This window comes from Sulfitobacter sediminis (assembly GCF_040811725.1).
In the GTDB taxonomy this organism is placed as follows: Bacteria; Pseudomonadota; Alphaproteobacteria; order Rhodobacterales; family Rhodobacteraceae; genus Sulfitobacter; species Sulfitobacter sediminis.
Map to the genome: position 1 here is coordinate 56,620 of NZ_JBFNXX010000007.1, position 115,343 is coordinate 171,962.

A 115,343-nucleotide genomic window follows, 5' to 3' on the forward strand; every position below is an offset into this window, starting at 1 on the left:
CCCCACGATATAGGCCCCGATAAAGGGCAGCACGGCGACGGAAATCCGCTCTATGGAAATACCCGAAATCCGCGCGGCCACGGTCAGATTCGCCCCAAGCGGCGGCGTCAGAAAGCCGATCTCGCAGGTGATCACCGTGAAGATACCGAACATCACCGGATCGACCCCCAGCGACAGGGCCAGCGGCAGGAATACGGCGGTGAAAAGCACGATCTGCGCGAGGCTCTCCATGAAGGTGCCGATGAAAATGTAGAAGATGCCGATCAGCAGCAGCACGAGATATTTGTTCGTGGTGATCGCCGTGATCCCTTCCTGCACGGCGCTCGGCACATCGTAAAAGGCAGTGAGCTGGCCGAAGGCCAGCGTCGGCGTGAGCAGGATCAGGATACCGGTCAGCAGCGCCGTGAACCGCAGCGCATCGACGACCTTTTTCACCGTCAGTTCGCGGTAGATGAAGAGCCCTACGAAAAGCGAGTAGAAGACCGCAACCCCCGCAGCTTCCGTCGGCGTGAAGGCCCCGCCATAGATGCCGCCCAGAATGATCACCGGCGCCCCGATGGACCATTTGCCATCCCACGCCGCCTTGACGAACGGACCCCATGAGAAGGGATCGCCGTCACCCCCGTACCCGCGCCGCCGTGCGATGACGTAGGTGGTGATCATCAGCAGAATCGTTACCATCAGCCCCGGCAGAAGCCCCGCAAGGAACAGGCGCGGGATCGAGGTTTCCGAGACCAGACCATAGATGATCAGCAGGTTCGACGGCGGAATGAGGCTGCCCAGCGCCCCGGCGCTTGCGGTGATCGCGGCGGCGAAGGGCACGTCATATCCCTCGCGCTTCATCGCGGGCACGGTGACCGAGCCGATGGCCGCAGTCGTTGCGGGGCCGGAACCCGAAAGCGCCGCAAAGAGCATGCAGGCAAAGACCGTCACCAAACCCATGGAGCCGCGATAGGCGCCCACCAGATTGGTCGCGATACCGATCATGCGGGTGGCCATCCCGCCCACTTCCATCAGCCGCCCGGCTAGCACGAAAAGCGGGATGGTGAGCAAGGGGAAGGGCGTCAGCGAGCCGTAGCCCGTCTGCGCGAGCAGCGTATAGGGAATGTCGATGATGTAGATCGCGAGTGCCGTGGTCAGCCCGACAGCGACAAACAACGGGATGCCCATGATGGTGAGCACCACGAAGCATATGGCGAGTATCGCAAGCGGGCTCATATATGCGCCTCGTCTTCCGGCACGCCCTCATCGCCGTTCTCGTGCAGCATCCCCGGCAGGCCTTCGGCCCCGTCGCGCCACCAGACCACGTAGGTCTGAATGAGCCGGATCAGCATCAGCCCGTAGCCTATGATCAGGATCGTCTGAGGATAGAACTGGTTGATCCCGAGGCTCGGCGAGGTCTCGGGGAAGCGCCAGAAGATGTAGAGATAGTCGTAGCTGACCTTCAGCATGAAGACGCAGAAGAAGGCCCAGAGGATGTCCGCCAGCATGATGACGAACTTGCCGAACCGTTCGGGCAGCGCCTGCACGGCGACCATGATGCGTATGTGAAACCGCTCGCGCACGCAGAGTGAAGCACCCGTGTAGACCGCCCAGACCATGGCCATGGCGGCGGTTTCCTCGGTCCAGTGCAGTGCAACTTCGAAGACGTACCGCGCAACGACCTGAGCAAAGACCGCGACGGCGATAATGACAAGACAGGTACAGCAGATCAGCTCTTCGAAATGCCGCTCCAGCCATCTGAGGGCTTTCATGGGGTGGTCTCCTTCGGCCTCAAGCGGGCATAGCTAAAGGGGGCCGCGCGGCCCCCTTCGAAATGCCCGCCTTACTCAGCCGCGGCCTGAATCTTGGCCACCAGGTCGACGAAGTCCGCGCCGCGCTTTTCGGCAAACTCCTGCTGGACGCCCTTTGCCGCTTCGACAAAGGCCGTCTTGTCCGGATCGGTGCGCGCCATACCGCCCTCGGTCGCCAGCCACTTGCGCACTTCCTCGGTCTCGGACGCCACCTGTGCCGCGAACTCCTTGCCCGCGTCATTCGCCGCGCGCATGATCTGCTCGCGCTGTTCATCGCTCAGCTTGTTCATGAAGCTGTCGGAGGCGAAGAGCGGGGCGAAGGCCACGAAATGTTCGAGGATCACCAGATGCGGCTCGAACTCGTAGAACTTCATGTCACGGATAAAGGATGTGCCGTTGTCGCCCCCGTCCACGGTGCCGGTCTGCAGCGCCGTTGGGGTTTCCGACCACGCCAGCGGCACGGGGTTCGCACCGAAGGCCTCGAAGGTGGCGATCATCACCTCGTTCTTGGGCACGCGAATCTTCAGCCCTTCCATGTCCGCCATGGTGTTGATGGGACGGACTGAATTGTAGAAGTCGCGGTAAAGCGCGGGCCCGAAGGCCAGCAGATGCACGGATGTATCAGCCTGCAGCTTGTCCTTCATGAACTGCCCGACATCGCCATCCAGCACCCGGTCGAGGTGTTCCTTGTTCTGGAAGATGTAGGGCAGCACCGTCACGTCCATCAGCGGCCAGTGCGGCGATACGTTGTTGGCAGTGATGAAAAAGCCGTCGACGGTGCCCAGCTGCATCGCCTTGAAGGCCTCGTCTTCCGAGCTGATCTGGTTGCAGCAGCGCAGTTTCACGTCGATGGAGCCGTTGGTGTATTCCTCGGCCTTGGCCTCGAAAATCTTGCCGAAACGGCCGTAGAGAGATTCCTCCGGCGCCCCGAAGCCCACGTTCATGGTGAGGTCGGCGGCGAGCGTTGCCGTCGCGGATAGCGCAAGTGCAACGGCACCTGCGGTCATGGATTTGAGGGAAAGATGTTTCATGGTGTCTCCTTGTTGGCTTGGGTTTTTGAACGCAGCCTTGCACAGGATGCCCTTTGAACAAAGGGTTATGTGCGCCCCACCACCCCCGCGTGCATTCGACGTGACCTATTGCCTCTTTCGGCCAGCACGCTTCGCGCTATCTTTGCTCCGATGCTGATCGTCACCCAAGATACCCTGCGCAATCCGCAAATCCTCAAGGTGCGCCAGCTGCCGCGCAAGTTCTTCGGGCGCGTGGCGGTCTGGCCGAAGGGGCGGATCGGCATCGGTGGAACGATCCGCCTGCTGGCCGAATTCCAGGCAATCCGCTACCTGCTGATCCTTTCGCCGCTCTTGGTGATCGGGCTTTTGTGGAACGTCGCGGCCCTGCCCATAGCACAGGCGCCGATCCTCATGGTGGTGATGATCTGGTTCGCAGAAATGCACCTTCTGCGCGTCCCCGCACGCAAGCGCGCGCGCCTCATTGACGCGGCCGAGGCGGCGCGGGGGCTCGATCTGCTCAAGGTCCAGTCGCGCGACGTGCTGACCCGGATCGCCGCCCTCAGGGGCATGCGCGCGGGGCAGTTACATCTGGTCGTCGAGCAATCGGAGCTGTGGCGATTTTCCCCGCTGACCTATGTCTCGGTCCAATCGGAAGACGGGCCCGAAGTGCTGCGCCTGTCGGCGGAGGAACGGCAGATCATCGAGGAACGGCTGTTCCGCGCCCCGCTGACCGAGCGGCTCTTGCAGCGGATCAACCAGTCGGAGAACCTGTTCTTGCGCGATATTCCCTTTGACACCAAAGGCGTCTCTGCCCACGCGCGCCTCGCGGCGGCACTAGCCTAGGCGGTCATGTCGACAAGCCGCCCGAAGGGGGGCTGCAGCGCGCCCGGCTCCGGCACCACCCAGATGACGGGAAAACCCTTTGGCGGCAGACCCGCCTCCCCTTCCAGATCGGTCAGCATCACCAGCGCCGAAGCCCCCAGTTTGACCGCCTCAGCGATCACCGGGACAAAGGCCGTCCCGCCCCCGCGCGGCAAATTGGGCAGGTCGAACCGCGTCTGGGCCGGGTCGAGGCGCGCCCGGTGCCGGACCTCATCATCGAAGACCAGAAGTTCCAGCGCGGCCCGCATTCGGCGTGCAATGCCCGTCACCTCAGCCCAGAACAGCCGCAATCGCGCATCGTCTATGCTGCTCGAGGCATCGAGACCGATCACGATGCGCGGCACCTCGGTCAGGGGGCGCTGTCCCGGCTGAAATCCCGGCGTGCGATCCCCGCGCCGCGCGGCCTCCGCGCTCGCCGCGATCCAGCGGCGGGAGGGGCGCTGCGGCGACGGCTGCGGCGCCTGCATCACCGCCTGTGACAGCAGACGACGCAGCAGCACTTCCCAGGGCACGCGCGGCTGCGGCACATCGGCCAGCCGGTGCCCGATCCGCCCGATCCCGCGCCCTGCCTGCCGCCCGGCATCCATCGCGCGCGCCATATGCTGCCGCCAGCGCGCAGCCTGCTCGACCTCGCCTGCCGCATCGGCCTCCCCCGGGCTTGGGTCCAGATCACTTTCGAAGGCCTGCGCCTGCGCATACTCCGACGCCGCCTCTCGCGCGCGTCCCTCTCCGCTTTCGGCCTTGCTCAGCGCGAAATAGAGCCGCTCCACGTCCCATTCCGCCAGCGCCTCCTGAGCTGCCACCTCCTTGCCAAGGGTCTGTGCCAGTAATTCGCTGAGCCGCACCGCCGGACGCGGCAGCGCGTGATCGGCCTGCAAAAGCGCTTCGTTCACCACAGCGTCCGCCGCGAGATTGTATAGCTCGGGATCGAACCCCTTACCCAACCTTTGCGCCAACCCCGCCAGCCGCGCCGGATGCCGCAGCGCCACATGGAGAATGTGATGCGCCGCGAGCCCCATCTGCTCATGCGGCATCAGGGCTGCGAAATCCGCACCATAGGAGATCGTCTCGCCATCCGTCCGCGTCTCCGCCCCGTCCCTGTGCCGGCACCAGAGCGAAAGCGCGGCGATCGCCGGGTCCGCCTCGGCCAGGGCGCGCAGCGCCGGGGCCGCGCGGCCTGAATGACGCGCGGCGGCATCGGTCATGCAAGCCCCGCGGCTTCTCGCTCCGCGGCATAGGCGGCATAGGCGTCAGACGTGCGGAAGGCCTCCTGCCAGCCATTCGCCAATGCCCTGTCGATCAAAAGCTCGAACCCGTAAGTCGTCAGCTCTCCCAGCGGCAGGCTTGCAAATGCCGCCTCATCCCGCTTGCCTGCCAGTTCCCTGATCCCGGCCATCACCTCGATCACAGCGCCCAAGGTCCGCTCATCCGCCAGCGTCACCAGCGCATAGACCAGTGCTGTCAGCCCGTGCAGGCTGGCCGGATACAACGCCAGCCGTTCCAGCCCCTCAACCTCCAGCATCGCGGTGGCCTGCACGGTCGCCGCGATATCTTCGGCGATCAGGATAAATTCTGCCGCCGCCGCCTCACCCAGCGTGCCCGCGATCAGCACGTCGCGCAGCGCCTTGTCCGGCACCGCCCGCATCAGCGTGCCAACCCGCGCCCATGAACGAGGCGTACAGGCGATCATCTCGCCCCGGCGCAAAGCGTCCTCGGTCGTATCCAACAGATCGGGCCGCGTGCGGATGAAGGCCGTCACCGCCGGATGCACCTGCTGCGGCACGGCGAAATTCTCGATCCAGTCCCCCGCCTCGGCCCGCAGCGACAGATGCACCAGACGGTCTGACAGCGCCGTGCCCATCTCGTAGGCCACCGCACCGTCCTCGACCGTGTTCCCCGCCGCCACGATAAAGGTGCTGGCGGGCAAGGGATGCTGGCCCACGCGGCGTTCCTGCAAGAGCCCATAGACCGTGGGCTGCAGCGCAGGTGCCGCCGCCGTCAGCTCGTCTAGGAACAGGATCGCGGGCTGCGCGGAATCGTCCGGCAAATCCTCCGGCGGATACCAGACCGTGCACTGTGCGTCGTGGTCGTAGAAGGGCAGGCCCCGCAAATCCTGCGGCTCGATCGTTGTGAGCCGCAGATCGAACAGCCGCGCACCCGTCTCCGCCGCCAGTTGCTGGACAATCTCGGTCTTGCCGATGCCCGGACGTCCGTGCAGCATCCAGGACACCGTCATCTCGCCCGCCGCCTGCGCGGCAAAGCCTGTCCTCAGCGCTTCCAATGCGCGGCCCGCCGATATCGGAGTGGTATTGATCGCCATGCGCGCCCTCTCAGTTCAGCCCAGAGGGTAGCCTGACCCTGCGGGTCGGCAAGCGTTGCTAAGCTGTCACGACATGAAGATCGCGCGGCAGTTCCGACAGGATCTGCGGCCCGTCCGCGCGCAGGATCACGATGTCCTCCAGCCGGATCCCGAAACGGCCGGGCAGATAGATGCCGGGTTCGATGGAGAACACCATTCCCTCGTCCAGCACCTCCTGCGACGACGCGGTGATATAGGGCGGCTCATGTATCTCGACCCCCAGACCGTGCCCGGTACGGTGCACGAAATAATCGCCGTACCCCGCATCCGCGATCACCCCGCGCGCGGCATCGTCGACCTCATGCGCCTTCGCGCCCGGCCTGGCGGCTTCCAGAGCCGCCTGAACCGCCGCCTCGACGATGGCGTGAATGTCCATGTAGCCCTCCGGCGGCTCGCCCATCACCGCCATGCGGGTGATGTCGCTGGGATAGCCGCCAAGCCCGCCACCGATGTCCATCACCACCGCATCGCCGTGTTTCAACGTCGTCTCGCCTGTCTGGTGGTGCGGAAAGGCCCCGTTGCCCCCGGCACCGACGATGGTGAACATTGGCACCGTGCCCTCGGCCTTGAAGCTCTCGCGCACGATGGCGGCGACCTCGCGCTCGGTCATGCCCACCCGCATCTCGCCCCTAGCCTTGCGCATCGCCCGGTCGGCGACCAGTGCGACCTTTTTCAGCGCCGCGAATTCCGAGGCGTCCTTGCGCATCCTCAGCGCCCCCACGGTCGAGGCGCCGAACTGCCGTTTGGCCCCCGGCAGCGCGTCCTGCACAAGTGCCGCGAAATCCGCGCGCATCGTCTCGTCGAGAGCGATGCTCTGCGTGTCTTGCGCATCGAGCGCCTCCAACACCTGTGCAAAGGCACCCTCCGGCCCCGCGTCATCGGACCACGTATGAAAGGGCAGATCGGTATGCTGTCGCGCGCTTCCGGCCTCGAGCGCGGGCATGAGGAATGCAGCCCCGGCCTGAGACACGCAGAGCAGCAAGGGCCGTTCGTCCCCGTGCGGATGCATCCCCAGAAGCCATTCCAGATGCGCCCCCGGCCCCAGCGCCACAAGGTCGATCCCCTGTTCCTTCATCCGTTCCTGCAGCTTGCTCAACCGTGACATCGCCTTCCCCTTTGATCCGTTTGCCGCACCCTAGACCGGTGCCCGCGCGAATGACAACGCACCCCTTGTTCCCGCCGCCCAGTTACAGCACATTCGCGCCGCCCAAGACCGCAAGGAGACGACCATGGCCAACCCGCTCTACGATGCCCTCTTCGGCCAGCACGCCAACCAGCACACGCCGTTTCTCTACCTTCCCGACGGGACCGCGATCACCCACGCGGCCTTCCTGCACCGAAGCGCGCAATTCGCCCACGCCCTGACCGCCTGCGGGCTGAAACCGGGCGACCGCGTGGCCCTGCAAATCCACAAGTCTCCGTATGCGCTTGCGGTCTATGCCGCCTGCGTACAGGCCGGCGTGATCTTCCTGCCGCTCAATCCGGCCTATACCCCTGCGGAGGTCGATTACTTCGTCTCCAACTCCGGCGCACGGCTGCTGATCTGCGATCCCCAGAAGGCCGACAGCCTCGGGGCCATCGCTGCCGGTGCCGACGCGCGCCTCGAGACCCTGGACGCGGAGGGCGGTGGCACGTTCGCTCAGATGGCGTCGGAGCAACCGCAAAGCTTCGACACCGTGCCGCGCGACGGCGACGACCTTGCTGCCTTCCTCTACACCTCGGGCACCACGGGCCGCTCCAAGGGCGCGATGATGACGCAGACCAACCTGCTCAGCAACGCACGGACGCTCAAGGACCTCTGGCAATTCACCAGCGACGACGTATTGCTCCACGCGCTGCCGATCTTTCACACCCACGGGCTGTTCGTCGCGACCAACGTGATGCTGCTGGCGGGCGGCGCAATGATCTTTCTGCCCAAGCTCGACGTGGACCAGCTCATCCATTTCATGCCCCGCGCCACTTCGATGATGGGCGTGCCCACCTTCTATACCCGCCTGCTCGACCATCCCGATTTCACCGCCGATCTGACAAAGAACATGCGCCTTTTCATCTCCGGCTCCGCACCCCTGCTGGCCGAAACACACAAGGCCTTCGAGGAACGTACAGGCCATCGCATCCTCGAACGCTACGGCATGACCGAGACCAACATGAACACCTCCAACCCCTACGACGGCGACCGCCGCGCGGGCACCGTGGGCTTCCCCCTGCCGGACGTAGAACTGAAGGTGACCGACCCCGAGACAGGCGCGGAGCTGCCGCAAGGCGAGATCGGCATGATCGAAGTGCGCGGCCCCAACGTTTTCAAGGGCTACTGGCAGATGCCCGAGAAAACCGCCGCCGAACTGCGCCCCGACGGCTGGTTCATCACCGGCGACCTTGGCATGATCGACGCGCGCGGCTATGTCCAGATCGTCGGACGCGGCAAGGATCTGGTGATCTCCGGCGGCTACAACATCTACCCCAAGGAGATCGAGACCGTGCTCGACGACCAGCCCGGCGTGCTGGAAAGCGCGGTGATCGGCGTGCCCCACCCCGACCTTGGCGAGGCCCCCATGGCGATCCTCGTTCCCGCCAAGGATGCAGCGCCCGACACCGGCGCTATCCTCGAGACGCTCAACACCCAGCTCGCCCGCTTCAAGGTGCCGCGGAAGGTGGTGGTGGTGGACGAACTCCCCCGCAACACCATGGGCAAGGTGCAAAAGAACGTCCTGCGCGACACCTACGCCGACACCTTCATCGGCTGACAATCCGCGCCACCTTTCCCGGCACCCTGTTCGCTGCCGGACAAGACAGGACGCATCGCAACGTGCCACCCTGAGCCATCCCGCAATCCGGAGGCCCAGATGACGCTTGATGCTGCCCCCCGCACCCGCTCCGGCGGCCGCGCCGCCCGCCGCGCCCTGCGCACGGCGACGGATTTCACCATGCTGCCAGGGGTGCGAAACAAGCTGCCCACCTGCGAATTCCTCAGCGGCGCCGAGATCGAACGCATCGACGCCGCCTCCATGGATATCCTCGAAAACGTGGGCGTCGTCTTCCGCGACGACATCGCGCTCGCCGACTGGCGCGCGGCAGGAGCCAAAGTGCAGGGCGAGCGCGTCTACTTCGACCGCGGCCTTATCCGCGATCTCATGGCGACGATCCCCGCCACCCTGACGCTCCACGCCCGCGACCCTGAGAAAAGCGTCAAACTCGGCGGCCGCGACGCCATCTTCGTGCCGATGACGGGTGCCCCCTACCTGCGCGACCTCGATGATGTGCGCCGCAACCCGACGCTCGATGACCTCGCCATGTTCCACAAGCTGAGCCACATGCTCCCTGCACTCCACTCCAGCGCCCATCACATCGTGGAGCCCTACGACCATCCCATCAGCCAGCGGCACCTGCGGATCACCTATTCGTCGATGAAACACTCCGACAAGACCTTCATGGGCATGACCACCTCGCCCCGGAACGCCGAGGACGTGATCGAGATGTGCCGCATCCTCTTCGGGAGCGACTTCATCGACACACACCCCGTCGTCACCGGCAACTGCAACGGCAACTCGCCGCTGGTGTGGGACGAAACCATGCTCGGCGCCATGCGCGCCTTCGCCCGCGCCAATCAGCCCGTCCTCTGCTCTCCCTTCGTGCTGGGCGGTGCCAATACCCCCGCCTCCGTCGCCGCCTCGGTGGCGCAACTCAACGCCGAAGCTCTCTCTGCACTCGCCTACACCCAGGTGATCCGCCGCGGCGCGCCCGCGATCTACGGTCACTACCTCTCCACCGTCTCGATGAAGTCCGGCGCGCCGATGGCGGGGACCCCGGAGATCAGCCTGATGAACTTCATGATCGGCCAGATGGCCCGCTTCTACGGTGTGCCCTGGCGTACCTCGAATACGCTGGGCGGGGCGAAAACCTTCGACGCGCAGGCAGGTTACGAAAGCGCCACGACCCTCTCCGCCACCCTGCACGCGGGCGCGCACTACATCTGGCATTCCGCAGGCTGGAACGAGGCCGGAATGCATTGTTCGGTCGCGAAATTCATCGTGGATGCCGAACAATGCGCCATGGCCCACCGCATGGCGCAAGGCGTAAGCTTCGACGACTTCGACGCGGCCCTTGCCGCCGTGCGCGACGTCGGTCCTGGCGGCCACTACCTCGGCCACCCGCATACGCAGGAAAACTTCCAGACCGCCTTCTTCATGCCCCAGATGTTCGACAACAATTCCATCGAGCAATGGCAGGCCGAAGGCAGCACCGAGATCACGGCACGCGCGCTTGTCTATGCCCGCAAACTTCTGTCGGACTACGAGGAACCGAAACTCGACCCCGCCAAAGACGAGGAACTGCGCGCCTTCATCGCGAAACGCGAAACGGACATTCCGGCGAGCGATGAGCTGAACCAGACGTTCTAGGCGGCACGGTCAGTCAACCGCTCCGAGGGGCAGCAGGCCTGCGACCTGATACCATCTCCGGGCTGGAGCCGCCTTCGCTTGAGCACGTCAGGGCGGATGGACAGCCGGTTGCCAAGCTGAATCGCGGAGGGACCCGGCTTTGCCGGGATACCGCTATTCTGCTTGGGAAGCGGATGGCCTTCTGCCATGAACGGGGTCAATCGAAGGCGGCTCCAGCTTCTCCGGGATGGTGAGCCTGAAGCCCCGCAACGCCCGGGTCCAGAACCGTCAACCGCAAGGCATCCCCGCCGCGCCCCATGTCTCCACATCCCGGGCCATCTCCGCAGGTGTCCCCGGCGGCGCAGACCGCCCGCCCCCCGGCGCAAATCCCCAGGCGACGAAAGGCGAGGATGTCAGATGGTCCACAAGCCCCGCGATGTCATGCCCGTCGTTGCGCTCCGGATCGCGCAGTTGCGCACAGACTGCGGCGCTGTCCTCGCCCAGCCAGTCCAGTTCCACCGGCGGCAGCCGCCAGGCATCGTCAATCTGTGCGGGCGCGTGAGGTGCCGTCTCGCGCCCCACAGCCGTCACATGGCAGGTGCGGCAAGGCATGCTCTCCGCACCGATCCGGCTCTCCCCCGACTTCACGCCCATGCGGTGCACGGCACCGGCCCCGTAACTCAACCCTTCCCACATCGGTTCTTCTTGGGCACCGACATGGCAATTGGTGCAACGTGGGTGCGACGCCACCGCGTAAATCCGCTCCCATGCCGCCAGCCCCTCTTCTCGCGTGACCTCTTGCGCCATCGCTGGCACCCCCGCGATGATCAGCGCGAAGAGCGCGCCCCTCATACGAAATCCACCTCGTTCCAGAAGGGCAGCGCACGGATGCGCTTGCCGGTCGCGGCAAAGATCGCGTTGCCCAGTGCCGGGGCCGCGGGAGGCACGCCCGGCTCACCGATGCCGCGTATCCGGTCGCCATTCTCAAGCCCCCGCACCTCGATCTGCGGCGCTTGATGCATGCGCATGCCCTCGAAGGCATGGAAATTGTCCTGCTGCGCCGCGCCTCCTTCGTAGGTGATCTCGCAATTCATCGCGTGGCCCAGCCCCCAGATCACCCCACCCGAAAGCTGCGCTTCGAAGTTCACCGGATCGAGCACCCGACCCACCTCGGCGGCGACGAAAACGCGGTCGATGCGGATGCCGTCCCCGGTATCGCTCACCTCGACCACCTGTGCGCAGGGAACGCCGAAGGACAGCGTGAAGGCCAGACCGCGCCCGCGCCCCTCGCCCAGATCGCTGCCCCAGCCCGACATCTCGCCCACGGCCTCCAGCACCTTGCGCGACGGCGTGTGGGTGCAAAGCCGCAACCGCTCCTCCAGCGGATCGACACCGGCCGCGTGGCACAGCTCGTCAAAGAAGCTCTCGTGAAAGAACCCGTTCCCCGAGGCCCCGACCGAGCGCCAGGAACTGACCGGCACCATCGGCGGCACGCGGTAGCCCGTCACGCGGTAATCGGGAATGGCAAAAGGCTGGTCCCAGGCCCCCGCGACGATGGCCACGTCCGAGCCAAGCGCCGGTTGTCCGATCCGGCCCAGCTGCGACGCCGTGACCGACGGGGCGGCCATCGCCAGGTCAAAAGCCGCAACCGCCCCACCCGAAACCGCTCCGCGTCCGCGTGCGATGGCCAGCGGGCGGGGGAAGTCATGGGTCATGTCCTCTTCCCGGCTCCAGGTCATCTTGATGGGCACGTCGGGCATCTGCACCGCGATCTCCACCGCCTGGCGGACATAGTCATCCTCCAGCCGCCGCCCGAAGCTGCCCCCCGAGACAAGCACATGCAGATGCACCTGATCCGCATCGAGCCCCGCGATCTTGGCAGCCGAGGCCTGCATGAACCGGGGGATCTGCGTGCCTGTCCAGATGTCCAGCCTGCCGTCCGACAGTTTCACCACCGCGTTCATCGGCTCCAGCGGCGCATGGGCGAGATAGGGAATGCGGTACTCCGCCTCGACCACCTCCGCCGCCGCCTCAAGCTTCGCTTGCACATTGCCCCGATCCTTGAAGCGGCTGTCCTGCCGGTCGTCAACGAAAGACGCCGCCACTTCGGCAAACTGCTTTTCCGTCTCCCCGATATAGGGCGCGGGTCCCCAGGTGCAGTCCACCGCCCGCGCCGCTTGGAAAGCGCGCCAGGTGTTGTCCGCCACCACCGCGATCCCCCCGGTGATCGGCAACACGGCCTTCACGCCCCGCATCGCCTCGGCCTCGCCCGCCTCGAAACGCTCCAGCGCGCCGCCCAGCCCCGGATTGGTCCGCGTCGTCGCATGCAGCATGCCCTCGAAGGACAGGTCGATCCCGTAGGTCTGGGTGCCGGTGGACTTCGCGACGATATCGGTCCGCTGGTGTTCCTTTCCCAGATGCCGCCATTGCGCCGGGTCGCGCAGCACCACATCCGCCACCGGTTCGATCTCCGCCGCGACGGCCGCAAGGTCGGTATAATCGAGCCGCGTCCCGTCGGGCAGCACCACGGCGCCGCTCTCGGTCCTGAGTTGCGCGGCCTCAAGCCCCGTCTGTTGTGCCGCCGCCAGGATCAGCGTCTCGCGCGCCACCGCACCTGCCACGCGCAGCCGCTCGTACATATCCGGCACGGTCGAAGAGCCGCCGGTCAGCTGCAGCCCCATGAGCTTGCCCACCACGTTCGCCGCCCCGCGCCCCGTGCGCGCGCCGAGGCTGTCCGAGGTGGCGGCAATCGGCATGCCCTCTGCGGCGACGACGCCATTGTAATAGGCAGGTGCCGGCGGCCCCGGTTCGATCACGACCGTATCGAGGTCGACGTCGAGTTCTTCCGCGATCAGATGCGCCTGCACCGAATAGGCCCCCTGCCCCAAATCCGCGCGCGGGGTGATGAGCGTGACCTTCTCCGCGTCGATCTTGACGAAGGGGTTGAAGGTCGCCTCCCCCGGCCCGAGGTCCGCTGCCAGCGGGTTCTCGGGATCACGCTTGTAGAGATAGGTGCCAAAGGCCACCCCGCCGAGGATCGCGGCGGAGCCGATCAGAAAGGACCGGCGGGCGATGGTTCTCACACGTCCCATGGCTTACACCCCCTGCAGGCGGCGCGCCGCCGTCTTCACGGCCGCGCGAATACGCGGATAGGTCCCGCAGCGGCAGAGGTTGCCGCTCATCGCCGCGTCGATCTGGTCATCGCTGGGTTCCGGGTTGAGGTCGAGAAAGGACGCCGCCTGCATGATCTGCCCGGACTGGCAGTAGCCGCATTGCGCGACCTGATGCTCGATCCATGCCGCCTGCACCGCGTGCAGCGCCTCGGGCCTGCCCAGCCCCTCGATGGTTGTCACCGCGCCATCCACATCGCCTGCCGCCAGCTGGCAGGAGCGCACCGCGATCCCGTCCACATGCACCGTGCAGGCCCCGCATTGCGCGATGCCGCAGCCGTATTTCGGCCCGGTGATCCCCAACTCGTCCCTCAGGACCCAAAGCAGCGGCATGTCATCCTCGACATCCACCTCGTGTTCCGTGCCGTTCACCGTCAGCTTCATGTTCAACCTCACCGGGAAATCAACAAGTGTTGACTGGCAGACTTATCGCGACGCGCGCACAAGTCAACATCCGTTGACAAGAAATCTGCCATCGGTCATCTTTCGCCGATGAACAAAGCTCTTGCCACCCGCGACCGGCTGCTGACCGAAGCGCGCCGCTTGCTGTGGTCGCGCGGCTATTCCAACGTGCCCCTGCGCGAGATCGCCCAGGGCGCGGGCGTCGATGTCGCTCTGATCGCGCGCTATTTTGGCAGCAAGCTGGGCCTCTTCGAAGCGACCCTTGAAAATGCCTTCGCGGTGCCTGACTTGCCGGACGAGGACACGCTGATCGAGACCGTCCTTCGCATGTTCGTCGAGGCCCCGCGCGACGGCAACACACCCTCGGTCCTGCAGCTCATTCAAACCAACGCGAACGATCCCGACGTCGGCGATATCGTTCGCCGCGCGCAGGCGGAGGCGATGCAGGACAAGCTCGAAGCGCTTCTCGGCAGCCCTGCCCGCGCCGCGCTGTTCATGAGCGTGCTGCTGGGTTTCGGCGTGGGCGAGAAGACCCTGAAGCTCAAGGGCATCGCCTCCCCCGGCAGCCCTGCTTTCGAAGCCCAACTCCGCCACCTCATGACGTCAGCGCTCAGCTACAAGGGACCCTGACCGCCCCGCCTCTCTTTCTGGCCATAAAAAGTCCCGGGGAGCCGATCTTTGATCGACGGGGCAGAGCCCCCCAAAAAAATGGAATGCGGCGCAGCCGCTCCTTTTGGAAACGGCTCAGAACTCGACCACCGCCCGGATCGACTTGCCCTCGTGCATCAGATCGAAGCCGTGGTTGATCTCTTCCAGCTTCAGTTTATGCGTGATCATCGGATCGATCTCGATCTTCCCGTTCATGTACCAATCCACGATCTTGGGCACATCCGTCCGGCCCTTCGCCCCGCCAAAGGCCGTGCCGCGCCAGACGCGGCCGGTGACCAGCTGGAAGGGGCGCGTGGAAATCTCGGCGCCCGCCGGGGCCACCCCGATGATGATGCTCTCGCCCCAGCCCTTGTGCGCGCATTCCAGCGCATCGCGCATGACCTTGGTGTTGCCCGTGGCGTCAAAGGAGTAATCCGCCCCGCCGCCCGTCAATTCGACAAGGTGGGCGACGATATCGCCGTCCACGTTCTTGGGGTTCACGAAATCGGTCATGCCGAAATGACGGCCCATCTCGGCCTTGTCGTCGTTGAGATCCACGCCGACGATCTGGTCCGCGCCTGCCAGCCGCAGGCCCTGGATGACGTTGAGCCCGATACCGCCGAGGCCGAAGACAACGCAGCGCGCGCCGATTTCCACCTTGGCGGTGTTGATCACGGCACCGATACCCGTGGTCACGCCGCAGCCGATGTAGCAAATCTTGTCGAAGGGCGCGTCCTTGCGTACCTTCGCGAGCGCGATTTCAGGGATCACCGTATGATTGGCGAAGGTGGAGCAACCCATGTAGTGATGGATGGGCGTACCATCGAGCATCGAGAACCGGGTGGTGCCGTCGGGCAACAGCCCCTGACCTTGCGTCGCGCGGATCGCCTGGCAAAGGTTCGTCTTGCCGCTCAGGCAATATTCACACTCGCGGCACTCGGGTGTGTAAAGCGGGATCACGTGATCGCCGGGCTCCACCGTCGTGACGCCCTCGCCCACTTCCAGCACCACGCCCGCGCCTTCGTGACCTAGGATCGCGGGAAAGATGCCTTCGGGGTCGTCGCCCGAGCGGGTGAATTCATCCGTATGGCACAAGCCCGTCGCCTTGATCTCGACCAGAACCTCGCCCTTCTTCGGGCCTTCGAGGTTGACCTCCATGATCTCCAGCGGTTTTCCGGCTTCCAGGGCTACGGCGGCGCGGGTCTTCATCATGGGTCATCCTCCTTTTTTCCTGGGCCTCAGGTGGCCCCAGTGCTCCCCGCTTGTCAACTCGCGAGCGGGTCCGGAGCCGCGATTTCATTGCTGTCCCCACGGGGACAGCGGAGCAATCTATTTATGAGTCAGTCGGTTGGACGGAATTTAACACTCAAGTAAGGATTGAGCGCTGCCGTAGGATGGGTGCTTGCACTCATCTTTGGCAAGGCGCGATGGGTGCAAGCCCTTATCCTATGGGGCGTCGCATTCCCCTGCATCGAAAGACCAGCGCCCGCCGTCGGCCAGACACCGTTCCCTGGCCAATCGCTCTCGGTTCTGTACCCAGAAAACAGCGCCGATGAACACCAGTCCGATCACGAAGAACACCCGCAGCTTTGCCTGCGTCATCCCCGCATCGCCTTGCCTTCCGGATCGTAGGGGGAGGGCGCGATGACCTTGGCCGCACGCTCGACACCCACCACATGCACCGCCAGTTCCGCGCCTTCTTCCGCGCAATCGGGATCGACCAGCGCCATTGCCAGCGATTTGCCCAGCGTGTGGCCATAGCCCCCTGACGTCACAAAGCCGACCTTGCGCGCGCCCTGCCAAACCGGTTCGAAACCGCTGGCGTCGGCGTCTGCCGCGTCCACTTCCAGCGTGACCAGCCGTTTCGCCGGGCCGTTGCCGTCACGCTCTTTCTGGGCGGCTACCTTGCCGACAAACTGCTTGTCCCAGTCGATCCAGCGGTCCATGCCCGTCATCCCCGGCGTATAGCCTTGGGTGAATTCCGCCGACCAGATGCCGAATGACTTCTCCAGCCGCAGCGACAGGAGCGCGTTGAAGCCGTATTCGATCATCCCGTGATCCGCGCCTGCCTTCAGCAGCGTATCGCGCAGCGCCTTCAGATCGCCCGTGCGGCAGTGCAGCTCAAAGCCCAGTTCTCCGGCGACCGAAAGCCGCCCGACGTGACAGCGCACCAGCCCCACGTCCATCTGCGTGCAGCCCATGAATTTCAGCGCATCCGCGTCGCCATCCGTCAGCGCCGCGCGCAGCACCTCGCGCGATTTTGGGCCCGAAAGCGACATGCCGGCCATCTCTTCGCCGAGGTCGCGGACGGTCACGCCATCGGCCATGTGGTCGTTGAACCAGCGCATGTGCCAGGCGCGCAGGTAGTAGCTGCCGGTGATCCACCAGCGCCCGTCGCCCCAGTTGAAGATCGTGAGGTCCCCCTTCATGCGCCCGTCCTCGCCCAGCATCGGGGCGAGTTTCACCCGGCCCGGCGCGGGCAGCTTGGAGGCCATGAGCATGTCGAGCCAGGTCTCGGCGTTCTCCCCCGTCACCTCGAAGCGGGAAAAGGCGGTGATGTCCAGAAGCCCCACCCCCTCGCGCACCGCGCGGCATTCGGCACCCACGATGTCATGGGCGTTGGAGCGTTTGAGCGAGGGTGTTTCCCTGAACCCCGGCTCCGCGAAATAGAGCGGCACTTCCAGGTCCCAGCTTTGGCCCCAGACAGCGCCCCGTGCGTCGAGGTCGCTGTAGATGCCGTTCATCCTGAGCGGACGGCCTGCGGGCAGTTGTTCGTTCGGGTAGGTCATCACGAAACGGCGGGAATAGAACTGGCCGGTGGTTTCCTTGATGTACTGCTTGTTCTCGGCCCAGATGCCGTAGCGCGCAACGTCCATCCCGTAGACATCCGCCTCGGGCTCCCCGTGGATCATCCATTCGGCGAGGCTCTTGCCCACACCCCCGCCCTGCAGGAAGCCCGCCATGACCGCACAGGCCGACCAGTAATTGCGCTTGCCCGGCACAGGACCGACGAGCGGGTTGCCGTCGGGGGAGAAGGTGAAGGCGCCGTTGACCCATGTCTTGACGCCGACCTCCTGTAGGACGGGATAACGCTCGAAGCCCATGATCAGCTCTTTCTCGATGCGGTCGGGGTCTTCCTGCTGCAGCTCGAAACCGTATTCCCAGGGTGCCCCGTCCATCATCCAGTGCTGGTGGTCGACTTCGTAGATGCCGAGCAACACGCCTTTCTGGTCCTGCCGCAGGTAGGTGAAGCCTTCGAGGTCGACGGTCATCGGCACTTCGAAGTCAATTTCTTCCAGCTTGGGGATACTGTCGGAGACAAGGTAATGGTGGTTGAGCGGCGAGACCGGGAGTTCGATGCCCGCCATGCGGCCCACCTGCTTGGCCCAGAGACCCGCGGCGTTGACCACGTGTTCGCAGGATATCGTTCCCTTCTCGGTGATCAACTCCCAGCCTTCAAGCGTTTGATGCAGTTCCAGTACGCGGTTGTGCTCGATCACCGTCGCGCCGCGTTTCTTGGCCGCGCCCGCGTAGGCGTGCACGGTGCCCGTGGTGTCAATGTAGCCTTCGCGGTCGGCCCACATGCCGCCCAGAAGCCCCTCGCCCGACATGATCGGGTTCAGCGCGCAGGCTTCCTCGACCGTGACGAGGCGGCAGTCCTCGATCCCGATGGACTGGAACGTGCGGTAGGCCGATTGCAGCCATTCCCAGCGGTCGGGCGTGCCCGCCATCGTGAGACCCCCGGTCATGTGCAGACCGATGTTCTGGCCGCTTTCCTTTTCGATCTCGCTCAGCAGGTCGATGGTATAGGCCTGAAGCGCCGCGATATTCGGGTCCGCATTCAGCGCGTGAATGCCCCCCGCCGCGTGCCAACTCGATCCCGCTGTCAGCACGGAACGCTCGATCAGGGCAACGTCGGTCCAGCCGAATTTCGCGAGGTGATAGAGCACCGAGGCCCCGACCACGCCGCCGCCGATGACGACAACCCTGTAATGCGATTTCATGGCGGTTCTCCCTTGCGATCTTTGGGTCAGCAGACAGGGAGCGGCAGCAAACGGTCAAGACCGTTTGCGACAGGCTTTGCCGCAAACAGAAAGACCAAGCCATCAGCCCAGGTAGACACGCCCGTCGGGATAGCGCACCCGCGGCATCGAGCGCTTGGCGAGGAAGAAACCCAACGTCAGGGGGCCGAGGCGACCCACGAACATGATGACGATGATGAAGATGCGTCCGAATTCGTCCAGCTCCCCGGTCGCACCGCGCGACAGGCCGACGGTCCCGAAGGCCGACGTGACCTCGAACAGCAGGTCGAGAAAGTCACCGCGATAGGTGAGCGAGACGAGAAAGAGGCCGATGAGAACCAGAAACAGGCTGAGCGAGGTCAGCGCGAGCACCTTCATGATTTCGTCCACGCCAAGGCTGCGCCCGAAGATGTTGAGCCGTTCCTGCCTGCGAAAGAAAGCCAGCGTGGCGAGGATGAGAACGATCAGCGTGGTGACCTTGATACCTCCCGCCGTCGAGGACGGGCCGCCGCCCACCAGCATCAGCGTGATGGTCATCACCGTCGTCGGCGTTTCCATTGCGGCATAGTCGAGCGTGTTGAACCCCGCGGTGCGCGGCGTGACGGCCTGGAACCAGCTGGCCAGCAGTTTCGTCCCCGTGCCGTCAAGGCCGCCCAAGGTGCCCGGATTGTTCTACTCCAGCGCGGTAACCATGATCCAGGCCCAGAGGATAAGCACCAGCGTGCCGGTAAGCATCAGCTTGCTGTGCAGCGTCAGCTTGGCCCAGCCGCGTTTTTGGTAGAGATCGGCCAACACAACGAATCAGAGCCCGCCGATAATGAACATGAAAGTGATGGTGAGGTTGATGGTCGGGTTGCCGACATAGCCCATCAGGCTGTTGGGAAAAAGCGAGAAGCCCGCGTTGTTGAAGGCCGAAACGGCGTGGAAGATCGCCTGCCATGTCCCCTGCGCCCAGCCGAATTGCGGAACGAATACGGTCATCATGATCAGCGTGCCGATGGCCTCGCAAATGAGCGCCACGAGGATCACAACGCGGACAAGCCGCCCCAGGTCGCTCAGGTTGCTCTCGCCCAGTTCGTCGCGCAGGATCATGCGCTGCGGCATCCCGATGCTGAGACCGAGCATCGACAAAAGCAGCGCCGCGAAGGTCATCAGGCCCAACCCGCCAAGCTGGATCAGCAGCGTGATCACGATCTGCCCGAACAGCGTGAAGGCACTGCCGGTGTCGACCACGATCAGGCCCGTCACGGTGACGGCGGAAGCGGCGGTGAAGAGCGCGTCGCTGAACGTGATCCCTCCATGGTGAGAGACCGGCAAGCGCAGGACGATGGCGCCCAGCAGGATGAAGACGGCATAGATCGACGCAAGAAGGGCCGGCGGGCTGAACCGCTTGTTGTTGAGCGAAACCCGAAGGTTCGACAGGCGCGGCGCCATCAAAGGCTACCGGCGAAGGCGCGCAGGTTCTTGCGTTCGCCCAGCAGGAGAAGCAGATCGCCCGCCTGCAGGGTCACGTCGCTGCCGTCCTGGCCAAGAAACTCCGTCCCCCGGGTCAGGCCGACGCAACGCAGGTCGAAATCGTCCCGGTGGCGCAGGTCGCCAAGCGCCTTGCCCTCGAGCTTCTCGGGCAGAACGAAGGTAACGACGTATTGCCCGTTGCCGAGGCTGACGTAGTCGCGGATCAGGGGATTGTTGAGGATTTGCGCGATCTGCTGCCCAACCTCCTTTTCGGGGTGGATGACCCGCTCGACCTTGAGCTTGGACAGGATACGGTGGTGGTTCTTCGATGTGGCCTTGGCCCAGATTTTCTTGAGGCCGATGGTCCGCAGGTTCATCGTTGTCAGGATGCTGGCCTCGATATCGCTGCCGATGGCGACGAGGCCGGTATCGCAGCTGTCAAGCCCGGCCTCACGCAGGGCGGCATCGTCGCGGGCATCTATGATCAACGTCTGGTTCAGCACATCGGCGAGCGCCATAACCCGGCCTTTGTCCATGTCGACCCCTATGACGTGGTTTCCATAGCGCACGAGGTCCTGCGCGACGGTGCTGCCGAAGGTTCCAAGCCCCACGACCACGAATGTCTGCTCACTGGAAGCCATTGCAAATCCTCAGGATTATGAAGGCAGACCGGAAAACCGCCCGCCGCTTGCCCGCTGGAGTTAGCGTGTGGAAAGGAAATGTCACTTGGATTGCCTTCAAATTCTCTTCCAGGTCCGGACCCGTACTTGAGAATCGTTCGCAATCCTGTTGACTTTCTGCGAATGATTTGCATTTACATCGCAGTGATGTTTTATCTCATGCAGGAGAACAGCATGTCTCGCACGATTGCCTCGACCCTTTTCGCCTGTCTTATGCTGGCCGCTTTGCCTGTGGCCTCTGCCGCCGCGGAGAAGATGAAGGTCGTGACCACCTTCACGGTGCTTGCCGATATGGCCGCGAACGTGGCCGGGGATGCCGCCGAGGTGGTCTCGGTCACCAAACCGGGTGCGGAGATCCATGGCTATGAGCCGACGCCGCGCGACATCCTGCGGGCCTATGACGCCGATCTGATCCTGTGGAACGGCATGAACCTCGAACTGTGGTTCGAGCAGTTTCTGTCGAACCTCGGTGACGTGCCCAGCGCGACCCTGAGCGACGGCATCGACCCCATTGCCATCGGCTCAGGCTCTTACGAGGGCAAGCCCAATCCGCACGCCTGGATGGGGCTTGATAACGCGCTGATCTACATCGACAATATCAAGAAAGCCTTCGCCAAGAACGATCCTGAAAATGCCAAGGTTTATGCCGCGAACGCCGCCGCCTACAAGGACAGGCTGCGTGCCACGCTTGAACCGCTGCGCGCGGCGGTTTCAGCCATTCCCGAAGACCAGCGCTGGCTGGTGACCTGCGAGGGGGCGTTCAGCTATCTTGCCCGGGACTTCGGGCTGAAGGAACTTTATCTTTGGCCCATGAACGCCGATCAGGTAGGCACGCCGCAGCAGGTGCGCGCGGTGATCGACGGGGTGCGGGACAATGACATCCCCGTGGTCTTTTGCGAGAGTACCGTCAGCACCGCCCCTGCCGAACAGGTCGCGCGGGAGACGGGTGCCAAGTACGGTGGCGTGCTCTATGTCGATAGTCTGAGCGAGGCGGACGGGCCGGTGCCCACCTACCTTGACCTGCTGCGGGTGACGGCGACCACCGTCACCGAGGGCCTGACAGGGGCCATGAACTAGGAGCTATATGCTGCAACAGAACAAGAGCGCGCCACAGACCAACGACGCCCAGGGCGACGGGCTGGCGGCGCGCGATGTGACCGTGACCTACCGCAACGGGCACACGGCCCTGTGGAACGCGAGCTTCGAGATCCCGCGTGGCACGGTGACCGCGTTGGTGGGGGTGAACGGCGCGGGCAAATCCACGCTTTTCAAGGCGATCATGGGCTTCGTGCCCACGGCCAAGGGCGACATCCGCATTCTTGGCATGAGCGTCAAGGAGGCCTTGGCAAAGAACCTCGTCGCCTACGTGCCGCAGTCCGAAGAGGTCGACTGGGACTTTCCTGTGCTGGTCGAGGACGTGGTGATGATGGGCCGCTACGGGCACATGGGGTTCCTGCGGAGGCCCAAAGCTGCGGATCGCGCGGCGGTCGATCAGGCGCTGCGACGGGTGAACATGCAGGATTTCCGGCACCGCCAGATCGGCGAGCTGTCGGGCGGACAGCGCAAGCGGGTGTTCCTTGCCCGCGCGCTGGCGCAGGACGGGCAGGTCATCCTGCTGGATGAGCCGTTCACCGGCGTTGACGTGAAGACCGAGGCCCAGATCGTGGAACTGCTGGGGGAACTGCGGGCGGAAGGGCGGGTGATGCTGGTCTCGACCCATAACCTCGGGTCGGTGCCGGAATTCTGCGACCGGGTGGTGCTGGTCAAGGGGACGGTGCTGGCCTACGGCAAGACCGAGAAAACCTTTACCCGCGAGAACCTCGAACGCGCCTTCGGCGGTGTGCTGCGCCACTTCACGCTGGGCGGGGAGGCGCTCCACGATGACGAGGACGCGCGGTCGGTGACAATCTTTACCGATGACGAACGGCCCTTCGTGCAATACGGGGACAAGACGCAGCGGACGGATCAGGGGCAGTGATGGATCTTCTGCTGGAGCCCTTTTCCTACGGCTACATGACCAACGCGATGTGGGTCTCGGCGCTGGTGGGCGGGGTCTGCGCGTTTCTGTCGGCCTACCTGATGCTCAAGGGCTGGTCGCTGATCGGTGACGCGCTTTCGCACTCTGTCGTGCCCGGTGTCGCGGGGGCCTATATCCTTGGCCTGCCCTTTGCGCTGGGGGCCTTCGTCGCCGGGGGGCTGGCGGCAAGCGCGATGCTGTTTCTGTCAGAGCGGTCGGGGCTGAAGGTCGATGTGATCATCGGGCTGATCTTTACTTCTTTCTTCGGGCTGGGCCTGTTCATCGTTTCGGTCAACCCGATGTCGGTATCGGTCCAGACGATCACCATGGGCAACATCCTTGCCATCTCGCCCTCGGACACGCTGCAACTGGCGCTCATCGGTTTGGTGTCCCTCGCCGTGCTGCTGGCCAAGTGGAAGGACCTGATGGTCACCTTCTTCGACGAGAACCATGCGCGGACCATCGGGCTGCGGTCGGATGTGCTGAAGGCGGTTTTCTTCGTGCTGCTCTCGGCCTCGGTCGTCGCGGCGATGCAGACGGTGGGCGCGTTCCTGGTGATCGCCATGGTGGTGACACCGGGGGCGACGGCCTATCTGCTTTGCGACCGGTTTCCGCGGCTGATCCTGACCTCTGTCGCCATCGGGACGGTGACAAGCTTCGTCGGCGCCTACGTGAGTTATTTTCTCGACGGGGCGACGGGCGGGATCATCGTGGTGCTGCAGACGCTGATCTTCCTCGCGGCCTTCGTCTTTGCGCCCACCCATGGCCTGCTGGCGGCAAAGCGCAGGGCGCGGGCGGCGCTGGAACACGGGCCGGGGGCCGCGTGATGGATATCGAGACGCTGACCCTGCCCTTCCGCTTCGGCTTTATGCAGAACGCCTTCCTGATCTCGATGATCGTTTCCGTGCCGACTGCGCTCCTGTCCTGTTTTCTGGTGTTGAAGGGCTGGGCACTGATGGGCGACGCGGTAAGCCACGCGGTGCTGCCGGGGATCGTGCTGGCCTATATCCTCGGCCTGCCGCTGATCGTCGGGGCCTTTGCCGCCGGGATGACCTGCGCGGTGGGCACCGGGTATCTTTCCACCAACAGCCGGGTAAAGGAGGACACGGTCATGGGTGTCGTGTTCTCTGGCATGTTCGGGCTGGGGATCGTGCTTTACGTGTCGGTCGAGACGAACGCGCATCTCGATCACATTCTGTTCGGCAACATGCTGGGCGTGGACGCGGGCGAACTTTGGACGGCGGGCATCATCGCGCTGATCGTTGGCGGCGCGCTGGCGTTGAAATGGCGCGACTGGCTCTTGCACAGTTTCGACCCGGCGCAGGCCAAGGCCTCGGGGCTGCACGTGGGCTGGCTGCACTACGGGATGCTGGCGGGGCTGTCGCTGACCATCGTGGCGACGCTGAGCGCGGTCGGTCTGATCCTCGCCATCGGTCTGCTGATCGCGCCGGGGGCCATTGCGTTTCTTCTGGTGCGGGAGTTCCGGACGATGCTTTGGGTGGCGGTGCTGGTCTGCATGGGGGCGATGCTGCTGGGAACATACGCGAGTTTCTATCTCGACAGCGCCCCTGCCCCTACGATCGTGCTGATCCTGACGGTGATCTTCGTCGTGGCCTTCGTGCGGCGACAGGTGGTGACACGCCGGATGTCGGCACGACGGGTGGAGGAGGGTTGAGGCAGTGCAAAGGCCGGACTTGCGGGACGAAGCAGCCGATTGCAGGTGCAGCATCTGAGTAGGTTGACCAATGCTTGCAAGATGTCTCCTCGTGTCAGAAAGTATTTGGCAACATCGCCGGGGATTGAGCAAACATGGGTTTCGTTGAAGCCACCAAGACCTGCCTCGCAAAGTACTTTGTTTTTTCGGGGCGCGCGGTGCGTTCCGAGTACTGGTGGTTTGTGTTGTTCGTGGTTGTCGTGAGCATTGTCTTGGCAGTTATGGACGCCGCCCTGTTCGGTATGGACGCGGAAACTGGAGAGAGCATCCAAGTCCTCACCCCGATTTTCCAACTTGCCGTTGTCGTACCCATGCTTGCCGCTGGATGGCGTCGACTGCACGACACTGGAAGACCAGGCTGGTACTTGCTTTTGCCTGCAGCTCTGAGCATCGCGACCGTGTTCATGCTGTTCAGTGGCATCGCTGTGTTCTCAGTCCTCGAGCAAGGGGTTGAGGACCCTGAAGTGTTGAGAGGCCCAGCGGCTCTACTTGGCATCACCGGCTTGATGGTTGTGGGATTTCTTCAACTGATACTCTCAGTGCTGATGATCTGGTGGCTAAGCCGACCGTCACAGGAAGGTACGAATGAATATGGTCCACCCGCAGCTTGATCTTATGACGTGGATCATCAGTGCTCTCGCGACGGAATTACTAACCACTGCTTAGTTGCCCAGGAGGTTACTTATGAAGAGACATCTAGTCGTCGGCACGGTCCTCACAATCATGATGTCATCCCCTGCCATGGCTGACTGGAGTTTCAGCGGACCGCCCAATGCCAACGCCTTCATCCAGACAGGCAACATGACGCTGGAGTTGCAATGCGATCGGGTCCGCTTCGCGCCAGCAGGTTATGAGGACTCACAGGATATAGTTTCCAAGCAAGGCCTGTCCTTTCGGTTCATGAAGGATGGTTCGACCGAGGTAAGTGCGTTTCAGGCAGGATCAGTGAATGCGGATATCTCGCTCGTCGACAACTATCCTGTTGAGATCCGTTTCTTCGATCAGGGCGACTATGATTTCGTTTTGGATCAGATTGCGCAGAACGCCGTTCTGAACCTTTCAATGGCTGAGCAGGATGTCTCTTATGGCATCTTTACGCTCAAAGGATCGTCTGCGGCAGTCAGATCCCTGCGCGCGGCATGCAACTCCGGCGTTTCGGCATCTCAGAGCATGGAAGCGCCCGAAGGCATCGCCTACTGCGGTGGCGGTGCCGTGCAGAGGGTCATCGAATACGCCATCGTGGGTCAACCTGGTGACCAGTGGGATGCCATCGTGACCGTCAATGGCGAGACCGTTCGGGCGATGACCTCATATAGCTTCTTCGGAAACTCCGAACCACCGGCAGGCTTCCAGGTCGCGCTCCTGGGCGAAGATCGGTCAGAGTTCCTCGTCTTCAGCGATGGGGGCCGGAACTGGATCGAATTCGGTGATTACACTTACGAGCAATGCAATTGAGCCACATGGGAAAGAGGAAGTTCTGGAGTTGAAAAAGCACTTCATGCGCATGTTGAGAGGCTACCTGCCGTTCCTGATGGCGACTTTCATTGCAGCCTGCACAACCTTAACTCCTTTCGAGGGCACCGAGGAAACGACGCCACCTGCTGTCACGCGCGGCATCTGGTCTGAAATCGAGACCATCAGGAGCGGAGACTGGCAGGTCCCGTTGAACGAAGGAAGGGGCGCGCTTGGTTGGCGCTTGCGCGCGATCGATTCAGCGACCAGTTCGATTGACTTGCAAAGCTTCATCTGGAGCTTCGACGATGTTGGCAGCGTAATACAGGAGCGCTTGCTGGCGGCCGCCGATCGGGGGGTCAATGTTCGCATTCTGATCGACGACAGTTTCCTTGTCGGGGAAGATCAGCATCTTCTCCAACTGCATCGCCATGAGAACGTACAGTACCGTGTCTACAACCCCTATGAGCGTCGCGCGGATAGTGCGATGACACGGTTCGTTCTCAATCTCGGGGATTTCGACAGGCTGGATCATCGTATGCACAACAAGTCGATGGTGGTCGACAATCAGGTTGCCATCGTTGGAGGGCGCAACCTTGCAGATGAGTATTTCGGTTTTGATGACGCGGCGAATTTCCGGGACATGGAGCTTCTCGTTGGTGGTCCTATCGTCGAGAAGATCAGCGGCTCATTCGACACCTATTGGAACGATCGCTGGTCGTTCCCTGTGGACAAGATTGGCCGCGTCCAGGCTGCCCATGTGCCCAGAGAAAAGGTTCAGGGCGAAGCGGCTGAGCTTGACCGCATGTATCCCAGAGAGCGTCAGGAGAGCCGCAATGCGGCTTGGCGTGACATCGTCAGGCAGTCACATCGCGGAAGGTCCAAGCTTATTGCTGATCGGCCCCCGGAAGATCGTCCCGAAGCTCTCAAAGACAGGCCTGTTCAGGTTGCTGATGCACTTTCGCGGCTGATTACATCGGCGCGTGACGAGGTCACCATCGTTTCGGCCTATCTGATACCTACACCTGGCCTTGTCGAAGCCCTCAAGAGTGCCGTCAGCCGAGGCGTCCGCGTTCGGCTTCTGACCAACTCAATCAATTCGAACAATCATATTTCGGCCTACGCGGCCTACAGGGGACATATCGCAGAACTGCTGTCGTTTGGAGCCGAAGTGCACGAGATGCGCACACTTGCCGACATTCGTCCGCGCTACATTTTGCCCCCCGTGCTGAAGAAACATCTGGGGCTGCATGCCAAATACATGATCGTTGACAAGCGACATGTTGTTGTCGGAAGTGCCAATCTCGACCCAAGGTCTTTGAGGATCAACACGGAGCTGGTTCTGATTGTCGACAGCAGATCCTTGGCGAATGAACTTCTCAAACTGACCGAACCGGACTTTGACGAAAACAATGCTTGGCGTCTCGCTCTCGAGGACGATGGAAAGATTGTCTGGATGGGAAATGGCATGGTCTTAGATGCAGAACCGGCACTGCGAGGGTTTCAAAGAATTGAGGAATGGTTCTTTGCCCATCTCCCGATCGAAGACGAATTGTGAATTCTGGACAAATTTCTTTGTTGGACATGCAAAACCCGCGCCGAGCAACAGTGGCTGAAGCTTCTTGGGCAATCGCAGACCACCCGATGGATGAACGCTAAGGCCTCTCGTCTCTTCTAACACTTCGGGCTCAGTGCGGTCGTTGGTGCGGCTGTTGGCCAACGGCAACTATGGGCTCGTTGCGGACCTCGGAGGCTCCGCAGCATTCGCCCCATCTCGTGCGCTTGCTCGACAAGGCTGGCCCTAACCGGACTTTCGAAGAATTCTTGAAATGCGTCGGCTGCTTCCGCAATACAGCCATTCATCCCCCTCACGTCAACTTACGAAACAGCCACGTCCGGTCGAACCTCTCCTTCGGCTCTTCCATGCGCGCCTTGGTCAGAACCAAGTCGCGGTTCTGCACCGAGGCGATCATGGCATCCACCAGCATCGTCGTCGCCGTACCCCAGTCCTAAGGGACTGCGATCCGGCTGGAGAGACTGTTGGTGGCGGTACTGGTCTGCGCAGGATCGGTGTTGCTGGGAACTCACGCGCGTTTCCATTTCGACAGCGCGACGGCGCAGACTGTCCTGCTGACACTGACGGCGGTTCTCGCCGTGGCCTGCGTGCGGCGGCAGGTGTTGATGCGGTGGGTGGGGGAGAGCTGAGGGTTCTATCGTTGATTTGCGTGCACCTCAATGCATCAGGCGGAACCTCTCAGTAGATACCTCTGCCAGCGGCCATTGCCTGTTTGAGCCTTTCCGCCTCGCCTTTTTCGATGATCCGCAGGTTGGCTTCGGCTGTCGCCATGGCCACGAGAAAGCCCTTCGTCGCCTTTTCCATCCGCCCCTTCTGCGCCTTTGCATCCTTCATGAATCTGTTGAGTTCAATTGCGGAAAGCCCTTTCTTGGATGCCTTTTCCAGCTTGGTCTTCATATCCAGCGATTCCTTCTCAAGCTGCGACATTTGCGCGAGCACCTTGCCCATGTCGGCGCTCGCTTTTTCTACCTTCTTCAGTCGCTTATCGGTCTTCTTCAGCTCGGTTGGGTCCAGTACTTCGAGGGTCTTGGGGTCAATCCTGTCCTTCTTGACGGTCTTCTTGCGTTTCTCGAGCTTGAGACGGGCATCAAGCATCGTTGCGCTGAGACCGACGTGATAAGCAATGGCGTCTTTCAGACCGTTGATGACCGGATATTTCGGTTTCTGCTTGTCGATACTTTCGGCAAGTCGCGCGTGTTGTTCTTCGACCGTAAGCCGGAATCTCTTGGGTGGTGCCATGGCAAATTCCTCCAGCCAGGGGCGTCGTAATCATGATGGGTACCGTCGCGGAAAACCGCCCGCGCTTTCCCTCAGGCAGGCATGGCATCCGCTGCCTTTGTCAGCTTTCTTGCCCGGGCCTCGGCATCCTTCGCCATCCCGGCGAGCTGTGAGGCCGACTTCTGCAACTGATTGATGGACTTGAAAAGTTCGCCGTTCCGCTTGCCGTACTCGATCTTGACCTCGTTCGCCTGCTTCTTGAGTTCCTTGACCGGGTCCCAGGCGAGGGTCTCTCCAACTGATTTGCCATTCCAGAGCCCGATGATGCCCTTGGCCCAGAACGAGGGGCTGCTGACCGACATCGCGCATTCAGCGGCAAAAGCGATGCGCTTGCCGACCTCGGAGACATCCTTGTCGGTCTTCAGGTGTTCGATGCCCTTTTTCGCCGCGCTCTCCTTGATCGGCTTCTTGGCCATCTCCTTGGCTATGCCCGCTGCCTCCTTGTTGATCGCGGCCAGTTCCTTGCCCGTCGCCGAGGCGGCCATCGACGATCTCTTGGCGATCGCGCCGAGACTGACGAACATGGTCGCGATACTGGCGACCGTGTCGACGGTGACGAACAGACCGTCGATATCCTTCGCCGCCTTCTCGATCTCCTTCACCATCATGTCGCAGTATTTCTGGTTGTTCTTGTACTCAGCCATTGCGGAAGTAGCAGACCTCGACAGCTTCTCGGATTTGAAAGAAAGCGCCTTGGACAGGTCGAGTTCGGCCTCTGCCTGCGCGAGCCAGAGGTTCAGGGTAAGCAGCTCGCCCTTCGTCAACGGGATGGTGAGCACGTCGCCCGGTGCGAGCGTCGTCGGGGTTTTGTGCTTCTTGCGCAGCTTATTGTTGTAGTCGTGATACCAGATGTCATCGCCCGAAGCGTGCCCGTACGATTTCGCGATTGCCGCGATTGTCTCGCCCTTCTTGACCTTGTGCAGTCGCGGTTTTCCCATTGCGTCTTTCCAATCGAGCTTCACTTCGACCCAGATGCGAAGTTGGCGAAACAAGCGAGTCTGAGAGAGTTCTTCGCGATGGGCCGGGAAGCCGAATGGCCCGGTCCGTTCTGCTCCCAAGCAGAGGCTAGACCTTGAAGGAATCACTTGGATTGTAAAAACTGGCCAAATATCGCCGCGCGCGGGCAGCCGCGTTTTCGGACCGGCGATTTTCGCGCCGATGGGAAGTTGGCCACTGCCGTGGTGCGGACATACCATTGCTCTGCCTGCAGAACGGAGCGGCCGGTTGCCCGCCTCCGGTCGCAGAGGCAAACGGCATGAAAGGGGAAAGCGAATGACATCGGCCCCCGACATCTACGAAGTCTGTTCACCGCCGCCTGAGGTGGCGCCCTATGTAGAGAGATTTCTCTACGCCGACATTCGGTACAGCGTCGATTACCAAATCCGACCTTTTCCGACCGGTCGCTGTTTTATCGGGTTCGTCTTCCGGGATCCCATTTCATCGCAGCGAGGTGCAGAAAAAACCATGGCGAGCGCCTTCCATTTCTGCGGGCACGTCGGGGACGACGATATCGAGGTGCACTATCGCGGCGAGATCGGGCATATCATGGCCGAGCTGAAACCGTCTGCCCTGATGCGGCTCTTTGGGCTTCCCGGAAACGAGCTTCACGGGCTTTCCGTGGACGTGCGCGACCTTTTGCCCCGGCGCGCGGTAGACCGCATGCTTGACCGCGTCGGTCGGGCGCGCAACCGGGATGAACGGATCGCCGCGTTCTCGATGATGCTGCTCGAGCAGGCGTCGATGCACCCCGTCCGCGGCAGGATGATCGACTTCGTGGCCGCGGAAATCGACCGCCAGCGCGGCCAGATCAGGATGAGCGATCTGAGTGAGCAATTCGACATGTCACGCCGCACGCTGACCCGACGCTTTACGGAAATTGTCGGACTCTCGCCCAAGCGTTTTGCAAACGTGGCGCGGCTGAACAATACGATCCGTCAGCTAAGCGCTGCGCGCTTTTCGACGCTTGCCGACTTGGCGGTCGAGACGGGATACTACGACGAAGCGCATATGTCGCATGATTTCACGCGGTATTTCGGCATGAGCCCGGCGCGCTTTCTGGAAGCGCGGAACGCGATGATCCTGTCCTATGCCGGGGGGAAATAGGCTGTGACGGAGCTGGCGTGACGTTAACGGCCCAAGGCTGCGCCATAGAGAGATTCCGAAACGGCGCACGTCCCGCCTGTCGCGATCTTATCGAAGGCGCAAGCTAGGTGAATTTCCGAAAGAGCCGCGTGCGGTCGAACATCTCCTCCAGCTCTTCCATCCGCGCTTTGGTCTGATCCCAGTCGAGGTTCTGCACCGAGGCGATCATCGTCTCCACCAGCAGCATTGTCGTCGCTGCCGAGTCCCAGGCGGAGGGGACCACGATACGGCTGGAAAAGCTGTGGGTGGCGAGGCTGTGCACCGGGGAGCGCCATTGATCGGTGAAGAGGATGATCTCGGCCCCGCGGGCGTGGGCCATTTCTGCCAGTTTCAGGGTGTTGTTCTCGTAGCGGCGGACGTCGAAGATGATGAAGACATCGCCCTTGCGTGCGTTAAGCAGGTAGTGCGGCCATGAGTTCGAGGTGGATTGCACATGTGTCAGGTTCGGGCGGATCGTCTGCATGTGCAGGAAGAGATATTCAGCAAGCGTATGGGTGATCCGGCCGCCGACGATGTAGAGATGGCGGTCGGGATCTCCGGCCAGCGCGCTGGCGGCGTCGAAGGAATGCGCGTCGATCCGGGCCAGCGTGTTGCGGATGTTGCCGATTACCGCATCCGTGAACCGGTTGAGCATATGCTCCGAGGGCGCGGCTTCGGCCCAGGTGTCGTGCTTGGAGATGGGGCCTTGTGCCTTGGCGCGCAGTTCCTCGCGCAGTTCGGCCTGGAATTCGGGATAGCCCTTGTAACCGAGTTTCTGCACCATCCGGGCGACCGTGGGGACCGAAACATCCGCATCCTTGGCGAGTGCTGTCAGCGGCCCGAGGCCGGAGGCGGGGTAGTTTTCGAGGATCGACAGCGCCAGTTGCCGCTCGGCGCGGGTCAGATCATCCAGTTTGTGCTGGATGCGGTCCGATATCGTGAGCATGTCGCCGGACAAGCCGCCCTCCGCGTTTGCGCAAGAATTTATCAAAGCCCTCTGGCGTGAGATAAATTTTTCATAATTGTGTTGACAGAATCCCCCGCTGGCAAGAGTTTTGTCATTCAGGGGGCTTGATGCACGCAGATCACAACAACATGGACCCGGAGCCTTTCGAGGTCTTCAATGCGCAGGCGACATCGCCTGTGCTGCTGATTTGCGAGCACGCCTCATGCCACATGCCTGCGGAATACGATCACCTTGGCCTTCCGGTCGAACACAGGGAGAGCCATATCGCCTGGGATCCCGGCGCGCTGGGGGCCGCACGGCAGATGGCCGAGGATATGGGCGCGGTGCTGATCGCGGGCACGCTGTCGCGGCTTCTCTATGACCTGAACCGCCCGCCCACCGCCGCCGGGGCGATGCCCGCGCGCAGCGAGGTGATCGACGTGCCGGGCAATGTCGATCTGCCCGAGCGGGAGCGCAAGCGGCGTATCGCGCATATCTACAAGCCTTTCCACGGACGCGTGGCCGAGGCGCTCGCGCGGCGGGTGGCACCGGTGATCGTGACGGTGCATAGTTTCACGCCGGTTTATCTTGGGAAGACGCGCGAGGTTGAGATCGGCCTGTTGCATGACGCGGATAGCCGACTGACGGATGCCATGCTGGAGATTGCAAAAGACCACAGCACGCACCGGGTCGAGCGCAATGCGCCTTACGGTCCGCAGGACGGCGTGATGCACACGCTCAATATCCACGGCGACGCCAACGGTCATCCCGGCGTGATGATCGAAGTGCGAAATGATCTCATCAAGACCGGGGAACAGCAGGCCGAGATCGGACGGATGCTGGCCGGTTGGGTCGGTGATGCGCTGGCATGGATGGATGCGAACATGGCGGGTGTGCTGTGACCGGTGTGATGCGCGGCTTCATCCGGGGCGTGGACGCCATCAACCACCGGCTGGGCCGGATCGTGATGTACGGCATTTTCGTGCTGATGGGCATCCTGCTGTGGTCCTCTGTGTCCAAGACCTTTTTCCTGCCGTCGCTCTGGACGCTGGAAATGGCGCAGTTCGTGATGGTGGGCTACTACATCCTCGGCGGGCCCTACACGGTGCAGATGTCGTCGCACGTGCGGATGGATCTGCTTTATGGCGGCTGGTCGGACCGGCGCAAGGCGTGGTTCGACCTGATCACCGTCTGCTTTCTGATCTTCTATCTCGCCGTGCTGCTTTACGGCGCGCTGATCTCGACCGCTTATTCGCTGGGCTACTGGAAGAACGCGCCGATTTCCTACCTGTTCAATGTCGTGATCGGCGCGGAAGAGGTCGGGCGACTTGAGCAATCCTCCTCGGCCTGGCGCCCCTACATGTGGCCGATCAAGGCGGTGATGATAGCGGGCTTCTTCCTGATGCTGCTGCAGTGTCTGTCGGAGTTCTTCAAGGACGTGCTGCGGCTCAGGGGTGAGCCCGTCTGATGTCCTACGAAGTGATCGCCACGCTCATGTTCTCGACCATGATGCTGATGCTGTTGACGGGTCAGCGGGTCTTTGGCGCGATTGGGTTTGTGGCCGTCGTGGCGGCGCTGCTGTTCTACGGGGATCGGGGTGGCTATGACCTTGGCTTCGCGGCGGCGATGAAGCTGATGAAATGGTATCCGCTGTTGACGCTGCCGATGTTCATTTTCATGGGGTACGTACTGAGCGAGTCCAAGATCGCTGACGATTTGTACCGAATGTTCCACGTCTGGATGGGTGGCCTGCGCGGCGGGCTGGCGATTGGGACAATCGGGTTGATGGTGCTGATTTCGGCCATGAACGGGCTGTCCGTCGCGGGCATGGCGATTGGCGCGACGATTGCTTTGCCCGAGCTTTTGAAGCGCGGCTATGACAAGCGGATGGTGACGGGGGTCATTCAGGCGGGATCGTCGCTGGGCATCCTCGTGCCGCCCTCGGTGGTGCTGGTGCTCTATGCTATGATCGCGCGGCAGCCGGTGGGGCAGTTGTGGCTGGCGGGCGTGATCCCGGGCCTGATGATGGCGGCGTTGTTCGTACTCTACATCGCGGTGCGCTGCCGCCTCAATCCCGAACTCGGTCCGGTGCTGAGTGCCGAGGACCGCGACATGCCGCGCGGCGAAAAGCTGCGGCTGCTGCGCGCGGGGCTTTTGCCGATCATCATTTTCGCGGTGATGATGGTGCCCTTCGTCAATGGCTGGACGTCGTTGGTGGAAAGCTCGGCCATCGGGGCGCTGGCGGCCTTTGTCGCCGCCGTGCTCAAGGGGCGGATGACGAAGAAGGTGTTCGAGAACTCCGTGCGCAACACGCTGGGCATCACCTGCATGTTCATGTGGATCATCCTCGCCGCCCTGGCCTTTGGCGCGGTCTTTGACGGGCTGGGCGCGGTGAAGGCCATTGAGAACCTCTTTACCGAGCAACTGCACCTCAGCCCCTGGATGATCCTGATCCTGATGCAGCTCAGCTTCATCGTGATGGGCACGTTCCTCGATGACACCGCGATGCTGGTGATCGTCGCCCCGCTTTACGTGCCGCTGGTGGGGGCGCTGGGGTTCGACCTGATCTGGTATGGTATCCTTTACACGATCACGACACAGATTGCGTACATGACCCCGCCTTTCGGGTATAATCTGTTTCTGATGCGCGCCATGGCCCCGCCGGAAATCAGGCTGCGGGACATCTATGCCTCCATCACACCTTTTGTGATGGTGATGGTGGGGGCGCTGACGCTGGTGATGCTCTTCCCGCAGATCGCGCTGTGGTTGCCGGAATACGTTTACGGAAAATGAACCCTATAAGCCGGGCCAACCGGCATGATTTGACAACAAGGAGAGAAGTGATGACCACAAGACGCAATTTCATCAAGGGTGCCGCCGTCGCGGGCCCCGCCGCATTGGCCACCCCGGCGCTGGCGCAGAACACGATCACCTGGCGGATGCAGACCTATGCCGGTGCCGCGCTGGCGGCCGAGGTGATCGACCCGGCGATCAAGATGTTCAACCAGATCGCGGGCGACCGGATGCAGATCGAGCTGTTCTACGCCGATCAGCTGGTGCCGACGGGTGAGCTGTTCCAGGCGATGCAGCGGGGGACCATCGACGCGGTGCAGTCGGATGACGATTCCATGGCCTCGCCGACCGAAGTCACCGTGTTCGGCGGTTATTTCCCCTTCGGCTCGCGCTACTCCCTCGACGTGCCGGTGCTCTTCAATCAGTACGGGCTGAACGAGATCTGGGCGTCGGAGTACGAGAAGGTCGGCGTCAAGCACATCAGCGCCGGTGCCTGGGACCCCTGCCACTTTGCCACCAAGGACCCGATCAACTCGCTCGCGGACATGGAAGGCAAGCGCATCTTCACCTTCCCTACCGCCGGGCGCTTCCTGAGCCAGTTCGGCGTGGTGCCGGTGAACCTGCCCTGGGAAGACATCGAGGTCGCGGTGCAAACGGGCGAATTGGACGGTATCGCCTGGTCGGGCATCACCGAGGATTACACCGTGGGCTGGGCCGATGTGACCAACTACTTCCTCACCAACAACATCTCGGGCGCCTGGATCGGGCATTTCTTTGCTAACATGGACCGCTGGAACGAACTGCCCGAAGACCTGCAGATGCTGTTCCAGGTCTGCTGCGAGCAGTCGCATTACTACCGCCAGCACTGGTACTGGGGCGGCGAGGCACGGTTGCGCGTGCATGGTGACAAGCTGAAGCTGACGACGATCCCGGACGCGGAGTGGGCGACGGTCGAAGCGGCGGCGCGCGAGTTCTGGGAAGAAATCGCGGCGGAAAGCGACGTGAAGCGGCAGGTTGTCGATATCTTCAAGCAGTACAATGCGGATATGGAGAAGGCTGGACGGCCTTACCGTTACACCTGACCGCAGCGTCCCGGGCTTGACCCGGGACCCCCGCGCGGCTTGTGCTGCGTTTTGAAATTCCGAGGCCCCGGGACATCCCCGGGGCGTCGCTCTGACCAAAGGACACCCAAATGCCCGGCAACCTGAGCTTTGACGATCTGAAATCCCGCGTCTCGACCGGGGAAATCGACACCGTGCTGACCTGCTTCACGGACATGCAGGGCCGGTTGATGGGCAAGCGATTTCACGCTGTGAATTTCGTGGAGTCCTCGTTCAAGGAGACCCACTGCTGCAACTACCTGCTGGCCACGGACCTCGAGATGGCCACGCCCGATGGTTATGCCGCGACCTCGTGGCGAAAGGGCTATGGCGATTACATCATGGCACCGGATCTTTCGACGATCCGACTGATACCCTGGCTTGAGGGTACGGTGATGGTGCTTTGCGATATCCTCGATCATCACACCCATGCGCCCGTCCCTCACGATCCGCGCGCCATGCTCAAGCGGCAGGTGGTGCGACTTGGCGAGTTGGGCTTTGACGCGATGATGGCAACGGAGCTGGAGTTCTTCCTGTTCGAAAAGTCCTTCGACGACATCCGCAAGGGCGGTTATCGGGACCTCACGCCGCTCAGCGGGATGAACGAGGACTACAATATCTTCCAGACCACCAAGGAAGAGCACGTGATGCGGCCCATCCGCAATCACCTCTTTGCCGCCGGGCTGCCCATCGAGAATTCCAAGGGCGAGGCGGAGACAGGTCAGGAAGAACTGAACATCCGCTACGCCTCCGCGCTCGACTGCGCGGACCATCATTCGATTGCGAAACAAGGTGTAAAGGAGATTGCCTGGCAGAACGGGCACGCGGCGTCCTTCCTGCCCAAGTGGCATCACGACAAGGTGGGCAGTTCGTCCCATGTGCACCAGTCGCTCTGGAAGGACGGCGACCCCGCCTTCTACGACGAAAGCGATGCGCTCGGGATGTCGCAACTGATGAAGCACTACATGGCGGGGCTCATTCACTACGCGCCCGATTACACCTTTTTCCTTGCCCCCTACGTCAACAGCTACAAGCGCTTCGCCAAGGGGACTTTCGCGCCGACCAAGACCGTCTGGTCCGTCGACAACCGCACCGCGGGCTTCCGCCTTTGTGGCGAAGGCACCAAGGGCGTGCGCGTGGAATGCCGCATCGGCGGGTCGGACCTGAACCCCTACCTCGCGCAGGCGGCGATGCTGGCGGCGGGGATCAGGGGGATCGAGGATCAGATGGAACTGGCGCCGCCCACGCGGGGCGACATTTACGACGCGAAGAACGCCCAGGACATTCCGCAGACGCTGCGCGCCGCAACCGAGACCCTGCGCAACTCTGCCTTTCTGCGCGAGGCGATGGGGGATGACGTGGTCGACCATTACACGCGGAATGCCGAATGGGAGCAGGAGGAATTCGACCGCGTGGTGACGGACTGGGAAATCGCACGTGGGTTTGAGCGGGCATGAACGAGAGTGCCGAGACCGCGATCCGGGACCTCTGGACCCGCTATTTCGCCGCCTACGAAGGGCTTGACGCCAAGGGGTGCGCGGGCGTTTTCGCCGAAAACGCCTGGGTCGTCTCACCCTGGGGACCGCCGGCGCAAGGGCGCGACGCCATCGAAGACGCGCATTTGACCTGGTTCGAGGAGGGCGAGCGCAACAAGACGGCCCAAGTGGTGGATTTGCAAGTGGCGGGGCCATCCGCAGTGTGCCTGCTGCGCTTTGAGGCTGATATCCCTGACGGAACGCGCGTGGCGGGAATCAACCTGAACGTCCTGCGCGAGACTGCGTCAGGAGGCTGGGAGATCACTCATAGCAGCCTCAACGACATCGACATTAATGAACCTTTCTGAAGGCACCCCCATGATCCGCTGTATCTCTCCCATCGACGGCTCGGTCTACGCCGAACGTGACACTCTGTCCCCCGAGGCTGCGCGCGCCGCCGTGGATGCGGCGAAGGCCGCGCAAGCGGATTGGGCGGCATTGCCGCTGGATGACCGTATCCGGCTGGTTCTGGCCGGGGTCGCCAAGGTCGGCGAGATGAACGACCTCATCGTGCCCGAGCTTGCGCACCAGATGGGACGGCCGGTCCGCTATGGCGGGGAGTTCGGCGGCTTCAATGAACGCGCGACCTATATGGCCGGGATCGCGCGGGATGCGCTTTCGCCGATCCAGATCGAGGACAGCGACCGCTTCCACCGGATGATCAAGCGGGTGCCGCATGGCGTGGTGCTGGTGGTCGCACCGTGGAACTACCCCTACATGACCGCGATCAACACCGTGACACCTGCCCTGATCGCGGGCAATACGGTGATGCTGAAACATGCGTCGCAAACACCGCTGGTGGGCGAACGGATGGCCGAGGCCTTTCACGCGGCGGGTGTACCGGAGGAGGTGTTTCAGAATGTGTTCCTCGACCACGAGACCACGTCCGAACTGATTGCCGCGCGCTCCTTCGGCTTCGTGAATTTCACCGGCTCCGTGGCGGGCGGCAAGGCCATCGAGCGTGCGGCGGCGAGCACCTTTGCAGGGCTTGGGCTCGAATTGGGGGGCAAGGATCCCGGCTATGTTTGCGACGACGCGGATGTCGAGGCGGCTGCGGAGACGCTGATCGACGGGGCGATGTTCAACTCGGGCCAATGTTGCTGCGGGATCGAACGGATTTACCTGGCCGAGCAGCATTTCGAGCGCTTCGTAGATAAAGCGGTTTCCATCGTGGAGGGCTACAAACTGGGCAATCCGCTTGACAATGAGACCACACTGGGACCGATGGCGCAGGTCCGTTTTGCCGATGAGGTGCGCAAGCAGACCGAAGAGGCCGTGGCGGCGGGGGCGAAGGCCCTGATCGACCCGGTGCTTTTCCCCGAGGCAGGCGGCGCTTACCTGATGCCACAAATCCTGACTGATGTGACCCACGACATGCGCGTGATGCGCGAAGAAAGCTTTGGTCCCGTGGTCGGCATCATGCCCGTCAAGGACGACGCCGAGGCGATTGCGCTGATGAACGACAGCGAGTACGGCCTGACGGCTTCTGTCTGGACCGCCGACACGGGCCGCGCCGAGGCCATTGGCGATGCCATCGAAACCGGCACCGTGTTCCAGAACCGCGCAGATTACCTCGACCCCGGCCTCTGCTGGACCGGCTGCAAGGATACCGGCAAGGGCGGCGGGCTGTCGGTGATCGGCTATCACAACCTCACGCGACCCAAATCCTACCACCTCAAGAAAGCCTGACCCATGAGCCTGACTGCCAATTGGTCCTACCCTACGTCCATCCGCTTTGGCGCGGGCCGCATCTCGGAAATCGCCCAGGCCTGTGCCGCTGCGGGCATCCAGAAGCCGCTGCTGGTCACCGACCGGGGTCTTGCCGGGATGGCGATCGCCACCCGGACGCTCGACCTGCTGGAGGACGCCGGTCTGGGCCGCGCGATGTTCTCGGACGTGGACCCGAACCCCAATGAGAAGAACGCCGAGGCCGGGGTGAAAGCCTACCGCGAAGGCGGACATGACGGGGTCATCGCCTTCGGCGGCGGCTCGGGGCTGGACCTGGGCAAGGTTGTCGCTTTCATGGCGGGGCAGTCGCGCCCGATCTGGGATTTCGAGGATATCGGCGACTGGTGGACGCGGGCCGATCCGGAGGCCATCGCGCCGATCGTCGCGGTGCCCACCACGGCCGGGACGGGGTCAGAGGTGGGCCGCGCCTCGGTCATCACCAACTCGGAGACGGCGGAGAAAAAGATCATCTTCCATCCCCGGATTCTCCCCCGCGTGGTGATCTGTGACCCCGAGCTGACGGTGGGCATGCCGCCCTTCATCACGGCGGGCACCGGGCTTGATGCCTTTGCCCATTGCGTCGAGGCTTTTTGCTCGCCCCATTACCACCCGATGAGCCAGGGCATCGCGCTTGAAGGCATGCGGCTGGTCAAGGTTTACCTGCCGCGCGCCTATGCCGATGGTTCGGACATCGAAGCGCGGGCGCAGATGATGTCGGCGGCGGCCATGGGGGCAACGGCGTTCCAGAAGGGGCTGGGGGCGATCCATGCGCTGTCGCATCCCATCGGGGCGATCTATCACACCCATCACGGGACAACGAACGCGGTCTGCATGCCCGCCGTGCTCCAGTTCAACAAGCCCGCGATTACTGGCGTGATCGAGCGCGCGGCGTGGTATCTGGGGATCGAAGGCGGCTTTGACGGGTTCTGCGGCTTTGTGGATGATCTCAATGCCGCGATGGGCATTCCGGCGACACTGGGCGATCTGGGGGTGAAGGACCCCGACATCGACCGCATCGTCAGGGGCGCTTTGGCCGATCCGAGCACCGGGGGCAATCCGGTCGAGATGACCGAGGAGAACACGCGCAAGCTGCTGATGGCCTGCCTTTGAGGGCTTGTTCACTCAGTAGAAGCCGATCTCCGCAACGTCGATCCCGGCGGCGTGATCCCTGCCGTAGGCCACAACCGCGACCGATTTGACACTGCTTGCCTTCGGGGTATTGCGCAGCAAGCGACCCGAGGCGCTGAATGCTGAGAAGGGCAGCCGGACCTCGGTCCATGCCCCGGTCACATCGAAACCGGCCTGGTAGTACTGCCACGGCAGCATCGTTCCGGCAGTGCGCAGATGGACGAAATAGCGCTGATCGTTGCCGCGCACCCGCAGGACGACACCGGTTGCGCCATCAGGCGGGGGCGCGTCGAGGTCGAGGCGCATCTGGATGAAACCACCCCGGTTCTCGGTACTGACCGTCCCGGTCATGCGCGCGAAATTGAGGCCGCCTTCGGACAGGAAGGTCACCTTGCCCGTGGATACACCGCCCATCACCTGATCGGAGAAGAAGCGCCATCGCGTTTCTGGCTGGTCTTCGAAGGTCTCGATCATCCGGGACTGGGCGACAAGGGGCGTCATGGGGCAAATGGCAAGCAAGCCAGAAAGAAGGACTGTCAGCAGGCTGCGCATGGTGGGATCGTAGCACCCCGGGAGGCCCGGCGCCAATCAGTTTCGAGGGCACTAGGGGTCGCTCCACTCGCGCTCATTTCTTCTTGGTCCCTCCCGCCCTGGGCTTGGCGGGCGCGGGCTTGTCCGGTTTGCGCGGCGTGCCGCCGGTGCCGCCCTGGCGCTGCTTGAGATCGGGCTGGTGCGACTTGATCTTGGCAAGCGCCTCTTTCTCGACCTTGATCGCGGCGTCGTAGCGCGCCACCGCCGCGGCCTTCTGTTTCTCCAGCGATTTGATCCGCGCTTCGATCCGTTTCTCCTGCGTATCGGTCACGGCCTTGATGCGCGCCTGGTAGTTCTGCGGCGTCACTTTTTCCGCGAATTTCTTGTCGATCTCGCTGAAAAGCTTGGTCTGGTCCTTGATCAGCTTGGTAATGCTCATCTGGGCCTCCTTTCTGTCCTAGAGCTGCCGGTTGAAGTCGGCCTCGTTGGCGGGGAAGTTCGGGTCGTCTGCGAAGCCTGCTGTGGTAATGTTGCCGACGACCGTACCGGGCATGTTGCCCATGTTGACCGAGGGCATCATGCCGTTCATGGTCTTGATCTGGTTGCCCATCACCACAGCTGCCGAGCCTTCGAGGACGACGGTGGCATTGTCCCCCGACTCGATCCCTGGGCCGAGGTGCCAGCAATAATTGTGGTTGAAGAACACCCGTTCGAACCTCGCGTTGAAGGTCTCCGTGATCGGCAGTTCGAGGATTTCGACGAGCGCCGAAAGCCCCTTGCCCGTGAACTTGTTGTTGGTGATCTGGCAAGGGAAGCCAAGCGTCAGCGCACCCGGGCCACCCACGGCACTGAACTCCAGAAGCCCGTGGATCAGCAGCGCGCGGTCCTCGCGCCCGTCGGGCAGCAAGGCGCCGTTGGAATAGGTCACAAGATTGCTCTCGATCCGCGCCTCCATCACGAAGGCCCCCAGGATGCCGCGCGTGGGGCTGTTGTTGGCGGCACCGTCGATGGGCACGCCGGTGTCGATCACCTCGTTGGCCTCCACCTGCCATTCGCCCAGCACGAAAAGCGTTCCCAGCGCAAAGGGCAAGGGGCCGAACCAGCCGACGTTGGACAGGTGGTTCTCGGTAAAGCTTGTCCGGGCGACAGTCAGAAGCCCAAGCACCCCGAAGAGCGCGGCATTCGTCACCGAGTTGTTGGCGACGGTCGGGGCGAGTTCGAGCCCAAGTGCCACGCCGAAGCCGGTGTCGGCGATGGTGTTTCCGCTCAGCCGCAGGTAGCGGCCCGAGGTCGAGATCACGCCGCTGCCCGAACCGCGGATGGCATTGTCGCTGACGCGGGTCGCGATGGCCTCGTTCAGGAAGATGCCGGGCGTGAAGTCGAATGTCGGGAAGGGGTCGATCTCGTTCCCGCTGACAAGGACGTCGCGGGTGTCGCCCACGAAAATGCCCGTGGTCACGCCGCGCAGGGTGTTCTCGGCAACGACCGCATGTTCGGTAAGGTGGTCCTGATCGGGGCCATTGCCGAGGAAGATGCCGACGTTGCGCGCATCGTCGTCGGCCACGAAATTCACTTCGACCACGTTCTGCGTGATCTTGGTGCCGATGCCGCTGGCACGGATGCCGGCGGTGGCGCTGCCGATGAAGCTGACGCGATTGCCGGTGATCAGACAGTCTCCCGCGCCCGTGTCGATGCCGAAGAAGACAATCGTGTCGCCGGGGGACGCGCCGGTCTGCATCAGGTCGATCTCGTTCCCGCTGACCTCGGAGCCCTGCCCCAGCGATCCGCGGCTTGCCCCGGTTGCATCGTCGTTGATGCTGATCCCGGTGATTGCGCCGGAAATGCGGTTGCCGCTGGCCCTCACCGGGCCGGTCACGTTGACCGCGCTGATGCCAAGCTGGCCCACGAAGCTTTGCGCGCCGAGGGTCATGGAATTATCGATGACCTCGATGTGATCGCAGCGCTCATAGGCCAGGATGCCAAAGACCAGCGCCTCGAAGCGGCTGGCCTCGATACGGATGTTCGAGGCATCGGCCAGCACCACCCCTGCCGAGGACGTGCCCCGCGCGGCGAAAAAGGCGCAGTCGGTCACTGCGACATCGGCGGAGGAGATCACCTCGAGGATCCCGAGATCGTTGGCCGCGGCCGACTGGTGCTCGAACCGGATCAAGGAGACGCGGACGCTGGTCGTCCCCGAAATCTCCAGCACGGTGCCATCACCCGTGTGCGCCAGCGTGACACCGGGGGATTCGCCGTGCAGCACCACGTTGGGCGTGGTGATCCGAACGGCCGAGGACACGTTGTGCAGCCCTGCCTTGAGACAGACGCAGCCGCCCACGTCGTCTGGCAGGCTGTCGATAGCGGCCTGGATATCCTCGCCCGGCTGCACGACCACGGTGCAACAGCAATCGCCGGCAAAGTCGATCGGATCGCGGCAATCGGACACCGCGGGCGCGATCCAGTTGCCACCGGATGCCTCGACCAGTGCGAGGCGGCAGTAGTGGTGCTGGAAGTCCTCCGGTGGGGCCGCGTTCAGTTCTTCCACAGAATTGTCGGCGTAGCGCGCGATGAAGGTCCAGCGGTCCCCGATCCGGATCGAGCCGGTACCGGCGGCCAGCGTCATGGAAATCTCCACCCCGTCCTTGAGGGCGATCCAGGTGCCGTCGGTCGGCATCGGGATCAGACCGGAAGAGCCCACCAGGTCGAGGTCGGTAATGGGGTTGCCGTCATTGTCGACGATCTGGCCGGACTGGTCCCAGCGGCGGATGACCGGGTGATACTGCTGATCGAGGTCGGGCCCCGCGCCGTCAAGGCGGACGGCATTAGCGGGCAGCGCGTTCTCAAGCGTGATCGTGTTGGTGGGATCATCCACCGTCAGCACCTTGGCCATGGTGCCGGATTCACCGGCCAGCAGGCGCGGTTCGTCGGTGATCTCGACCCAGTCGCCGGGGTTGAAGCGCAGGAAGTCGTCCTTGGCGACCTCGGCGACCTCAAGCACATCGCCCTGGGGCTGCGACAGGATCGTCGTCGCCACGGTGCCATGGGTCTTGGAGTATTTGATAAGCGGCGTGCCATTCTGGTCGAACCCGTGGACCACGGCGAGATAGGTGCGGTTGTCGATGCCGCGATAGGCGGCGTCTGGCGGCAGCAGGCAAGGATCGGTTTCGGCCTGCGCGGGATCAGCGCGCGAACTCAGCCGCGCAACGGAGGGGGCGATTTCCTCGGGCCAGTTGGGAATGTCTGCGTCCGGCGTCGAACAGATCGTATCGTTCGGGACCGGCCCGAACGCCTTGACCTGCCAGACGGTCTGCCGCCGCGCGAAGGTGTCGACGGTAATTCCGGGATCGAGAATGCTCTCGTCCTCGAGGAAGGTCACGTCACGCTGCCAGACGTCAAGGTAGATCAGGTGCAACCCGTCGGCGGGCACAAAGGGATCGGCACCGGGGAGATAGGGCTGATCGTCGAAGTCCACCGGATCGGGGCTGCGCATTTCGGACAGGATTTCGTTGAAGACCTCCGTCCCGGTCCCGAAATTCTCGGCCAGGTGGCCGTCGACGTAGTAGCGGCCCGGCCCGATCTCGAGATCGCCGCCGGAGACGGTAATCTCGAAAGAGGTGGGCAGGGCAGACGGGTATCCGCAGCGCCCGATCAGGTCGACGGTTTCGGCGCGCAGGCGACGGTCGCGGATGCGGCGGTCTTCGTTGATGGGCGCATCGGTGGCCACACGGCCCTGCATGGTGGTGGTCCAGGTCGTGTTCCTGCGGTGATCGAATGTCTTGCGGCTGATATCGGTGGTCATATCGCGTGTCTCCTGCAGGATGCGGGTGCGGCTCAGGTCTCGTAGAAGAACCCGGCCTCCAGCCCGCTTGGTAAGAATTCGTCCAGCCTTGTCAGCAGGTTGCTTTCCCGCTGTGGCTGGTACACTTGGTGCCAGACGCCCATCTCGCTCTCATCGTCCGCGCCCGTGCGGATGCGCAGCGGCGTCGAATTGCGCAGTTGCAGATAGGCGGCGCGGCCATAGCGGCGTTCGTTGAAGCCGGGGCGCATGCGGCCTTGTACGCGCCGCGTGATCGCGGTTTCCTGCGCCGGTGAGAGCGTCGACGTGACCTCCTTGGCCGCCGCCATGGCCTCGGCCAGCGCGAGGCTGGGCTGGCAACGGTAGCGGCGCGGCACCTTGGAGCCCGGCGGGATATAGGAGAACCGTGCGCAGCCGGTTTGCGTGTCCTGCGCCTGAATGGCGATGGTCCATGTATCGCCAGTTGCCAGCTCCGCCATCAGGATCGCGTTCGAGATCAGGGTGAAGACGCGGGCGTTGATCTTGCCGATGACGGTGCTTTCGCGGATCGTCACGCGCCCGGCGGGGCTTTCACCGTCGAGCGCGGCGAGGGCGACGTTAGCCTTTTCGGTCGCGTCGAGCGCGCTGTCGCCAACCTCGATCACCGTGCTGGGGTGGCAACGGATACCGCCGAGCACGCAGCTGTCGATCTCGACGATCACGTTGGGGGCTTCGATGGTCAGCGAAGGCGCGGTCGGCTGCTGCGGAGTGCCGTCCGGGAGGGCCGTGATCCCCGGCAGAAGGGTGACATGGCGCAAAGTCAGACGGCGCAATTCGTTGTTGCCGGTGTCCGGGACGACAATGGCACCGCCGCCGATCAGCAGACCGTCGAGCGTCACCTCGCTCTGTGCCGCGCCGGTGATCTCCATGTCCGCAGTCAGTTCGAGCGTCGGGCGCTGGCCGTTGGCGGCACGGAATTCCAGCCGCTGGTCGGGATCGACATCGATGGTGAAGCTGCCCGGATAGGTCTCGCTATCCGTGATCTCCACGGCACCGCCCGTCTGCACACCGGTCAGGGCTGTTTGCAGGTTGTCGCCGGTGGCAACGGTCGTCACCGGCGTCAGTGCGGTCGCGAAGCCCGCGGCCCGTTCGTAGGCGCCACCGCCGATCTCGGCCGGGAATGCGGTATAGGCTTCCATCTCGACGCTGTCGGGCGGATCGTCGGCGGCGGGCGTGGCGATGCGGCCGAGCACCGGGTCGAAGGCGACTGTATTCTGAGGCGCATGGGCCCAGCCCGCGCCGGAATCCGAAAGGTTGCATATTTGCATGCCGCCGGGCAGGATTTCCAGCCCATTTATCCAGATACGGAAGGCGCGCGGGTAGTAGTCCGCGAGGTTGGCATCGAGGAATCGCCGCCCTAGCGGGATGGGCAGGTTCACGGGACCGGCCAGCGCATCGGCGCTGCTTTCGGTCTCTGGCGTGTTGAAGACCTGCGTGTCGAGGCCAAGCGTATGCAGCGCAAAGCGGCGCGGGCCCACCTGGAAAGCCTGATGGCGCGGCCATTGATCGGGGCCCAGCCGCCAGAGGAACAGACCGATGTTCTGGATGTTGTGCCGTCCCTCCCGGAGCGCGATCCGGCCCACGTCCACCGTGTGATGGGCGCTGTCGAAAGCGCTGCCCAGATGCTCCAGCCGCGCCACGTTCCGCATGTCGAGGCCGCCGTGAACGGCATCGCGCAGGTGGTTGAGGAATTGCGGATGCGCGAGGTTCTGGAAGTATTCCACCACCTTCGCAGGCCAGCCCGTGGCCCCGCGCGCCACCTCCTCGACCGTCGCCGCCGTCCCTTTGGAACGGACAAGCTCGATCCACCGCCCGACCAGCGCGCGCTGGCTGATGCGGCCCACGTCATGCACCGGGCGGTAGCCGATCAGCGCGCCGATGTAGGGGACCAGCCATTCCTCGCAGGTCTCGATGAACTGGTTGTCATAAAGCCTTTCGGCCTCGTCCAGCAGCACATCGCCCGTCTCTCCCAGCACCATCAGGAAGTCGCGCAGGGGATAGCCTTCGCTCGCGTCGCGGCTGCGGTAGACCTCGGGCAGGCTCTCGTAGAGCCACTTTCCGACGGGAAACTGCTCGGTCATGTCATCTTCTCCAGATAATCGAGCGGTTCGGGATGCAGCATCAGAAGCTCAGCCCCCTGCGTGGGTGAGGCGCGGTCGGCGGAGAGCGCCTCGTTCCGTTCGGCGGTGCTGCCCCGGTAGAGGTAGTCGAGCGTCACTGCTTCGACCCCCTCGACGTTCTGCATGGTGGTGATGACTTCGGAGGCAAAGACGTGTGCTGCGAAATTGCGGGCCTCGAAGGCGTAGGCCTTGCGCAAGGCCGCCTCGACATCTTCGATGACGTCTTCCTCGATGTAGTCCTCCAGCGCCTTGATCTTGGCGGCCATGCGGAAATAGCGAGGGCGGAAGCTGCGCAGGCGGAAATGGGTAAAGGGAATGCCATCGTCGGTCAGCGCGGCCAGCAGATCCTTGTAGAGCTTCGACGTATCGGGCACCTCCTGCCCCTTTTCATCGGCGATGGTGACAACGACGCCCGGCTTGACCGCGCCGGGGAACTCCACCCATTCGGCGCGGGACTTGGCAATCCCGGCAAAGGCGCGGGCGTAGTCGGCGAAGTCGCTGAGCGACACGACGCGGTCGATGGTGCGACAGGAGAGCGGGACGTTGTCGCGCAGGTTGTCCAGTGTTTCGGGGTCTGCACCGCCCTCGCTCGGCAGTGGGTTCGTGACTTCTTCCAGCCCCAGGGGCCGGGTCATCAGGATACTGAGCTGCCCCGCCTTGACACGGCCTGCAAGGCCCAGGCCGGTACGGTAGGTCGCGGTGATGTTGTCGGTGCCCGAGGGTGGCATCGCCCCCATCGCCCCATTGCCAAAGCCGAAGGTCGCGACGCCGTCGGGATCGACGGTCAGGGTATAGACGCGGTCGCCCGGTTTGGCGTCGAGCAGGTCGCGTACCGGCTTCCAGAGGACGCCACTGACGCGCACCTCGGCCTCGGCCAGCGCGCCGCCGGGGACCGTCGCGGTGACATGGGTAAGGGGTTTCTGCTTGGCTAACGCTTGCAGGAAGGGCTGCGTGGGATCGCCGCTGCCAAGGATTTCCTCGGTCGTCTCGCCATGGTTCGCGGCGGCGACGTTACCGTTGATCCTGAGCGCGCCCCGGTCGAGGTCTTCGAGAAGACCTGCCTTCAGCGTGATCCGGGTGCTGCCTCCGGCGAACAACTGGTGCTCGACCTCGGCGATTTCCACAAGCCGTGTCACCGGTGCATCGAGGTCATCGGCGTAGGTGCCGGTCAGGAACAGGCTCTGTTCGCTCTGCAGTCCCGGCGCCCAGGTATCGAGGGCGATCTGCATCTGGCCGGAAGTCAGCGGATCGTTCTGCGGGGCGCGCGGCAGGTCGATCCATTCGGAATTGGCGTAGACCGTCGTGCCGCGCGTTGTGAAGCTGTCGAAGCCGGTGTCGGTATCCATCTCAAGTCGGGTCGCCTTGCCCGTGATCGCGAATTCGGAGAGCGACAGTTCCGACACGGCGTCGATCTCGTAGACGGCCCAGATGGAACCGTCCTGCAAGAGCGCGTAGCTGTCCGCCGCGATGTCCTTGACGACCCGGTCGAGGTGGACGGCGTTGGCGCTGTTTTCAAGCACGGTGAGGTCCCCGTCGGCCCATTGGTCGGCCGTTACTCCTTTGTAGGGGGCGGGGGTTGTCCCGGTGATGATTATATTGCCGTTGTCCGTGCCGTACGTCGGAACGTCGCCGGTCATTGTCGGCGGCAGGGCCGAGATTTTGGGTGCCGTATTGCCGAACACTCCCGCGCTGTCGCGGAAGACGATGATGCGTTTGGGGGTCTCCGGCGCGCCGATGAGCGGATCGAAGAGGTCCTCCTCCTCAAGTTCCGCGTCTTCGAGCAGTTCCGTCAGTTCTCCCGCTGTGACAGTCGTGCCGAGGTACGGCACGATGTCCGGCGGAAAGGTCGGGGCTGTTGGCGCTGCCGGGGCTGTCGCCGACTGGTTTTCGGGCGTGCCGCCCTGCACGTCGATGGTGAGCCGCGTCAGATCGCGGCTGTCGGGGTCCTCGGCCAGGTTCGCCGGTCGCAATTCGACCCGGCGGATGATCGCGAAGACCGGGGTGGTGTCATCGGCGAAGTAGAAGATCGCGTCACCCGGCGTGAGCCCCGTGGCGGTGCCATCGAGAAAGAGGCGTTTTGTCGTGGTGGAAAGCGTCTGCACCGAGGTCAGCCGGGGCCGCATCGCGTTCCAGGCGGGGCGGGCCTCCACCGACTCCGAGGTCTCGAAGATTACGGGCTTTTCGTCCGGCCCCGGCGTGCTTTGCACCTTGATGCCCGAGGGCAATGTCGCCTTGCGCGGCGCGCCTTCGGTTGTGGACATGCTGAACGCGAGCATCGTCTCGGCCGAGACACCCGGGTGCGGTCGGTAGCTGACGAGCCCGGCCAGCTGGTGCAGCGACCAGAGTTCTCCCGCCGTGGGCAGCAAAGTCTCTGAGAGCAGCCTGTCGTAGTAGAAACCGAGTATTTCGCCCGTGACCGCCCAGGCGTCGATCAGCGCGATGGAGAAATCAACCTCCGGATCGCGGGTGCGCAGGTCCGAAAGGTTGCCGTATTCGACGGAGGTCAGGCGCGCAGTCATCGTGTCCTTGAAGGCCCAGTAGTCGCCCGCCCGCGCGGTGATCACCGGCAGGCCCGGGCGCTGGTATCCCGCCTGCGGGGTCTTGACCGAGATGCCGCTGCAGCAGCCGCAGAGATCGGAGAATTGGATGCCCATCACCTGCCCCCCTTCATGGTCAGCCGCAGCACGCCGTTGCCGGGATGGCTGGAATCATTGTCGAGCCGCGCGATCTCGCGGCGTCCGAACTCCAGTTTGCGGTCGGTGAGCCCGCTGCTGCGGGCGTCGGCGTAGCGCTGGAAGAGCGTGACCTCGACGGCCTTCACCCCCTCGACCGACTGGGCAAGCGCGATGAGCGGAGACAGGTAGAGCGTTTGTCCGAAACTCATCCGGTCGGGGTGGAAAGCCCCAAGCGTGCCGTCGGGCAGCACGTTGCTGGAGAACCGTTCAAGCACCGATGCCTTGACCTGCCCGCGCAGGTAGTCGCTGCAGACCCAGACCTCCATGTCGATCTCGATGGGCACCGGGATCGGCCCCTCGACTTCCAGATCGCGCCCGGCCATGCGGTAGCGTTCCAGATGCGCGCGCAGATCGGTCTCGAAGGCGGGCGTGACGGGCAGCCCGCCGCGCCGGTCGGCGGTGACGAAGACCGTGTGCCACGAGCCTGTGTGCATGATGTCGGTGACGGTGCCCTGCAGCGGGCCCTCGGGCGGGATGAAGCGCTTGGCCATCTCGTCGTGATCCTCGCGCGTCACGGCGCGGTCCTGGCGGCGGAAGGCGAAGGGCGCGCGGCGGCGCATTTCCTTGATGGTCTCGGGCCTGCGGCCGCCGGTGCCGGGGGTCATGTTGCGCACCCCGGTGATGTCGGCCAGATCGCTGCGGATGTGTACCAGCCGGTCCTCGCCGATGTTGCCCGAAGGTCCAAGGCCCACGCGGTAGGTCGCGGTGAAGGCCGTGCCCGCATTGGGGCGCAGACCGTTGATGTCGTTGCCGAAGCGCAGGATCGCCCTGCCCTCGTTGTTGATCTCGGGCACGACGTCTCGGGCATCGGCGTCGCTGCCCAGCAGGTCGCGTCGGGCTGTGTAAGGATCGGGCACGGCATTGAGCGTGCCCACCAGCGACAGCGCGGGTTCCGGCGTGCCGGTGGCGGCGAGATGCGCGCGCGCCCCCGCGTCTCCAACGAAGGGGGCGGCAAAGGTAAGCGGCGCCTGCGCGAGCATCGGCGCGTAGCGGGGCGTAATACGCTCGGGCCGTTCACGGTCGCAGAGCTGGGTGGCGCAGGCCTCCCGTTGCGTCGAGGCCATGGCTTCGGGGCCATAACCCGGTGCCCAGCTTCGGGTGGACGCGGGCACCTGCCCCAAATCCTCGTCGGTGATGGTGCGGCCGTGATCGGCAAGGCAGATGTTGCCACGCGCGACGGAGACCTCGTCGAGGAATAACCGCCCGAAGGCCTCGTCGGTTTCTGCCGATAGGCACAGGGGCCGCTCGAGCGCGTCCATCACGTCCCATGCGATCTCGGTGATCTCATCGGTTGTCACCGGGTCGGTGAGAGGCACGCCGGGGCTCTCGAAGGCCTGGACGGATGTCAGCCGGACCACCGGACGGTTGGAGCGGTCCCGGTCCGCGCTGTTGCCGCTGCGGGGGCCCACCAATTCCTCGAAGGCGAGAAACATGCCCGGCGCGAGGTTGGGCCGGTGGCCTCTGAGGGTGGCCGCCGTGGCCCCGCGCGGCAGGCAGCACCGCTGGTCCGACCAGGTGTAGAACGACAGCGTGTTGTGATCGACATAGAGCGCCTCGATGACCGTGATCGCCTCGAAGACAATCGACGCCCGGGCAAGCACGTCGGGGTCGTTGGGCAGGCGCAGGGACTGGCCCGACAGCCGCGTGGTAAAGGCCGTGCCCGCCGGGATCACCGGCTCGAACCCGGGCCCTGTGGGGAGCACGTCGGCCCCTGCCTCGACGTGAACGAAGGCGCGGGCGTTCTGGCCTTCATCCATCGTGTAATCGACAAGCCGCCCCAGCCGCCGCGCCGAAATGCGGTGCTGGAGTTTGGACAGATAGGCCTCGGTATGGGCCGCGTCCTGCTGGTAGGCGACCTGATCGGCCAGCACGGCCAGCGCATCGACGATGGCCATCTTCTGGTCGACCACATGCGGTGCCGGGGCTTCGGGCTGGAGCGTGGCAAGCCGATCCAGCATAACCTGCCGGAAGCTGTCGATATCGCGCGCGAGATAGGAAATCTCGGGCATCTCGCGCGGCTCATCCGGGCAGTCGCAGGGGCTGATGCAATCGAAGTCGGAGGGGCATTCGACCTTGAAGCTGAATTCGATCCGGGCAAGCTGCGGGTCAAGCTCGGTCGGCGGGCGGTCATCGAGCAGGCCGCGGCGGAAGCGCAGGACATGCGGTTCGAAATCGCCGGGTCCGGTCAGTTCCACCACGACGATGTTGTTCTGCGTGCCAAGTCCGGTGGTGACGTCCTCGATCACAAGCGGCCCGTCCGGACCTTCCACGACCACGTTGTCGGGCCCGTAGACAACCGGCGCGGGGTCCTTGAGGAGATGGACGTGCAGAAAGCGCTGCCGGTCTTCCTCAAGCACGGCGGCCATGTCGATGACCTCGATGAAATCGATGCCGTTGAGCGGGGAGGTCCGCGTCTCTTCCCGCCGCAGGGTATCGCAGCAGTAGTACATCATGGCCCCGTCTCCGTCTCGGCGGTAAGGGACATGCGCCCCTCCTCGCCGGTCCGCACGAGCCGGTAGCCGATGTCGATCAGCAGCGTGCTGTCCTGCGTGCGCACGTCGAGCGCCAGCAGTTCGACCTGTGCTGCGAGGAATTCCTGAAAGGCGACCTCGATCGTGGCCCGTGCCGCCGCCGCGACTTCGTTTGAAAGCGGACCGAACAGGAGATCGGACAATCCGCATCCCAGGGCGGGGTGCAGCAGCCGCTCGCCTTGCCGGGTAAAGAGCAATTGCTCGATCAGGTCGCGGATGTGATCCTCGTAGCCGGTCCGGGCAGTCATCCCGTCGCTGGCGAAACGGTAGGGAAAGTCGGTCGTGTATGTGTGTGCTCGGGTCATGTGGCGATCACCCGTGTCTGGGCCACCGCGGGGATCAGCGGCGTGCCGGTGGGCATGGCGATGGACTGGCTGTCCATCAGGAGAAGCGGCTGGGCGTTCGAGGTGACCCGTACCGATCCCGTGACGAATTGCGCGGTGACACAGGGTCCGTTCCCGGCAGGCGGGGGCGGCATCGCGCAGCCGGCGACGACATAGGGGCCGGTCTGCGCCACGGTCGGCTGGCCCGAGACGAGAACGCGCGGGTTCGGCACCGTGGGCTGCGCCTGCCCGCCATGGGCGCAGAGCACGGTCGCGCCGACGTGAAGCATGGGTCCCGGCATGTGTTCTCCTCCCTTTTCCCGCGCTCAGATCACGGTGAGCGCTCCCAGATTGATGTCGACCGTGTTCCCCAGCATGGAGATCACGGCACCCCTTCCGTTCATGATCGTGATGCCCGTGTCGTTGACCGCGATGGTCGCGCCAGAGGCGCTTTGCAGGGTGATCCCACCCACGCCCATGGGTCCGAGCCCGTCGGAGATCACGATCCCGTTCTTGAGCGGCGTCTGCAGCGTGATCGCGGGCGTCGGCGGCGGCGCGGTATTGGCCAGGAGCGGCACATCCGCAACCGAGCCGGTGAAGGTGCCCATCCAGACAGGATAATCCGGATCGCCCTGTTCAAAGGACACATAGACCCCCGCCCCGATCATCGGGACGCTGAAAAATCCCATCTGCGGCCCGCCGGTCGGAAAACAGGGGTTGGCCCAGGTCGACAGGGCCGCAGGCCCGATATCGGGCACCAGCACCTGCAGCCGCCCGGTCTGCATCGGATCGACGTTGTTGACCACCGTGCCGCGGTGAAGGCCGTAGTATCTGTTGGTCATGCGGGAACCTTTTCGACTGTGGACAGAAGTCCGTTTCGGGTGATCTCGAACCCCTGGGTCAAGGAGCCAGCGGCGAATTCCGTGGTCACGGATTCGACGTAGTGCAGCCCGTCGAAAGCCGCGCCGAAGCCGCGCAGCCCGACAAGTTTGTGTGGCTCCAGCAGCCTGCCGTAGCGCATCACATCGAGCCGCCCGGTAAGCTTGACCGGCGCCTTGTTGGCCTGCGCGGCTTTCGCCATGCCGATAAGCGCCGCCTGCACCGGGTTGAGTTTGGCGGTGCCGGTGATGGGCTCGATCTGCAACGGGATGGGCGGGATCGCCCCCACCGGGGGATCGAGCACGGGGTTGACCACGATGGGGATCGGGATTGGCGCGCGGGTCTGCGGGTTCTGGATGGTAACGATGGGCAGCTTGGCGTTCTGTCCGTTGAAACTGCCCGAGAGGCTTTGCACGTTGCGGTGCGCGTCCATGTCGAAGTTCAGCGCCTTTTGCGCGGCACCCAGCCGTATCTCCGGGCCCCAGTAGGCATAGGACGTGCCCACAACGTCGCCCGGCTGCATCATGAAGACATAGCCGACCTTCTCGGCCAGCATCTTGATGTAGGCGAGGTCCTTGCCCTGCTGGCGCGGGATACGTTCGGTGGGCAACGGTACGTCCAGAAGGACGGAAGGGATCACCTTGGGAATGATGCCGAGGAAGGCGTATTTCAGCAGGATAAGGCCGACCCGGACAAAATCGGGTGAGGCCGGGTAGAGGATTTCGTTGAAGGCGATGTAATCGAGCGCGCGGCTCAGGTCCTCGCCGGTGACAGTCAGGCGGGCAGTTCCTTCACCGGGGCCGGGGCTGATCTCGTGGTTGGTCATCATGCCGTCGATCAGCACGCTTTCTACTCCGTTGACGCGCGCCGCGATCACAACCCGCACCAGCGGTATCTGCGCACCGCCCGAGAGCAGGAAGACCGTGTGCAAGGGCGAGCGATGGTCGATGTCGAAGACAAGCTGGAAGACACCGGGCGTCGTCGGAGTCGCCGAACTGACCGAGGCCGACACAAGCGCCTTGAGCGCGTCCTGCGACAGCGGTAGCGGCACGGCGGGGCCGACATAGACGCGCAATTCCGCACCGCTGCTCATATGTCCGCCCTCCTATTCAAAGCTCTGACCCGCGATGGTCAGCGCCTGCCCGATGGCCAGCCGCGACCCTGTCTCCGACAGGGCACGGCGCGGGTTGAGCACCTGGTTGGCGTCAAGGATCTTCCAGCCCTGTGTCGGATCGCCGAAATAGCGCGCCGCCATGAGGTCAAGCCGGTCGCCGCCCTGCACGGTATGCACGCCGCTTACCTCGATCCGTTCGGCGCTCGGAATGAAGCGACGTCCGACATAGCGGACCTCGCGCCCGTCTGGCAGCGTCGCCACTTTCAACGGCGCGCCATTGTAGCGGCTGTCGGGGGGGAAATCCGCGGTGCCCTGCGTGATCGGGGCCAGAAGCTTGGCAATCTCGTTCATAGCGCCCCCTCGATGCCCATGGCACTCGCGCGGCCGTCGGGGACACGTTCCGCACTCGCCTCGATCCCGCGCAGGTAGCTGAGGTACAGCGCCCCGCCTCGGCTGGAGACGCCCAGATCGTCGACCGACAGCACCCGCAGGGACATGTTGACCGTCGCGACCAGCGGATAAAGCCGGGAGTTGTGCAGGTTCTCAACGTAGCTGAGCGATGTGACCCGCACCGGCGCGATGTTCTGCGCACCCCAGACGAAAAGTGCGAGCGGCTGGTTCATCGGCACGATCTCGAGCGCGCCGCTCTGCTGAAGCGCGTCGTTGTCGAGGATCGTCCGAGACGTGGGCGTGATCAGCATCTGCAGAGTGGCAAGCTGCGGGCGCACGCCCTCTTCGACCGCCGTCCGTTCGCCGCGTGCCAGCGCGTCCGACACCTCGAGCCGCGCCTCGATGGTGATGGTCTCGACGGCGGGCCCGGTCAGCCGCAGGGGCGCGGAGCGGTTGGTCTGTTCACCGGTTGATTTGACCTCGAAACTGCGGGACAGGCGTTCGGGATTGATCAGGAGCGGCAGGGTGCGCACGACCGTACCGTTCTCCGCATCGATCAGGACGATGCCGCCCTTGAGGAAATCTGGCTGGGTCGACAGCATTACCTTTGCTCCTCCCTGACACGGGCCCGGCGCGCCTGCTCGGTCGCGGTGAGCTGCTCGGACGCGGTGCGGGGGTCCATATGCGCCCAGGCGTTGCGGACGATACGGAAGCTGAGCTGGCTGCGGCGCACGACGGGCACCAGCATGTTGCGCCGGACCTCAATGCTTTCGGTATCGGTCCGGCGGTCTGTCTCCCCTTCGGATTCCGTCCGGCTCCGTTCGCGCGTGGTGCTGCGGCGGCGTTCCTGTTCCGCGGAATCGGTCGCGCCCTCGCGGCGCTCCCGGCTGCGTTCGCGGCCTGTCGTGGTGCCAGCGGTCACACCGCGGCGTTCCGAGCCCGACCGGGAAGAACGCCCGCCCTCCGACGCCTCATCGGTCCGGCTGGCCCTGTCGGTCGTGCGTCGGCTGAGGTTGAAGCTGCGGGTGCGCGCCTCGCTCCAGAGCCGGGCGGCGCGGCCGGTGAGACTGCCGCCGATGCGCAGCGTCTGTTCGCCGCCGACTTGTCCCGAAATACCGACCGTCAGGCCCGCGCTGGCGCTGCCGATCATCGACAGGATCGCACCGAGGGTCCGTGCCTGCGGGGTCGGCAGCCTGCGCAACACCGTGCCGAGCATGCCAGTGCCGATGTCCTGCAGCCCGACTGTGCCCTCGCCGGAAAGGCCAAGCTGTCCGCGCAGCGTGGTGGCCACATCGCCGCTGATGGTTGAGCTGATATCGATTTCGGTCTGTCTCGTGCTGGTGGTGGAGCGGCCCCAGCTGCGCGCGATCTCCTCCAGTCTCTCGCGGGTCTGCGACACGCTGCGCTGCCAGTTCTGTTCTTCCTCGAAGCCCCGGATGCTCTCCGCCGAGGCCCCGAGCGACAGCTCGAGCCGTTCGGTATCGCGCTCGGATACGTCCCGGCGCCGTTCCTGACGACGCCGGTCGGTGCGCTCGTCGGTGTCCGAGCGGCGCTCGGTCGTGCTGCGGTCCCGGCGTTCCTCGTGGCTTTCGCTTGCGGTACGGCCCCGGACAACTTCGCCAATGGTGGCGGCCCCCAGATCGACCTCTAGTGTCGCCTCGACCGCCTGCTCCTCGGCGGCGGGGATGGTCGGATAATTCTGGTCCGCCATCGGGGTCCGGGTCGAGTAGGCATAGGCGCCGCGGGCGGTCGCATCCTGCGGTTCGACCCAGAACGTCATGCCCGCGCTTCCCTCCTCGTTGCGAGGATGGGACGCCCCCTCGGTAAGGACGTGGTTGCGCACATTGTCTCCCGGGATCCGGGCGTTGCTCGCAATGGTCCGGTGCGATGTGTGGCTAGTCGGCCGGATCATGAACTTCTCGACCACCAGGCCGCGCACCGCCGAGCTGAGGCCCGGCGCGTTGCGGACAGTGGTGTTCATCAGCCAGCGCACCGGCATATTGCGCCGCGCCGCGCGGCGCTGGGGGCTTTCCTCGACCCCGATGCCCAACATGTTCGCCAGTTCCGTCGCGTAGGTGCCGCCGAGATGGTCCATGAGATCGTCCTGACCGTAGGTCTGCACGATCTGCTGCCGTTCGATGTCCGTGGCGCGCCGCAGGATCAGCATGGCGGCATCGCGGTCGGCCTGCGCGCGGTGACCGCTAAGCAGATGCTGGATCATATTGCGCCGAACCCGCAGGTCGCGGGCACTTGGCGGCACATAGGCGGCCTCACCGCTGCCCGTCTCCTGCCCGTACATCCGGTTCACGATGACCCGGGCCATGTTGTCGGTGTCGTCGTAGTCATGCTCGGACGCCTGGTAGCCGGGGCGCGCCATGGCGCGGACGAAGCGGTCGAGCTCCACGTTGGAGAAGGTGCCGCCGCCGCCGAGGCGGTTCCACCATTCGGCCGAGAAGATCGGTGTCACGCCCCCTGGGGCATATTCCCCGATGCGGCGCAGGGTGTGCGGGCTGTCCCGGCCCGCGCGCATCTCGCTCACGTGGGCAAGCTCGTGGGCGAGAACCCCGCGCCCGAGGCTGGTTTCCGGCCGGAACGCGCCCCCCGCGAAAGCGATGTCGGTGCCCGATGTGAAGGCCGTGGCGTCGATGGCCCGGGCACCGCGGTCCGCGGGTGCACCGGTGTGCAGGCGGACGTCGGCGAAGTTTTCGCCAAAGGCGCCTTCGTATCGCTGCCGAAGCGCGGAAGGCAGCGGCGCCCCCCCCGCCATCGAAGGCGTTGAGGGCTTCTGTCGGCAAATCGGCCGCCGCGTCCTCTTGCGTCCTGGGCATCGCCGCCAGCGTGCCCTCGTGCAAGTCCTGCAAGGAAGGATCATTGTGAAGCCGAGTTTCCACCCGTTTCTCGGCAGCGTCCCCGCGCCGTCCGACGCTCCATGCATTTGCGTCCTGCGGTATCTGCTGGCGCTCAGTCATCCCCACGCCTCCACACCCTGTCGAGGATCGCGCCCGCCGTACGCTCTGCACCCTGCACGCAGCGGGCGTCCGCAGCCGCGGACGACCCGTGTGGCAGATCGAGTCGGGACCGCAGAGCCCCGTCGAGCGCCTCGGTGAACGCCCCTTCACGCCCGGCGTAGCTTGCCGGCAGAACCAGGCGGTCGATTGAGATATGCATGGGACGTTTCACAGCGATGCCCTTCTGCGCAGGGGGCCGAGATCAATGGGCTGCGCCAGCTTGGCGTTCTCGATCTCGAGCGCCGCGCAGACATGCGTCATGCCGATGGCACTCTCCGTCTCGGCGGCGAGGAAGGCGGCGTTGAGCGCGGCATTGCGGATCGTGCCGCCGGTCGCGGGCAGCAGCGCGAGCGTCACGGGATCGACCCTGTCCAGCGGCGCTTCCCCCGGGAAGGCCGCGGCCCAGAGGCGCGCACGTTCGGCAGCGGCGGGAAAGGCGAAGTGCACGGCAAAGCGGATGCGCCGCAGGAAAGCGTCGTCGACCGAGGCGCGCATATTCGTGGCGAGGATGCAGGTGGCGTTGCAGCACTCCAACCGCTGCAAGAGGTAGGCAACGGTCATCGCCGCAAACCGCTCCTGCGCACTCTCCCCGTCGCCGCGTTTGTGAAAGAGCGCCTCGGCCTCGTCGAAGAAAAGGATCGCACCCGCGCGTTCGGCCATGGCAAAGACATGGTCGAGATGTTTCTCGGTCTCGCCGATGTACTTGTCCACGACCTGCGAGAGGTTCACGCGCAGCAGCGGCAGGTCCAGTTCCGCCGCGATCACCTCGGCGGCGAGCGTCTTGCCGGTGCCGCTGGGCCCGGAGAAAAGCGCGGTCACACCCAACCCGCGCGAAAGCCGGTCGGCGAAATGCCAGTCGCGGTAGACCCGCGCGCGATGGCGGATCTGGGAAGCGATGAGGCGCAGGGTCGCCTCGGTCGCGGGCGGCAGGATCAGGTCCGCCCAGCCGACCGTTGGCCTGATCTCCTGCACCAGGGGTTCGGGGGGCGGGGCGAGGTGCTGTCGCGCCGTGGCCCATGCCGCATCTGCGCGGGCATCGGGTGGGAGGGGTTCGAGGTCCGCCGCGATGCGCGCGATATCGTCGGCGCCGATCACGAAGCTTTCGGCGAGATCGGACAGGGCCGCGTGCGCGGGCAGCTCCAGATGGCGGTGCCACAGCTCGGAACGCTCGGCAGCGTCGGGCGGCTCCAGCGTGAAGAGTTCCGCGCCGCGCGGCAGCAACGTGCGATGTGCGATACTGTCGGCGAGGATCAGGGCAGGCATCTCGAGCGAACGGCAGAAGGCTGCCTCGCGCGGGCCCAGCGTCTCGACGGTGATCAGCGGCAGCGCCCGCGCCAGCACCGTCTCACGCGCCAGAAGCCGTTGCAGCGCGCGGCTGTCGGCGGCGGGCGTGTCGAAGAGGCTCGCGTCGATGCCAAGGGGTTCCATCGAAAGGCTTGCCGCGACCCGGCTGGCCAAGGCATCGCGCGTGCCCTGCCCTTCCCCGACGATCACAAGAGACCCTGTGCCTGCCCGCGTGATGCGCTCTGCAAGGGTGTCTGCGGCGGTATCGGCCCGGCGGCATTGGCGGTCGGACAGGATGTCCCGGGCTGCTAGGGGCCGCAGATGCGGTCCAAGCCGCGCGTCGGGAGTGTTGTCGCCCTGGCACCAGTCGAGGATGCGGGAATCGATCGCCACCGTACTGTTCCGGAGCTGCTGCGCGCTGCCCAGCCGGATCAGGAACCAGCCCCGCAGCACGGCGGACTGGGACAGGCTTTCCCAGCGCAGACCGGGGATCGCTGTCATCAGGTCAGCGACCGTCGGGGCGTGGCCGGAGGCGGAAAGAGCGGCAGCGCTGCGCTGGTCGATCGCGGCAGCGGCAAGCATGGCGATGGCCGATGTTTCCGGCGCATCGAGGCCGAAACGGCTGGCGAGGTCTTCGAAAACCGTGCCAGTCAGCAGCGTCGCTCCGGGCTGGCCCTCCGTCTCGAACGCAGCTGACAGGTCCGCCAGCATCTCGGTCAGGCGCCGTGGCGGCTCGGGCCGGATATCGGGGCCGTGCAGGGTCATGCGGGCACCGTGAGGGTTTGGGTCGGGTCGTACTCCGGACGCCGTGGCTCGAAGCCCGGCCCGACAGGGGGCAACTCGCGCAGGACAAGCCAGCTTTCGACACCATCGACGCGCAGGCGCAGGGGATAGCCGCCAGCCGGAATGTCGGGGAAGGTGAAGGTGGCGCTGCCCGTGGCGGCGGTCCGTGGTTCAGCGGTGGCAAGATGACCGCCGAGGATAAGCTCGACCCGCTGACCCGGCCAGACATGCGGGCGAAAATCGAGAGCGACCTCTACAAGGTCATCTGGCACGACGCGGGCGACGCTGGTTGGGGGCAGGCTGGCAATCGGGGCCAGCTGGAAGGCAGCGGCATTGGAACGGTAGAGCGGTTCGCCCGGTGCACTGCGGGCACTGAGGCTGACCTGATAGAGGCCCGGCGCCCAACTGGCTGGCACATCGGGCAGCGTGACTGTCTGGGCCGTCGAGGTCCCGCCGGGATCGGGCGGCAGGCTGATCGGCGTGGCAAGGGCGGGGTTGTCGAACTGGACGCTCACGTCCGTCCCGCTCAACCGCTGACCCCGGAGGACGATCACATCGCCGGGCCGCGCACTGGGCTGGCCGTCGGGCAGGCTCAGCGACACGATCCGTGGCATGGCGATGTCGAGACCGGGCGTCACCTGCGCGCCGCGATTGTCCGACCCGATGGTGAGGACCGGCAGCGCACTGCGCGCGGGCACATCGCGTTCGATGATAACAGAAGACACCCGGTAGGCCATCGAACTGCGGTAGGTTGCCTGGAACGAGGTCCAGAGTTTCGACATCTCTTCGGGCGAGAGATAGACGGGGCTGATCACCAGTTGCTCGATCTGATCGGCCAGCCCCGTCTGCGCAAGCGCCTGCAACGCGGGCGGCAGGGAGCCCGCGACCGCAGGTGAAGGATTGAGACCGGCCTGTATCTCCGCCCGGTCGAAACCGGGATGTTCGTGCAGGATCTGCATGGCGTAACCCAGCAGGATATCGTGGTGCAGGTCCTCGGAGGTGATGGCGCTGACCAGATAGTAGAGGTCGAGCGTCAGCGGCGTGTTGCGGTCCCGAAAGCCCTGCGGCGTGCGGGTCGGCAGGATCTGGTTGGCCCAGTTCCCCTGGTTGTCGACGTTGTAGAGAAAGACATTGAGCAGCGAGCCGTCATCGGCAAGCTCCAGCACACGGTCAGGGTCACGGGCATGGACGGAAACGTTCGTGCCGATGGCGGCGCCTACGTCATTGTCGACCAGCCCGTCGTTCAGCAGGTCCCGCAGAAGCTGGGTCACACCCGCGATGGCCAATGCGGTGCTCATGCGCCCTCCTTCCTGCGGCGGTCGCGGTAGTCATCAAGGGTCAGCGCGGGTTTCCACTCGGTCTGCTGGCTGGTGGCGGGCCGCTGTGCGGGCATGTCGTACGGGTCGGGGGCGATGACGATCTCGCCGATGTGCACATGCAGCGGCTGGGGGTCCTGCGTTTGCGGATGGCGGGGACGCTGCACCGGTGCCGGCGTCTCTCGCGGCGCTGGAGGCTCGTTCGCACGGTTCGGTTCCGAGGACGGCATGAGCTTTGCTTCCGGTTCCGGATCGGGCGCAGGACGCAGGCGGGCGACAGCGGCGGCGAGTGCCGTGCGCAAATCCGGGACGGGCACTGACTGCCGGGGGCCTCTTTCGGGCGGCGCAGCGGTGAGGGTCGGCGGCGGGGTTTGCCGAGGGGGAACCGGGACGTCCGCGAGTGCTGTTTTGGTATCGGGTGCAGGCGGCGTTTCCGTTTGTGGTAACGCTGCCGCAGCGTCGGTGACCGATGGCTCAGCGGCCTGATCCGATGACACCGCCTGTGCCGTGGCCGGAGGCTCCTGCCGGGGCATGAGGCGATGTTCTTCGGGCTCCCCTCGGGGCGGAGATTGCGGAAACCGGGGGGCAGAAATCTCTTCCGGGCCATTCGGTTCGGAGGCCACCGGGCTCCGGTCCTTCGGGCTCATCGGCTCCGGTGTCTGCGCTTGGCGCTCGACCGTTTCCTCCTCGATGAGCGGCTTCGCGGATACCTCCGGCGTTCCGAAATAGGGCGCGATCCGCGGGCGGAGGGGGCCGGTGATCCCTGCCGCCCTCTCCAGCAGCCGCGAAGCGAAGCCTTTGATCTCGGACACTGTCATGCGCTTACCATCGCCACGTGTTCGGCCCGGCGGAGCGGTGAAAGCGCGAGGATTTCGCCACTCGTCCACCCGTAGGCCCTCGCGAGCAGGTGGATGTCCCACATCAGCCGCCGTGCCTCGGCGCTGATCCGGCGCCAGATGTAGTCCAGGATGTCAAAGGGCGCCTCCTGCCCCGCGCCGCATTCAACGCAATCGAACGTGAGGCTCAGTGTCTCTAGCCCGGCAGCCTCGGTCAGCGCGACGTCGAGCGCTTTTAGCAAATCCTCCGGCGCCTCCGCCCGTCCGAGCAACGAAAGCAACAAGGCACGGTGTGGGTCGGGTGCCTGCAGCGCCTGTGCGATGTCGCGGCTGTCGGGCATCCGGTAGCCATGGTCACGCCCACCGTGGCTCAGAACGCGGCGTGCATCGGCGGGCGTGTCCAGGGCCATGATATCAGCCACGGCAAAGGTCAGTTCGGTCTCGGCGCTGCAGCTCCGGCAGGTGGCCATCAGCGCCAGTTCCGGCCCGAAAATCGCCTCGGCCACCGCGAAGAGCCGCCTGTCACGCTCGGCGATGGGCAGCGCGGCAAGCGCGCTGCGCGACCTGCCCTCGCCAAGCTGGGCAAGCAGGCCCAGCGCCCGGTCGAGAGGGTGTTCGCAGGCCCCCTGCTCCCACAGGTCGAGGAGCGTGCTGTCGGATATCCGTGCCATGGGATCAGGCGGCAGGTTCGGTCAGGCTGGGTTCATCGGGGACGGTGATGTCGTAATCCCGCTCCCAGCCCTCGTTCTCTAGCTTGATGGTCTGGATGGCAAAGGCGGAGCTGCCCGCGTCCAGGTCGGGGAAGGCGCGGAACTCGGACACCCAGCACTGGTAGATCCGGTAGCCGAGCACAAGCTGCCCGGCCTCGTTGTAGATTTCCAGATAGAGCTGCTTGCGGAAATCTGCGAGCGAGACCTCGGCGCCCAGCCCCTCGCCGTAGTTCCAGACCTTGTTGGCCCATTGTTCGAACTGCGGGTTGTTGGTGACCCCGCGCTCCATGGTGATGGGCTCGTACTTGGCCTGGCCGGGAGATTTGCGCATGAGCGACGGATCCCCCCCCTCGCGATATTCCATCACCTCGACCGTGCGGCTGAGCGCGCTGATCTTGTTGACGGCGAAGAAGTAGTCCCCGCCGATTTCCTTGATGCGGAACTTGTGGCCCGCGTAGGGAACGACACGCTGTCCTGACAGATTGAGTTGGGTCATCGGGTCTCTCCTTTAGGCGTCCTGGCTGATCTGAAGTTGAATGCTGACGATCACGAACTCGGCCGGACGCAATGGCGCGAAACCCACGAAGAGGTTCACGATGCCCGCATTGATGTCGGCCTGTGTGGTCGTCTCGCTGTCGCATTTGACGATGTAGGCATCGCGCGGCGACGCCCCCTGGAAAGCGCCCTGCCGGAACAGGCCCTGCATGAAGGCGGTCACGGCACCGCGCATCTCGTTCCAGAGCGGTTCGTCATTGGGCTGGAAGACCGCCCATTGCAGGCCGTCGTAGAGCGAGCTTTCGATGAAGAGCGCCATCCGGCGGACGGGAATGTATTTCCAGTCCGACGCCAGCAGGTCCGCGCCCACCAGCGTGCGCGCGCCCCAGGAAACGTTGCCTGGGATGTCGAAGTTGCGAAGGGCGTTCATGCCCAGCGGGTTGATGACGCCGTTCTCCTGATCGGTCATCACGTGGTCGAGTGCGATGACGTTGGTGAGCCGCGCGGCAATTCCGGCCGGTGCCTTCCACACCCCGGTCTGACGGTCCGTGCGCGCCCAGACACCCGCCATCGTACCTGATGGCGCGAAGGGGCGCGGCCGGTTCTCGCTGCCCGGATCGGGCAGATGAACCAGCGGGTAGTAGGTCACCGTGTTGGGTGTGCGCAGCCCGGCGTCGGCGATCTGGCCCAGCCAGTCCTCGGCTTCCTCGATGGTGTCGGTGTCCTCGGGCGGGTCGATGAAAAGCATCGCGCGCTTTTCGGTGCAGTAGGTGGCCGCTGCCGACATGACAGACGCCAGGTTGGCGACGCTTCCCAGTTCCGAGGCTTCGGGGATGGAGAGCATGTTGAAACCCCGCACGTCATCGAGGGCGTAGAACCCCGTGCGCGTGGCCCGGTCCCCGCGCAGATCGGCGGCTGCGTTGGCCGCGCCGTCGCTGCCAGCCGTGGCGGTGCTTTGGAAGGCGGCGGCGGTATTGCTGGGTGCGTATTGCTCGACGTTGGCACGCGCGGCGGCATCGATGGCGAGCCGCGAGGCAAGGTCAGAGACGTTGTCGGCGATGCTGATGACCGTGCCCGGGTCGTAGTCGGGTGAGGCACGTCCCGGAACGATGCGCAAACGGTCGCCGACAACGCTGACCGTGAGCTGCGCCCATAGCCTGTCCGCCGGGAAGGCCGCGCGCAGCCCGGCCTGCAAGCCAGACGCCGCTTCAGCCAGAGTGGTAGGGGGCGATGCAAAGGGAACCGAAACGGTCTCGGAACCGGCACCGAGATCCACGTCGATGTCATTCGCCGCCGTGATCCCCGCGAGATCTCCCAAGGTGATCGCGCCGGAATAGAAACCCGTGGGTGTGGGCAACCCGTTTGCCGCCCAACCGGCATCCCGGCTGAGTTGCACGATGGTCGACGCGCCGTTCACGACGTCAAGCGCATTGCGCGGCCCCGCCGTCAGCGTGAGGTTGCGATAGACCTCCGTGCGCTGCGCGACCTCGATCCCGTCCTCGTCCAGCACTTCGGAAACGGTCAGATTGAACTGCGTCGTTGGGTCCGGCGTGATGGTATCGACGTCGATGCGGATCGCGTCGCCCCATTCCCCCGGGTCGTCGAGCGAGACGCCGCCGACCTGCCGACCGGCGGTGGCGCGCAGCGTGGGCTGGTTCGAGGTGTCGTTCATCACCAAGAGCGCCGCTGTCGCATCCGGGCTGACGCGCACACCGTAGGCCTGCCCGCCGCCATTGAGGAAGAACTGCGAGACGGCAAAGCTGGTCGGATAGTCGGAATTCAGCCCGCCGAAGGCGTTGCCGAAATCAGCCTGCCCGAACATGCGCAGCGGTGTATCGAGCGGCCCCCGCGGGAAGCCGCCGACGAAAGCCGCGATTGAGGTGGAGGCGCCGACGATCGTGCGCGCGCCACTTGGTATCTCCCGGAAATAGACGCCGGGGCTTTTGGGTACGAATGTCAACTGAACCTCCCAATCTACGAAGACAAAATAATCCCCATGCTCTCCCAGAGGTTGAGCAAGCCGAAAACGGTTCTTTTGTTCGGAATGATCGTCAGGAGGAGTTCATGCCGAAAAAAAGGCACGGTTTCAGCGCAATAGCGCTGCAGCAAGCATGAAGGGACGATTTAATTCCAAGCCATCTATTTCTAGTGATGGTAGCATTTTTCCCGATATTTCACAAGTTCGTGAGAAAGCGGCGCGCGGGATTTTGCCGGTCCCGGATGCTTTTGCTGCAATCACAGAAGGTTACGCAGGGTAACTTTGTGTGAGGCCCTGGAGGTTCGCGCCATTTTCACCGCAGTCCGTCGTGCCCCTGCCGGGCCCCGAATTCCGGTGACCGACCATGACAAATCGGTCATCCGGCGCGCCAAAGATCTGGCCCCGACAGAAGCGCCAAAGTAGACTTGGGCAAAAAATGGACAACGAGAGAGCAGAATGCCCTCCATGCGGAAATGCGTGATCATCCAGTTCGAACCCCGGCACGAAGAGGTGATCCCCTCGGTGATCGCCGCCTGTAACGCGGCCGGTTACCGGCCGCAGGTATTTCTGAACAGGCGGATCCGACGCGTGCGGGGAGATATCTTTGACGAGATACGGACGGGCGACGCAGATATCACCTATACCGCCCTGTCGCCCGAGCCCGGTGGCAAGGGGTTCGACCTTGGCACCGTCCTGACCGACGACGTGGATTTCGTCGTGCTCAACACCTTCAATCGTCGCAAGGCGGCGAAATGGGCAAAGACCTGCGGCAAACCGGTGATTTCCATCGTGCACAACGTCGACCAATTCATGGGCGATGCGGTCTTTCACGATGCCCTGGAGCGGGACGATTTTGCCTTTCTCACCCTCGCGCCCCATGTCACGAGCGAGGTGCTTTCGCGTATGAACGGGCGGCACGTGGACAAGTTCGGGTTGTTGACCAGCTTCGTCGAAAGCGATCCACCCAACACATATCAGGTGTCCGAGCCGCGCAAGGTTGTCGTCCCCGGCAACATGTCGCTGCGCACCCGCAATTATCGGGGGCTGATCGACGCGCTGGCCGAAAATCCGACCCGCTGGGACAATCTGCGGTTCGAGTTTCCCTCAAGCGGCGCGGACCGCGAAAACATCGCGGCGGAAATCGCCCGGCGCGGTCTGGGTGAGCGGATGCGCATCCTGCCCGCGGGGCCCATGGGTGAAGTGCCCCACGCCGATGTCTTTGCAAGCTTTCGCTCCGCCACGGTCTTTCATCCGCTGATCCCCGCCGATTTCGCGCAATACCAGCGGATCAAGACCACCTCGACCGTGATCATGTCCGTAGGCTTTGGCGTGCCTGTCGTCATGGACCGCTGGTCAGAGGCCTGCTACCGCCACCCGATGCTGGTGTCAGACAACAGGGTCGAGGAGAGCCTTGAGCGCATTTCAACCGCAAGCGACGGGGAGTTCATGGACATCAGCGCAGGGCTTGCCGCCTTTCGCGCGCGCGAAGCCGAGAGATCAGGCGCTGAGATGGCGCGGCTGATCGGACAGATCACGTAGCGCCACCGCGGCGGGTACGCCATTCCGGGCCTGCTCTCCGGTCGCATCCTCGTAGTCCGCACGCGCCATCATCCCGGCAAGCTCGGCAACCTCGACCATCGGGCACCAGCCAAGAACCTTGCGCGCCTTGGACGCATCTCCAATCAGTTGATCGACCTCCGCAGGTCGGAAGAAGGCAGGGTTCACCTCGACGATCCGCCTGCCGGTGGCGGTGTCGGTCGCCGTCTCCTTGTCGCCCTTGCCCTGCCAGTCCAGCGACAGCCCAAGGGCGGCGGCGGCGAAACCCACGAAATCGCGGATTGAGGTCGTCACACCTGTCGCCAGCACGTAGTCGTCAGCCTGATCCTGCTGCAGCATTCGCCACATGCCTTCAACGTAATCCCCTGCAAATCCCCAGTCGCGTTCTGCGTCGAGGTTGCCGAGTTCGATTACGTGATCCTCGCCCGCAGCGATGCGGGCCAGGCCGAGGGTGATCTTGCGGGTCACGAATTCCGGACCGCGGAGCGGGCTTTCGTGGTTGAAAAGGATGCCGGAGGAGGCATGCATCCCAAAGCTCTCGCGATAGTTCATGGTGATGTAATGGCCATAGGCCTTTGCCACGCCGTAGGGGGAACGGGGATAGAATGCGGTCATCTCGTTCTGTGGCGTCTCGCGCACCCTTCCGAACATCTCGGAGGTGGACGCCTGGTAGAAGCGGGCCTCCGGCGAGAAGGTGCGGATCGCATCCAGCAGGCGGACGACACCGATGGCATTCACGTCCGAGGTATAGATCGGCTGGTCCCAGGAACTGCCGACAAAGCTTTGCGCGGCAAGATTGTAGATCTCGTCATAGCGGCCATCCCGGATAAGACGGGTGATGTTGTTGGCATCTGTCAACTCGGCGCAGACCACCTGCACACGCTCGGCAATGCCGAGCCGCCGCAGCCGCTCCAACTCGTCCAGCGAATTGCGCCGGATGGTGCCCGTGACCTCGTAGCCTTTCGACAACAGAAGCTGCGCCAGATAGGCGCCGTCCTGTCCTGCTACCCCGGTAATCAGTGCCTTTTTCATTGGCTTGGTTCTCCTGCTCGATGTTGTTTTTTTTCGTGTTGGCGCGGGGGTCATGCCCTGCCCGCCCATTGCAAATCCTGCGTGTCCAGTCCCGCCTTGAAATCGCGCAGGAATAGCCCGCTATCCGCTTCGATGATCTTGCGCACCTTGACCCGCCGCTCTGCAAGGGCGGCGCCGATAAGCGGGGCCAGAACAGCCTTGCGATTCAGCATCTTGGCGTGGTTGTGGCCGTATTGCGGGAGGATGAAATGACGGATGCCCCTGATCAGGGGGAACTTAAGCGCATGCGCCAGTTCCCCGCCGGTGCCGCCGTGCACGATGTAAACGGTCTGATCGTCCGTTTTCTCAAGTGTCACCTCGGGATAGATGAACGCCGAGATGTTAGCGCGATACTTTCGCCAGCGTTTCTCTTCCGGCATGATCTGGGGCGACACGGAATACTGCGGCACGAAGGCCATCACGGTCCGTGCCGGGATGCGCCGCGCCATGAGCAGCGCCATGGTGCCTCCCATTGAATTGCCGATGAGCGCGATATCGTCGATCCCGTTTTCGGCGGCGGTGCTGGCGACCATATCGGCGATTTGTGCGTCCATGCCGGGCCAGTTGAGCCAGCTTCGGCTGAAGTCGCTTACAAAGAGCGCGTGATTGGCCTCGTCCTGCGTGGCGGAGCGGAAGAATTCGATCGCGGGATATTCGTCGGGAAAGCGGCCCACGCCGCTAAAGACCACCACTAGTCTGCGCGTGGTTCCGGCCAGTAGCTTATGCGCAAGGGGTATGGGGCCCCCTTATCGATAAGCTCCTGCTTCATCTCTCCGGTATCCTGCCCAAGCGATCCTTCTTTCTTTCGTTCACGTTGCGCGCTGCGCTGCCCAGACCGTCTCGGTCGACTTGCGCGGTAGCGGCTCGAACCCCGCTGTCCTGAGAAGCTCCTTGCAGCGCATCATACCTTCCTGACCGTAGACCTCTGGGTGGAACTCGATCACCACCGAGTTGATCCCGGAAAGGTCCGCCGCTTCGAGGAAGGGCAGTTCGCCACCTTCGATATCCATCAACAGCGCCGTTGGCTTGAAATCCTCCTTCACCGCGTCAAAGCGGTGCACGGGCACGGACACCGTCTCGGATATCTCGCGCTCAGGCGTGGCGAGCGATGAGAAGGCGAACCGCTTGGAGATGTTGAAATCCACGGTTTCGGGCGGTTCCTCTTCACTCATCAGGGCACCGTGAGTGACGGAAATGATGTCATCGACGCGGTTGTGCCTGTAGGTCGCCTCGACAACCGGGATCATGTTCGGGTTGGCCTCGAAGGACAGGATCTTCTGGGGCCTGCGGTTGTGGGCGACTGTCGTCCCGACAATCCCGATCCCTGCGCCGCATTCCAGAACGCGGTCCGCGCTGCCCACGAGTTCGAGCGCGCCGGCGATCTCCTCTTTCTCATAACGGCCATTGTTGATCTTGCGGACCAACCATTTGGGAGAAACCGCGAATGACTCCGGCACCTCGATCCCGTGGCAGGCGGCGACGATGCCATCGGGCAAACTGCGCGCCGGTTTCGTCGCTGCCCGCTCTGCCCTGAAGCCCTGTCCGGTTTCTTCCCTGTATTGCGACAGGATTGCGTCACGGTCCGTGTCGGGCATGTCCTCCCACCCGCCACGGCTGGCCATGCCAAGCTTGAACAGCAACTTGCCCACCGTCGGCAGGCTGAGTTCGGCAACGGAAAAGGCATCCACCCTCAGCCTGTCCTCACGGATCCACTGCTGCTTGATCGCGTCGATCACATGCGGCTTGCGCCCCGAGAACGCCCGCAATTGATCCGTGATGGCCCTACCGACGGCCGAGCGGCGGCGGCGAATGAGCGCAACCTTTTGATCGGGACGCGCGACCATGGCCAGAAGATGCAGGGCGGACCCGTCAAGGGCGACAACCTCGCGCGCGGCCTTGTAGCGGGCGATCTGGGTTCTGAGATCTGCTTTCTCGGGATGGAAAATCTCGTAATCGTCCTCTCTGAGCCGAGCCTCGATCCGCGGCTCACCGATAACCCCGCCGCGCCGCGCGCCGAAAAGGGAGCGCGAGATATACAGTCTCTCGGGCCCTTCGGCGGGCACGTCCTTGCCAAATCTGGACGTCACATAGTCGCGGAAGGCTGCCGTTCCCGAGGCCATCTTGCCTGCGCCAAAGCCCTGCCCGGGCACGCAGAGCGCTTCGACACGGATGTTCTGCGAAACAATGCCAACGGGGACGTCCACGCCAAACTGGCGAAAGACCTCGCGCTGGAATTCCTTGAGCAAGGGGGCCTCGTCGCTGTCCCAGGCGACAGCGGCACCGTTCTCTTTCGCCGCGTTTCCCCGCCACCTGAAGAACAACACGCCGTCGAGCTTTTTCCCTGCAGCGCCGCAGCCCCAGAGACGCCCGAGGGATTCAAGCAGGAAGTGTCCGAAGTGGTAGTGGATATTGCCGCCCCAGAGATAGCGGCCCTTCAGGGTCTGCCCGACAGCGGCCCGCTCGGGCGACGGCGGGGGCACCATGGTGGGATGCCCCTTCCAGTAGACCGCTTCGTGACAGAACGCGTTATCGCCGTTGAAAATACCGCAAGGCCTGATCTTCCCCCCCGCAAGCGGCGGCATGATCAGGGCGTTGTCCAGCCATTGTATGCGGCTTGCCCAATTGTCCGGATCGTCGGGAAGGGGTGGCCGATCAGCCCCCACTGCCTGTTCCATCATCGATCATCTTTCTGTACGCCCGGTTTCTTTGCCCTGGGCTTTCTGCTCTGGCATTCGTTGTACCGCGAAACCATTTTTTTGCAACCTTGCGCTTTGATGTGAACCTGCCTCATCGCGGGCTCTATTGCCTGCGGAGGGTCAAGATCGGGTAAAGTGCGAGGGGTCTGTCCGGGTTCAACAACCAATAATCCCCGTCAGAATTAGATCCCGGGTGTTGCGCATTTGGTCTAGGCGACCGTGGCCCTGCGCCGTAGTCTCCAGAAAAAACATAAAGAGCAGGCAAAAAAGGAACAATTCATGTCCACTCAGGTCATTGGACCCGGATTTGATGCGATCACCCCCCGGATTTTCCAGATCGGTTTCAACAAGTGCGGCACGCGTTCGCTTTATGAATTCATGAAGCAGAACGGCATCTCAGCAGTTCACTTCAAACGCGGCAACCTCGCCAAGGACATGGCCGAGAACCTGAGCGCCGGAAAACCGCCGCTTGAAGGGTTCGACCGCTGGATCGGCTATACGGACATGCAGCGGGTCAGCAAACGCGAGGGCGTGATCGAGGCCTGCGAGTTTTATCGTTCGCTCGCGGCCTATTATCCCCGGTCCTATTTCATCCTCAATACCCGCAGCAAGGATCGCTGGATCAGCAGCAGGTTGCGGCATGGCAAAAACCAGAACTACGCGGAGCGCTACCGCAAAGGTCTGGGGCTGAACACCCAGGAAGAACTGATCGACTTCTGGTCGAAACAATGGGATCGCCACCACGCCGAAGTGCCCGAATTCTTTGCCAAAACCGGGCAGCATTTCCTGATCTACGACATTGAGACGGACACGCCCGACAAGCTGTCGGATTTCCTCGCCCCCGATTTCAAGACCGATCCCGCGCATTTCGGGCATGAGGGCAAGACCGAGGCAAAGTCGCTCGAAAACGCGGCGCCCACGATCTATGCCAAGTCCGAAGAGATCGAGACAGAGATCGCCGAGCCGGTGCAAAACATCTTGCCCGAAACGGTCCCGCAGGCGGACGCACCCCGGAAAGAACCTGAGATCAAGCTAAGCAAGCGTTTCTTTCCCCGCAACGATATCGTCGGCCTGAACGAACAGGCGGTGCTGCCTGCCTATGCCGAAGCCCCGCTGCGCCCGCCCGCAGAGGGATCGACCGGTAATGTCATCATCGCCTGCATGAAGAACGAAGGTCCCTTCCTGCTGGAATGGATCGCCTATCACCGCGCCATCGGCTTCCACCATTTCCTGATCTACACCAACGATTGCTCTGACGGCACAACCGAGATGCTGGACCGGCTGGCCGCGATGGGAATTGTCACCCATGTCGACAACAGCGACTGGGAGGGCAGCTCGCCCCAGGTGGTGGCACTGAATGCCGCGATGAAGCATCCGGTGGTCGAGAAAGCGGATTGGCTTGTGCACATCGACGCGGATGAATTCATCAACATCCGCACGGGCAACGGCACCTTCGACTGCCTGCTCGATGCACTGCCCGAAGGTGTCACGAACATCGCGATGACATGGCGGCTGTTCGGGTCGGCGGGTGTGAAGGATTACGAAGACCTGCCCGTGATCGAGCAATTCGACAGATGCGCGCCCTCCTACCTGCCCAAGCCGCATATCGCCTGGGGTCTCAAGACCGCGACGCGCAATATCGGCGCCTACCGCAAGATTTCCTGCCACCGGCCCAACGGGCTGAACGACGGTTTCGACGAAAAGATCACTTGGGTGAACGGATCGGGCAAGGACATCACCGATGCCCGGGCCAAGAACGGCTGGCGGTCGGACCTCAAGACCATCGGGTACGACCTTGTTCAGTTGAACCATTACGCGCTGCGCTCTTCCGACAGTTTCCTGGTCAAGCGTCAAAGGGGCCGCGCCCTGCACGTCGACCGATCCATCGGGGTGGATTACTGGACGCGGATGGACTGGAACACGCATCAGGACTTGACAATCAAGCGAAACCTCGCGCGACTGGCGTCAGAGATCGACCGTCTGAAGGCCTACCCCGGCATTGCCGAGTGTCACGCGGCCTCGGTCGCCTGGCACCGCGAGAAGATCGCGTCCCTCAAGGGCGTCGCGGAATTCTCTGAGCTGATGCAGGATGTTCACACGATAAAGCTGGATGACATCTCGCGGATGCAAACGGTTCTCGAGGCGGGAATGGAAGCATAGGCTGGCGCGCTGGCCGAACCGCTTTGCAGCTACTTGAACGCCGGGGCCCGTCCGAAACGGCGGGATTGTCATTGTCTGCGTGCGATGAACGTCCGAGGGAAATTGACAGCGCCCTTGCGGATCGCTACCACATATATGCAGATACATATAAATTGGACCGGCGTAACAAAGCGCTGGCTAGCCTCAACACCGGGAGACACAGCATGAAAATCAAAGCACTCGTGGGCGCAGCCCTTCTTGCAGCAACAACCTTCAGCCCTGCCGCCTTCGCAGAAGAGGTCACTTTGCGCGCGGTATCGGCCTTCAACCTCGGCACAACCTTCAGCCGCGAGTTCGAGGCCTTCGTCGACTGGATCAACGAGAACGGCAAAGGTGTGGTGCAAATTCAGGTCGTCGGCGGGCCCGAAGCGGTGCCGCCGTTCGAGCTGGGCAACGCGGTGCAGTCCGGCGTCGTTGACCTTGCCAACAACACCACCGCGTTCTATCCGAACCTCGTGCCCACCGGTGATGCGATCCACCTGGCAGAGAACACGGTGCAGGAGCAGCGCGCCAACGGCTGCTACGATTTGGTTGACCGCATCCACCAGGAACAGATGAACGTAAAGTTCCTGGCGCGCGCCGGAGACGGCATGGGCTTTCACCTGTACCTGACCAAGCCCATCGAAGGACCGGACCTGACCGGGCTGACCATTCGGACCACGCCGGTCTATCAGGCCATGTTCTCGGCCCTTGGTGCCAACCTCGTGCGGACCGCACCCGGCGAAGTCTATAGCGCGCTGGAACGCGGTGCGATCGACGGCTACGGCTGGCCCGCGCAGGGTGTGCTGGACCTTGGCTGGGACGAGCAGACCAAGTACCGGGTGGATCCGAGCTTTTACAACGTGGACGTGAACCTGCTGGTGAACCTCGATGTCTGGAACGGCCTGACCGACGAACAGCGCGCAAAGCTTGAGGAAGGCGCCGCCTGGATGGAAGAGCTGAACATCAAGAACGCCGAAATCAACGCGGCCGAATACGCCAAACAGGCGGATGCCGGGATCGAGACGATCACGCTGAGCGGGGCGGACGCCGAGAAGTGGCTTGAGACCGCGCAGACCGAGGGCTGGGCCGCGGTCGAGGCTGTCGATGCGGCGCTTGCCGGCGAACTGAAAGCCTGCCTGACCAAGTAATCGGGCATGTTCGCACGGTTCTTTGACCGCATGCTCTGGGTGCTCGCCGCGATTTCGGCGGGCATCTTTGGTGCTATCGCGGTGGTGATCACGATCAACGTGGCGCTGCGCAACCTTGGGTTTCCGATCATTTACGGGGCGCTTGACGCGATACAATACGCGCTGATGATCGCGACGTTCATGGGTGCGCCCTGGGTGCTTGCACGAAACGGCCATGTGCAGGTCGATCTGCTGACCGCGAACCTTGCCCCCCGTGCACAGGCGCAGCTTGGCCGGGCAACGGCGCTGATCGGTGCCGTGACGGCGGCGGTGCTTGGGTGGTATGGGCTTCAGGCCGCGCTCGCCTCTGCCGCGCGCGGGTCGATGATCCGCACCTCCTTCGTAATTCCCGAATGGTGGATGCTGTCTTTCGTACCCATCTCGCTGACGCTCTGCGTGATCGTCTTCCTGCGCCAGATGCTGAAGAGCGGGCCCGCAGACCGCAAGCTGAGTGGGCTCTGACGGGATGGATTGGGTACTGATCCTGACCCTGATGCTGGGTGGCCTTGGCGTGCTGCTGCTGATGGGCATGCCGGTTGCCTTCGCCTTCATCGCGGTGACGACCGTCGGGGCCTATCACGTGCTGGGCGGTGAGCGTGGCATCCTGCAACTGGCGCGGAACGCGACGCAATCGGTCGCGAATTTCCAACTGGCACCGATCCCCCTGTTCATCCTGATGGGGGAAATCCTGTTTCAGACCGGGGTCGCCCACCGGGCCATAGACGCGATCGAGCGGGTCGTGACGCGTATCCCCGGACGCATGTCCGTCGTCACGATCTTTGGCGGCACGATCTTTGCCGCCCTCTCCGGTTCCACCATCGCGAATACCGCTATGCTGGGCAGCACGCTGCTGCCGGGCATGCTGAAACGCGGATACCATCCGTCGATGGCGATGGGGCCGATCATGGCCTCGGGGGCAATCGCGATGCTGATCCCGCCCTCGGCGCTGGCTGTTCTGGTTGGTTCGCTTGCCGGTATCTCCATCGCAGGGCTGCTCGTCGCCGGGGTTGTCCCCGCCCTCTTACTTGCCGCGCTCTTTGTGGCCTACGTGGTCGGCCGCAGTATCCTTGATCGCTCCGTCGCGCCGCCCGAGACGCTGGAACAGATGACACTGCGGGAACGCTGGACCCCCTTCATCATCTACGTTCTGCCCCTCTCGGTCCTGTTTTTCGTGGTCATCGGCTCACTGCTCATGGGCATCGCCACACCGACGGAAAGTGCCGCGCTCGGCAGTCTGACAGCGGTTGCCATCGGAGCCGCCTACCGCGCGCTGAGCTGGGAGAAACTGGGCCGCGCGCTGATGGAGACGTTGAAGCTGTCGGTGATGATCCTCTTCATCATCGCGGCAAGCCAGACCTTTGCGCAGGTGCTGTCGTTCTCCGGTGCCACCAGCGGATTGATCCGCACGATCAACAGCTTCGATCCTACCCCGCTCATGGTGCTGCTGGGAATGATCGCGATCCTGCTTTTCCTGGGGTGTTTCATTGACCAGGTGTCGATGCTGATGGTCACGGTGCCGATATTCGTGCCGCTGGCGCAGGCGATGGGCATCAACGAACTGATCCTTGGCGTCGTCTATCTGCTGACGATGGAGATCGGGCTGCTGACCCCGCCCTTCGGCCTGTTGCTCTTCGTGATGCGGGGGGTGGCCCCCCCTGACATCCGCATGCGCCAGATCTATGCTGCGGTCGCTCCCTTCCTGGTGATAAAGCTTTTCGTGCTGGCACTGATCGTCTGGGTGCCGGAATTGGGAACATGGTTGCCGGGGCTCATAGGGCGCTAGGCAATTCCTGCCTTCAGACCGCAGAAGGGGAACGTCGCCTTAAGGGCCGCCCGCCCAGATCACTGTCCGCGCAGAGCACGCGCCGGATGAATCACCCGTTGGCGGGCCGTTGCCATAGCTTTCTTTTCGCTATGCGCAGAAAATCGGTGTGCCAGCCTGCCCAGGCTCGCCTATTGATTGAAGCGCGCCCTTTCGATCTCGAGAAATTTCAGCTTGCCGGTTGTTCGCGAAAATACCTCTGGCACGAGACCGAATTTCGCTCCGATACATTCAAATTATTGAATTATTTAGAGTTTTCACCTGCATCCCGAACAAATGCACGGACGGGATTCGTTGACCTCGGAAAATATCGGGTAAAGAAGCACTGGACGCCAGCGCAAAGAAGCTTAGTGTTCGGCAGGCTATCAGTCGGACAGAAAAGAAAATTTTCGGGCGGCTATCAGCAACATCTGAGAATTGGGAGGAACCATGACGAAATCTTTGAACCGCAGAAACTTTCTGCGCGGATCCGCCGTTGCCGGTGCAGGCGCACTGGCGACACCAGCCATCGCCGCGAACCACGGCACCACGCTCAAGATGCAGGCGGCCTGGGGCGGCGGCATCTTTCTTGAAAACGCGCAGTCCTATGTGAACCGCGTCAACGAAATGTCCGGCGGCGCGCTGACAATCGACCTCCTGCCGGTGGATTCGGTCGTGAAGACCAGCCAGATGCAGGACGCGGTTCACCGCGGCGTTCTGGACGCGGCACACTATGTTCCCGCCTATTGGTATTCCAAGTCCAAGGCGGCGTCGCTCTTTGGTACCGGCCCCTGCTTTGGCTGGTCCAGCCAGGAAGTGCTGGGCTGGGTCTACTACGGCGGCGGTCAGGAGCTATTTGACGAGTTGATGGCATCGCTGGGCCTGAACGTCGTGTCGTTCTTCAACTCGCCCATGCCCGCACAGCCGCTGGGCTGGTTCAAGGAGCAGATCACCGACGCGTCCCAGATGAAGGGGCTGAAGTACCGGACCGTGGGTCTGGCTGCCGACGTTCTGCTGGAAATGGGCATGTCGGTCGTGCAGCTTCCGGGTGGCGAAATCCAGCCGGCGATGAAGTCGGGCCTGATCGACGCGGCCGAGTTCAACAACCCGACCTCCGACCGCGACTTCGGTATGCAGGACGTCTCCAAGCACTACCACCTTGCCTCGTTCCACCAGAGCCAGGAGTTCTTCGAGGTCACATTCAACAAGGCGAAATTCGATGCGCTGGCCGACGAGCAGAAGGCAATCCTGAAGTACGCATCCGAAGCGGAGAACTCGAACTTCTACTGGCATAATACGAAGCGTTACGCCGACGACCTCGTGAAGCTGCGCGACGAACAGGGCGTCAACGTCTACCGCACGCCCGACAGCGTCATGGCAGAGCAGCTCAAGGCGTGGGATGTCGTGGTGGACCGCATTTCCGGCGAAGACCCCTTCTTTGCGAAGGTCGTCGAAAGCCAGAAGGCATACGCCAAGAACGTGATGAACTATCTCAACCTCAACCAGCCTGACTACAAGCTGGCCTACAACCACTATTTCGCCTGATCGGCGCATCGTGTGAGAGGTCGGGGGCCGCCTGATGGGCGGCCTCCGGCTGTTGAGTTAACGAGGCGGGGGCTACTTCCTTGATTAAGACAATTCACGCCATAGAGGGCTTGAGCCAGTGGGTCGGCAAAGCCTTCGGATGGTGCATCCTCATCCTGACACTGTCTGTGTCCTATGAGGTCTTCGTTCGCTACGTGTTGAATTCCCCGACGGTCTGGGCATTCGACGTGATGGTGCAGATGTATGGCGCGCTTTTCCTGATGTCTGGCGCTTACGCGCTGGCGCAGGATGCGCATGTGCGCGGTGACGTGCTGTATCGGCTTTTTCCGGTCCGCTGGCAGGCGCGCGTCGATTTCCTGCTATATATCATCTTCTTCTTCCCCGGCATGATCGCGCTGTTCTGGTACGGCTGGGAAATCGCCTCGGACAGCTGGCGCTACAAGGAGGTGAGCTGGAACAGCCCCGCGCGCATCCAGATCTATTTCTTCAAAACCCTGATCCCGGTCGCCGGTGCCCTGCTGATGCTTCAGGGCCTTGCCGAGATGGCGCGCTGCTGGATTGCCATGCGCGACGGTCGCTGGCCCGAACGGATCGACGACGTGAAAGAAACCGAAGACATGCTGATGGACATGGGGCCCGAGGCCTATAACGAAACCGCTTCCGGCGCAGGGGAGGGCCGCAAATGACCGATCCTCAAGTCGCCATCCTGATGCTGTGCCTGTTCATCGTTCTGGTGCTGCTCGGCTTTCCGATTGCCTTCACGCTGATCGCGATGGGCGTGGCATTTGGTTACTATGCCTACTACACCGGTGCGCCCGAAAGCTTCGGGGACATCTTCAACAACAACATCTTCTACCTGCTCAATCAGAACACCTATTCGGTGATGGAGAACGACACGCTGGTCGCGATCCCGCTGTTCCTGTTCATGGGCTACGTGGTGGAACGGGCCAATATCGTGGACCGGCTGTTTTTCTCGCTCTATCAGGCGGCGCGAAACCTGCCCGGATCGCTGGGGATTGCGGCGCTGCTGACCTGCGCGGTCTTCTCGACCGCATCGGGGATCGTGGGTGCCGTGGTGACGCTGATGGGCCTGCTCGCCTATCCGGCGATGGCCAAGGCCGGCTACAACAAGAGCTTTGCTGCCGGCATCATCTGCGCAGGCGGCACCTTGGGCATCCTGATCCCGCCGTCGATCATGCTGATCGTCTACGCGGCCATTGCGGAATTGTCGCCCCTGCGGCTTTATGCGGCGGCGGTGTTTCCGGGCCTGATGCTGGCCGGTCTCTATATCGTCTACGCGATGATCCGGGTGAAGATTAACCCCTCGCTCGCGCCGATGCCGGACCAGGAAGGCATGCCGCCGCGCAGCCAGATCTACATGAACCTGCTGATCTCCTTCGTGCCGCTGACGGTGCTGATCATGCTGGTCCTGGGGTCAATCCTCGGCGGTCTTGCTACACCTGCGGAAGCGGCGGCCATGGGCGCGCTTGGCGGTCTGGTGCTGGCGGTGATCTACCGCTCGCTTACCTGGGACAAGGTCAAACAGTCGGTGTTCCTGACTGCGAAGGCGACCGCGATGGTCTGCTGGCTTTTCGTGGGCTCTTGGACCTTTGCCTCGATCTTCTCGTACCTCGGCGGGCACGACGTGATCGAGCATTGGGTCGTGGCGATGAACCTCGAACCCTGGCAGTTCCTGGTCCTCGCGCAGGTGATCATCTTCCTGCTCGGCTGGCCGTTGGAGTGGTCGGAGATTCTGATCATCTTCGTGCCGATCTTCCTGCCCATGCTCGACACCTTCGGGGTCAACCCGTATTTCTTCGCGATGCTGGTCGCGCTGAACCTGCAGACCTCGTTCCTGACACCGCCCATGGCCATGTCGGCCTATTACCTCAAGGGCGTTCTGAAGAGCCAGATCGAGCTGATCGAGATCTTCAAGGGCCTCATGCCCTATCTTGGGATCGTGATCCTCTGCATGGTGCTGATGTACCAGTTCCCGGGCATTGCTCTGTGGTTCCCTGACTACCTCTTCGGGGTATGGGTGCCCTGATGAAAGGTGATCTGACACTGCTCCCGGCCGTCGAGGCGGCCGGGGCAATCCGTGACGGGCGGCTGATGTCAGAGGCGCTGGTCGCGGCGTACCTCAAGCGCATCGACGAGACCGAAGGCACCATCAAGGCCTGGGCGCATCTCGACCCCGATGAGGCACTTGCGCAGGCGCGCGAGGCGGACCGCATCCGCAAGGCAGGGCATGCAACAGGTGCGCTGCACGGGGTGCCCGTGGGCCTCAAGGACATCATCGACACGGCCCATATGCCGACCGAGCGGGGCACGCCCATCTTCAAGGGGCGCACACCGGACGCGGATGCGCGCATGGTCGAACGGCTCTATGACGCAGGTGCCGTGATCATGGGCAAGACCAAGACCACCGAGCTTGGGTATCTGCATCCGACCGATACGACCAATCCACACGACCCCGCGCGCACGCCTGCGGGATCGTCTTCCGGGTCCGCAGCGGCGGTCGCCGCACGCCATGTGCCGCTGGCCGTGGGCACCCAGACCGGCGGCTCGGTCATCCGGCCCGCGTCTTTCTGCGGCACCTTCGGTTTCAAGCCGACGCGCGGAGTGATTTCGCGCGGCGGCGTGCTGCGCACCTCTGTTTCGCTGGACCAGATCGGGGTCTTTGCGAACACGCTCGAAGACATCGCGCTGCTGACAGACGCCCTGGGCTGCTACGACCAGCGCGATCCGACCAGTTTTGCCCGCCCCCGCCCCGCAATGCTGGACGGTGCCCGGGCCGAGCCGCCTGCGGGGCCTGACATCGCCTGGTTCGACCTGCCCTTCTACGACCGGCTGGACCCCGAAACCGCCGCCGGGCTTGAGCAGGTGATCGAGGCGCTTGGCGACCGGGTCGAACGCTTTCCCGCCGCACCGCAACTGGCGGGGCTGACGGATGTACACAAGACGATCTACGACTACGAGATCGCCGGGAACATCGCGCTGATCGAGGCCGACTACGGCGCGCCTCTCAGCCCCGAGATGACCGACGCCATCAAGCGCGGTCGCGCGATCACCAAGGATCAGTACGAAGATGCCATGGCGGTCAAGGAATCCGCGAACGCGTTCTTTGAAAAGCATTTCCACGATTTCGACGCGATCCTCGCGCCTTCCGCCACCGGCGAGGCGCTGCCACTGACGGCGGGCAGCACGGGGGATGCGATCTATTGCACCATATGGACCCTTGCCGGCCTGCCCTGCCTGAGCCTTCCCCTGCTGGTGGGCGAAAACGGCCTGCCTATCGGTGTACAACTGATCGGGTCGGTCGAAAAAGATGACAGACTGATGCGTACAGCCGCCTGGATGCTTCGCGCACTGGCGGAAGAAGGAGAGTAAACAATGTCAAGAATGACCAATTTCATCATGGGGGTGATCGGCATCGGCCTCATGGCCATCTTCGTGCTGGGACTGTCGCAGTCGATCTCGACCGGCTTTGCCGGGTTCTGGGGCGGCTTTCCCTTCATGTGCATCGCGATCTTCGTGCTGATCCTCGCACTCTATAACTTCTACGAAGAAACCATCCGCAAGGACGACTGATGGCCAAACCGGTTCTCTGGCTGCCGCGCAAAGTCTCGGACGCGACGGTCGAACGCGCGCGCCGCGACTACGAGGTGATCCTGAACGAGGCCGACACCCCCGGCACCGCCGAAGAGATCATCGCCATGTCGGCCAAGGTAGACGCGATGATGCCCTGCCATTCGGAGCATTTCAGCGCCGAGGTAGTTGCGCGGCTTGATCCCCGTCTCAAGATCGTTGCGAACCACTCCGTTGGCGTAGACCATTGCGATATCCCGGCCCTCAAGGCACGCGGCATCGTGGTGACGAACACGCCGGATGTGCTGTCGGACGCCACGGCCGAACTGGCGATGCTGCTGATGCTGGGGGCGGCGCGACGCGCTGTCGAAGGCGACAGGCTGGTGCGCACCGGTGCGTGGGACAGCTGGTCTCCCGCCTTCATGGTGGGCAAACAGGTGACCGGCGCACGGCTGGGGATCATCGGGATGGGCCGCGTCGGCCGGGCATTTGCCGCCAAGGCGCGCGGTTTCGAGATGGAGATCCATTACTACAACCGCTCCCGGCTCGCCCCCGAGCTTGAGCAGGGCGCGACCTACCACGAAACCATTGAAAGCGTGCTCAATGTCGCCGATTTTCTGTCGCTCCACTGCCCCGCGACGCCCGAGACGATTGACCTGATGAACGCCGAACGCCTCGCCCTTTTGCCCGACGGGGCGGTGCTGGTGAACTCCGCGCGTGGTGCTCTGGTGGACGAGGATGCGCTGCGGGCGGCGATTGGCACGGGCAAGCTGGCGGCGGCGGGGCTTGACTGTTTCAAGGTCGAGCCCGGCGGAAACCCTGCCTTCGCGGCGCATGAGAACATCTTCATGCTGCCGCATATCGGCAGCGCCACCCGCAGCACGCGGGACGCGATGGGGTTTCGCGCGCTCGACAATCTCGACGCCTTCTTTGCCGGAAAGACCCCGCGCGACAGCCTTTGATCTAAGGCGACCGATAGGCCACTCGCGCCGCTGATGATCCGATGCAAGGCCGGTCATCGACGCCCTGCTCACGTCACAATATTCCCGCATTCCACCTATACTATCGCGCGCATGAACGATCTGGCCGATCCACAGCGCTATAACATCCCGAGTGCCCTTGGCGTCGAGACCGTTGCCGATATGCGCGGTCTCCGGGCGCTCAAGGCCGATTGGGACCGGCTCTTGGCGCGTGACCCGGAGGCGGGGGTTTTCCTTTCGCACGCCTGGCTCGCCCCGAGTTTCGAGGCGAACCCGGACCGCTGGCGCGTCTTCGTCGTGCGCGACGGAGGCGGGAGAGCGATCTGCATCTTTCCGACCAAGAACAGGGTCCACTGGAGCACGACGCGCAAGCAGTTCCAGACCGAGCTTGAAGAAGGCGGCAGACTGGCCTGGGGTGAATACAACGGATTTATCTGCGACCCAGAATGGGAAGGCGAGGCCCTCGGTGCCCTCGCCCGGGCATTGGCGAGGTTACCGTGGAAGGCCCTGAGCCTGCGATACGAGCCGACTGAACGGCGCGCGAAGATCTTTGCCGAGGCCCTCGGCCCAGCGTTCACCTACCAGTTCCGAGATTACCGGATCAACAAGGGCACGGTCGACAACCTCCTGTCGCTCCAGGTGCCTCTGGCCTCTGGTTTCGAAACCCTCATGACGGAGCGGTTAAGCGCAAACACGCGGCAGAAAATCCGCCGCCACCGCCGCAAGCTGATCGAAAGCGGAACCTATCGCATCACTACCAGCGACGGGGGCGACATCGAGAATGACATTGCCCGGCTCCTGCGGAACTGGGTCGCGAAATGGTCGGAGACGAAAGGCCGCGACAAGGCGCTCAGGATTGCGGAACGCTACGGCCGCGCCCTGCTGACGGCGGGCGCGATGGACCGGCTCTATCTGCCCGTGCTCTGGCAGGATGACAGGATGCTCGGTGCGCTGGGGCACATCGTGGATACCGGTCGGGGGAGCGTGCATTTCCTTGTCGCCGGGCGCGATCCGAATGCCACCGATCCCGCCATCGGCCTGCTGCTGCATGCCCATGCCATCGAATGGGCGGCGGGAGCCGGGTTCAAGACCTATGACTTCGGCCACGGGGACGAAGCCTACAAAACGAGCTTCGGGCCGGAATACGTCCGGACCCATTACCTCGAGGTGCGCCGAACCGGCAGCGCCGAGGTCCTCGATCCGGTCAGCCTCAAGCCGGCGCTCAGGCGGTTGGGTCAGTTTGTCCGCGCAAAGCAGACAGACCGCGTTCTGGAAGGGGCAGCACAGCTTGCAGCGCTAATCGATGATGCGGATCGCACGGGCCCTTTTTGACGCCCTTGCGCGACATGCCGAAGTCTTCATCTGCAAGCGGTCTTTTCACCCGAAAACCACCGGTCCAAGGATGCTTCCGATCACCACGGTCACGAACAGTGCGATGATGTCCAGCGGCGCGCCCGCCCGCAGCATATCGGCGCGTGTCACCGCAGGATCGGAAAAGACGATGGCATTCGGCGGCGTGGCAACGGGCAACATGAAACCGATGGACGCCGCAAGCGCCACGGGCAGCATGAAGGCGACGGGGTCGGCTCCGATACCCGTCGCTACCGCCCCGGTGATTGGCAAAAAGATCGCTGCCATGGCCGTGTTGCTGGCAAGCTCTCCAACGTAGACGATCACTGCCGCGATGGTCAGCAACAAAAGCAGTTCCGGCAGATAGGCGTAGCCCACGACCGCCGCGCCGATCCGGTCGGCAAGCCCGGTTTGCTGCAGGAGCCCGGCCAGCGCCAGCCCGCCGCCGAAAAGGATCAGCACATCCCAGCGCAGGGTCGCCGCCGTATCCCAGTCCAGCAGGCGACCGCCCTTTCCGTCCGGCAGGACGAAAAGGACAAGTGCCGCGACCATCGCGATGCCCGCGTCGCTGAGACCGTCTACCGGCCAGAACCATTCCAACAGTGGCCGCGAAAGCCACGCAAGGGCCGTCATCCCCGCGACCCAGGCCACCCGACGCTCTGCGACACCCATCGCACTAGCCTCCTGTCGCTCCGGAGGGCGCAGCGGCGCAGTGCCCGTGCCTGGAGAAACAAACCCCAGGACAACCCATGTCAGCGCCAGAAGGACAAGCGCGACCGGCACGCCGACCGCCGCCCATTGGGCAAAGCCCACGGTGATGCCGTAAGTGCTGCTCACATAGGCAGCGAAGATCGCGTTGGGGGGTGTGCCGATCAGCGACCCCATGCCGCCGATCGTCGCCGAAAACGCCACGCCCAGCATCAACGCGGTTGGAAAGCGCGAATGTGTTTCCTGAGAGGCAGCGAGCGCTGCAGCAATCGGCGCCATCACCATGGCCGAAGCGGTGTTGCTGATCCAGAGGCTCAAGAACGCTGTACCGAGCATGATCGCCCCAAGGCATCGACGCGGGCTGGTGCCCGCAATGGCAAGCAGGGCCGCAGACAGGCGACGGTGCAGCCCCGAGCGCTCGATTGCCCGAGCGATCAGGAAACCGCCGAGGAAGAGAACGATCAGCGGATCGCCGTAGGCACCCGCAACCTCTTCGATCTGCGCGATTCCAACGAGCGGTGCGTAGGCAAGCGGCAAGAGTGCGGTCGCTGCCAGCGGCAAAGCCTCTGTCACCCACCAAAGCGCCATGGCCGCCGCAAGGCCGGCGGCAAGCCATGCGCTGCCGGAAAGCCTTTCGGGCGCTGGTAAGACAACGGGCAAGAGGAGCAGCATGCCCCCCAAAACCAGAGAAATCGCGCTGGGTTTCATGCGCTCAGGCTACCAAGATCAGCGTGTGTTGCCAGCGTTTCGAAAAGCGGCTCAACCCCGCGTTGCTTGAAAAATGACGCTTTTAGCGGTACCGTGCCCACATTGATTATGTGAATTTTATTTTTGCCCTCCGGCTGCCGCCTTGCGGCCTGACCCCTACCAGATAGAAACGGAGACCTGCCATGGGCACGGAAAACGATCCCACCAAGAAATACCTCGAAGCCGTCGACAAGTACCAGTCACGCCTGACCCAATTGTGGAAAGTGATCTTCAAAAGGGTCGCCTCATCCCTGAAGGCGCTGGTCTCTTTCATGAAGAAGCTGGTGGCCGTGGCCAAGCAAATCGCCACAGTGGTCGGCAAATCGGTTATCGACAAGTTCCTTCAGGCCGCAAACATGGTTCAGGGTCTCCTGTCCCGCATCCCCAACCTGCTCAAGGCCGCGCTACGCCTCGGCAAGAAGATCATTGAACTGATCCGAAAAGCAGCCGACCCGAACAAGATCCTCGGCACCCTGAAGAAGCTCTTCATCAAATACATCAAGATGCTGAAAGAGATTTACGCGCAGATCATCGAGATGGTGAAACAGCTCGACGTTCTCGGCACGGTGCTGACCATCATCTCGAACTTCAAGAGCGCCCTGCAATTGATGTTCTCATGGATCGCCGAAGTCACCCGCGCGAATGACGCAGTGAACAAGGCGCGAAAACTGCTGAAGAAGGCGATGAAGGAAATGAAGAGCGAAATGAAACAGGCCACCGTCCTGCGCAAGGAGGTCATGAAGCTCAAGGCGGCGGCCTGAGCCACGCCCGCAGGGACGCCGCTCGACTTGTCCCCCGGTCCTAGAAGAACGTCGAAAGCGTAAAGTCTACGAAGGTGTCTCCGTCGACCGCCGTCAACGGATCGGTCGCGTCCGAACTCTCCACGTGGCTGGCCCGGATCGAGGCGCGTACCCGGTCCCCGAACCGGCGCGAGAACTCCAGCGAATAGAGCCTGCCCTGCGTATTCACGTCATGGAAAACACCGAACTCCGCGCGCGTGTCGTTTGCGTCGTTGGCGCTGAAGTTGAACCCGAAGAACAGGTCGTCATCGTAGATACTGATCGGCTGCCGGTCGCTTCTGTTGTCAAAATGGTATTCAAGCGCGAGCACGAGATTGCCCGAACTGCCACCGACATCGAAGAAAGTATGATCTCCGCCGACGATCCCGGCGGTAAAGCTTTCCTGCTCGGTGTCACGCAGGAATCCCTCGAACCGGAACTGCGTATCCCCACGGGCATAGACAGTGGTCAGACCGACCTGGCGAATGTCCTGATAGTAGGGCGCGATCGCCAGAACCTCTTCTCCTTCCAATGCGACGGGCACACCGTAATTCGAGACGAGGTAATCGGCGACTTCCTGTTCGCTCCGCAGCAGGCTGCCGTCCGCCTCGTAGTCCGCGCGGATATCATTGGTGATCTGGTTGCAGACTTCTGCCGTGACGGGACCCGAGGTCGTTGCGCAGCCCAGAAGGCTGACCGCCTCGCGCGACGCGCCCTTGAAGACGTAGAACCCCAGATCGACCGCCCCCTCGCCCAGGCTGAAATTGTTGGCATAGCGCAGCGCGATATCCGCTCCGCGCTCGTTCTCGTAGGCAGTCAGCGCGTCGTCGGTGAAAAGCGGGCCACGCTGGCGCGAGGCGCGGCCGCCGAAGTGATCCCAGACGGTGCCATCGACCACGTAGGCACTGAGGGTGCCGTAGCCGGTGAAGAAATTCGCATTCACCATCGGCGATCCGATCAGCTCGCCACCCCCAACTGTATTGGCCTGATCGCGGGCATTCAGCACGTTGACAAGCGTCCTGCCCGCGCTGACGCCCCAGTTCTCAACGTTGACCCCGGCCACAAGGTCCCAGGTGTCGAAGCTCTGTGTGAAGTAGGCCTTCTGAACGTTCAGGACCGACCGGTCGTTCTCATCGTCGGTCAGGCCTTCGAATTGCAGCACGATCTGCCCGTCGCCGACAGGCAGCGACCCGTTGAGCCCGAAGCCGAGGAAAGGATAGGCGCCGGCATCGGTCTGGTCCGCATAGAGGCCGTCGTCGAAATAATACCGAAACCCGAGATCGACCCGGCCGGAGATCGACGCCTCGCTGTCCTGCGCAGCCAGAGGCCCTGCAAGGGCCATGAGCGCCAGCGAGGATTTCATTACCGTCTTCATAGGGAGACCTCGGACACGTTTTGCGAAAAAGGGTTTCACTAAAATTCCCAGTTTATGCCAATTCTGGGCGATACGACAGGTGAGGCTGCCCGGCCGCGCGGATCGCCGGGGCAGGCATGCCCTCAGCGCAACACCTTGCCCGGACGCCTCAGTTGATCCGGCGTAGGGCGTTGACGGTAAAAGCATTCGCGTTTAGCCCCCGGTCAAAGACGTAGTCCTTCCAGTTCAACGTCGTCCCGGCACCCGTGAGGTGGTTCTCCATCACCATCTGGCCCGCGCGCCAGAACCGATTGTTGTACAGCCGATACTTGCCGACCGTCAGGGTCTTGAGGTGCGCGCCACCCCGGTAGAAGTATTGCACCCTTTGCAGCCGAAGCTCCTTGGTGTCGAGCCAGACGCGCTGCCTGCTGTAGCCGGAGGGACTTCTCGGGATCATGTCGATCACGTGGCACGTTCCGCTGCCGGGGCAGCGCTCGTCGGCGATCCAGATGTGATCGAACTTCGCCACCTCCTGATCGACCATGTCCTCAAAGGCGAATTCGCTGCCCACGAATGACCCCGACCGCCCGGAACCCCTGATCCGCCGCACCCGTTCCATCGCGGGCAGGAAAAGCCACTGGTCGTCCGTCTTGGTGGGATAGGCGTGGGTCAGAAGGGCGGTGTTGCGTATGTCGCCGGGCCACCGGAAGATCAGGAGGGAGCGGGAGTCGTTCCTGCCGGCATCGATCCAGGAGGCATCGAAACGCCTGTTCGAGGTCTGGTTGCTGGCCGTGCGCAGCACCATCTCGCCGGTGGCGGAGATGTCCCTGTAGCCGCCACGCCGGTTCGAGGCATCGGTCGCGATGCGCAGGCCTCTTTCCCGCGCGGTCTCGGCGCGGGCTGCACGTCCGCCGAACAGGGCAAGACCGGCAGCACCAGCCAGAATTTCGCGACGTTTCAACATGGTCATTCTCTCTTTCTCGAAAGGGTTAGGAGGGCTGGCAACAGGAGCAGATCGCATATCAGGGCGAAGACGATCACCACCGCGGTCAGCAGACCGATATGCTGGTTGATCGCAAACCCGGATGTGATGAGGATAGCAAAGCCCATGATCAAGGCAACCGACGTCAGGATAATCGCCGATCCCACGACCGCGAAGGTGTCGGCCAGGGCCCCCTCGACGTCATGCCCCCGGCGCCGGCAGGCGAGGTAGTGCATGAGGAAGTGCACGGTGTCGTCAACGACGATGCCGAAGGTCATCGTTGTCACCACCGTAGAGCCGAGGTTGACGTCCCCGAGCGTCCACCCCCAGAAACCAAAGCCCAGAAGGGCTGGCAACAGGTTCGGCACCAAGCTCAACAAGCCATGTCGGATGCTGCGAAGGGTCACGATCATCGTGGCCGAAACCAGACCCAGCGCCGTCAGGAATCCCCAGATCATCTGCTCGTTGTTACGCTCGGATATCCGCGCGAAGGCGATTGCGGCACCCGAGGCATGGGCCGACAGGGTGGGTTCGTTCTCGGCGATCCAGGCATCCGCCCGCCTCGCGAGATCGCGCAGTTCCTCACTGCGGCCGGCGCGCACGGTCGCGGTCACAAGGGTCTGTGTTCGGTCCACGTCCATCAGGATATTTAGGTCCATCCCGACGGGCAGCGACAGCTCGTAGAACATCATCAGTTGCGCGTTCGCGGCCTGGGTGTCTGCCACCCCGTCCGGATCGCCGCCGTCGCCGCTCATATTGCGGTTCAGATCGCGCAGAATACTGGTAAGCGCGGCAACCGAGACGACCTCGGGCTGGTTATCGATCCACTTTGCAAAGCGGTCGACGCTGCGCAAAAAGACGGGATCGAAAACGCTCGCGCCATCGGGTGCGCTGAACGAGAATTGCAGGGCTTCCAGCCCGGTCAGCCCGCTTTCGATGGCTTCGGAATCCTGTCTCAACGGATAGCGATCATCGAAGTAGCGGATGACGTTGTCATCGTATTCGATGTTCCGGATGCCCAGAACGGCGCCTAGGGCCAGCACCGGGAACAGGACGAAGATCATCCGCCGCTGCCGGATCACCCAGCCCGAGAACCTGCGCATCGCTTCGCCCGATACCATGAGCCTGCCCGCCCTTGTCGGCGGTCTTTTGGCCAGGATTGCGATCAGCAGGATAAAGACGACGACCAGACCATAAAGCAGCCCGAAAGCGACGATGTTGCCCATGTTCGCAAGCGGCGGAGAGGGCGCGAAATTCAGACACAGAAATCCGAGCCCTGTCGTCAGGTGACTGATGGCGACGGGGGCGAGGTTCTTGGAAATGGACGCCCGAAACGGCTCATCGCTCTGCCCTTGCTAGTGAAGCCTGATCGCCGCAAGGGTGATATGTACGCAACTGGTGGAAACCAGCACCATCACGGCAAGCGGCGCGATCGCGGTGCCCGCGGTCAACTCCATGCCCGACCACCCGGCAAAGCCGAACGTGCCGAGCGTCGTGCACAAGATCGCAAGGACCGACGCGAACACACTCACGAGCGAACCCGTTGCGAGGATGAACACAGTCACCACGGCCACGAAGGCGTAGGGGACAAGTTCCCGAATATCTTCCCGCGCGACCCGCTGCAGCAGGTTGTTGCCCAGCAGTCCACCCGTCGCCCGGATCTCCCAATCGGGATAACTGGCCTGCCAGCCCGCGCGCATGTTCGCGAGATAGTCCTCGACCGCCTCGCGTGCCTCCGGTTCACCTTCGGGCAGGACGACCCGGATGGACATCCCAAAGGCGCTGCCATCCTCGGACAGCAGCCGATTGCGCAGGTCATCGGACGCAAGCGCGAGATCGCGGAACCGCGCCGCAGCCTCGGGAGTGATCTCGGCGAATTCGTCCAGCATCGGTTCCACCAGAACCTCGTCGCCCTCGGCGTAGCTGTGCATCTGGTTGGTCGCCAGATCGACCCGGAGGACATAGGGCATCCGCCAGGCATCCTCGGCCATCGCAACGAGAGCGGAAAGCGTTTCTGCCTCGAACGCCGTGCCCTCGGGCGGCTTGAGCATGAGCAACAGCAAGGTGGGGGTGGTATAGGTCTGCTCGATCTCTTTGAGATCGACAAACTCCTGGTTCCCGGTCCCGAAAAAGGCCCGGTTGTCACCGGAGAACTGGATGCGTGGAATTCCGCTTGCAAGGAACACCATCACGGCCACCAGGCAGATCATCAGCAGTCGGTTGCGTTCGAAAAGGAAGGTCGCGAGCCTGTCGGAGAAGGTCACGGGCTGCCCCTCCGATTTCGAGGGCGCCCGTGCGTGACGATGCCGTCTGGCCGGGTCATTTCAAATCCTGCTCATGTGCTGCCGCGCCGTGCCTTCTGGTGAGGTCTTACCGCACAGAAGCATCATTCGGAGATGATGGAAACCCCCGTTCGCCAGCGCGCTGAACGGGCTTTGCCTACCCCCGCCATTGCCCGCCGCCGTCCATGTCGACGACGGTGCCGGACAGGTAATGCACGCGTGGAGAGGCCAGCATCACCGTGAGCGACGCCACCTCCTCGGCGCTCTTCGGGCGACCGAAGGGAAAATCGACCTTGCCCACCATCTCTTCCCAGCGTTCCGCATCGCCCAGTTCGCGCTCAGCCTCCCCGCGAAAGCGGGTGACCATCCGGTCGGTGAGCGTGGGTGAAGGGTTGATCCCGAAGACCCGGACCTGATCGTCCGGACTGGTCGCGCCCATGGCCTGCGTGAAACCGATCAACGCCGCATTCCCGGCAGCGCCGATCACGTAGGATGGCCGCGTGGCACGCCCGCCCATGCCGATGATGTTGATGATCGTCCCCGCGCCCCGCGCGCGCATCTTGGGCAGGAATCCCAGCGTGAGGTGGATGTACCCCCAGACTTTGAGCTCGAAACCGTCGCGCCAGTCCTGCATGGTGACCGCCGTGGCGGGTCCTGCCTTGATGGCGCCCGCATTGTTGACGAGGATATCGATGTCGGGACGCGCGGCGATCAGCTTTTCGCGATCCGCCTCGGTGCTGAGGTCGGCGACGATGAAGTCCGCCTCCGCACCAAGCGATGCGATCTCGTCGATCACGGCTTGCAGACCATCCTGCGATCGGGCGGCGAGCGTCAGCTTCGCGCCCTCTGCCGAGAACGCCAGCGCAATGGCGCGTCCGATCCCCTTCGAGGCACCGGTGACCAGGACGTGTTTGCCGTTGAGTTGCAGATCCATCAAATGTCCTTTCCCGTGCGGCCAGCGCGGCTGGCGGTTTGTTGTGCGGGCCGCGCCCTGTAGCGGCTGCTCCTGCGATTACAGCCTTCTTAGAAGTTCGCGTTCCAGATAGGAATAGCCGCCGATTGCGGCCACGTCCGCGGGGCCTTAGCGTTAGCCCAAAATCCGGGGGTGCCAGGAGAGCACTCGGGTAACGATACCGATGGAAACCGGAACAGACATGGACTACTTTTGCCCACAACGAAGGCCGGTTCCCAGCACCGGTGCAAAGAGCGCCACCACAGACAAGAAGGCGAGGATGATGACCCGATTGAACCGCCGAGAATTCATCGCCGCAGGATCCGCACTCGCCGCCCTTGGGCCTTCTCGCGCGGGGGCTTCGGCCTTTGAGATGCTGGAGGCGCGGGTCGCCGACATCCACCTACTGCCCGAGCAATACGGCCGCACTTCGATCTGGGGGTTTTCCGGCAGCGCGCCGGGGCCCGAAATCAGAGTGACGCAAGGTGCGCGTGTCCAGCGGCGGCTGGTCAACGCCCTGCCCTCGCCCACCTCGACCCACTGGCACGGCATCCGGATCGACAACGCGATGGACGGCGTCGCGGGGCTGACGCAGGCAGCCGTGATCCCCGGCGAAGACTTCGATTATGACTTCGCGGTTCCGGACGCGGGCACCTATTGGTATCACGCGCATAACCGGTCCTTCGAACAGGTCGCGCGCGGCCTGCATGGCGCGCTGATCATCGAGGAGCCCGACCCGCTAGATATCGACCGCGAAGAGGTGCTGATCCTCGATGACTGGCTGATCAATCCCGAGACCGGACAGATCGCCGATAGTTTCGGCGCCATGCGTGATCTGAGCCATGCGGGACGGCTCGGGAATTACATCACGACAAATGGCAGGTACAACCTCGCCCTTCCCGCACAGAGAAACGCGCGCTTGCGCCTGCGTCTGATCAACGCGTCGAATGCGCGGATTTTCCCGCTGTCGCTGGAAGGGTTCGAGGGCTGGATCGTGGCGCAGGACGGTATGCCATTGGCGACACCACAGGCGGTCGAGGGAACGTTTCTGATGGCCCCTGCCCAACGTCTGGATCTGATCGTCGACGTGATTACGGAGGTGGGAGGCGCCGCGCATCTCGTGCATCTCGACCGGGACGAGCCATTCTCTCAGGTGGCCTTCGAGGTGACGGGCGAGGCCAGCCGCGCCCGCCGCGCCCCGCCTGCCCCCCTGCCTCCCAATGCTCACCAGATGCCGAACCTCGCCGAGGCGCGCCAGCTTGATCTGGTGATGGAAGGCGGTGCAATGGGTGGCATGCGTGGTGCCATGATGGGCGGACAATCAAGGTCGATGATGGAACTGGCGCAAGCGGGCAAGTTCTGGGCCTTCAACGGAGCCGTCGGCGGCATGGATGGGCCGCCGCTAGCGGAGCTGTCCCTTGGCGAGACGGTGCGCCTTAGGATGCGCAACGACACCGCGTTTGCCCATGGGATGCATCTGCACGGCATGCATTTCCACGAAGTCGCGCCTGACGGCAACCTTGGCGCGATGCGTGATGCGACGCTCATGCAACGGGGCGAGGCGCGTGAGGTCGTCTTCGTCGCAGACAATCCCGGCAAGTGGCTCCTTCATTGCCATATGCTTTCGCATGCCGCCTCGGGCATGATGACCTGGATCGATGTCGCCTGAGGGCCGCTCTTAATAAGACCAGGTCAGACTATCCGGTTGTCTTGGCCTGCGCCTCTCGGCAAAATGGACCACAACGTAATGCTATGGTCTTGACCTCGTTCCAGTGCACGGTCGAAGGGAGAAAAATGTCACATATCTTTCCACGTCACACCCGCCAGGCTCCACCCGTCGCAGTCAGCGGTGAGGGGTGCTATCTGTTCGACGCCTCGGGCAAGCAGTACCTCGATGCCTCGGGCGGCGCAGCGGTCTCCTGCCTCGGTCACAACAACGCGATCGTGGTCGACGCGATCAAGGCGCAGTTGGACAAGGTGGCCTTCGCTCACACGGGTTTCTTCACCTCCGAACCTGCCGAGGCGCTGGCCGATCTGCTCATCTCGAATGCCCCCGGCGATCTTGACCGCGTCTACCTCGTCTCGGGCGGGTCCGAGGCGACCGAGGCGGCGATCAAACTGGCGCGTCAGTACTGGGTGGAGAAGGGCGAACCCAAGCGCGGCAAGATCATCGCCCGCAAGCAAAGCTATCACGGAAACACTATCGGCGCGCTGAGCGCGGGCGGCAACGAATGGCGCCGCGCGCAGTTCGGGCCGCTCCTGCTGGACGTGAGCCATATCGACCCCTGCTACGAATACCGCCTCAAGCGCGACGACGAGACGCCCGAGGAATACGGCCTGCGTGCCGCACAGGCTTTGGAGGACGAAATCCTGCGGCTGGGCCCCGACACGGTGATGGCCTTCATGGCCGAACCCGTCGTCGGCGCGACCGCTGGCGCCCTTGCCCCTGCACCCGGCTACTTCAAGCGCATCCGCGAGATCTGCGACAAATACGGCGTGCTGCTGATCCTGGACGAGGTCATGTGCGGAATGGGTCGCACGGGATCGCTCTTTGCCTGCGAACAGGACGGGATCGCCCCTGACATCGCCTGCATCGCCAAGGGGCTCGGTGCAGGATACCAGCCGATCGGCGCGATGCTGTGCACGTCGCAGATTTACGAGACCATCGAACAGGGGTCGGGCTTTTTCCAGCACGGGCACACCTACATCGGCCATCCGACCGCCGCCGCCTGCGGGCACGCGGTGGTGAGCGAGATCATCAACAGAGACCTTGTCTCACGTGTGCGCAAACAGGGCGACGCGCTGTCCGAAAGGCTCGCCAGTCGCTTTGGTCAGCACCCTCATGTGGGCGACCTGCGCGGGCGCGGCCTTTTCCGCGGGGTCGAACTCGTTGCCGGCCGCGACAGCAAGGAGCCCTTCGACCCCTCACGGGGCGTTGCGGCCAAGATCAAAAAGGCGGCTTTTGCAGAGGGGCTGATCTGCTATCCGATGTCAGGCACCATTGACGGACAACGCGGCGATCACATCCTGCTGGCACCACCCTTCATCATTGAGGATGAGCAGCTTGACGAACTTGTGGAAAAGCTGGAAACCGCGATTTCTGCGGTGATCTGACGAGGACTTCATTTCCGTCGCGCGTTTTGCCGGACCGGATTCTATGGTCCTCTTTGCGCCTCCCGAGGGAAATGAGCACGATCACTCCCGGCGCCTGGCGGTAACCAGCTCCGTGTCCGCAGACATCAGGTGCAGGATGCCGTCGGCGTCGATGTCGAAGGCGTTCGCCCGTTCGAATGAAAAGAGGAAATTGCGTTCCGCCTCCATTACATGCGCATCGCATTCTCGGTTATCGACCGACATCATCCCGAAGGACAGGCTTCTGTCCGCGACCTCGTAGCTGCCCCTGATCCGGTTACAGACATGCGCCTCGAAGCCCAGTTCGCCGAAGGCAAGCGAGATCTCCACATCATCGGGAAGCTCGTTGAAGGCGATGCGCGTCACCGTCCACTGGCCAAGCAAGGCGCCCTTGCCGTTCTCTTTCTCACCAGCCAATACCAATCCCTCCCCCTTCACCACATCTGACCCAGAGGTCGCGTCGGCCAATGCCGATGCCAGCCCCAAAGAGGCAGACATAAACGCGCTGCAGATCACGAAAATCAAAGCAAAATTTGCAAACGGCACTTGTCCCTCCACTGGGAAAGGCAGTGGCCGCAGCATCGCCGGTCCTTGGCTTCCGGTCAATCGACCGGTTTGGCCGAAACCCCAAAAAACGCTTGAAACCGTCAAATTTGTTGCAAAAAACGCGCCTCGCTGCAAAACTTGAGGTGTTTTTTACACAAACTTTTTTTGAAACCGGGGATAATTTCCATGCCTGCAATGGATAAGAAAAAGATCGACGAATTGAAGGCCGACGTTGGACTGGCGCGCAAGCGCGAGCTCAATTTCGGGCTTTGCCTGGGCAAGACGCCCGAAACAACCCTGCTGATGTGTCACAAGTCGAAGGCCGCCGAAGCCTTGGGCCGGATCGTCAAAAAAGAAGGCGAAACCAACAAGTTCACTTGCGGGACGATGGCGGTCGATGGACGCGATCTGACGCTGAAACTGGTCAGTGACATGCCTGCGGGGCTACAGCGGAAGGCGCGGGACATGTTCAAGGCAGCCGGTCTGCCGATGAACATCATCATCGTTCTGCCGGATGGGGCAACCGCCACTGACGATGAGGACGCCGACGAGGCTGACGAAGCCGCGACTCAGCCCGCCAGCCAAGCGCAGGAACCCGCGGCCCAACCGGCTGCGGCGGCAGAAGCGTCCAGTGCGGACGCTGCCGACCCCAATCAGGACGAATGGACCCAGGAACAGCTGCGCATCGGCACCCTGGTCGCGGCATTCGTCAAGGAGGGCGGCAAATACGCCAAGGCGATCGAAGCGCTCTGGCAACAGACACTGAAGACCGGCGAAGAGAACCCCACCGAGGGCCTGAAAAAGGCGGCTGAGGCGGAAACCAAGCTGAGCGCAGCGCGCGAAAAGCAGAAGGCCGAGGACAGCTCTGCCGATGCCGCCAAATGGACCGAAGCCTCGGGCAAGATCGCCCGGCACGTCGAAGAGGCGATCACCAAGGGCACCGCGCTCTCGAAGAAGATCGAAGCGGTGTGGGCGCTTGCCCAGCAAAAGGCGCAAGGCGCCAACCCCGATTTCGCCACGGCGCTCAAGACGCTTCCCATGCTGGTCAAGCTGATCCGTGAAAACGCCAACGCCGCGCCAGCGGCCAAGGCCCAGCCGCAGGCGCAGCCAGCCGCCGAGGCCAGCGCGGGCGACGAGGCACCCCAGCGCGAGGAGGTTCTCGAGGAGGCCCTCGCAGGCGATCCCGAACCGGCCGCACCGGCTGCCGCACCCCCGGCTGCCGACGCAGCCCCGGGTGACGGCACCGCAACGCCCGCGCCAGGTGTCGGCGCCGCCGAAGCCGATGCCGATGTCGGTGACCCTGACGACGCGCTGGTCGCCGACCTCGCGCTCAGCGATCCGCCCCCTGCGGTAAGCGCCGATCTCAGCGGCGATGACGCCGCCAAACTAAAGCGGGTCGAAGCGGAGCTGACGGAAATCGACAAGCTGGTGACCGCATACATGGCGATCCTTTCGGGCTCTGGCGAAGTTACACCGGCCGCCTGGACGACGGAAAGCGGCCGGATCAAGACCGCCATGACCGAGATGAAGGACGGCACGAAACCGGTCGAAACCGCGAAGCTCGATCAGCTCCTTAAGGACGTCGCCAAGCTCGTCAACGAAATCAACACCAAGACCACGCTCAAGAAAGATTACGCCAAGGCGCTGGAGCTTTTCGAAGTCGAGCTGATGACGTTGGAGCACCACAAACAGGCGACGGAGCCCGAGATCGCCCCCAAGGTCACCGACATCAAGACCAAGCGCGACGCTGCCAAGACCAAGGCGCTCGCCCAGGATTTCAAGGGCGCCATCGCCGGGCTCAAACCCCTGCCCGCTCTATGCGGGGAGGTGGAGAAACTGGCCGACGGCTGCGCGCATTACAAGGCCGTGCTCGCATCGCGCGTGGCACGCGAAGCCCATTCATCGGCGCTGGCCGCAATCAACGTGGCCTCCATCGACGCCATGGCCGGACAGATCACAACCCTGCTCAACGACGCGGCCACCGATGCCGCGGCAGACAAGTATGACGACGCCGTCAAGAAGCTCGACAAGATACCGCCGATCTACATCGAGATGCTAGCGCTGCGCTCCAAGAAACGAAGCTACGATACCCGTCTTGGGGACCTCAACGCCCTCTTTACCTCGATCGACGGCCTGACCGCGGACGACCGCGCGCTGATGGAGCCGGAGCTTGCCGCCTTCCGAAAGGTCTTCGCCGACAACAAGGTGGAAAAGACGGGCGACTATCGAGTCAGCTGTGACCAGTTCGGCCTTCAGAAGATGAAGGAGTACAGATATTTTCTGCCCTTGGTCAAAGCCATTCCCGACTACCTGAAGGAACTGAACGCCTTCAAGACCAACCTTGAGTCCCTCAAGACCCATAAGGGCCGTGCCGGTGTAGAGGAATACTATCTCGAAATGGATGGGACGCTGGTCAAGGCCGAAAACGAGGCCAAGCTCAAACGGTTCACTGTCGCCACCGCGCTGATGCAGGTGCTGAGCAAGCAGTGGACCACCATGAAAAAGCGCGCCGACGATTGCGAGAGCTACACCACCAAGCTTGCCGCGCTGAAGCTGGTTCTCGACCCGCTCCGGTCAAAGGCAGGTGCGGAAGATGCGCTGAAACAGGCCGACGCCATTCTCGCGACCGCAGCCAAGCAGGCGGTCTCGCGCGACTACGCCGGTGCCCTTCTCAACATTGCCGAAGCCAAGAAGCGCGCCGCCGAGGCAAAGTCCGCCGCAGATGCGACCGAGGCCATGGGCAAGCTGAAGGATGACAAGGCTCTCGACGGAATCGATGCCAATTTTGCGAAGGCAGAGAAGGTTTTCACCGACATGCGCGCGCATCTAGCCGGGATCGACACGACCGGTGCCTTCGCCACCGAGATCGCCAAGACCGACACGCCCGCCGCCGCGGCCAATACCGCCGCGACCAAATCTCCGCCGGATTTCGGTGCTGCGCGGACGAGCCTCGACAGTGCCATCGCGATCCTCGAAGGGCTATTGCCGAAGGTCATCGCCTTCGGCCCGTTCCAGACTCATCTGGCGGATGCCAAGCAACTGGTTGACACCGACCTGCCCGCCGCCAACGACGACGATTGCATAAAGGCGCATATCACAGAGGCGAAGGCGCTGGTCACAAAGGCGGAAACGCTCGCCGCAGCACCAGGGCTCGACATCATCGGCGCCGAGGAAAAGCTGACCGAGGCGAGGGTGATCACCGATGCCGCGACCGATGCCGCGGCGCGCTACGTGCAGGTCAAGGCCGATATCGCCACGATCAAAGGCACCAAGGCGCATGTGAATCAGCCCGCAAACGTCGCCATCGCTCCGTTCATGCGCGAAACGGTCAAACGGCTGAACCAGTACCTTACCGACATCCAGACGGACATCAACGCCAAGAACATGCGCGAAGCGGCCAAGAAATCCGCGGCGGGCGCGGCGCTCGACGGACCGATCCGTGCCGAGGTTACCTCGGGTCTGCTGGCGGTGGACCGCAAGAACAGGTGGTACGACCAGGAGCTTCCCAATGTCGAAGGGAAGAAGGTCGCAGGCGTCGAGGTGTGCAAGGAAAAGGTCGAAGAGGCCAAGAAGCTGCTCGAGCTTTTCACCAAGCACATGTCCGACCCCAACTTCGCGGCGGCAACGGAAAGTATCAAACCTCCGGCCATCAAGCTCATCGCGGCAAAGAACCAGCTCAAGAGTGCCCAGGAGTTCGAGACGAAGCGCGCCGCGGCAAAGACCGAGCTCGACAAGGCCGATTCGGTGCGCAACGCCGCCATCGAGGCCGACCTGACCGCGCTCGAGGCGCGCTATGCCAAGGCGCTGGAGCTTGGACCGAAACACGACAACTACCACCGCGCCTGCATCGAAGCGGACGAGATCACGGCCGCCTGCCCGCCACTGGTGACCCGCGCCACCGGCTTTGCGCCTTTCGACGCCGCACGCGCTCCCGCCAAGGCAAAGATCGACGAGGCCAAGTCGCACGACGAGGCCAACGCGATCCAGACGATGATCAACCGGTTGGACGCCAAGTTCGTCGCCGCCGAAAAGGCAGCGGCGGCAGAGGATTACGATACCGGCAAAAAGATGATGGAAGAAATCGTGACCGACGCGGAACGCGCGATCGAAAGCGCTGACGACGCCGCGAACTTCCAGATCATCACCGGCACCCTCGACACGCTTGCGGATACCGACGTCTTTCCCTCTGCTGTCATCTTTGGCACACAGAAGGTCGTCGACAAGCTCGCCGCGCGGCCGGAAGCCGACGCCGCCAAGGCAGATCTGGCGACTGCAAACGCCGAGCTGGCCAAGGCCAGCGCGGGCGGTGGCGGTGCCAAGGCCGCGCTCAAGGCGGCCATCGCCGCCTGCGAGGCCGCAGACGAGAAGATGAGCCAGTACCGCATGCTCGAGCAATCCGTGACCCGCGCCACCGCCCGGATCACCGCGCTCAAGGCACATGCGCAATCAGCCTACATCAGCCCCGTGCTCACCCCGGTCGAGACCGAGGTGGCGAAGGTGCTGACAGATGCCAAGGCAAGCGGCGACCATATCGCCGAGGCGACCAAGCTCGACGGCCATATCGCCCGGCTGATCGAGATCGAGGCGCTTGCCGATGGCTATGGCAAGTACCTCACGACACGTACCGACGCCGCGGTCGAACCCTATGTCGAGGTCCTCGAAAAGCACGAGCACAGCTATGCGATCCGCCCCAACATCGAAGCGATGCATGCCAAGCTCGACGAGGCCGCGAAGAAGGCCGAGGAGCACAAGATCGAGGACGCGCTGACGCTTCTCGAAGAGGTGCGCGCCTTGGGTGTCAGCGCCAGGGTGCTGGCCGACATGCGCAAGAACGACCCGCCCTCGACCGACGATGTCAAGGCGATCCTCGCCCGCCCCGGTGGCGATGCCGAACTGGATGCGATCATCGACCAGCTGGAACCGGACGCGCAGCGCGCCGTTCTGCGCGTGGCCTTCGAGGCGCGTTTCGGCTGCACGCTCAAGAACATGCGCAAGGGGCTGAATCCGGGCGATCCGGATTTCGACCAGGCCGACGGAACCCTTGCCGGTCCCGAGATCAAGCGGTTCTACCAGCTCATGTCGGACCTTCCCAAAAGCCACACGACCGAAAACGACAACCTGCTCATCTTCAACAGCTCCAACGCCAGCGGCTCCGCTTTCGGCGGTAAGCGGATTACCATGAACGAGGGTCAGGACGAATTCAGCGGCACCTACGGGTTCGGCCGTGATTTCGAGGTCGGTGGGCAGGACGAGGAATGCAAACCCGTCGACATGGAACCGGTCAACCGCTTCAGCTGGAACACCCTGCACGAGGTCGGCCATGCCGTCGATGACAAGCACGGGTACATGGACAAGAACCAGGGCAAGGACGATCACGGCGGCTGGACCATCTACGACAGGGACGTGGGCATCCCCGCCAAGGTCTTTGCCGACAAATTCGGGTACGATCAGGGATATATCGAAGTTCTGATGATGAGCAGCAGCGTCCCGGCGGCGGCCGAAAAGCCTGCAACCGAGACCTGCTCGGACGAGGAATGGGAACAGCGCCGCGCCAAGGTCACCGCCCATGTCGCGCTTGCCCGCAAGGCCACGGCCCCCTGGAACAGCAATTCCCAGGCCGAACGCATCGAGATCGACGGCGTGGTTTATCAGGAAAGCTACGACTCCCGATGGATGAGCTACAAGCTCAAGGCACGCAAACAGGGGATGACGGGCTATCAGTTCCGGGCGCCGGGCGAATGGTTCTCGGAACTCTATGCCGCCTACCACGTGGGCAAGATGAAGCCGTCGCACCCGGCGGCAACTTGGCTCGCGACACTGTAGTCTTGAACGTCATTTCAGAAAAAGGAGATACCCATGTCTCTGTTTGCACCTCTCAATATTGTATGCCGCGAGTGTGAAACGCTCATCACGATGGATGCAGTCGGCTCGGTCAACGCCGACCGGCGCCCCGATTTCCGCGAGGATATCCTTCACGACAGTTTTCAGGACGTGTCCTGCGGCAATTGCGGCCACGCCCTGCGGCTGCAGCCGAATTTCAACTATCTCGATGCCGGACGCGGACAGTGGATTGCCGGCCTGCCTGCCAATCAGGTTTCTCAGTATATTGAGGTCGAGGACGGCGTGAGCCTGCTCTTCGACCAGTGTTACGGGTCGAAGGCCCCCAAGGCCGCCCGGGACGTGGGCGACGGTCTCGACGTGCGACTTACCTTTGGCTGGCCCGCCATCCGGGAAAAAATCCTCGCGCGGGAACACGGCCTCGACGACGTGGTGCTTGAGATGCTGAAACTCGACCTGTTGCGCCGGATGCCGGAAGCGCCACTTGCCGAAGGCATGGAACTGCGCATGACAAGTGTGACGGAGGACCGGCTGAGCTTTGCCTGGATGGAAACGGCTAGCGAGGCGATCGAACAGGAAATGAGCGCCGATCGTGTGCTCTACGACGACATCGCCGCAAACCGCGACGAGTGGAGCAAGATCAGCGCCAGATTGACCGATGGGCCGTTCGTGGACATCCAGAAAATCTACCTCGGAGAGCCCCGCGCAGCCTGAGGGCAAGTCCGCCCCGATCTGTGACCTGTAAACGAGAGAACGCGCAGCCAGCGTTCTCTCGGAGACGAAAGGTCGCCCCCCTTTCCGGCTCAAGACGACAACTCCCTCTGGCATTCGCGTCGTGGAAAGCGCAGTCTGAATCCCGGCGGGCGACGGCTCACCCGCATCTCGAAGGGAACACAATGGCGCAACAGACAAAGACCGCTGTCATCGGCCTTGGATCAATGGGGTACGGAATGGCCATGTCCTGTCTGCGGGCCGGGCATCTGACCTGGGGCCTGGACATCAATGCGGAGGCCGTCGCACGTTTCCAAACTGCGGGCGGTCAGCCCGGTGATCTTCCTGCCGACCTCGACGCCCTGCTCGTGGTGGTGCTGAACGCCGCCCAGACCGAAGCCGTGCTTTTCGGTGAAGCCGGAAAGGTAGCCTCCATGCCGAAAGGTTCTGTGGTCATCAGTTGCGCTACCGTGCCCCCGGCCTTTGCCCGCGAGATGGCGGCGCGCTGTGCCGAAGTTGGCGTGCAATATCTCGACGCCCCCATCTCGGGCGGCGCGGCCAAGGCAGCGCAGGGCAAGCTGTCGATCATGGCAGCAGGAACCGCAGAAGCCTTCGCGGCGTCTCGCCCGGTGCTGGATGCCATCGCCGAGACCGTTTTCGAACTGGGACATGAGGCCGGACCAGGGTCCGCCATGAAAGCCGTCAACCAGCTTCTCGCCGGGGTGCATATCGCTGCCATGGCCGAAGCGCTGACCTTTGGCATGACGCAGGGTGTCTCGCCGCAAACTTTTGTCGAGGTGATCTCGAAATGCGCGGGCACAAGCTGGATACTGGAGAACCGTGCGCCGCATATCGTCGATGGCGACTACACCCCGAAAAGCCAGATCAACATCTGGCCGAAGGACCTTGGCATCGTTCTGGATGTCGCGAAATCGGCGGGTTTCTCTGCTCCCATCACCGCAACCGCACTTCAGCAGTACATGGTCGCGGTCGGGATGGGGCTCGGGCCGGAGGACGACGCCGCGATTGCCAAGGTCTACGCGCGGAACGCTGGCCTCACGCTGCCGGGGCAGACTGAATGACGACCGTACTGGGCTGCATCGCCGACGACTTTACCGGAGCCACCGATCTGGCGGGGCTGCTGGCGCGTTCCGGCGTCCGGGTGTCTCTGCGGATCGGGGTGCCGACGGAGCCACCGGCAGACACGGCACCCTTCGAGGTCATCGCGCTCAAGTGCAGGACGGCCCCGGTTGCCGAAGCCGTCGCCGACTGCCGCGCAGCACTCGACTGGCTGCGCAGCGCTGGGGCCGAACGGTTTTTCTGGAAGTACTGCTCGACCTTCGATTCCACGCCCCAAGGAAATATCGGCCCGGTCGCGGAGGCGCTGATGGCGGACCTCGGCACCGTGCAGACGATCTATTGCCCCGCCTTTCCCGAGAATGGCCGCTCGGTCTACATGGGCAACCTCTTTGTCGGACGCCAGCCGCTTGCCGAGAGCCCGATGAAAGATCATCCGCTCACACCGATGCGGGACTCCAACCTCATGCGGCTGCTTGAGCCGCAGGTCACGAAACCCGTCGGCCTGATCGACCGCAGTTGCGTCGCCGAAGGAGCAAAAGCCGTGCAAAAGGCACTGGCGGCGTTGCAGACCGAGGGGGTGGCGCATGTCGTCGTGGACGCGGTCGCGAACGCCGATCTGGAAACCATCGCGCGCGCCTGCCGCGACATGCCGCTGATCACCGGGGGCAGCGCATTGGCGATGCCGCTTCCGGCACTCTACCGCGCGGATGACGTGCTTAGCTCAGATGTGCCGAGCGCCGAGGTGCCTGAAACAACCGACAAGTCCATCCTGCTGTCGGGCAGTTGTTCCGCCATGACCAACAGGCAAGTCGCCCGTTACTTGGAAACCGGCGCGCCGGCGCTCAAGGTCGACCCCCTCTCGCTGGCCGATGCCGGACCGGACGCGGCACTTGGCTGGGTAGCGGAACAGGACCTTGCGAAGGCCCCGCTGGTCTATGCCACCGCCGAACCCGTCGAGGTAAAGGCCGCACAGGAAAAACTGGGACAGGCCCGCGCGGGCGCTTTGGTGGAAAAAGCACTGGCCGCCTGCGCTGTCGCGGCTCGCGACGCGGGTGCCCGGCGCTTTGTCGTCGCCGGGGGAGAGACATCGGGGGCCGTGACCCAGGCGCTTGGGGTAGACCGGCTCGAGATCGGCCGCGAGATCGCACCGGGCGTTCCCTGGACCTTCTGCGACAGCTGCGGACACAGGATCGCCCTGGCTCTGAAGTCGGGCAACTTCGGATCGCAGCAATTCTTTACCGAAGCCCTGGAGGTGTTATGACACACGAGGCCGCCCTCCGTGAACAGATCTGCCTTCTGGCCAAGTCGCTCTTTGACCGTGGGCTGACCCATGGCAGCACCGGCAACATCTCCGCCCGGACGGAGGACGGCGGTCTACTTGTCTCCCCCACCGGGACAAGCTTTGGTCGTCTCGATCCCGGACGGCTCAGCCGCTTCGACGCGGAAGGGCGGCTTGTCGACGGGGATCCCCCCACCAAGGAAATGCCGCTCCACTCCGCTTTCTACGAAACGCGTTCCACGGCGGGGGCCGTCGTCCACCTGCATTCGACGCACGCCGTCGCGCTTTCTATGATGCCCGACGTTGACCGGGACGACTTCCTGCCGCCGCTGACACCCTATGGGATCATGAAGCTGGGCCGGGTCAAGCTTCTGCCTTTCTTCCTGCCCGGCGATCCTGCCATGGGCGAAGCGGTGCGCGGCCTTGCGGGCAAACGCACCGCCGTGATGCTGGCGAACCACGGTCCGGTGGTGGCAGGCAAGGACGTGGAGGCCGCCTGCAACGCCATCGAAGAGCTAGAGGAAAACGCGAGGCTCGCGATGGTGACAAGGGGCTGCAATCCGCACGCCCTGACCGAGGCAGAAGTGAGGGCGGTAGTTACGCAGTTCGATGTGGAGTGGGACGGATGAAATTTTCCGCCAACCTCGGCTTTCTCTGGAATGACCGCCCCCTGCCAGATGCCATTCGCGCCGCGAAGGCGGCGGGTTTCGATGCGGTGGAATGCCACTGGCCCTATGAGTTTCCATCAACCGAGGTCAGCGACGCCCTTGCCGAAACCGGGCTCCCGATGCTTGGCCTGAACACGTTGCGCGGTGGCCCCGGCGAGAACGGTCTCTCGGCGCTGCCGGGTCGCGACCGCGATGCACGGGCCGCCATCGACAAGGCCATTGCCTACGCGGACGCCATCGGGGCGCAGGCGATCCATGTCATGGCGGGCTTTGCCGATGGTCCGGACGCGAAAAAGACCTTCCTCGACAATCTGCGCTACGCCCGCCGCAGCTGCCCTGCTCCGATCACGCTTCTCATCGAACCGCTCAACCGGCATGACGCCCCGGGATATTTCCTGAAGACGACCGATCAGGCGGCCGCGCTGCTGTCCGAGTTGGACTTGCCCGGCGTCAAGCTCATGTTCGACTGCTATCACGTGGGCCGCATGGAGGGAGACATCGTGACCCGGCTTCGCGCCCTGCTGCCGCAAGTCGGGCATATCCAGTTCGCCGCTGTTCCGGACCGGGGTCCGCCCGATCATGGCGAAATCGACTACCGCTATGTTTTCGATCAGATCAGCACGATGGGCTGGCAACGCCCACTGGGGGCGGAATACAAGCCATCCGGCAAGACCGAAAACACTCTCGGCTGGTTGGACTGTACCGAAGCTTGCTGAGAGAGCTTCAGGACGCGCGTCGGGAGAGCGCGGTTGTGCAGAGCGCCGCGATTGCCTCGGCGACATTTTCCGCGCCGTTGCGTGTCAGGGAACGCTCTGCGAAGGCCATGCCGCGGGCGCGCATCAGCTTTCGCTTGTCGCTGTCCAGCATGGCTTCGATTTCCCGTACCAGGTTGAAATGCTCGCTGGTTCTCAGGCAGGCGCCGAGGCCCGTATCACGGGCAAAGATTGCGCGCAGGATTTGCTGATCCTGCTGAGCGTTCTCGTTGGGCACCCAAATCGTGGGAAGCGCGGCGACCATGTGTTCCGTGAAGGTATTGTAACCAGCGGCAGCGATGGCGAAATCGAAGGCCTTGTGAAACCGGGCGAAGGGATATTCACTCAACCTTGGAATGGTTGCGGGTATTTCCGCCGCCCGCTCCGCGATTTGCCATTCGGCCAGGACGATGCCCAGTCCCGGCCGGTTCGCCAATCGCGCCACGGCCATTTCTGCGATCCGTCCCGTGTCGAAATTATTGCCCGATCCGGGAGCCACCAGCGCGTTCACATTGCCAGGGTCAAGCCCCAGGGCCCTGCATGCCGCCTCCCGGTCCAGCTGTTCATTGCTGTCGAGTACGTGGATGGGCGGCACGCAGAGCGTCCCCTGCCGATGTTCTGACGTAGGCCCGTCATCGAGTTCCGGCGCGACTTCATTGGGCTCGACCACCAGATCGAAGGCCTCACCCCGCTGCAGCACGTCGAAATCCCGGTTGGCGGCCCACATCCCGCGCCGTATCCAGATGCGGGCAACACCGGGCGCACGGTCAAGCGCAGCCATGAGCCCGACAAACGGCGTATTTCCATCAAAGACAACGACGGCGGGCCGGTAGAAGCCGATCGCCGCCGTCAGCGCCTCGGTCAGGGCGGCATTCCAGTGGGCGAAAGCCTCGTTGTAGGTAAGATGATAGGGGATGTACTCCACCGGATAGCCGAACCCGCGCACGGTATCGACCGCCTGCGAATGGCTTATGAAGACCGGGGAAAAGCGGCCCGGCAACCGCCGGGCGACGGCAAGCTGGCGGGTCAGGTGACCCATGCCAACGCCGTTCGAGGAATAGAAGATAACCGATCTGGCGGGCCGCGCTTGAATCGAGGGCGCAAAAGCTTCTGTCCGGGGCGGGCCAATCAGCGTTGCGACTCTGCCCGAAAACCTCTCAGCAGAAAAGGTCGTCTCCAAGACGCTCTGCATGTTCGCCCTCAGGTCTTCGGCAAATCCCCGGTCCCCATGAAAATCCATCGCCACCCGCGGCAATTGCCGGAAATCGCCGTAGAGAGCGGCGCCGCCGAAAGTGCTGCGGTATTCCGGGTCGAGAAACGGGATCACGCCTGCCTGCATGGCTATCAGCGCCTCGACCGGGCAGGGGTCATTCGCCGCTATGTCTGCATTGGCGAGAAGGTCGATCCGCGCGAGGAAATCGCCGATCGAAATCCTGTCATCGGGCCAAAGCTCCACCGGAGAGCGCTGCGGCCAGGCGAGCTGGAACATCTCTGGTCCGCCGCGCATCTTCCAGGCGACGAAGGGAGAGCCGAAAAGGCCTTCCGAATTGCTCTCTTCCTCCACCAGCACGCTGGCGCGGGCTCGGGCGATCCGCGTCATGCCGACATTGGGGCGCGCGGTTTCGAGGGCGTAGGCGCGCTGGCCTTCCGCACGGGGCACCACCGGCGACCAATCCTCATCGGTGATCGACCAGTCCGGCGCCGCTTTGGTCAGCGCATCCCGCGCGATGATCGTGGACGGGGCCCAAAGCGGCTTGCCCCCCAGGGCCATCTCGGCCGAGAAAGCGACTTTTTCCAGCTCGCGGCGGGACAGGTTCGCCAGATCGAACGGGCGTTCGACGGTGACGATCCACATCTTCGAGGTGATCAGCGCGGGATTGGAAAGGCGTGAAGAGAAAAGCCTGCTGTCGAAAGCCAGCGCAAGCGTGCAATCAACGTCGGCATCCGGCGAAAGCCGCGTGACCCGGCCTTGCTTGAACAACCGCTCGTGGTCGGGATGCACCGCGAAGGGGTCGGCGGCGATTGCCTCTGCGACGACAGGCAAAATGCCCACGCGGTATCCCCGATCCGCCAGCGCATCCAGTGCAGCGGCATGGCAGGGCGCCGCGACATCGCCAACACGTATGTCGGCAAGCACGCAGATATCCAGCCGAATGACCACCGCGATCAGGAAGCTTCGGACTGCCTGACAACGGCGGACGCCCTGTCACGGACCATGACACGAAATCGCCGCTGGCAGTCTTTCATCGGGTATTCCTTATTCGAAGTTCGCCAGCGCGCCCAGAAGATCAAGGTCGATGCGCCCCGCTGGCAGGCTCTGACCTCGTGCCTCGAAGGCATCCTGCAGCGCGGCCCTTGTCTTGGGGCCAATCTGCCCGTCCGCCGGACCGATATCCGCGCCAAGCCGCGTCAGCAGCACCTGCGTCGCCTTGTTGAACTCCTGCTCCGTGTAGGACCCGGTGCGTTCCGCCACGGATTTCACCAGATTGGCGTCATCGCTCAGGCCCCAAGCCGTCGCATACCAGATCAGGGCCTCGACGCGATCGGGCTCTACCCCCCGTCCCGCTTCGGTCATCTTCGCAAGGTCAAGCGCTGCCCAGGGCACTCCGCCCTCCGCCGCGCGACGGTACCAGCGCACCGCCTCGGCCAGATCGGGTGCGAACCCGTCCGAGGAGGCCCAGGCCCTGCCCGCATCACGGGCCGCCCACGGATTACCCTCGGCAGCGGACGCATAGAGGGTTCGCGCCCGTGCCAAGTCCTTCCCGACACCGCGCCCGGCCTCGTAGAGACGGGCCAGTTCGCGATCCGCGCCATAGACCCCTTCTGAAAGCGCCCGTTCGAGCAGTTGCGCCGCCCGTGCGGGATCGTCGAAGATGGGGTGTTGGGAGGCATAAAGCCTTCCGAGACGGAAGAAAGCCTCGCCATCCCCGTCACGGGCAGCACGGGTGTAGAGCCGGGCCGCCGCCTCGATGTCCTTGGCTGTACCCTGCCCCTGCTCGTACATCACGCCAAGACGGGTGACGGCATTGGGCACGCCGCGCCCGGCCGCGGTTTCGAACCAGAAACGGGCCTGCTCAAAATCCTGCGGTACTCCGTCACCGGTCTGGTAGATACGCGCGAGCCTGGTCTGCGCGGTCAGCTCGCCGCTCTTGGCTGCCGTGATGTACCATCGCACGGCCTCGCCGATATCCTGAGGAACGCCGAAACCCTTCTGATGGAATTCAGCGATATTGGTCATTGCCCAGTCATTGCCGCGCGCGGCCCCTTCGCGGTAGAACCCCATGGCCTTTTCGTAATCCTGCGGCACACCGACACCGGCACGATGAACCCATGCCAGGGCCGTATAAGCTGCGGATTCCCCCTCGATCCCGGCCTGCTGGAAAAGGTCGATGGCCCGCTCGTAGTCCTGCGGGACGGCCTGGGCATCGAGGTACATCTGACCGAGGTAGACCTTTGCCGAGGAATATCCGGCATCGACGGCCTTCTGCTGATAAAAGAGTGCGTCCTCGTAGCGACCCGCAGAACGGTAGGCACGGGCCAGTTGCGCCCAGAAGCGGACGTTCTCGGGATGCTTTTCGACCGCGATTTCGCAGGCGACGATAGCGGCATCGAAGTTGCGGTCGATGATGAACTGCCGGGTGCCGGCAGTGACCCGTTGCGCGTCATAGGGATTGCCCGCAAGCATGTCACAGGCATCCACGTGGGTTTCGATGGCGACGCGGGTCTCTGCCGTGTTCCCGTTCTCCAAAAGCTCAAGCCCCACGAAACTGTCCTGCCCCCCGTTCGAACCCACGATGGGTATGAACCGCAGCCGCGCGCCCGGAGGTAGCCACCGCACCGAACTGGGTTCGAGCTCAAGGTCCTCCTCGACCGTCACTTCGCCCAGCCGCGGCGCCTTCTGGACATAGACCCAGCCGCCGTTCGTTTCCGGCGTCGGAAGCACCTCCGCCCCGGTCCCGATGGCGACGGAGACGTCCCCGCGATCCAGTTGAGCGGCGATTTCCCGTTTGATCGCCATCTGCAATTCGGTCGGCGCTGTCGATTCTACCCCCGTCAGAAGGGGGTCAACCGCCTCGATCGCGGCCGGATCGCCACCGAGGTCGAGGATTTTCTGCCGCGCTTCCTGCGCAAAGACGCCTTCGGGCAGCATTTTCAGATAGGCCTCGAAGGCATCCAGACGGTCGGTGTTCCGGATCGCCCGCCAGAAGGTCCGGTCGACGATCCGTTGCGGTGGAAGCGCACCGAGGGTGTCCGAACCTACGCTCATGCCGGTGGTACTGTCGCGCAGGCTCCCGTCGTTGGTCTTGAAATAGAAGCGGGTTTCCAGCGTGCTTGTCGTCCAGGCGATCTGGTCGCCCCCGGTGGCCTCGCGCACGTCACCACGGACACGGCGGAAAAGTTCGTTGATTTCCAGCCCCGGCTCGTCGATGTTGTCGACGATGGCCTGCGTATAGGGGCTGTGGTTTCCGACACCATCGAAGGCGACAGCGCCGGGGGCGGTGGCAAAACTGATCATCGTCTCGGTCTTGCCGGAAGTCATTTCGGCCAGACCACCCGGGCTGGCCTGTGCCAGCGCCTTCAGGCCCCGTGCCACCTCTTCCTGCGAGGCGCCGATGGCCAGCGCGCGGGTTTCGATCTCGGTCGTGTCGGGCTCGGTGATCTCAGCGAAGGGATTATTGCGGCAGGCATCCAGCATCACAAGGTTCAGCCGCGCCCCGGAGTTCGACATGATGTCGACGAAGAGCTGTGCATCGATCGACTGGTTCACGAGGTCCTCGACGGAGGACGGGGTGGCGGAAACCGGGATCAGGTAATTCCTGCCGTTTACCTGAACACCGTGCCCTGCGTAAAAGAACAGTGCCTCGCTCCCCTCCCTCAGCCTGCTGCGGAAGGTCGCCAGATCGGCGAGCATTTCCTCCCTGTCCGCGTCGATGGTCTCGATCACCTCGAAACCGGATTCCCAGAGCTTTTCGGCAATGATGCGCGCGTCGTTCGCAGGGTTCGGCAAGGCAAGGACGCTTTGGTAGTTTGAGTTTCCCACCACCATGGCCACGCGGGGCGCCGCACCCGGCACCTGCTGGGACCAGGATGGGGCCGCGATGAAGACCAGCGCGGCGAAGACACCGAAACGCAGCGTGTCTGTCAGGGGGCTGGCGAACATCTGGCGTTCAGTGCTGACCCCCGCCGGGCCCGTCGCTTGCGGTGCCGGTCGAAAGGGTTGTGGGCCGCCGGGATGAGCCCTGGGCGACCTGAAAGGCACTGAACCCTTCCACGATCTGCTCGCGGGTCGGGCCCGCATTCTCCGCAGTTGTGCGGAAATCCGACAGCGCCAGGAAAGCGGCGGTGGCCCGGGGACCGGTGGGATGGCGCTGCAAATACTCGCGCGCTTCTCTCTCGGTCGAGAAATCACCGGGATCAGGCAGTTTCGCGGAGACGGACGAAAAAGGCGCGCCAAGAATGCCGACCAATGTCAGGGTTCGGGCGAGTATCCATTTGGGCATGACAACTTCCTCAAATATTCGGCGCAATAATGTTGCTTGCGCAATGAAAGCGTACCTTGCGCCCCGATGGTGCGTCAAGTTCGGGTCGAGCCGGCCTTCTGCTGCGCGTTTCCTCTCGCGCAATCGCCGTCGATGTGCAAACGTCGATCCATGTTGAAGGCACGGCGTTCAGCTCCGATCCCGTTGGTGTTCTATCCCGATTACCGGGCCATGAACCCATACCAGACGCAGCTATACGCTGCCCTGCGCCCCTTTGCAGCGGCGAAGTCCGGCAGCGCGGCGGATGCATTGCAATTGCTGGACAATAACGCGGAGCGGCCGGTCCTTTTTCATCTTCACTGGGAGCATCAGGTCCTCATCGATGCCCGACAAACGGTAGAGAGCTTTCTGGATGGTCTCGCCGCGTTCCGCGATGCGGGAGGCAAGATTATCTGGACCCTGCATAACCTGTCCCCCCACGAGAAGTACCCTGAGCAGGATTTGGCCGATCTCATAGGCGGTCTAACCGGGCTTGCGGATGTCATCCACCTGCATTCCCTCGAGGCGTTCGTGGCCGCCCGGCAGGATCGTACCCTGCCAGCCACGAAAATTCGGGTGATTCCGCATGGCAACTACCGTGGGAGTTACCCGGTCGTGTCGCGCGACAGCGCACGGGCGGCGCTCGGAATCGAAAACGCCGGGATGGTGCTGCTGCTGCCGGGCCGGATCGCACAGTACAAGAACCCTCAGGGGGTGGTGGCCGCCTTTCAGCGCATTGCCGGGCCGGATGACAGGCTGATCGTGGCCGGGCATTTCGTCGATGGATTGCAGCTGGACACCAATAGCGACATCCGCATCCTTCTGAAGGAAGGCTTCGCAAGCGCCGAGGACCTTGCGGCCTTCCATGCGGCAGCAGACTTGATCGTGCTGCCCTACGTCCGTTCGCTGACCTCAGGTTCGGCCATCCTCGCTGCCACGCTGGGCCGAGGCGTCCTCGGGCCGAGCTGCCCGGGACTGCGCGATGTTGTATCCTCGGGAGCCACGGGCGTGCTTTACGATCCAGCAGGCGAGGACGCTTTGGCCGATGCCATGGCCCGGGCCATGTCAGAGGGCCCCGATACCTGGCGCGCGAGAGGAAGGGCGGCAGCCAAAGCCGTGGAGGCACGAGACGCGGACATCATCTCGGGTGCCTGGCGCGATCTCATCACGGGAATCATTTGCGGCGCTGCGGATCAACGAACGGGTGCAACGGAATGATGCGGGATTGGTTCAAGGGTTTCCGTAAGGAGGAACCACAGGAAGAGGCCGAACTGAACTGGGATCATACCTGGCCCTTCAATCCCGACAGCCCCGTCATCAAGGATACCGCGCGGCTTGGTCAATCGCTTTCGATCATTTTGGTTGACCTGACCGGGCTGGAATGGCCTGAGATCGAACCCCTGCTGCCGGTCGCCCGTAGTTCCTCAACCGCGCAGGACATGCTGCCGGTGCTTATTGTCGATCTTCTCGATTTCTCTGCACTGCGCCACGCGGGCTTTGCCTTTGACGTCTTGCCGAATGCCGCTGCAAATCAGCCATTCCGCCCCGAGCACGATTGGGACGCCTATCTTGCCAGGCGCAGGCGGCTTTTGTCCGAGAAATGGAAACCGACCGCCATCGTGCGGTTGTCGGAACATGCGGGGGTCTGGGAATGATCATCGACCTCGCGGCCTGCGACATCGTATTTCTCAGTTTCGACGAACCGAATGCCGACAGCAATTTCGGCAAACTCTCATCACACCATCCTCGCGCCAGGCGGGTGCACGGGGTCAAGGGATTCGATGCTGCGCATCGGAAGGCGGGCGAAATCTCGACTACCAAACACGTTGTCACTGTCGACGCGGATAACGTGGTGATTGATCAGGAATTCCTCAGCGGTAACTTCGAGATCGCGCCCCGCGATGCGGTTTCGGTCTTTTCCTTCAGTGCCCGCAACGTCCTCAATGGCCTTGAATACGGGAACGGGGGTGTCAAAATCTGGCCGCGAGACGTGCTGTTGGCCCTGCGCACCCACGAAAACGCAGGGCGAGCCGAAGCCGCTGTCGATTTCTGCTGGACGGTTCCCTACTATCAGGTGAACCGGGTCTTGTCAGAAGTGCATATGACGGCCACGCCCGCCCAGGCCTTTCGCGGCGGCTTCCGGGAAGGCGTCAAGTTCAACCTGGCTGACGGTGTCCTCGCCTACGATGCCCATCCCGGCCTGCCACGGGCGGAAGCGTTGCCCAAGCATATTGGCGGTGCCAATTACGAGCGGTTGCGCGTCTGGTGCACGGTGGGCGCAGATGCGCAGAACGGCGATTGGGCCATCTTCGGCGCCCGGCTCGGCTGTGTGATGACCGCGCTTGAGGGGTTCGATACCTCGAAGGTCGCGGACTATGCCTGGTTCTCGGACTTCTGGTCGGATGACGTTTTTCCGAAGTTCGCCGATGCGGATGTCCGTCAGCGCAGGCAAAAGGAACTGGGCGTCCTGCTGAACGAGGAACTCGATCTGCGTCTGGCCGACCTCGACGCGGCGGGCTCGGCGTTCTTCAAGTCCGCCTACCGGGGACGCCGGGCCTATGGCCCGATGCGGGTCGTCTGACAGCGACCGAAACCGACCCTTTGGCCGGGTAGTCTCATTTTCCTTCGGCAACACCGATGAGCTGCTTTTCGAAATGATGGCAGGCGACAAGGCGTTCGTCGGTCACTCCCTGCCTCTCGGGCTGAACCTTGCTGCAAATCTCTGTCGCAAGCGGACAGCGGGGATGATAGTAACAGCCCGACGGTGGCGAGAGTGGCGAGGGCACTTCGCCCTCGATGGTCTCAAAACGCACCAGTTCGTCCGCATCCAGCACCAGCTTTGGCACCGATCCGAATAGGGCCGCTGTATAAGGATGTGCCGGGGTACCGAAGACCTCGGCCACCGGACCAAGCTCCACGATCCGGCCCAGGTACATCACGGCGACACGGTCGCTGACGTGCTGGACCACCGAAAGGTCGTGGCTGATGAAGATGGTGGTCAGCCCAAGGTCGCGCGTGAGTTCCAGAAAGAGATTGATGATCTGCGCCTGGATCGAGACGTCAAGCGAGGCGACGGGCTCGTCGCAGATCAGCACGTCCGGCTGCATCGCCAGCGCCCGCGCGATGGCGATCCGCTGGCGCTGACCGCCCGAAAACTGGTGCGGATAGCGGTCCGTCCACACCGGATCGAGCCCCACCCGCTCGAACCACTCCGCCACATAGGCGCGCGCGCCGCTGCGGGTGGTCAGCCCGTGGGCGATGGGCCCCTCGGCCACCGTCTCGCCCACCTTCATGCGCGGATCGAGGCTGGCGAAAGGGTCCTGGAAGACCGTCTGCACGCGGGTCGTGACCTTGCGCCCCTGGTCCATTACCGGCGCGCCGTCGATGGCGACGCTGCCGGAACTCGGCGGCAGGATACCCGCGATCAACCGACCGAGCGTGGATTTGCCGCAACCGGATTCACCGACCAGCCCAAGCGTCTCGCCCCTGCGCACCGATAGCGTCACATCAGACACTGCGCGCACCGACCGCGTTTCGACCTTGCCGCCCAGCTTCGCGGCGATCTTCTCGCCTGTGGTGAGGTTCGGCCCAAAGAGGCGGCTGACATTCTCGATGGTGACGAAGTCGCTCACGCGGGCACCTCGTCAGCAAGACCTACCGGATGGAAACAGCGCCAGCCGCGTCCGTCCCGCTCGGTCATCTCCGGTTCAGAACCGCAAGCGCCGGTCGCCCGGTCGCAGCGCGGAGCGAAGGGACAGCCGGGTGGCAGCGAGAGAAGCGACGGCGTCGTGCCGCGTATCTGCGCCAGCGGCGTGCCCGGTTCCGTCATGGCGGGCAGCGAGGCGATGAGGCCCGCCGTGTAAGGATGGCGCGGATCGCGTAGCAAAGTCGCGGTCGGCCCCTGCTCTACGATGCGGCCTGCGTACATGACGGCAAGCTTGCTGGCGAGGCTGGAGACCACGGCGAGGTCATGGCTGATCCAGATAAGCGCCGTGCCGGTCTGCGCCGCGAGGTCCCGCATCTGGTAGAGGATCTGCGCCTGGATGGACACGTCGAGCGCCGTCGTCGGCTCGTCCGCGACGATCACAGCGGGCCGGTGGAGGAGGGCGATTGCGATGGCGACGCGCTGGCGCATCCCGCCCGAGAATTCATGCGGATAAGCGCGCAAACGGGCGGCGGCCGAAGGGATGCCGACCTGCCCCAACAGTTCTGCGGCGCGCGCCTCGGCGGCCCGTTTGCTCAGCCGCTCATGGGCGTCGATGGCCAGCCGCATCTGCTGACCGATCGTCAGCATCGGGTTCAGCGTGGTGATGGGGTCCTGAAAGATCATCGAGATATCCCTGCCCCGCCGCGCGCGCAATTGCGCGCCCGACAGCGTGGTAAGCTCGGTCCCTTGCAGCCTGATCGAGCCTTCGACGATGCGCCCGGGCTCGTCCACCAGTCCCAGCAGCGAAAAGCCCGTCACGGTCTTGCCCGATCCGCTTTCGCCCACCAGCCCCATGATCTCGCCCGGGGCGAGGTCGAAGGACACGCCATCGACCGCCTTAACCACCCCCGCACGGGTAAAGAAATGGGTGCGCAGATCGCGAACGCTGAGAACCGGATCGCTCATTTTCGCAGCCTCGGGTTGAACTGGTCGCGCACCTGATCCCCGACGATGTTGATCGCCACGATCAGGATGATGAGCGCCACGCCCGGATAGACGGAAATCCAGTACCGCCCGCTCATCATGTAGGGAAAGCCGTTAGAGATGAGCATGCCGAGCGAGGGTTCCGTCACCGGCAGACCGAGGCCGAGAAAGCTGAGCGTCGCCTCCAGCGAAATCGAGTTCGCGATCTGCACCGTCGCCACCACGATCAGCGGCGGTGTGCAGTTGGGCAGCAGATGCCGCCAGACGATCTGACGGCTGGAAAGCGGCGTGGCGACAGCCGCCTCGATATAATCCTTGCCCCGCTCAGCCTTGGCCGCGCCATAGGCGGTGCGCGCGAAATAGGCGTATTGCGCG

100 protein-coding genes (2 of these 100 only partly in view) are annotated in these 115,343 nt (G+C 63.4%); 46 read left to right on the forward strand and 54 right to left on the reverse strand.

Annotated features, from left to right (window positions below; all coding sequences use genetic code 11):
• The 3 genes from AB2B41_RS11050 to AB2B41_RS11060 all read right to left on the reverse strand — a co-directional run.
• On the reverse strand, positions 1-1,218 hold the 5' portion of the coding sequence (locus tag AB2B41_RS11050) for a TRAP transporter large permease (protein WP_367877852.1). 72 nt of this gene lie to the left of the window's left edge; 1,218 of the gene's 1,290 nt are visible here — the first part of the coding sequence; the start codon lies at positions 1,216-1,218; the stop codon falls past the left edge of the window.
• Positions 1,215-1,754, reverse strand: coding sequence for a TRAP transporter small permease (locus AB2B41_RS11055; protein ID WP_367877853.1), 540 nt, complete (start codon positions 1,752-1,754; stop codon positions 1,215-1,217). The genes AB2B41_RS11050 and AB2B41_RS11055 overlap by 4 nt, the downstream gene beginning before the upstream one ends.
• Positions 1,755-1,825: 71 nt before the next feature.
• Positions 1,826-2,824, reverse strand: a complete 999-nt coding sequence (locus tag AB2B41_RS11060; RefSeq protein WP_367877854.1) for a TRAP transporter substrate-binding protein — start codon at positions 2,822-2,824, stop codon at positions 1,826-1,828.
• Positions 2,825-2,974: 150 nt separating this feature from the next.
• Between AB2B41_RS11060 and AB2B41_RS11065 the strand changes: the two genes are divergently transcribed.
• Positions 2,975-3,646, forward strand: coding sequence for a hypothetical protein (locus tag AB2B41_RS11065; protein ID WP_367877855.1), 672 nt, complete (start codon positions 2,975-2,977; stop codon positions 3,644-3,646).
• On the opposite strand, the gene AB2B41_RS11070 is transcribed toward AB2B41_RS11065, so the two are convergent.
• Genes AB2B41_RS11070 through AB2B41_RS11080 form a run of 3 tightly spaced genes read right to left on the reverse strand, consistent with a single transcriptional unit; the run spans position 3,643 to position 7,149 of the window.
• Positions 3,643-4,890 carry a vWA domain-containing protein gene (locus AB2B41_RS11070; RefSeq protein ID WP_367877856.1) on the reverse strand — a complete coding sequence of 416 codons (1,248 nt, stop codon included), beginning with the start codon at positions 4,888-4,890 and terminating at the stop codon, positions 3,643-3,645. The two genes, AB2B41_RS11065 and AB2B41_RS11070, sit on opposite strands and share 4 nt — an antisense overlap.
• The gene (locus AB2B41_RS11075; protein WP_367877857.1) at positions 4,887-6,005 is read right to left on the reverse strand and encodes an AAA family ATPase; all 1,119 of its coding nucleotides are present in this window, start codon (positions 6,003-6,005) and stop codon (positions 4,887-4,889) included. Before AB2B41_RS11075 ends, AB2B41_RS11070 begins: the two co-directional genes overlap by 4 nt.
• Positions 6,006-6,063: 58 nt before the next feature.
• Positions 6,064-7,149 (reverse strand): M24 family metallopeptidase, encoded by a 1,086-nt coding sequence (locus AB2B41_RS11080; protein WP_367877858.1) that lies wholly within the window; start codon positions 7,147-7,149, stop codon positions 6,064-6,066.
• A 124-nt stretch (positions 7,150-7,273) separates the two neighbouring features.
• Here AB2B41_RS11080 and AB2B41_RS11085 point away from each other — a divergent pair, with 124 nt between their 5' ends.
• Both AB2B41_RS11085 and AB2B41_RS11090 read left to right on the forward strand, forming a co-directional pair.
• Complete coding sequence (locus AB2B41_RS11085; protein WP_367877859.1) at positions 7,274-8,788, forward strand: malonate--CoA ligase; 1,515 nt, start codon at positions 7,274-7,276, stop codon at positions 8,786-8,788.
• Positions 8,789-8,887: 99 nt separating this feature from the next.
• Positions 8,888-10,441 carry a trimethylamine methyltransferase family protein gene (locus tag AB2B41_RS11090; RefSeq protein WP_367877860.1) on the forward strand — a complete coding sequence of 518 codons (1,554 nt, stop codon included), beginning with the start codon at positions 8,888-8,890 and terminating at the stop codon, positions 10,439-10,441.
• Positions 10,442-10,708: 267 nt separating this feature from the next.
• On the opposite strand, the gene AB2B41_RS11095 is transcribed toward AB2B41_RS11090, so the two are convergent.
• The 3 genes from AB2B41_RS11095 to AB2B41_RS11105 are packed head-to-tail and all read right to left on the reverse strand — an operon-like array spanning position 10,709 to position 13,974.
• Positions 10,709-11,272 carry a hypothetical protein gene (locus tag AB2B41_RS11095; protein WP_367877861.1) on the reverse strand — a complete coding sequence of 188 codons (564 nt, stop codon included), beginning with the start codon at positions 11,270-11,272 and terminating at the stop codon, positions 10,709-10,711.
• Complete coding sequence (locus tag AB2B41_RS11100) at positions 11,269-13,512, reverse strand: xanthine dehydrogenase family protein molybdopterin-binding subunit (protein ID WP_367877862.1); 2,244 nt, start codon at positions 13,510-13,512, stop codon at positions 11,269-11,271. Before AB2B41_RS11100 ends, AB2B41_RS11095 begins: the two co-directional genes overlap by 4 nt.
• Before the next feature lie 3 nt (positions 13,513-13,515).
• Entirely contained in the window at positions 13,516-13,974 is a 459-nt protein-coding gene (locus AB2B41_RS11105; RefSeq protein WP_367877863.1) for a (2Fe-2S)-binding protein, read from the reverse strand.
• A gap of 108 nt (positions 13,975-14,082) precedes the next feature.
• Between AB2B41_RS11105 and AB2B41_RS11110 the strand changes: the two genes are divergently transcribed.
• On the forward strand, positions 14,083-14,622 hold the full coding sequence (locus AB2B41_RS11110; protein ID WP_367877864.1) for a TetR/AcrR family transcriptional regulator: 540 nt from the start codon (positions 14,083-14,085) through the stop codon (positions 14,620-14,622).
• Positions 14,623-14,736: 114 nt separating this feature from the next.
• On the opposite strand, the gene AB2B41_RS11115 is transcribed toward AB2B41_RS11110, so the two are convergent.
• From AB2B41_RS11115 to AB2B41_RS11140, 6 genes are all read right to left on the reverse strand, one after another.
• Entirely contained in the window at positions 14,737-15,849 is a 1,113-nt protein-coding gene (locus tag AB2B41_RS11115) for an S-(hydroxymethyl)glutathione dehydrogenase/class III alcohol dehydrogenase (RefSeq protein WP_367878008.1), read from the reverse strand.
• A gap of 237 nt (positions 15,850-16,086) precedes the next feature.
• Positions 16,087-16,242, reverse strand: coding sequence for a hypothetical protein (locus tag AB2B41_RS11120; protein WP_367877865.1), 156 nt, complete (start codon positions 16,240-16,242; stop codon positions 16,087-16,089).
• Positions 16,239-18,644 (reverse strand): GcvT family protein, encoded by a 2,406-nt coding sequence (locus AB2B41_RS11125; protein WP_367877866.1) that lies wholly within the window; start codon positions 18,642-18,644, stop codon positions 16,239-16,241. The genes AB2B41_RS11120 and AB2B41_RS11125 overlap by 4 nt, the downstream gene beginning before the upstream one ends.
• 102 nt (positions 18,645-18,746) lie before the next feature.
• Positions 18,747-19,319 (reverse strand): potassium transporter TrkG, encoded by a 573-nt coding sequence (locus AB2B41_RS11130; RefSeq protein WP_367877867.1) that lies wholly within the window; start codon positions 19,317-19,319, stop codon positions 18,747-18,749.
• A 144-nt stretch (positions 19,320-19,463) separates the two neighbouring features.
• Positions 19,464-20,096, reverse strand: coding sequence for a potassium transporter TrkG (locus AB2B41_RS11135; protein WP_367877868.1), 633 nt, complete (start codon positions 20,094-20,096; stop codon positions 19,464-19,466).
• Positions 20,096-20,758, reverse strand: a complete 663-nt coding sequence (locus AB2B41_RS11140) for a potassium channel family protein (RefSeq protein ID WP_367877869.1) — start codon at positions 20,756-20,758, stop codon at positions 20,096-20,098. The genes AB2B41_RS11135 and AB2B41_RS11140 overlap by 1 nt, the downstream gene beginning before the upstream one ends.
• Before the next feature lie 252 nt (positions 20,759-21,010).
• Here AB2B41_RS11140 and AB2B41_RS11145 point away from each other — a divergent pair, with 252 nt between their 5' ends.
• The 8 genes from AB2B41_RS11145 (at position 21,011) to AB2B41_RS11180 (ending at position 28,185) form a co-directional block, all read left to right on the forward strand.
• The gene (locus AB2B41_RS11145; protein ID WP_367878009.1) at positions 21,011-21,874 is read left to right on the forward strand and encodes a metal ABC transporter substrate-binding protein; all 864 of its coding nucleotides are present in this window, start codon (positions 21,011-21,013) and stop codon (positions 21,872-21,874) included.
• 7 nt (positions 21,875-21,881) lie between these two features.
• Entirely contained in the window at positions 21,882-22,775 is an 894-nt protein-coding gene (locus AB2B41_RS11150) for a manganese/iron ABC transporter ATP-binding protein (RefSeq protein ID WP_367877870.1), read from the forward strand.
• Positions 22,775-23,641 carry a metal ABC transporter permease gene (locus AB2B41_RS11155; protein ID WP_367877871.1) on the forward strand — a complete coding sequence of 289 codons (867 nt, stop codon included), beginning with the start codon at positions 22,775-22,777 and terminating at the stop codon, positions 23,639-23,641. The genes AB2B41_RS11150 and AB2B41_RS11155 overlap by 1 nt, the downstream gene beginning before the upstream one ends.
• Complete coding sequence (locus AB2B41_RS11160) at positions 23,641-24,489, forward strand: metal ABC transporter permease (RefSeq protein ID WP_367877872.1); 849 nt, start codon at positions 23,641-23,643, stop codon at positions 24,487-24,489. The genes AB2B41_RS11155 and AB2B41_RS11160 overlap by 1 nt, the downstream gene beginning before the upstream one ends.
• Before the next feature lie 134 nt (positions 24,490-24,623).
• Positions 24,624-25,139 (forward strand): DUF805 domain-containing protein, encoded by a 516-nt coding sequence (locus AB2B41_RS11165; protein WP_367877873.1) that lies wholly within the window; start codon positions 24,624-24,626, stop codon positions 25,137-25,139.
• A gap of 130 nt (positions 25,140-25,269) precedes the next feature.
• Entirely contained in the window at positions 25,270-25,983 is a 714-nt protein-coding gene (locus tag AB2B41_RS11170; protein WP_367877874.1) for a hypothetical protein, read from the forward strand.
• The gene (locus tag AB2B41_RS11175; protein WP_367877875.1) at positions 25,955-27,538 is read left to right on the forward strand and encodes a phospholipase D-like domain-containing protein; all 1,584 of its coding nucleotides are present in this window, start codon (positions 25,955-25,957) and stop codon (positions 27,536-27,538) included. Before AB2B41_RS11170 ends, AB2B41_RS11175 begins: the two co-directional genes overlap by 29 nt.
• Before the next feature lie 482 nt (positions 27,539-28,020).
• Positions 28,021-28,185 carry a hypothetical protein gene (locus tag AB2B41_RS11180; RefSeq protein ID WP_367877876.1) on the forward strand — a complete coding sequence of 55 codons (165 nt, stop codon included), beginning with the start codon at positions 28,021-28,023 and terminating at the stop codon, positions 28,183-28,185.
• Between the two features lie 49 nt (positions 28,186-28,234).
• Here the strand turns inward: AB2B41_RS11180 and AB2B41_RS11185 are convergent, their stop codons facing one another.
• Positions 28,235-28,795 (reverse strand): hypothetical protein, encoded by a 561-nt coding sequence (locus AB2B41_RS11185; RefSeq protein WP_367877877.1) that lies wholly within the window; start codon positions 28,793-28,795, stop codon positions 28,235-28,237.
• A gap of 71 nt (positions 28,796-28,866) precedes the next feature.
• Positions 28,867-30,030, reverse strand: coding sequence for a LysM peptidoglycan-binding domain-containing protein (locus AB2B41_RS11190; protein WP_367877878.1), 1,164 nt, complete (start codon positions 30,028-30,030; stop codon positions 28,867-28,869).
• Between the two features lie 268 nt (positions 30,031-30,298).
• Here AB2B41_RS11190 and AB2B41_RS11195 point away from each other — a divergent pair, with 268 nt between their 5' ends.
• Positions 30,299-30,937 carry an AraC family transcriptional regulator gene (locus tag AB2B41_RS11195; RefSeq protein ID WP_367877879.1) on the forward strand — a complete coding sequence of 213 codons (639 nt, stop codon included), beginning with the start codon at positions 30,299-30,301 and terminating at the stop codon, positions 30,935-30,937.
• A 103-nt stretch (positions 30,938-31,040) separates the two neighbouring features.
• On the opposite strand, the gene AB2B41_RS11200 is transcribed toward AB2B41_RS11195, so the two are convergent.
• On the reverse strand, positions 31,041-31,901 hold the full coding sequence (locus AB2B41_RS11200) for a MurR/RpiR family transcriptional regulator (protein WP_367877880.1): 861 nt from the start codon (positions 31,899-31,901) through the stop codon (positions 31,041-31,043).
• A 128-nt stretch (positions 31,902-32,029) separates the two neighbouring features.
• On the opposite strand from AB2B41_RS11200, the gene AB2B41_RS11205 reads away from it, so the two are divergent.
• The 8 genes from AB2B41_RS11205 to AB2B41_RS11240 all read left to right on the forward strand — a co-directional run bounded on the left by AB2B41_RS11205 (position 32,030) and on the right by AB2B41_RS11240 (position 40,167).
• Positions 32,030-32,803: an N-formylglutamate amidohydrolase gene (locus tag AB2B41_RS11205; protein WP_367877881.1), complete on the forward strand. Its 774-nt coding sequence runs from the start codon at positions 32,030-32,032 to the stop codon at positions 32,801-32,803.
• A gap of 8 nt (positions 32,804-32,811) precedes the next feature.
• The gene (locus AB2B41_RS11210; RefSeq protein ID WP_367877882.1) at positions 32,812-33,369 is read left to right on the forward strand and encodes a TRAP transporter small permease subunit; all 558 of its coding nucleotides are present in this window, start codon (positions 32,812-32,814) and stop codon (positions 33,367-33,369) included.
• Positions 33,369-34,694, forward strand: a complete 1,326-nt coding sequence (locus AB2B41_RS11215; protein ID WP_367877883.1) for a TRAP transporter large permease — start codon at positions 33,369-33,371, stop codon at positions 34,692-34,694. Before AB2B41_RS11210 ends, AB2B41_RS11215 begins: the two co-directional genes overlap by 1 nt.
• A 50-nt stretch (positions 34,695-34,744) precedes the next feature.
• Positions 34,745-35,776, forward strand: a complete 1,032-nt coding sequence (locus AB2B41_RS11220; RefSeq protein WP_367877884.1) for a TRAP transporter substrate-binding protein — start codon at positions 34,745-34,747, stop codon at positions 35,774-35,776.
• A 110-nt stretch (positions 35,777-35,886) separates the two neighbouring features.
• Complete coding sequence (locus AB2B41_RS11225) at positions 35,887-37,251, forward strand: glutamine synthetase family protein (protein ID WP_367877885.1); 1,365 nt, start codon at positions 35,887-35,889, stop codon at positions 37,249-37,251.
• A complete protein-coding gene (locus AB2B41_RS11230; protein ID WP_367877886.1) occupies positions 37,248-37,637 on the forward strand; it encodes a YybH family protein in 390 nt (129 codons plus the stop codon). Before AB2B41_RS11225 ends, AB2B41_RS11230 begins: the two co-directional genes overlap by 4 nt.
• A gap of 10 nt (positions 37,638-37,647) precedes the next feature.
• Positions 37,648-39,018: an aldehyde dehydrogenase family protein gene (locus AB2B41_RS11235; RefSeq protein WP_367877887.1), complete on the forward strand. Its 1,371-nt coding sequence runs from the start codon at positions 37,648-37,650 to the stop codon at positions 39,016-39,018.
• 3 nt (positions 39,019-39,021) lie between these two features.
• Positions 39,022-40,167: an iron-containing alcohol dehydrogenase gene (locus AB2B41_RS11240; protein WP_367877888.1), complete on the forward strand. Its 1,146-nt coding sequence runs from the start codon at positions 39,022-39,024 to the stop codon at positions 40,165-40,167.
• Positions 40,168-40,179: 12 nt separating this feature from the next.
• Here AB2B41_RS11240 and AB2B41_RS11245 read toward each other — a convergent pair whose 3' ends face one another.
• The 20 genes from AB2B41_RS11245 to AB2B41_RS11340 all read right to left on the reverse strand — a co-directional run bounded on the left by AB2B41_RS11245 (position 40,180) and on the right by AB2B41_RS11340 (position 65,035).
• On the reverse strand, positions 40,180-40,686 hold the full coding sequence (locus AB2B41_RS11245) for a CIA30 family protein (protein ID WP_367877889.1): 507 nt from the start codon (positions 40,684-40,686) through the stop codon (positions 40,180-40,182).
• 124 nt (positions 40,687-40,810) lie between these two features.
• Positions 40,811-41,155, reverse strand: a complete 345-nt coding sequence (locus AB2B41_RS11250) for a hypothetical protein (RefSeq protein ID WP_367877890.1) — start codon at positions 41,153-41,155, stop codon at positions 40,811-40,813.
• An 18-nt stretch (positions 41,156-41,173) separates the two neighbouring features.
• On the reverse strand, positions 41,174-44,515 hold the full coding sequence (locus tag AB2B41_RS11255; RefSeq protein WP_367877891.1) for a DUF6519 domain-containing protein: 3,342 nt from the start codon (positions 44,513-44,515) through the stop codon (positions 41,174-41,176).
• Positions 44,516-44,547: 32 nt separating this feature from the next.
• Entirely contained in the window at positions 44,548-46,632 is a 2,085-nt protein-coding gene (locus tag AB2B41_RS11260; RefSeq protein WP_367877892.1) for a hypothetical protein, read from the reverse strand.
• Complete coding sequence (locus AB2B41_RS11265) at positions 46,629-49,325, reverse strand: putative baseplate assembly protein (RefSeq protein WP_367877893.1); 2,697 nt, start codon at positions 49,323-49,325, stop codon at positions 46,629-46,631. Before AB2B41_RS11265 ends, AB2B41_RS11260 begins: the two co-directional genes overlap by 4 nt.
• Positions 49,325-51,859, reverse strand: a complete 2,535-nt coding sequence (locus tag AB2B41_RS11270; RefSeq protein WP_367877894.1) for a baseplate J/gp47 family protein — start codon at positions 51,857-51,859, stop codon at positions 49,325-49,327. Before AB2B41_RS11270 ends, AB2B41_RS11265 begins: the two co-directional genes overlap by 1 nt.
• Positions 51,856-52,242, reverse strand: a complete 387-nt coding sequence (locus AB2B41_RS11275) for a GPW/gp25 family protein (protein WP_367877895.1) — start codon at positions 52,240-52,242, stop codon at positions 51,856-51,858. The genes AB2B41_RS11270 and AB2B41_RS11275 overlap by 4 nt, the downstream gene beginning before the upstream one ends.
• A complete protein-coding gene (locus tag AB2B41_RS11280; protein ID WP_367877896.1) occupies positions 52,239-52,562 on the reverse strand; it encodes a hypothetical protein in 324 nt (107 codons plus the stop codon). The genes AB2B41_RS11275 and AB2B41_RS11280 overlap by 4 nt, the downstream gene beginning before the upstream one ends.
• Before the next feature lie 24 nt (positions 52,563-52,586).
• Entirely contained in the window at positions 52,587-53,102 is a 516-nt protein-coding gene (locus AB2B41_RS11285) for a phage baseplate assembly protein V (protein ID WP_367877897.1), read from the reverse strand.
• On the reverse strand, positions 53,099-54,232 hold the full coding sequence (locus AB2B41_RS11290) for a hypothetical protein (protein WP_367877898.1): 1,134 nt from the start codon (positions 54,230-54,232) through the stop codon (positions 53,099-53,101). The genes AB2B41_RS11285 and AB2B41_RS11290 overlap by 4 nt, the downstream gene beginning before the upstream one ends.
• A 12-nt stretch (positions 54,233-54,244) precedes the next feature.
• The gene (locus tag AB2B41_RS11295) at positions 54,245-54,604 is read right to left on the reverse strand and encodes a LysM peptidoglycan-binding domain-containing protein (RefSeq protein ID WP_367877899.1); all 360 of its coding nucleotides are present in this window, start codon (positions 54,602-54,604) and stop codon (positions 54,245-54,247) included.
• Positions 54,601-55,245 carry a hypothetical protein gene (locus tag AB2B41_RS11300; protein WP_367877900.1) on the reverse strand — a complete coding sequence of 215 codons (645 nt, stop codon included), beginning with the start codon at positions 55,243-55,245 and terminating at the stop codon, positions 54,601-54,603. Before AB2B41_RS11300 ends, AB2B41_RS11295 begins: the two co-directional genes overlap by 4 nt.
• Positions 55,245-57,410, reverse strand: a complete 2,166-nt coding sequence (locus AB2B41_RS11305; protein ID WP_367877901.1) for an eCIS core domain-containing protein — start codon at positions 57,408-57,410, stop codon at positions 55,245-55,247. Before AB2B41_RS11305 ends, AB2B41_RS11300 begins: the two co-directional genes overlap by 1 nt.
• A gap of 194 nt (positions 57,411-57,604) precedes the next feature.
• Positions 57,605-57,811 carry a hypothetical protein gene (locus AB2B41_RS11310; protein ID WP_367877902.1) on the reverse strand — a complete coding sequence of 69 codons (207 nt, stop codon included), beginning with the start codon at positions 57,809-57,811 and terminating at the stop codon, positions 57,605-57,607.
• Between the two features lie 8 nt (positions 57,812-57,819).
• Positions 57,820-59,700 carry an ATP-binding protein gene (locus tag AB2B41_RS11315; RefSeq protein WP_367877903.1) on the reverse strand — a complete coding sequence of 627 codons (1,881 nt, stop codon included), beginning with the start codon at positions 59,698-59,700 and terminating at the stop codon, positions 57,820-57,822.
• Positions 59,697-61,016 carry a Pvc16 family protein gene (locus tag AB2B41_RS11320; protein ID WP_367877904.1) on the reverse strand — a complete coding sequence of 440 codons (1,320 nt, stop codon included), beginning with the start codon at positions 61,014-61,016 and terminating at the stop codon, positions 59,697-59,699. The genes AB2B41_RS11315 and AB2B41_RS11320 overlap by 4 nt, the downstream gene beginning before the upstream one ends.
• Positions 61,013-61,852 carry a hypothetical protein gene (locus AB2B41_RS11325; protein ID WP_367877905.1) on the reverse strand — a complete coding sequence of 280 codons (840 nt, stop codon included), beginning with the start codon at positions 61,850-61,852 and terminating at the stop codon, positions 61,013-61,015. The genes AB2B41_RS11320 and AB2B41_RS11325 overlap by 4 nt, the downstream gene beginning before the upstream one ends.
• Entirely contained in the window at positions 61,849-62,541 is a 693-nt protein-coding gene (locus AB2B41_RS11330; protein WP_367877906.1) for a hypothetical protein, read from the reverse strand. Before AB2B41_RS11330 ends, AB2B41_RS11325 begins: the two co-directional genes overlap by 4 nt.
• A 4-nt stretch (positions 62,542-62,545) precedes the next feature.
• Positions 62,546-63,076, reverse strand: coding sequence for a phage tail protein (locus AB2B41_RS11335; protein ID WP_367877907.1), 531 nt, complete (start codon positions 63,074-63,076; stop codon positions 62,546-62,548).
• A 12-nt stretch (positions 63,077-63,088) separates the two neighbouring features.
• The gene (locus tag AB2B41_RS11340) at positions 63,089-65,035 is read right to left on the reverse strand and encodes a phage tail sheath family protein (protein WP_367877908.1); all 1,947 of its coding nucleotides are present in this window, start codon (positions 65,033-65,035) and stop codon (positions 63,089-63,091) included.
• Positions 65,036-65,509: 474 nt separating this feature from the next.
• On the opposite strand from AB2B41_RS11340, the gene AB2B41_RS11345 reads away from it, so the two are divergent.
• A complete protein-coding gene (locus AB2B41_RS11345; RefSeq protein ID WP_367877909.1) occupies positions 65,510-66,592 on the forward strand; it encodes a hypothetical protein in 1,083 nt (360 codons plus the stop codon).
• On the opposite strand, the gene gmd is transcribed toward AB2B41_RS11345, so the two are convergent.
• The 3 genes from gmd to AB2B41_RS11360 form a co-directional block, all read right to left on the reverse strand.
• The gene (gmd, locus tag AB2B41_RS11350) at positions 66,551-67,642 is read right to left on the reverse strand and encodes a GDP-mannose 4,6-dehydratase (protein ID WP_367877910.1); all 1,092 of its coding nucleotides are present in this window, start codon (positions 67,640-67,642) and stop codon (positions 66,551-66,553) included. The genes AB2B41_RS11345 and gmd overlap by 42 nt on opposite strands.
• Before the next feature lie 50 nt (positions 67,643-67,692).
• Entirely contained in the window at positions 67,693-68,373 is a 681-nt protein-coding gene (locus tag AB2B41_RS11355) for an alpha/beta hydrolase (RefSeq protein WP_367877911.1), read from the reverse strand.
• Positions 68,374-68,490: 117 nt separating this feature from the next.
• A complete protein-coding gene (locus AB2B41_RS11360; protein WP_367877912.1) occupies positions 68,491-70,359 on the reverse strand; it encodes an FkbM family methyltransferase in 1,869 nt (622 codons plus the stop codon).
• 297 nt (positions 70,360-70,656) lie between these two features.
• Between AB2B41_RS11360 and AB2B41_RS11365 the strand changes: the two genes are divergently transcribed.
• From AB2B41_RS11365 to AB2B41_RS11415, 11 genes are all read left to right on the forward strand, one after another.
• Entirely contained in the window at positions 70,657-72,537 is a 1,881-nt protein-coding gene (locus tag AB2B41_RS11365) for a glycosyltransferase family 2 protein (RefSeq protein ID WP_367877913.1), read from the forward strand.
• 203 nt (positions 72,538-72,740) lie between these two features.
• Positions 72,741-73,706 carry a TRAP transporter substrate-binding protein DctP gene (dctP, locus tag AB2B41_RS11370; RefSeq protein WP_367877914.1) on the forward strand — a complete coding sequence of 322 codons (966 nt, stop codon included), beginning with the start codon at positions 72,741-72,743 and terminating at the stop codon, positions 73,704-73,706.
• A 6-nt stretch (positions 73,707-73,712) separates the two neighbouring features.
• Positions 73,713-74,207, forward strand: coding sequence for a TRAP transporter small permease (locus tag AB2B41_RS11375; RefSeq protein WP_367877915.1), 495 nt, complete (start codon positions 73,713-73,715; stop codon positions 74,205-74,207).
• A gap of 4 nt (positions 74,208-74,211) precedes the next feature.
• A complete protein-coding gene (locus AB2B41_RS11380; protein ID WP_367877916.1) occupies positions 74,212-75,528 on the forward strand; it encodes a TRAP transporter large permease in 1,317 nt (438 codons plus the stop codon).
• A 468-nt stretch (positions 75,529-75,996) separates the two neighbouring features.
• Positions 75,997-77,091: a TRAP transporter substrate-binding protein gene (locus tag AB2B41_RS11385; protein ID WP_367877917.1), complete on the forward strand. Its 1,095-nt coding sequence runs from the start codon at positions 75,997-75,999 to the stop codon at positions 77,089-77,091.
• Between the two features lie 80 nt (positions 77,092-77,171).
• Positions 77,172-77,777 carry a TRAP transporter small permease subunit gene (locus tag AB2B41_RS11390; RefSeq protein WP_367877918.1) on the forward strand — a complete coding sequence of 202 codons (606 nt, stop codon included), beginning with the start codon at positions 77,172-77,174 and terminating at the stop codon, positions 77,775-77,777.
• The gene (locus AB2B41_RS11395) at positions 77,774-79,138 is read left to right on the forward strand and encodes a TRAP transporter large permease (RefSeq protein WP_367877919.1); all 1,365 of its coding nucleotides are present in this window, start codon (positions 77,774-77,776) and stop codon (positions 79,136-79,138) included. The genes AB2B41_RS11390 and AB2B41_RS11395 overlap by 4 nt, the downstream gene beginning before the upstream one ends.
• The gene (locus AB2B41_RS11400; RefSeq protein ID WP_367877920.1) at positions 79,138-80,481 is read left to right on the forward strand and encodes an amidase; all 1,344 of its coding nucleotides are present in this window, start codon (positions 79,138-79,140) and stop codon (positions 80,479-80,481) included. Before AB2B41_RS11395 ends, AB2B41_RS11400 begins: the two co-directional genes overlap by 1 nt.
• 3 nt (positions 80,482-80,484) lie before the next feature.
• Positions 80,485-80,682, forward strand: a complete 198-nt coding sequence (locus AB2B41_RS11405; protein WP_367877921.1) for a hypothetical protein — start codon at positions 80,485-80,487, stop codon at positions 80,680-80,682.
• Complete coding sequence (locus AB2B41_RS11410; protein ID WP_367877922.1) at positions 80,682-81,641, forward strand: 2-hydroxyacid dehydrogenase; 960 nt, start codon at positions 80,682-80,684, stop codon at positions 81,639-81,641. The genes AB2B41_RS11405 and AB2B41_RS11410 overlap by 1 nt, the downstream gene beginning before the upstream one ends.
• Before the next feature lie 111 nt (positions 81,642-81,752).
• Positions 81,753-82,991 carry a GNAT family N-acetyltransferase gene (locus AB2B41_RS11415; RefSeq protein ID WP_367877923.1) on the forward strand — a complete coding sequence of 413 codons (1,239 nt, stop codon included), beginning with the start codon at positions 81,753-81,755 and terminating at the stop codon, positions 82,989-82,991.
• Positions 82,992-83,036: 45 nt separating this feature from the next.
• Here AB2B41_RS11415 and AB2B41_RS11420 read toward each other — a convergent pair whose 3' ends face one another.
• On the reverse strand, positions 83,037-84,389 hold the full coding sequence (locus tag AB2B41_RS11420; protein ID WP_367877924.1) for an SLC13 family permease: 1,353 nt from the start codon (positions 84,387-84,389) through the stop codon (positions 83,037-83,039).
• A 218-nt stretch (positions 84,390-84,607) separates the two neighbouring features.
• Between AB2B41_RS11420 and AB2B41_RS11425 the strand changes: the two genes are divergently transcribed.
• Positions 84,608-85,225, forward strand: coding sequence for a hypothetical protein (locus tag AB2B41_RS11425; protein ID WP_367877925.1), 618 nt, complete (start codon positions 84,608-84,610; stop codon positions 85,223-85,225).
• Positions 85,226-85,265: 40 nt separating this feature from the next.
• Here AB2B41_RS11425 and AB2B41_RS11430 read toward each other — a convergent pair whose 3' ends face one another.
• The 5 genes from AB2B41_RS11430 to AB2B41_RS11450 form a co-directional block, all read right to left on the reverse strand.
• Positions 85,266-86,618 carry a hypothetical protein gene (locus AB2B41_RS11430; protein ID WP_367877926.1) on the reverse strand — a complete coding sequence of 451 codons (1,353 nt, stop codon included), beginning with the start codon at positions 86,616-86,618 and terminating at the stop codon, positions 85,266-85,268.
• Positions 86,619-86,766: 148 nt separating this feature from the next.
• The gene (locus tag AB2B41_RS11435; protein ID WP_367877927.1) at positions 86,767-87,567 is read right to left on the reverse strand and encodes an outer membrane lipoprotein-sorting protein; all 801 of its coding nucleotides are present in this window, start codon (positions 87,565-87,567) and stop codon (positions 86,767-86,769) included.
• Positions 87,564-88,805, reverse strand: coding sequence for an efflux RND transporter permease subunit (locus AB2B41_RS11440; protein WP_367877928.1), 1,242 nt, complete (start codon positions 88,803-88,805; stop codon positions 87,564-87,566). Before AB2B41_RS11440 ends, AB2B41_RS11435 begins: the two co-directional genes overlap by 4 nt.
• Before the next feature lie 129 nt (positions 88,806-88,934).
• Complete coding sequence (locus tag AB2B41_RS11445; RefSeq protein WP_367877929.1) at positions 88,935-89,843, reverse strand: MMPL family transporter; 909 nt, start codon at positions 89,841-89,843, stop codon at positions 88,935-88,937.
• Between the two features lie 175 nt (positions 89,844-90,018).
• The gene (locus AB2B41_RS11450) at positions 90,019-90,795 is read right to left on the reverse strand and encodes a short-chain dehydrogenase/reductase (RefSeq protein WP_367877930.1); all 777 of its coding nucleotides are present in this window, start codon (positions 90,793-90,795) and stop codon (positions 90,019-90,021) included.
• A gap of 301 nt (positions 90,796-91,096) precedes the next feature.
• Between AB2B41_RS11450 and AB2B41_RS11455 the strand changes: the two genes are divergently transcribed.
• Both AB2B41_RS11455 and AB2B41_RS11460 read left to right on the forward strand, forming a co-directional pair.
• Complete coding sequence (locus tag AB2B41_RS11455; RefSeq protein ID WP_367877931.1) at positions 91,097-92,482, forward strand: multicopper oxidase family protein; 1,386 nt, start codon at positions 91,097-91,099, stop codon at positions 92,480-92,482.
• Positions 92,483-92,607: 125 nt separating this feature from the next.
• Positions 92,608-93,927 carry an aspartate aminotransferase family protein gene (locus AB2B41_RS11460; RefSeq protein ID WP_367877932.1) on the forward strand — a complete coding sequence of 440 codons (1,320 nt, stop codon included), beginning with the start codon at positions 92,608-92,610 and terminating at the stop codon, positions 93,925-93,927.
• Between the two features lie 81 nt (positions 93,928-94,008).
• Here AB2B41_RS11460 and AB2B41_RS11465 read toward each other — a convergent pair whose 3' ends face one another.
• Positions 94,009-94,527: an META domain-containing protein gene (locus AB2B41_RS11465; protein WP_367877933.1), complete on the reverse strand. Its 519-nt coding sequence runs from the start codon at positions 94,525-94,527 to the stop codon at positions 94,009-94,011.
• On the opposite strand from AB2B41_RS11465, the gene AB2B41_RS11470 reads away from it, so the two are divergent.
• The 7 genes from AB2B41_RS11470 to AB2B41_RS11500 all read left to right on the forward strand — a co-directional run bounded on the left by AB2B41_RS11470 (position 94,515) and on the right by AB2B41_RS11500 (position 104,783).
• Complete coding sequence (locus AB2B41_RS11470) at positions 94,515-94,694, forward strand: hypothetical protein (RefSeq protein WP_367877934.1); 180 nt, start codon at positions 94,515-94,517, stop codon at positions 94,692-94,694. The genes AB2B41_RS11465 and AB2B41_RS11470 overlap by 13 nt on opposite strands.
• Positions 94,687-100,314 (forward strand): hypothetical protein, encoded by a 5,628-nt coding sequence (locus AB2B41_RS11475; protein ID WP_367877935.1) that lies wholly within the window; start codon positions 94,687-94,689, stop codon positions 100,312-100,314. Before AB2B41_RS11470 ends, AB2B41_RS11475 begins: the two co-directional genes overlap by 8 nt.
• A gap of 33 nt (positions 100,315-100,347) precedes the next feature.
• Entirely contained in the window at positions 100,348-101,043 is a 696-nt protein-coding gene (locus AB2B41_RS11480; RefSeq protein WP_367877936.1) for a CpXC domain-containing protein, read from the forward strand.
• Between the two features lie 182 nt (positions 101,044-101,225).
• Positions 101,226-102,122, forward strand: a complete 897-nt coding sequence (gene ltnD / locus AB2B41_RS11485; RefSeq protein ID WP_367877937.1) for an L-threonate dehydrogenase — start codon at positions 101,226-101,228, stop codon at positions 102,120-102,122.
• A complete protein-coding gene (gene otnK / locus AB2B41_RS11490; RefSeq protein ID WP_367877938.1) occupies positions 102,119-103,381 on the forward strand; it encodes a 3-oxo-tetronate kinase in 1,263 nt (420 codons plus the stop codon). The genes ltnD and otnK overlap by 4 nt, the downstream gene beginning before the upstream one ends.
• A complete protein-coding gene (otnC, locus tag AB2B41_RS11495; protein ID WP_367877939.1) occupies positions 103,378-104,028 on the forward strand; it encodes a 3-oxo-tetronate 4-phosphate decarboxylase in 651 nt (216 codons plus the stop codon). Before otnK ends, otnC begins: the two co-directional genes overlap by 4 nt.
• On the forward strand, positions 104,025-104,783 hold the full coding sequence (locus AB2B41_RS11500; protein WP_367877940.1) for a hydroxypyruvate isomerase family protein: 759 nt from the start codon (positions 104,025-104,027) through the stop codon (positions 104,781-104,783). Before otnC ends, AB2B41_RS11500 begins: the two co-directional genes overlap by 4 nt.
• Positions 104,784-104,790: 7 nt before the next feature.
• Here AB2B41_RS11500 and AB2B41_RS11505 read toward each other — a convergent pair whose 3' ends face one another.
• The 3 genes from AB2B41_RS11505 to AB2B41_RS11515 form a co-directional block, all read right to left on the reverse strand.
• Complete coding sequence (locus AB2B41_RS11505; protein WP_367877941.1) at positions 104,791-106,980, reverse strand: glycosyltransferase; 2,190 nt, start codon at positions 106,978-106,980, stop codon at positions 104,791-104,793.
• 96 nt (positions 106,981-107,076) lie between these two features.
• Positions 107,077-109,980, reverse strand: coding sequence for a caspase family protein (locus AB2B41_RS11510; protein WP_367877942.1), 2,904 nt, complete (start codon positions 109,978-109,980; stop codon positions 107,077-107,079).
• A gap of 7 nt (positions 109,981-109,987) precedes the next feature.
• Positions 109,988-110,320, reverse strand: coding sequence for a hypothetical protein (locus tag AB2B41_RS11515; RefSeq protein WP_367877943.1), 333 nt, complete (start codon positions 110,318-110,320; stop codon positions 109,988-109,990).
• A gap of 150 nt (positions 110,321-110,470) precedes the next feature.
• On the opposite strand from AB2B41_RS11515, the gene AB2B41_RS11520 reads away from it, so the two are divergent.
• The 3 genes from AB2B41_RS11520 to AB2B41_RS11530 are packed head-to-tail and all read left to right on the forward strand — an operon-like array spanning position 110,471 to position 112,919.
• Entirely contained in the window at positions 110,471-111,556 is a 1,086-nt protein-coding gene (locus tag AB2B41_RS11520) for a glycosyltransferase (RefSeq protein WP_367877944.1), read from the forward strand.
• A complete protein-coding gene (locus AB2B41_RS11525; RefSeq protein ID WP_367877945.1) occupies positions 111,553-111,993 on the forward strand; it encodes a hypothetical protein in 441 nt (146 codons plus the stop codon). The genes AB2B41_RS11520 and AB2B41_RS11525 overlap by 4 nt, the downstream gene beginning before the upstream one ends.
• The gene (locus AB2B41_RS11530; RefSeq protein ID WP_367877946.1) at positions 111,990-112,919 is read left to right on the forward strand and encodes a hypothetical protein; all 930 of its coding nucleotides are present in this window, start codon (positions 111,990-111,992) and stop codon (positions 112,917-112,919) included. Before AB2B41_RS11525 ends, AB2B41_RS11530 begins: the two co-directional genes overlap by 4 nt.
• A gap of 34 nt (positions 112,920-112,953) precedes the next feature.
• Here AB2B41_RS11530 and AB2B41_RS11535 read toward each other — a convergent pair whose 3' ends face one another.
• The 3 genes in view from AB2B41_RS11535 to AB2B41_RS11545 are tightly spaced (each overlapping or abutting the next) and all read right to left on the reverse strand, a layout consistent with a single transcriptional unit that may run on beyond the window.
• Positions 112,954-113,970, reverse strand: a complete 1,017-nt coding sequence (locus AB2B41_RS11535; RefSeq protein WP_367877947.1) for an ABC transporter ATP-binding protein — start codon at positions 113,968-113,970, stop codon at positions 112,954-112,956.
• Complete coding sequence (locus AB2B41_RS11540) at positions 113,967-114,950, reverse strand: ABC transporter ATP-binding protein (RefSeq protein ID WP_367877948.1); 984 nt, start codon at positions 114,948-114,950, stop codon at positions 113,967-113,969. The genes AB2B41_RS11535 and AB2B41_RS11540 overlap by 4 nt, the downstream gene beginning before the upstream one ends.
• Positions 114,947-115,343: the 3' portion of an ABC transporter permease gene (locus AB2B41_RS11545; RefSeq protein WP_367877949.1), read on the reverse strand. 485 nt of this gene lie beyond the right edge of the window; 397 of the gene's 882 nt are visible here — the last part of the coding sequence; the start codon falls outside the window, past its right edge — the gene reads right to left on this strand; its stop codon occupies positions 114,947-114,949. Before AB2B41_RS11545 ends, AB2B41_RS11540 begins: the two co-directional genes overlap by 4 nt.

Bases quoted from the DNA above. Each gene is read 5' to 3' on its own strand.
- AB2B41_RS11310 (WP_367877902.1), bottom strand. From the start codon at position 57,811: ATGCATATCTCAATCGACCGCCTGGTTCTGCCGGCAAGCTACGCCGGG.
- AB2B41_RS11345 (WP_367877909.1), top strand. From the start codon at position 65,510: ATGCCCTCCATGCGGAAATGCGTGATCATCCAGTTCGAACCCCGGCAC.
- AB2B41_RS11210 (WP_367877882.1), top strand. From the start codon at position 32,812: ATGCGCGGCTTCATCCGGGGCGTGGACGCCATCAACCACCGGCTGGGC.
- AB2B41_RS11440 (WP_367877928.1), bottom strand. From the start codon at position 88,805: ATGGGCAACATCGTCGCTTTCGGGCTGCTTTATGGTCTGGTCGTCGTC.
- AB2B41_RS11460 (WP_367877932.1), top strand. From the start codon at position 92,608: ATGTCACATATCTTTCCACGTCACACCCGCCAGGCTCCACCCGTCGCA.
- AB2B41_RS11065 (WP_367877855.1), top strand. From the start codon at position 2,975: ATGCTGATCGTCACCCAAGATACCCTGCGCAATCCGCAAATCCTCAAG.
- AB2B41_RS11115 (WP_367878008.1), bottom strand. From the start codon at position 15,849: ATGAAGACCCGCGCCGCCGTAGCCCTGGAAGCCGGAAAACCGCTGGAG.
- AB2B41_RS11515 (WP_367877943.1), bottom strand. From the start codon at position 110,320: ATGCCCAAATGGATACTCGCCCGAACCCTGACATTGGTCGGCATTCTT.
- AB2B41_RS11320 (WP_367877904.1), bottom strand. From the start codon at position 61,016: ATGAGCACCGCATTGGCCATCGCGGGTGTGACCCAGCTTCTGCGGGAC.
- AB2B41_RS11205 (WP_367877881.1), top strand. From the start codon at position 32,030: ATGCACGCAGATCACAACAACATGGACCCGGAGCCTTTCGAGGTCTTC.
- AB2B41_RS11520 (WP_367877944.1), top strand. From the start codon at position 110,471: ATGTTGAAGGCACGGCGTTCAGCTCCGATCCCGTTGGTGTTCTATCCC.
- AB2B41_RS11170 (WP_367877874.1), top strand. From the start codon at position 25,270: ATGGCTGACTGGAGTTTCAGCGGACCGCCCAATGCCAACGCCTTCATC.
- AB2B41_RS11400 (WP_367877920.1), top strand. From the start codon at position 79,138: ATGAAAGGTGATCTGACACTGCTCCCGGCCGTCGAGGCGGCCGGGGCA.
- AB2B41_RS11435 (WP_367877927.1), bottom strand. From the start codon at position 87,567: ATGACCATGTTGAAACGTCGCGAAATTCTGGCTGGTGCTGCCGGTCTT.
- AB2B41_RS11165 (WP_367877873.1), top strand. From the start codon at position 24,624: ATGGGTTTCGTTGAAGCCACCAAGACCTGCCTCGCAAAGTACTTTGTT.
- AB2B41_RS11075 (WP_367877857.1), bottom strand. From the start codon at position 6,005: ATGGCGATCAATACCACTCCGATATCGGCGGGCCGCGCATTGGAAGCG.
- AB2B41_RS11235 (WP_367877887.1), top strand. From the start codon at position 37,648: ATGATCCGCTGTATCTCTCCCATCGACGGCTCGGTCTACGCCGAACGT.
- AB2B41_RS11200 (WP_367877880.1), bottom strand. From the start codon at position 31,901: ATGCTCACGATATCGGACCGCATCCAGCACAAACTGGATGATCTGACC.
- AB2B41_RS11315 (WP_367877903.1), bottom strand. From the start codon at position 59,700: ATGACCCTGCACGGCCCCGATATCCGGCCCGAGCCGCCACGGCGCCTG.
- otnK (WP_367877938.1), top strand. From the start codon at position 102,119: ATGACGACCGTACTGGGCTGCATCGCCGACGACTTTACCGGAGCCACC.
- AB2B41_RS11395 (WP_367877919.1), top strand. From the start codon at position 77,774: ATGACCGATCCTCAAGTCGCCATCCTGATGCTGTGCCTGTTCATCGTT.
- AB2B41_RS11330 (WP_367877906.1), bottom strand. From the start codon at position 62,541: ATGGCACGGATATCCGACAGCACGCTCCTCGACCTGTGGGAGCAGGGG.
- AB2B41_RS11085 (WP_367877859.1), top strand. From the start codon at position 7,274: ATGGCCAACCCGCTCTACGATGCCCTCTTCGGCCAGCACGCCAACCAG.
- AB2B41_RS11240 (WP_367877888.1), top strand. From the start codon at position 39,022: ATGAGCCTGACTGCCAATTGGTCCTACCCTACGTCCATCCGCTTTGGC.
- AB2B41_RS11430 (WP_367877926.1), bottom strand. From the start codon at position 86,618: ATGAAGACGGTAATGAAATCCTCGCTGGCGCTCATGGCCCTTGCAGGG.
- AB2B41_RS11250 (WP_367877890.1), bottom strand. From the start codon at position 41,155: ATGAGCATTACCAAGCTGATCAAGGACCAGACCAAGCTTTTCAGCGAG.
- AB2B41_RS11195 (WP_367877879.1), top strand. From the start codon at position 30,299: ATGGCGAGCGCCTTCCATTTCTGCGGGCACGTCGGGGACGACGATATC.
- AB2B41_RS11185 (WP_367877877.1), bottom strand. From the start codon at position 28,795: ATGGCACCACCCAAGAGATTCCGGCTTACGGTCGAAGAACAACACGCG.
- AB2B41_RS11475 (WP_367877935.1), top strand. From the start codon at position 94,687: ATGGATAAGAAAAAGATCGACGAATTGAAGGCCGACGTTGGACTGGCG.
- AB2B41_RS11095 (WP_367877861.1), bottom strand. From the start codon at position 11,272: ATGAGGGGCGCGCTCTTCGCGCTGATCATCGCGGGGGTGCCAGCGATG.
- AB2B41_RS11455 (WP_367877931.1), top strand. From the start codon at position 91,097: ATGACCCGATTGAACCGCCGAGAATTCATCGCCGCAGGATCCGCACTC.
- ltnD (WP_367877937.1), top strand. From the start codon at position 101,226: ATGGCGCAACAGACAAAGACCGCTGTCATCGGCCTTGGATCAATGGGG.
- AB2B41_RS11425 (WP_367877925.1), top strand. From the start codon at position 84,608: ATGGGCACGGAAAACGATCCCACCAAGAAATACCTCGAAGCCGTCGAC.
- AB2B41_RS11145 (WP_367878009.1), top strand. From the start codon at position 21,011: ATGCTGGCCGCTTTGCCTGTGGCCTCTGCCGCCGCGGAGAAGATGAAG.
- gmd (WP_367877910.1), bottom strand. From the start codon at position 67,642: ATGAAAAAGGCACTGATTACCGGGGTAGCAGGACAGGACGGCGCCTAT.
- AB2B41_RS11080 (WP_367877858.1), bottom strand. From the start codon at position 7,149: ATGTCACGGTTGAGCAAGCTGCAGGAACGGATGAAGGAACAGGGGATC.
- AB2B41_RS11420 (WP_367877924.1), bottom strand. From the start codon at position 84,389: ATGCTGCTCCTCTTGCCCGTTGTCTTACCAGCGCCCGAAAGGCTTTCC.
- AB2B41_RS11245 (WP_367877889.1), bottom strand. From the start codon at position 40,686: ATGACGCCCCTTGTCGCCCAGTCCCGGATGATCGAGACCTTCGAAGAC.
- AB2B41_RS11155 (WP_367877871.1), top strand. From the start codon at position 22,775: ATGGATCTTCTGCTGGAGCCCTTTTCCTACGGCTACATGACCAACGCG.
- AB2B41_RS11450 (WP_367877930.1), bottom strand. From the start codon at position 90,795: ATGGATCTGCAACTCAACGGCAAACACGTCCTGGTCACCGGTGCCTCG.
- AB2B41_RS11070 (WP_367877856.1), bottom strand. From the start codon at position 4,890: ATGACCGATGCCGCCGCGCGTCATTCAGGCCGCGCGGCCCCGGCGCTG.
- AB2B41_RS11375 (WP_367877915.1), top strand. From the start codon at position 73,713: ATGTTCGCACGGTTCTTTGACCGCATGCTCTGGGTGCTCGCCGCGATT.
- AB2B41_RS11305 (WP_367877901.1), bottom strand. From the start codon at position 57,410: ATGGCGGGGGGGGCGCCGCTGCCTTCCGCGCTTCGGCAGCGATACGAA.
- dctP (WP_367877914.1), top strand. From the start codon at position 72,741: ATGAAAATCAAAGCACTCGTGGGCGCAGCCCTTCTTGCAGCAACAACC.
- AB2B41_RS11090 (WP_367877860.1), top strand. From the start codon at position 8,888: ATGACGCTTGATGCTGCCCCCCGCACCCGCTCCGGCGGCCGCGCCGCC.
- AB2B41_RS11410 (WP_367877922.1), top strand. From the start codon at position 80,682: ATGGCCAAACCGGTTCTCTGGCTGCCGCGCAAAGTCTCGGACGCGACG.
- AB2B41_RS11125 (WP_367877866.1), bottom strand. From the start codon at position 18,644: ATGAAATCGCATTACAGGGTTGTCGTCATCGGCGGCGGCGTGGTCGGG.
- AB2B41_RS11385 (WP_367877917.1), top strand. From the start codon at position 75,997: ATGACGAAATCTTTGAACCGCAGAAACTTTCTGCGCGGATCCGCCGTT.
- AB2B41_RS11500 (WP_367877940.1), top strand. From the start codon at position 104,025: ATGAAATTTTCCGCCAACCTCGGCTTTCTCTGGAATGACCGCCCCCTG.
- AB2B41_RS11105 (WP_367877863.1), bottom strand. From the start codon at position 13,974: ATGAAGCTGACGGTGAACGGCACGGAACACGAGGTGGATGTCGAGGAT.
- AB2B41_RS11510 (WP_367877942.1), bottom strand. From the start codon at position 109,980: ATGTTCGCCAGCCCCCTGACAGACACGCTGCGTTTCGGTGTCTTCGCC.
- AB2B41_RS11295 (WP_367877899.1), bottom strand. From the start codon at position 54,604: ATGAACGAGATTGCCAAGCTTCTGGCCCCGATCACGCAGGGCACCGCG.
- AB2B41_RS11260 (WP_367877892.1), bottom strand. From the start codon at position 46,632: ATGACCGAGCAGTTTCCCGTCGGAAAGTGGCTCTACGAGAGCCTGCCC.
- AB2B41_RS11150 (WP_367877870.1), top strand. From the start codon at position 21,882: ATGCTGCAACAGAACAAGAGCGCGCCACAGACCAACGACGCCCAGGGC.
- AB2B41_RS11265 (WP_367877893.1), bottom strand. From the start codon at position 49,325: ATGGGCATCCAATTCTCCGATCTCTGCGGCTGCTGCAGCGGCATCTCG.
- AB2B41_RS11120 (WP_367877865.1), bottom strand. From the start codon at position 16,242: ATGACGCAGGCAAAGCTGCGGGTGTTCTTCGTGATCGGACTGGTGTTC.
- AB2B41_RS11220 (WP_367877884.1), top strand. From the start codon at position 34,745: ATGACCACAAGACGCAATTTCATCAAGGGTGCCGCCGTCGCGGGCCCC.
- AB2B41_RS11160 (WP_367877872.1), top strand. From the start codon at position 23,641: ATGGATATCGAGACGCTGACCCTGCCCTTCCGCTTCGGCTTTATGCAG.
- AB2B41_RS11135 (WP_367877868.1), bottom strand. From the start codon at position 20,096: ATGGCGCCGCGCCTGTCGAACCTTCGGGTTTCGCTCAACAACAAGCGG.
- AB2B41_RS11405 (WP_367877921.1), top strand. From the start codon at position 80,485: ATGTCAAGAATGACCAATTTCATCATGGGGGTGATCGGCATCGGCCTC.
- AB2B41_RS11325 (WP_367877905.1), bottom strand. From the start codon at position 61,852: ATGACAGTGTCCGAGATCAAAGGCTTCGCTTCGCGGCTGCTGGAGAGG.
- AB2B41_RS11275 (WP_367877895.1), bottom strand. From the start codon at position 52,242: ATGACCCGAGCACACACATACACGACCGACTTTCCCTACCGTTTCGCC.
- AB2B41_RS11255 (WP_367877891.1), bottom strand. From the start codon at position 44,515: ATGACCACCGATATCAGCCGCAAGACATTCGATCACCGCAGGAACACG.
- AB2B41_RS11525 (WP_367877945.1), top strand. From the start codon at position 111,553: ATGATGCGGGATTGGTTCAAGGGTTTCCGTAAGGAGGAACCACAGGAA.
- AB2B41_RS11335 (WP_367877907.1), bottom strand. From the start codon at position 63,076: ATGACCCAACTCAATCTGTCAGGACAGCGTGTCGTTCCCTACGCGGGC.
- otnC (WP_367877939.1), top strand. From the start codon at position 103,378: ATGACACACGAGGCCGCCCTCCGTGAACAGATCTGCCTTCTGGCCAAG.
- AB2B41_RS11215 (WP_367877883.1), top strand. From the start codon at position 33,369: ATGTCCTACGAAGTGATCGCCACGCTCATGTTCTCGACCATGATGCTG.
- AB2B41_RS11230 (WP_367877886.1), top strand. From the start codon at position 37,248: ATGAACGAGAGTGCCGAGACCGCGATCCGGGACCTCTGGACCCGCTAT.
- AB2B41_RS11540 (WP_367877948.1), bottom strand. From the start codon at position 114,950: ATGAGCGATCCGGTTCTCAGCGTTCGCGATCTGCGCACCCATTTCTTT.
- AB2B41_RS11100 (WP_367877862.1), bottom strand. From the start codon at position 13,512: ATGGGACGTGTGAGAACCATCGCCCGCCGGTCCTTTCTGATCGGCTCC.
- AB2B41_RS11365 (WP_367877913.1), top strand. From the start codon at position 70,657: ATGTCCACTCAGGTCATTGGACCCGGATTTGATGCGATCACCCCCCGG.
- AB2B41_RS11140 (WP_367877869.1), bottom strand. From the start codon at position 20,758: ATGGCTTCCAGTGAGCAGACATTCGTGGTCGTGGGGCTTGGAACCTTC.
- AB2B41_RS11530 (WP_367877946.1), top strand. From the start codon at position 111,990: ATGATCATCGACCTCGCGGCCTGCGACATCGTATTTCTCAGTTTCGAC.
- AB2B41_RS11290 (WP_367877898.1), bottom strand. From the start codon at position 54,232: ATGAGCAGCGGTGCGGAATTGCGCGTCTATGTCGGCCCCGCCGTGCCG.
- AB2B41_RS11300 (WP_367877900.1), bottom strand. From the start codon at position 55,245: ATGCTGTCGACCCAGCCAGATTTCCTCAAGGGCGGCATCGTCCTGATC.
- AB2B41_RS11270 (WP_367877894.1), bottom strand. From the start codon at position 51,859: ATGATGTACTACTGCTGCGATACCCTGCGGCGGGAAGAGACGCGGACC.
- AB2B41_RS11285 (WP_367877897.1), bottom strand. From the start codon at position 53,102: ATGACCAACAGATACTACGGCCTTCACCGCGGCACGGTGGTCAACAAC.
- AB2B41_RS11225 (WP_367877885.1), top strand. From the start codon at position 35,887: ATGCCCGGCAACCTGAGCTTTGACGATCTGAAATCCCGCGTCTCGACC.
- AB2B41_RS11060 (WP_367877854.1), bottom strand. From the start codon at position 2,824: ATGAAACATCTTTCCCTCAAATCCATGACCGCAGGTGCCGTTGCACTT.
- AB2B41_RS11480 (WP_367877936.1), top strand. From the start codon at position 100,348: ATGTCTCTGTTTGCACCTCTCAATATTGTATGCCGCGAGTGTGAAACG.
- AB2B41_RS11190 (WP_367877878.1), bottom strand. From the start codon at position 30,030: ATGGTATGTCCGCACCACGGCAGTGGCCAACTTCCCATCGGCGCGAAA.
- AB2B41_RS11465 (WP_367877933.1), bottom strand. From the start codon at position 94,527: ATGCTGCGGCCACTGCCTTTCCCAGTGGAGGGACAAGTGCCGTTTGCA.
- AB2B41_RS11415 (WP_367877923.1), top strand. From the start codon at position 81,753: ATGAACGATCTGGCCGATCCACAGCGCTATAACATCCCGAGTGCCCTT.
- AB2B41_RS11360 (WP_367877912.1), bottom strand. From the start codon at position 70,359: ATGATGGAACAGGCAGTGGGGGCTGATCGGCCACCCCTTCCCGACGAT.
- AB2B41_RS11380 (WP_367877916.1), top strand. From the start codon at position 74,212: ATGGATTGGGTACTGATCCTGACCCTGATGCTGGGTGGCCTTGGCGTG.
- AB2B41_RS11110 (WP_367877864.1), top strand. From the start codon at position 14,083: ATGAACAAAGCTCTTGCCACCCGCGACCGGCTGCTGACCGAAGCGCGC.
- AB2B41_RS11055 (WP_367877853.1), bottom strand. From the start codon at position 1,754: ATGAAAGCCCTCAGATGGCTGGAGCGGCATTTCGAAGAGCTGATCTGC.
- AB2B41_RS11280 (WP_367877896.1), bottom strand. From the start codon at position 52,562: ATGCCGGGACCCATGCTTCACGTCGGCGCGACCGTGCTCTGCGCCCAT.